This is a genomic window from Nitrosospira multiformis (genome assembly GCF_900110185.1).
Lineage (GTDB): Bacteria > Pseudomonadota > Gammaproteobacteria > Burkholderiales > Nitrosomonadaceae > Nitrosospira > Nitrosospira multiformis_A.
Map to the genome: position 1 here is coordinate 1 of NZ_FOCT01000001.1, position 115,343 is coordinate 115,343.

Annotated in this window: 107 protein-coding genes and 5 pseudogenes; 85 read left to right on the forward strand and 27 right to left on the reverse strand. The window is 51.8% G+C overall.

The genetic code is table 11. The features are described from left to right. Positions 1 to 398 precede the first annotated feature (398 nt). From BMY01_RS00005 to BMY01_RS00015, 3 genes are all read left to right on the forward strand, one after another. Positions 399 to 2,654, forward strand: coding sequence for a family 1 glycosylhydrolase (locus BMY01_RS00005; protein ID WP_074743569.1), 2,256 nt, complete (start codon positions 399 to 401; stop codon positions 2,652 to 2,654). 220 nt (positions 2,655 to 2,874) lie between these two features. Beyond that, complete coding sequence (locus BMY01_RS00010) at positions 2,875 to 4,704, forward strand: ABC transporter ATP-binding protein (protein WP_074743570.1); 1,830 nt, start codon at positions 2,875 to 2,877, stop codon at positions 4,702 to 4,704. Positions 4,705 to 5,170: 466 nt separating this feature from the next. Beyond that, a complete protein-coding gene (locus BMY01_RS00015) occupies positions 5,171 to 7,000 on the forward strand; it encodes an ABC transporter ATP-binding protein (RefSeq protein WP_074743571.1) in 1,830 nt (609 codons plus the stop codon). Positions 7,001 to 7,622: 622 nt separating this feature from the next. Here the strand turns inward: BMY01_RS00015 and BMY01_RS00020 are convergent. Further along, entirely contained in the window at positions 7,623 to 8,129 is a 507-nt protein-coding gene (locus tag BMY01_RS00020; RefSeq protein ID WP_074743572.1) for a hemerythrin domain-containing protein, read from the reverse strand. A gap of 459 nt (positions 8,130 to 8,588) precedes the next feature. Here BMY01_RS00020 and BMY01_RS00025 point away from each other — a divergent pair, with 459 nt between their 5' ends. Further along, entirely contained in the window at positions 8,589 to 9,086 is a 498-nt protein-coding gene (locus BMY01_RS00025) for a hypothetical protein (RefSeq protein WP_074743573.1), read from the forward strand. A gap of 195 nt (positions 9,087 to 9,281) precedes the next feature. On the opposite strand, the gene BMY01_RS00030 is transcribed toward BMY01_RS00025, so the two are convergent. Beyond that, positions 9,282 to 9,896: an undecaprenyl diphosphate synthase family protein gene (locus BMY01_RS00030; RefSeq protein ID WP_074743574.1), complete on the reverse strand. Its 615-nt coding sequence runs from the start codon at positions 9,894 to 9,896 to the stop codon at positions 9,282 to 9,284. A 392-nt stretch (positions 9,897 to 10,288) separates the two neighbouring features. Here BMY01_RS00030 and BMY01_RS00035 point away from each other — a divergent pair, with 392 nt between their 5' ends. Both BMY01_RS00035 and BMY01_RS00040 read left to right on the forward strand, forming a co-directional pair. Beyond that, a complete protein-coding gene (locus tag BMY01_RS00035; RefSeq protein WP_217638592.1) occupies positions 10,289 to 11,155 on the forward strand; it encodes an MBL fold metallo-hydrolase in 867 nt (288 codons plus the stop codon). A 251-nt stretch (positions 11,156 to 11,406) separates the two neighbouring features. After that, positions 11,407 to 11,754 (forward strand): hypothetical protein, encoded by a 348-nt coding sequence (locus BMY01_RS00040; RefSeq protein ID WP_074743576.1) that lies wholly within the window; start codon positions 11,407 to 11,409, stop codon positions 11,752 to 11,754. A gap of 85 nt (positions 11,755 to 11,839) precedes the next feature. Here the strand turns inward: BMY01_RS00040 and BMY01_RS00045 are convergent, their stop codons facing one another. The 3 genes from BMY01_RS00045 to BMY01_RS00055 form a co-directional block, all read right to left on the reverse strand. Further along, entirely contained in the window at positions 11,840 to 12,718 is an 879-nt protein-coding gene (locus BMY01_RS00045; protein WP_074743577.1) for a M28 family peptidase, read from the reverse strand. Positions 12,719 to 12,763: 45 nt separating this feature from the next. Beyond that, a complete protein-coding gene (locus tag BMY01_RS00050) occupies positions 12,764 to 14,110 on the reverse strand; it encodes a hydroxysqualene dehydroxylase (RefSeq protein ID WP_074743933.1) in 1,347 nt (448 codons plus the stop codon). A 137-nt stretch (positions 14,111 to 14,247) separates the two neighbouring features. After that, entirely contained in the window at positions 14,248 to 14,778 is a 531-nt protein-coding gene (locus BMY01_RS00055) for a DUF4142 domain-containing protein (RefSeq protein WP_074743578.1), read from the reverse strand. A gap of 251 nt (positions 14,779 to 15,029) precedes the next feature. On the opposite strand from BMY01_RS00055, the gene BMY01_RS00060 reads away from it, so the two are divergent. From BMY01_RS00060 to BMY01_RS00090, 7 genes are all read left to right on the forward strand, one after another. After that, complete coding sequence (locus BMY01_RS00060) at positions 15,030 to 15,290, forward strand: hypothetical protein (RefSeq protein WP_074743579.1); 261 nt, start codon at positions 15,030 to 15,032, stop codon at positions 15,288 to 15,290. A 405-nt stretch (positions 15,291 to 15,695) separates the two neighbouring features. Then, positions 15,696 to 15,950, forward strand: a complete 255-nt coding sequence (locus BMY01_RS00065) for a hypothetical protein (RefSeq protein WP_074743580.1) — start codon at positions 15,696 to 15,698, stop codon at positions 15,948 to 15,950. Between the two features lie 134 nt (positions 15,951 to 16,084). Continuing rightward, on the forward strand, positions 16,085 to 16,696 hold the full coding sequence (locus BMY01_RS00070) for a DVUA0089 family protein (RefSeq protein WP_074743581.1): 612 nt from the start codon (positions 16,085 to 16,087) through the stop codon (positions 16,694 to 16,696). A 600-nt stretch (positions 16,697 to 17,296) separates the two neighbouring features. Further along, entirely contained in the window at positions 17,297 to 19,114 is a 1,818-nt protein-coding gene (locus BMY01_RS00075; RefSeq protein WP_175463173.1) for an autotransporter outer membrane beta-barrel domain-containing protein, read from the forward strand. A gap of 336 nt (positions 19,115 to 19,450) precedes the next feature. Then, positions 19,451 to 19,780 (forward strand): c-type cytochrome, encoded by a 330-nt coding sequence (locus BMY01_RS00080; RefSeq protein WP_081353597.1) that lies wholly within the window; start codon positions 19,451 to 19,453, stop codon positions 19,778 to 19,780. A gap of 25 nt (positions 19,781 to 19,805) precedes the next feature. Next, on the forward strand, positions 19,806 to 20,828 hold the full coding sequence (locus BMY01_RS00085; protein ID WP_074743582.1) for a hypothetical protein: 1,023 nt from the start codon (positions 19,806 to 19,808) through the stop codon (positions 20,826 to 20,828). Positions 20,829 to 20,853: 25 nt separating this feature from the next. Beyond that, complete coding sequence (locus BMY01_RS00090; RefSeq protein ID WP_074743583.1) at positions 20,854 to 22,398, forward strand: FAD-binding oxidoreductase; 1,545 nt, start codon at positions 20,854 to 20,856, stop codon at positions 22,396 to 22,398. A gap of 85 nt (positions 22,399 to 22,483) precedes the next feature. On the opposite strand, the gene BMY01_RS18175 is transcribed toward BMY01_RS00090, so the two are convergent. Both BMY01_RS18175 and BMY01_RS00105 read right to left on the reverse strand, forming a co-directional pair. Then, complete coding sequence (locus BMY01_RS18175; protein ID WP_074743584.1) at positions 22,484 to 22,711, reverse strand: PEPxxWA-CTERM sorting domain-containing protein; 228 nt, start codon at positions 22,709 to 22,711, stop codon at positions 22,484 to 22,486. Between the two features lie 684 nt (positions 22,712 to 23,395). Next, positions 23,396 to 24,301 (reverse strand): LysR family transcriptional regulator, encoded by a 906-nt coding sequence (locus BMY01_RS00105; RefSeq protein ID WP_074743586.1) that lies wholly within the window; start codon positions 24,299 to 24,301, stop codon positions 23,396 to 23,398. Between the two features lie 112 nt (positions 24,302 to 24,413). Here BMY01_RS00105 and BMY01_RS00110 point away from each other — a divergent pair, with 112 nt between their 5' ends. From BMY01_RS00110 to BMY01_RS00290, 39 genes and pseudogenes are all read left to right on the forward strand, one after another. Beyond that, positions 24,414 to 25,280: a pirin family protein gene (locus tag BMY01_RS00110; protein WP_074743587.1), complete on the forward strand. Its 867-nt coding sequence runs from the start codon at positions 24,414 to 24,416 to the stop codon at positions 25,278 to 25,280. 167 nt (positions 25,281 to 25,447) lie between these two features. After that, entirely contained in the window at positions 25,448 to 26,014 is a 567-nt protein-coding gene (locus tag BMY01_RS00115; RefSeq protein ID WP_074743588.1) for an NADPH-dependent FMN reductase, read from the forward strand. A 45-nt stretch (positions 26,015 to 26,059) separates the two neighbouring features. Then, positions 26,060 to 26,461 carry a hemerythrin domain-containing protein gene (locus BMY01_RS00120; RefSeq protein WP_074743589.1) on the forward strand — a complete coding sequence of 134 codons (402 nt, stop codon included), beginning with the start codon at positions 26,060 to 26,062 and terminating at the stop codon, positions 26,459 to 26,461. A gap of 68 nt (positions 26,462 to 26,529) precedes the next feature. After that, positions 26,530 to 27,141, forward strand: coding sequence for a hypothetical protein (locus BMY01_RS00125; RefSeq protein WP_074743590.1), 612 nt, complete (start codon positions 26,530 to 26,532; stop codon positions 27,139 to 27,141). A 155-nt stretch (positions 27,142 to 27,296) separates the two neighbouring features. After that, positions 27,297 to 27,563, forward strand: a pseudogene (locus BMY01_RS18935) (thiamine pyrophosphate-binding protein); the annotation flags it as partial. A gap of 32 nt (positions 27,564 to 27,595) precedes the next feature. Continuing rightward, positions 27,596 to 27,944 (forward strand): annotated as a pseudogene (locus tag BMY01_RS18180) (IS481 family transposase); the annotation flags it as partial. Between the two features lie 147 nt (positions 27,945 to 28,091). Next, positions 28,092 to 28,745, forward strand: coding sequence for a class I SAM-dependent methyltransferase (locus BMY01_RS00140; RefSeq protein ID WP_074743592.1), 654 nt, complete (start codon positions 28,092 to 28,094; stop codon positions 28,743 to 28,745). Positions 28,746 to 28,855: 110 nt separating this feature from the next. Then, a pseudogene (locus BMY01_RS00145) lies at positions 28,856 to 29,077 on the forward strand (transposase); the annotation flags it as partial. A gap of 1,533 nt (positions 29,078 to 30,610) precedes the next feature. Beyond that, the gene (locus tag BMY01_RS00150; protein ID WP_074743594.1) at positions 30,611 to 31,045 is read left to right on the forward strand and encodes a hypothetical protein; all 435 of its coding nucleotides are present in this window, start codon (positions 30,611 to 30,613) and stop codon (positions 31,043 to 31,045) included. Continuing rightward, positions 31,017 to 31,376, forward strand: coding sequence for a hypothetical protein (locus BMY01_RS17200; RefSeq protein ID WP_139176613.1), 360 nt, complete (start codon positions 31,017 to 31,019; stop codon positions 31,374 to 31,376). Before BMY01_RS00150 ends, BMY01_RS17200 begins: the two co-directional genes overlap by 29 nt. A 6-nt stretch (positions 31,377 to 31,382) precedes the next feature. Beyond that, the gene (locus BMY01_RS00160) at positions 31,383 to 31,955 is read left to right on the forward strand and encodes a terminase small subunit-like protein (RefSeq protein ID WP_074743596.1); all 573 of its coding nucleotides are present in this window, start codon (positions 31,383 to 31,385) and stop codon (positions 31,953 to 31,955) included. 17 nt (positions 31,956 to 31,972) lie between these two features. Continuing rightward, the gene (locus BMY01_RS00165) at positions 31,973 to 33,226 is read left to right on the forward strand and encodes a PBSX family phage terminase large subunit (RefSeq protein ID WP_074743597.1); all 1,254 of its coding nucleotides are present in this window, start codon (positions 31,973 to 31,975) and stop codon (positions 33,224 to 33,226) included. Then, positions 33,223 to 35,016: a portal protein gene (locus BMY01_RS00170; protein WP_074743598.1), complete on the forward strand. Its 1,794-nt coding sequence runs from the start codon at positions 33,223 to 33,225 to the stop codon at positions 35,014 to 35,016. The genes BMY01_RS00165 and BMY01_RS00170 overlap by 4 nt, the downstream gene beginning before the upstream one ends. A 29-nt stretch (positions 35,017 to 35,045) precedes the next feature. After that, positions 35,046 to 35,192 carry a hypothetical protein gene (locus BMY01_RS17655; RefSeq protein ID WP_175463175.1) on the forward strand — a complete coding sequence of 49 codons (147 nt, stop codon included), beginning with the start codon at positions 35,046 to 35,048 and terminating at the stop codon, positions 35,190 to 35,192. A 33-nt stretch (positions 35,193 to 35,225) separates the two neighbouring features. Further along, a complete protein-coding gene (locus BMY01_RS00175) occupies positions 35,226 to 35,801 on the forward strand; it encodes a hypothetical protein (RefSeq protein ID WP_074743599.1) in 576 nt (191 codons plus the stop codon). Next, the gene (locus tag BMY01_RS00180) at positions 35,802 to 37,373 is read left to right on the forward strand and encodes a right-handed parallel beta-helix repeat-containing protein (RefSeq protein ID WP_074743600.1); all 1,572 of its coding nucleotides are present in this window, start codon (positions 35,802 to 35,804) and stop codon (positions 37,371 to 37,373) included. 457 nt (positions 37,374 to 37,830) lie between these two features. Further along, entirely contained in the window at positions 37,831 to 38,691 is an 861-nt protein-coding gene (locus tag BMY01_RS00185; protein ID WP_254772531.1) for a hypothetical protein, read from the forward strand. Then, complete coding sequence (locus BMY01_RS00190; RefSeq protein ID WP_074743602.1) at positions 38,691 to 39,434, forward strand: heparin lyase I family protein; 744 nt, start codon at positions 38,691 to 38,693, stop codon at positions 39,432 to 39,434. The genes BMY01_RS00185 and BMY01_RS00190 overlap by 1 nt, the downstream gene beginning before the upstream one ends. 208 nt (positions 39,435 to 39,642) lie before the next feature. After that, positions 39,643 to 40,605, forward strand: coding sequence for a hypothetical protein (locus BMY01_RS00195; protein WP_074743603.1), 963 nt, complete (start codon positions 39,643 to 39,645; stop codon positions 40,603 to 40,605). Between the two features lie 15 nt (positions 40,606 to 40,620). Then, positions 40,621 to 41,892, forward strand: a complete 1,272-nt coding sequence (locus tag BMY01_RS00200; RefSeq protein WP_074743604.1) for a phage capsid family protein — start codon at positions 40,621 to 40,623, stop codon at positions 41,890 to 41,892. Between the two features lie 79 nt (positions 41,893 to 41,971). Next, the gene (locus tag BMY01_RS00205; RefSeq protein ID WP_074743605.1) at positions 41,972 to 42,412 is read left to right on the forward strand and encodes a hypothetical protein; all 441 of its coding nucleotides are present in this window, start codon (positions 41,972 to 41,974) and stop codon (positions 42,410 to 42,412) included. 72 nt (positions 42,413 to 42,484) lie between these two features. Next, positions 42,485 to 42,853 carry a hypothetical protein gene (locus BMY01_RS00210; RefSeq protein WP_074743606.1) on the forward strand — a complete coding sequence of 123 codons (369 nt, stop codon included), beginning with the start codon at positions 42,485 to 42,487 and terminating at the stop codon, positions 42,851 to 42,853. Next, positions 42,853 to 43,185: a DUF6682 family protein gene (locus tag BMY01_RS00215; protein ID WP_074743607.1), complete on the forward strand. Its 333-nt coding sequence runs from the start codon at positions 42,853 to 42,855 to the stop codon at positions 43,183 to 43,185. Before BMY01_RS00210 ends, BMY01_RS00215 begins: the two co-directional genes overlap by 1 nt. Continuing rightward, complete coding sequence (locus BMY01_RS00220) at positions 43,182 to 43,805, forward strand: phage adaptor protein (protein WP_074743608.1); 624 nt, start codon at positions 43,182 to 43,184, stop codon at positions 43,803 to 43,805. The genes BMY01_RS00215 and BMY01_RS00220 overlap by 4 nt, the downstream gene beginning before the upstream one ends. Positions 43,806 to 43,808: 3 nt before the next feature. Beyond that, on the forward strand, positions 43,809 to 44,705 hold the full coding sequence (locus BMY01_RS00225; protein WP_074743609.1) for a hypothetical protein: 897 nt from the start codon (positions 43,809 to 43,811) through the stop codon (positions 44,703 to 44,705). Then, positions 44,705 to 45,055 carry a hypothetical protein gene (locus tag BMY01_RS00230; protein ID WP_074743610.1) on the forward strand — a complete coding sequence of 117 codons (351 nt, stop codon included), beginning with the start codon at positions 44,705 to 44,707 and terminating at the stop codon, positions 45,053 to 45,055. The genes BMY01_RS00225 and BMY01_RS00230 overlap by 1 nt, the downstream gene beginning before the upstream one ends. Further along, a complete protein-coding gene (locus BMY01_RS16940; RefSeq protein WP_081353598.1) occupies positions 45,046 to 45,636 on the forward strand; it encodes a hypothetical protein in 591 nt (196 codons plus the stop codon). Before BMY01_RS00230 ends, BMY01_RS16940 begins: the two co-directional genes overlap by 10 nt. 107 nt (positions 45,637 to 45,743) lie before the next feature. After that, positions 45,744 to 45,917, forward strand: coding sequence for a hypothetical protein (locus tag BMY01_RS17660; RefSeq protein WP_175463172.1), 174 nt, complete (start codon positions 45,744 to 45,746; stop codon positions 45,915 to 45,917). A 2-nt stretch (positions 45,918 to 45,919) separates the two neighbouring features. Further along, positions 45,920 to 46,231 carry a hypothetical protein gene (locus BMY01_RS00240; RefSeq protein WP_254772532.1) on the forward strand — a complete coding sequence of 104 codons (312 nt, stop codon included), beginning with the start codon at positions 45,920 to 45,922 and terminating at the stop codon, positions 46,229 to 46,231. After that, positions 46,228 to 46,503 carry a hypothetical protein gene (locus BMY01_RS00245; protein WP_074743612.1) on the forward strand — a complete coding sequence of 92 codons (276 nt, stop codon included), beginning with the start codon at positions 46,228 to 46,230 and terminating at the stop codon, positions 46,501 to 46,503. The genes BMY01_RS00240 and BMY01_RS00245 overlap by 4 nt, the downstream gene beginning before the upstream one ends. 51 nt (positions 46,504 to 46,554) lie before the next feature. Then, complete coding sequence (locus BMY01_RS00250) at positions 46,555 to 47,109, forward strand: lysozyme (protein ID WP_074743613.1); 555 nt, start codon at positions 46,555 to 46,557, stop codon at positions 47,107 to 47,109. Beyond that, positions 47,106 to 47,819 (forward strand): hypothetical protein, encoded by a 714-nt coding sequence (locus tag BMY01_RS18185; RefSeq protein WP_074743614.1) that lies wholly within the window; start codon positions 47,106 to 47,108, stop codon positions 47,817 to 47,819. Before BMY01_RS00250 ends, BMY01_RS18185 begins: the two co-directional genes overlap by 4 nt. Positions 47,820 to 47,848: 29 nt before the next feature. Continuing rightward, positions 47,849 to 49,141 (forward strand): hypothetical protein, encoded by a 1,293-nt coding sequence (locus BMY01_RS18190; RefSeq protein WP_254772533.1) that lies wholly within the window; start codon positions 47,849 to 47,851, stop codon positions 49,139 to 49,141. A 162-nt stretch (positions 49,142 to 49,303) separates the two neighbouring features. After that, complete coding sequence (locus tag BMY01_RS00265; RefSeq protein ID WP_074743616.1) at positions 49,304 to 49,687, forward strand: hypothetical protein; 384 nt, start codon at positions 49,304 to 49,306, stop codon at positions 49,685 to 49,687. Between the two features lie 33 nt (positions 49,688 to 49,720). Further along, a complete protein-coding gene (locus BMY01_RS00270; RefSeq protein ID WP_074707032.1) occupies positions 49,721 to 50,155 on the forward strand; it encodes a hypothetical protein in 435 nt (144 codons plus the stop codon). A gap of 9 nt (positions 50,156 to 50,164) precedes the next feature. Continuing rightward, the gene (locus tag BMY01_RS00275; protein ID WP_074743617.1) at positions 50,165 to 51,685 is read left to right on the forward strand and encodes a hypothetical protein; all 1,521 of its coding nucleotides are present in this window, start codon (positions 50,165 to 50,167) and stop codon (positions 51,683 to 51,685) included. After that, on the forward strand, positions 51,682 to 52,296 hold the full coding sequence (locus BMY01_RS00280; protein ID WP_175463176.1) for a GNAT family N-acetyltransferase: 615 nt from the start codon (positions 51,682 to 51,684) through the stop codon (positions 52,294 to 52,296). The genes BMY01_RS00275 and BMY01_RS00280 overlap by 4 nt, the downstream gene beginning before the upstream one ends. Next, a complete protein-coding gene (locus BMY01_RS00285) occupies positions 52,289 to 53,413 on the forward strand; it encodes a hypothetical protein (RefSeq protein WP_074743619.1) in 1,125 nt (374 codons plus the stop codon). The genes BMY01_RS00280 and BMY01_RS00285 overlap by 8 nt, the downstream gene beginning before the upstream one ends. Beyond that, a complete protein-coding gene (locus tag BMY01_RS00290) occupies positions 53,406 to 54,125 on the forward strand; it encodes a hypothetical protein (RefSeq protein ID WP_074743620.1) in 720 nt (239 codons plus the stop codon). The genes BMY01_RS00285 and BMY01_RS00290 overlap by 8 nt, the downstream gene beginning before the upstream one ends. On the opposite strand, the pseudogene BMY01_RS00295 reads toward BMY01_RS00290, so the two are convergent. From BMY01_RS00295 to BMY01_RS00310, 4 genes and pseudogenes are all read right to left on the reverse strand, one after another. Further along, positions 54,121 to 54,662, reverse strand: a pseudogene (locus BMY01_RS00295) (IS3 family transposase); the annotation flags it as partial. The gene BMY01_RS00290 and the pseudogene BMY01_RS00295 overlap by 5 nt on opposite strands. After that, complete coding sequence (locus BMY01_RS00300) at positions 54,619 to 55,755, reverse strand: hypothetical protein (RefSeq protein ID WP_074743621.1); 1,137 nt, start codon at positions 55,753 to 55,755, stop codon at positions 54,619 to 54,621. The pseudogene BMY01_RS00295 and the gene BMY01_RS00300, both read right to left, overlap by 44 nt. A gap of 519 nt (positions 55,756 to 56,274) precedes the next feature. Continuing rightward, positions 56,275 to 57,372 carry a glycosyltransferase family 4 protein gene (locus BMY01_RS00305; RefSeq protein WP_254772534.1) on the reverse strand — a complete coding sequence of 366 codons (1,098 nt, stop codon included), beginning with the start codon at positions 57,370 to 57,372 and terminating at the stop codon, positions 56,275 to 56,277. A gap of 90 nt (positions 57,373 to 57,462) precedes the next feature. Further along, entirely contained in the window at positions 57,463 to 58,716 is a 1,254-nt protein-coding gene (locus BMY01_RS00310) for an O-antigen ligase family protein (protein ID WP_254772535.1), read from the reverse strand. Positions 58,717 to 58,934: 218 nt separating this feature from the next. Here BMY01_RS00310 and BMY01_RS00315 point away from each other — a divergent pair, with 218 nt between their 5' ends. The 3 genes from BMY01_RS00315 to BMY01_RS00325 all read left to right on the forward strand — a co-directional run bounded on the left by BMY01_RS00315 (position 58,935) and on the right by BMY01_RS00325 (position 62,854). Further along, positions 58,935 to 59,363, forward strand: a complete 429-nt coding sequence (locus tag BMY01_RS00315; RefSeq protein ID WP_074743623.1) for a hypothetical protein — start codon at positions 58,935 to 58,937, stop codon at positions 59,361 to 59,363. Positions 59,364 to 59,472: 109 nt separating this feature from the next. After that, a complete protein-coding gene (locus BMY01_RS00320; protein ID WP_254772536.1) occupies positions 59,473 to 61,677 on the forward strand; it encodes a TonB-dependent receptor family protein in 2,205 nt (734 codons plus the stop codon). A 340-nt stretch (positions 61,678 to 62,017) separates the two neighbouring features. Further along, positions 62,018 to 62,854: an OBAP family protein gene (locus BMY01_RS00325; RefSeq protein WP_254772537.1), complete on the forward strand. Its 837-nt coding sequence runs from the start codon at positions 62,018 to 62,020 to the stop codon at positions 62,852 to 62,854. A gap of 20 nt (positions 62,855 to 62,874) precedes the next feature. Here the strand turns inward: BMY01_RS00325 and BMY01_RS00330 are convergent, their stop codons facing one another. Next, positions 62,875 to 64,074: an esterase-like activity of phytase family protein gene (locus tag BMY01_RS00330; protein ID WP_074743624.1), complete on the reverse strand. Its 1,200-nt coding sequence runs from the start codon at positions 64,072 to 64,074 to the stop codon at positions 62,875 to 62,877. Between the two features lie 202 nt (positions 64,075 to 64,276). On the opposite strand from BMY01_RS00330, the gene BMY01_RS00335 reads away from it, so the two are divergent. The 8 genes from BMY01_RS00335 to BMY01_RS17665 all read left to right on the forward strand — a co-directional run bounded on the left by BMY01_RS00335 (position 64,277) and on the right by BMY01_RS17665 (position 72,129). Further along, positions 64,277 to 65,128, forward strand: coding sequence for a hypothetical protein (locus BMY01_RS00335; RefSeq protein ID WP_139176615.1), 852 nt, complete (start codon positions 64,277 to 64,279; stop codon positions 65,126 to 65,128). Positions 65,129 to 65,158: 30 nt separating this feature from the next. Continuing rightward, positions 65,159 to 65,581 (forward strand): hypothetical protein, encoded by a 423-nt coding sequence (locus tag BMY01_RS00340; RefSeq protein WP_074743626.1) that lies wholly within the window; start codon positions 65,159 to 65,161, stop codon positions 65,579 to 65,581. Between the two features lie 95 nt (positions 65,582 to 65,676). Continuing rightward, positions 65,677 to 66,705 carry an HlyD family secretion protein gene (locus BMY01_RS00345; protein WP_074743627.1) on the forward strand — a complete coding sequence of 343 codons (1,029 nt, stop codon included), beginning with the start codon at positions 65,677 to 65,679 and terminating at the stop codon, positions 66,703 to 66,705. Next, on the forward strand, positions 66,705 to 68,504 hold the full coding sequence (locus BMY01_RS00350; RefSeq protein WP_074743628.1) for an ATP-binding cassette domain-containing protein: 1,800 nt from the start codon (positions 66,705 to 66,707) through the stop codon (positions 68,502 to 68,504). Before BMY01_RS00345 ends, BMY01_RS00350 begins: the two co-directional genes overlap by 1 nt. Beyond that, positions 68,501 to 69,664 (forward strand): ABC transporter permease, encoded by a 1,164-nt coding sequence (locus tag BMY01_RS00355; protein WP_074743629.1) that lies wholly within the window; start codon positions 68,501 to 68,503, stop codon positions 69,662 to 69,664. Before BMY01_RS00350 ends, BMY01_RS00355 begins: the two co-directional genes overlap by 4 nt. A 4-nt stretch (positions 69,665 to 69,668) precedes the next feature. Further along, a complete protein-coding gene (locus tag BMY01_RS00360; RefSeq protein WP_074743630.1) occupies positions 69,669 to 70,778 on the forward strand; it encodes an ABC transporter permease in 1,110 nt (369 codons plus the stop codon). A 223-nt stretch (positions 70,779 to 71,001) separates the two neighbouring features. Then, positions 71,002 to 71,814 (forward strand): hypothetical protein, encoded by an 813-nt coding sequence (locus BMY01_RS00365; protein WP_074743631.1) that lies wholly within the window; start codon positions 71,002 to 71,004, stop codon positions 71,812 to 71,814. A gap of 162 nt (positions 71,815 to 71,976) precedes the next feature. Continuing rightward, a complete protein-coding gene (locus BMY01_RS17665; protein ID WP_175463177.1) occupies positions 71,977 to 72,129 on the forward strand; it encodes a hypothetical protein in 153 nt (50 codons plus the stop codon). Positions 72,130 to 72,218: 89 nt separating this feature from the next. Here BMY01_RS17665 and BMY01_RS18530 read toward each other — a convergent pair whose 3' ends face one another. Then, entirely contained in the window at positions 72,219 to 72,347 is a 129-nt protein-coding gene (locus BMY01_RS18530; RefSeq protein ID WP_302848412.1) for a hypothetical protein, read from the reverse strand. Between BMY01_RS18530 and BMY01_RS00370 the strand changes: the two genes are divergently transcribed. Together BMY01_RS00370 and BMY01_RS00380 are read left to right on the forward strand one after the other, a co-directional pair. Further along, on the forward strand, positions 72,312 to 72,566 hold the full coding sequence (locus tag BMY01_RS00370; protein WP_254772538.1) for a PEP-CTERM sorting domain-containing protein: 255 nt from the start codon (positions 72,312 to 72,314) through the stop codon (positions 72,564 to 72,566). The two genes, BMY01_RS18530 and BMY01_RS00370, sit on opposite strands and share 36 nt — an antisense overlap. 688 nt (positions 72,567 to 73,254) lie before the next feature. Then, the gene (locus tag BMY01_RS00380) at positions 73,255 to 75,108 is read left to right on the forward strand and encodes an AMP-dependent synthetase/ligase (protein WP_074743634.1); all 1,854 of its coding nucleotides are present in this window, start codon (positions 73,255 to 73,257) and stop codon (positions 75,106 to 75,108) included. A gap of 38 nt (positions 75,109 to 75,146) precedes the next feature. Here BMY01_RS00380 and BMY01_RS00385 read toward each other — a convergent pair whose 3' ends face one another. The 3 genes and pseudogenes from BMY01_RS00385 to BMY01_RS18675 all read right to left on the reverse strand — a co-directional run. Further along, complete coding sequence (locus BMY01_RS00385; RefSeq protein ID WP_074743940.1) at positions 75,147 to 75,449, reverse strand: hypothetical protein; 303 nt, start codon at positions 75,447 to 75,449, stop codon at positions 75,147 to 75,149. Between the two features lie 143 nt (positions 75,450 to 75,592). Then, on the reverse strand, positions 75,593 to 75,763 hold the full coding sequence (locus tag BMY01_RS16950) for a PEP-CTERM sorting domain-containing protein (RefSeq protein ID WP_081353601.1): 171 nt from the start codon (positions 75,761 to 75,763) through the stop codon (positions 75,593 to 75,595). 2 nt (positions 75,764 to 75,765) lie between these two features. After that, positions 75,766 to 76,266 (reverse strand): annotated as a pseudogene (locus BMY01_RS18675) (DVUA0089 family protein); the annotation flags it as partial. 510 nt (positions 76,267 to 76,776) lie between these two features. Here BMY01_RS18675 and BMY01_RS00395 point away from each other — a divergent pair. Then, entirely contained in the window at positions 76,777 to 77,010 is a 234-nt protein-coding gene (locus BMY01_RS00395; protein ID WP_011380753.1) for a hypothetical protein, read from the forward strand. Between the two features lie 31 nt (positions 77,011 to 77,041). Here the strand turns inward: BMY01_RS00395 and BMY01_RS00400 are convergent, their stop codons facing one another. The 7 genes from BMY01_RS00400 to ppk2 all read right to left on the reverse strand — a co-directional run bounded on the left by BMY01_RS00400 (position 77,042) and on the right by ppk2 (position 83,658). Further along, positions 77,042 to 77,686 carry a DUF2238 domain-containing protein gene (locus tag BMY01_RS00400; protein WP_074743636.1) on the reverse strand — a complete coding sequence of 215 codons (645 nt, stop codon included), beginning with the start codon at positions 77,684 to 77,686 and terminating at the stop codon, positions 77,042 to 77,044. Then, a complete protein-coding gene (locus BMY01_RS00405) occupies positions 77,679 to 78,314 on the reverse strand; it encodes a DUF2238 domain-containing protein (RefSeq protein ID WP_081353602.1) in 636 nt (211 codons plus the stop codon). Before BMY01_RS00405 ends, BMY01_RS00400 begins: the two co-directional genes overlap by 8 nt. Before the next feature lie 279 nt (positions 78,315 to 78,593). Beyond that, positions 78,594 to 79,316, reverse strand: a complete 723-nt coding sequence (locus BMY01_RS00410; protein WP_254772539.1) for a hypothetical protein — start codon at positions 79,314 to 79,316, stop codon at positions 78,594 to 78,596. Then, the gene (locus BMY01_RS00415) at positions 79,313 to 81,277 is read right to left on the reverse strand and encodes a DNA repair helicase YoaA (protein WP_074743943.1); all 1,965 of its coding nucleotides are present in this window, start codon (positions 81,275 to 81,277) and stop codon (positions 79,313 to 79,315) included. Before BMY01_RS00415 ends, BMY01_RS00410 begins: the two co-directional genes overlap by 4 nt. A gap of 246 nt (positions 81,278 to 81,523) precedes the next feature. Next, on the reverse strand, positions 81,524 to 81,784 hold the full coding sequence (locus BMY01_RS00420) for a hypothetical protein (RefSeq protein ID WP_074743637.1): 261 nt from the start codon (positions 81,782 to 81,784) through the stop codon (positions 81,524 to 81,526). 145 nt (positions 81,785 to 81,929) lie between these two features. Further along, on the reverse strand, positions 81,930 to 82,307 hold the full coding sequence (locus BMY01_RS00425) for a hypothetical protein (RefSeq protein ID WP_254772540.1): 378 nt from the start codon (positions 82,305 to 82,307) through the stop codon (positions 81,930 to 81,932). Between the two features lie 544 nt (positions 82,308 to 82,851). Continuing rightward, positions 82,852 to 83,658 carry a polyphosphate kinase 2 gene (ppk2, locus tag BMY01_RS00430; protein WP_074743639.1) on the reverse strand — a complete coding sequence of 269 codons (807 nt, stop codon included), beginning with the start codon at positions 83,656 to 83,658 and terminating at the stop codon, positions 82,852 to 82,854. A 771-nt stretch (positions 83,659 to 84,429) separates the two neighbouring features. Between ppk2 and BMY01_RS00440 the strand changes: the two genes are divergently transcribed. From BMY01_RS00440 to BMY01_RS00480, 9 genes are all read left to right on the forward strand, one after another. Further along, the gene (locus BMY01_RS00440) at positions 84,430 to 84,927 is read left to right on the forward strand and encodes a copper-binding protein (protein WP_081353603.1); all 498 of its coding nucleotides are present in this window, start codon (positions 84,430 to 84,432) and stop codon (positions 84,925 to 84,927) included. Continuing rightward, on the forward strand, positions 84,924 to 86,327 hold the full coding sequence (locus BMY01_RS00445; protein WP_074743641.1) for a TolC family protein: 1,404 nt from the start codon (positions 84,924 to 84,926) through the stop codon (positions 86,325 to 86,327). The genes BMY01_RS00440 and BMY01_RS00445 overlap by 4 nt, the downstream gene beginning before the upstream one ends. Continuing rightward, a complete protein-coding gene (locus tag BMY01_RS00450) occupies positions 86,324 to 87,946 on the forward strand; it encodes an efflux RND transporter periplasmic adaptor subunit (RefSeq protein ID WP_074743642.1) in 1,623 nt (540 codons plus the stop codon). The genes BMY01_RS00445 and BMY01_RS00450 overlap by 4 nt, the downstream gene beginning before the upstream one ends. A 1-nt stretch (position 87,947) precedes the next feature. Then, positions 87,948 to 91,127, forward strand: a complete 3,180-nt coding sequence (locus tag BMY01_RS00455) for an efflux RND transporter permease subunit (protein ID WP_074743643.1) — start codon at positions 87,948 to 87,950, stop codon at positions 91,125 to 91,127. Then, positions 91,093 to 91,416, forward strand: a complete 324-nt coding sequence (locus BMY01_RS00460) for a hypothetical protein (protein WP_074743644.1) — start codon at positions 91,093 to 91,095, stop codon at positions 91,414 to 91,416. Before BMY01_RS00455 ends, BMY01_RS00460 begins: the two co-directional genes overlap by 35 nt. A 135-nt stretch (positions 91,417 to 91,551) precedes the next feature. Then, the gene (gene smbP / locus BMY01_RS00465; protein ID WP_074743645.1) at positions 91,552 to 91,938 is read left to right on the forward strand and encodes a small metal-binding protein SmbP; all 387 of its coding nucleotides are present in this window, start codon (positions 91,552 to 91,554) and stop codon (positions 91,936 to 91,938) included. 1 nt (position 91,939) lies between these two features. Further along, on the forward strand, positions 91,940 to 95,242 hold the full coding sequence (treS, locus tag BMY01_RS00470) for a maltose alpha-D-glucosyltransferase (RefSeq protein WP_074743646.1): 3,303 nt from the start codon (positions 91,940 to 91,942) through the stop codon (positions 95,240 to 95,242). A 22-nt stretch (positions 95,243 to 95,264) separates the two neighbouring features. Beyond that, positions 95,265 to 97,157 (forward strand): malto-oligosyltrehalose trehalohydrolase, encoded by a 1,893-nt coding sequence (gene treZ / locus BMY01_RS00475; protein ID WP_254772541.1) that lies wholly within the window; start codon positions 95,265 to 95,267, stop codon positions 97,155 to 97,157. A 36-nt stretch (positions 97,158 to 97,193) separates the two neighbouring features. Next, on the forward strand, positions 97,194 to 102,386 hold the full coding sequence (locus tag BMY01_RS00480; RefSeq protein WP_074743648.1) for a malto-oligosyltrehalose synthase: 5,193 nt from the start codon (positions 97,194 to 97,196) through the stop codon (positions 102,384 to 102,386). A gap of 41 nt (positions 102,387 to 102,427) precedes the next feature. On the opposite strand, the gene glgX is transcribed toward BMY01_RS00480, so the two are convergent. After that, positions 102,428 to 104,533 carry a glycogen debranching protein GlgX gene (glgX, locus tag BMY01_RS00485; RefSeq protein WP_074743649.1) on the reverse strand — a complete coding sequence of 702 codons (2,106 nt, stop codon included), beginning with the start codon at positions 104,531 to 104,533 and terminating at the stop codon, positions 102,428 to 102,430. Positions 104,534 to 104,618: 85 nt separating this feature from the next. Here glgX and BMY01_RS00490 point away from each other — a divergent pair, with 85 nt between their 5' ends. The 5 genes from BMY01_RS00490 (at position 104,619) to BMY01_RS18550 (ending at position 106,447) form a co-directional block, all read left to right on the forward strand. Then, the gene (locus BMY01_RS00490; protein ID WP_074743650.1) at positions 104,619 to 104,969 is read left to right on the forward strand and encodes a hypothetical protein; all 351 of its coding nucleotides are present in this window, start codon (positions 104,619 to 104,621) and stop codon (positions 104,967 to 104,969) included. 62 nt (positions 104,970 to 105,031) lie between these two features. Beyond that, the gene (locus BMY01_RS18535) at positions 105,032 to 105,256 is read left to right on the forward strand and encodes a GDCCVxC domain-containing (seleno)protein (protein ID WP_074743651.1); all 225 of its coding nucleotides are present in this window, start codon (positions 105,032 to 105,034) and stop codon (positions 105,254 to 105,256) included. A gap of 181 nt (positions 105,257 to 105,437) precedes the next feature. Continuing rightward, a complete protein-coding gene (locus BMY01_RS18540) occupies positions 105,438 to 105,860 on the forward strand; it encodes a Rossmann-fold NAD(P)-binding domain-containing protein (protein ID WP_302848406.1) in 423 nt (140 codons plus the stop codon). 1 nt (position 105,861) lies between these two features. Beyond that, the gene (locus tag BMY01_RS18545) at positions 105,862 to 105,984 is read left to right on the forward strand and encodes an NAD(P)-dependent oxidoreductase (protein ID WP_302848407.1); all 123 of its coding nucleotides are present in this window, start codon (positions 105,862 to 105,864) and stop codon (positions 105,982 to 105,984) included. 1 nt (position 105,985) lies between these two features. After that, positions 105,986 to 106,447 carry an NAD(P)-dependent oxidoreductase gene (locus BMY01_RS18550; protein ID WP_302848409.1) on the forward strand — a complete coding sequence of 154 codons (462 nt, stop codon included), beginning with the start codon at positions 105,986 to 105,988 and terminating at the stop codon, positions 106,445 to 106,447. Here the strand turns inward: BMY01_RS18550 and ahr are convergent, their stop codons facing one another. Together ahr and BMY01_RS00510 are read right to left on the reverse strand one after the other, a co-directional pair. After that, positions 106,448 to 107,488 carry an NADPH-dependent aldehyde reductase Ahr gene (gene ahr / locus BMY01_RS00505; RefSeq protein WP_074743652.1) on the reverse strand — a complete coding sequence of 347 codons (1,041 nt, stop codon included), beginning with the start codon at positions 107,486 to 107,488 and terminating at the stop codon, positions 106,448 to 106,450. A 70-nt stretch (positions 107,489 to 107,558) separates the two neighbouring features. Beyond that, the gene (locus tag BMY01_RS00510) at positions 107,559 to 109,010 is read right to left on the reverse strand and encodes a patatin-like phospholipase family protein (RefSeq protein ID WP_074743653.1); all 1,452 of its coding nucleotides are present in this window, start codon (positions 109,008 to 109,010) and stop codon (positions 107,559 to 107,561) included. A gap of 883 nt (positions 109,011 to 109,893) precedes the next feature. Between BMY01_RS00510 and BMY01_RS00520 the strand changes: the two genes are divergently transcribed. The 3 genes from BMY01_RS00520 (at position 109,894) to BMY01_RS00530 (ending at position 113,194) form a co-directional block, all read left to right on the forward strand. After that, positions 109,894 to 110,955, forward strand: a complete 1,062-nt coding sequence (locus tag BMY01_RS00520) for a GNAT family N-acetyltransferase (protein ID WP_081353606.1) — start codon at positions 109,894 to 109,896, stop codon at positions 110,953 to 110,955. 54 nt (positions 110,956 to 111,009) lie between these two features. Beyond that, positions 111,010 to 112,179, forward strand: a complete 1,170-nt coding sequence (locus tag BMY01_RS00525; RefSeq protein ID WP_081353607.1) for a DegT/DnrJ/EryC1/StrS family aminotransferase — start codon at positions 111,010 to 111,012, stop codon at positions 112,177 to 112,179. A gap of 88 nt (positions 112,180 to 112,267) precedes the next feature. Next, positions 112,268 to 113,194: a cupin-like domain-containing protein gene (locus BMY01_RS00530; RefSeq protein WP_074743657.1), complete on the forward strand. Its 927-nt coding sequence runs from the start codon at positions 112,268 to 112,270 to the stop codon at positions 113,192 to 113,194. Positions 113,195 to 113,434: 240 nt separating this feature from the next. On the opposite strand, the gene BMY01_RS00535 is transcribed toward BMY01_RS00530, so the two are convergent. Then, positions 113,435 to 114,013, reverse strand: a complete 579-nt coding sequence (locus tag BMY01_RS00535; protein WP_074743658.1) for a hypothetical protein — start codon at positions 114,011 to 114,013, stop codon at positions 113,435 to 113,437. A gap of 241 nt (positions 114,014 to 114,254) precedes the next feature. Here BMY01_RS00535 and BMY01_RS00540 point away from each other — a divergent pair, with 241 nt between their 5' ends. Next, positions 114,255 to 114,632 (forward strand): winged helix-turn-helix transcriptional regulator, encoded by a 378-nt coding sequence (locus BMY01_RS00540; RefSeq protein WP_254772560.1) that lies wholly within the window; start codon positions 114,255 to 114,257, stop codon positions 114,630 to 114,632. Between the two features lie 80 nt (positions 114,633 to 114,712). Then, positions 114,713 to 115,276: a sugar O-acetyltransferase gene (locus BMY01_RS00545; protein ID WP_217638593.1), complete on the forward strand. Its 564-nt coding sequence runs from the start codon at positions 114,713 to 114,715 to the stop codon at positions 115,274 to 115,276. The last annotated feature ends 67 nt before the right edge of the window (positions 115,277 to 115,343 follow it).

The window sequence follows — 115,343 nt, forward strand, 5'->3', positions numbered from 1 at the left end:
CGGGATTTCCAGCATGCGCTGCGCGAGGAAGACGAGCACCTTGCTCATATCCGTCAGTGGTTCAAGCAGATGGTGATGGAGGATGCGGCGGTCGCGTCCTGATTCTGAATGGAAAACGGGGATAACTGGTTCCGCCGTCAACCAGCTGTCCCCGTTCCACGTTTATCCAGGGGTCATCACTCTCTTCCTGATCCACTGGTCGTGGCATGGAAAATGGGGTCAGCTATTGAATGTAGGTCAGGTTCTTCCGTGCGCTGCCTCTCGTCAACTGGTGCGGTTTTAAATCAAGCGCTGGCGCATTTTCCTTGTATCTCTCCTTCATTCCTTTCGAAAGCTAATTCACAATTTATCCTTGTATAGAGCTTATCAGGTTAAGGCAATATCGCTGGAGGAAGCACATGAACGCGAAAGAGGGCGGTGAACAAAGGGATGAAATGGCGCTATGGGGTGGCCTGGAGTGCACGGTAAATCGCGTTTCAGATGAGTATTTCAGCCAGCTGGAACGCAACGGACACGCTAACCGGTTATGTGATCTGGAGAGATTCGCCTCATTGGGGATTCGGGCGATACGCTACCCGGTTCTTTGGGAGCATTTGGCCCCCAAGGGGCTTGACCAGATTGACTGGTCCTGGTCGGATGTTCGATTAGCGGAACTTCAGGAGCGCGGAATCGCTCCGATTGTCGGTTTGGTGCACCATGGCAGCGGACCGCGCTACACGAGCCTGATGGACCCGGAATTTGCGGAGAAGCTCGCCGCATTCGCTGGCGTCGTAGCGAAACGCTATCCCTGGGTCGAATACTATACGCCGATCAATGAGCCGTTAACCACCGCACGTTTCAGCGGCCTATACGGCGTGTGGTATCCGCATGGACGTGATGACAGGACGTTCATCGAGGCGCTATTGAACCAATGCCGCGCTGTGGTTTTATCCATGCGCGCCATCCGGCAAATTAATCCCAATGCGAAGCTCGTTCAGACCGATGATCTCGGAAAGTCCTACAGCACTCGTGAATTGACAGAATTGGCCTCGTTTTATAACGAGCGCCGGTGGCTGGCCTGGGACCTGCTATGCGGGAGAGTGGGGCAGGAGCATCGGCTGTGGGAGTATCTCGTCGGTACAGGAATCGAGCCATCACGATTTCTCTGGTTCAGGGAGAATGTCTGTCTACCGGAAATCATTGGCATCAATTATTACATTACAAGCGAGCGCTGGCTGGATCAGCGCATTGAACGGTATCCAGGATGGCATGTAACCGATCATCGCGGCCATCGTTTCGTGGATATCGAGCCTGTCCGGGTTCTCGCAACACCTACGAGGGGAATCGGCCCCTTGCTTGACGAAGCATGGGAGCGATACCGCCTGCCACTTGCCGTAACCGAAGCGCATATGGGGGGAGCACGTGAAGACCAATTGCGATGGCTGCTCGAGATCTGGCAGGGGGCCCGAAATGCCCGGCAGCGGGGGGTCGATATTCGCGCCGTCACGGTATGGGCTCTGCTCGGCTCCTACGACTGGAACTGCCTTGTGACAGCATGCAACGGATACTATGAGCCAGGCCCTTTCGATGTTCGCTCATCGATTCCCCGTCCCACGGCGGTTGCCGCACTTGTAAAGGAACTGGGGGCAGGAGCGCGGCCTGCCCACCCGGTCCTGAAAGGGCAAGGCTGGTGGCGGCGGCCGGAGCGTCTCCTCTACAAGCCCGTTGCGACGCAAGCATCGGTTGTTTCTCTTTATCCCGATTATCATTTTGCAGAAAGCAGCGCTGCGCAGCCTATTCTTATTACCGGGGCTACAGGTACCCTCGGCCGTGCATTTGCAACCATATGCAAGCAGCGCAATCTTGCCAGCAGGTTGCTGAACCGGCAGGAAATGGATATTGCTGAACGAGCTTCGGTCGAAGCCGCCGTAGCACGTTACCGGCCATGGGCGATCATCAACGCGAGTGGCTACGTCAATGTCGACAATGCGGAAAAGGATAAGGATCGCTGCTTTCGCGAAAACACATTGGGCCCGTCCGTGCTCGCAAGTGTTTGTCGGAAGCAGGGCATTGAACTGATGACGTTCTCGAGCGATCTGGTGTTTGATGGTGGGAAAGCTTCGCCCTATCTCGAAAGCGACACTATCGCGCCGCTGAATCACTATGGCCGAAGCAAGGCAGAGGCGGAGCGCAAGGTATTCGACCAGTATCCTGAAGCACTGGTGGTTCGGACCAGCGCATTTTTCGGCCCATGGGACCTCTACAACTTTGTGACGCTTGCCCTCCAGAACCTTGCAGCCGGGGCAAGCTTTGCGGCCTCCTCAGACATCACGGTGTCCCCCACTTATGTGCCCGACCTCGTGGATGTTTGCCTTGACCTGCTCATTGATAGGGAAGCGGGGATATGGCATCTGACCAACGGGCAGCCGATCACCTGGCTGGGGCTTGCTCTCAAAGCAGCGGAAAGAGCAGGCATCGATGCAAGCAGGCTGGAAGGCCAGCCGCGAGATAAACAGGATTACATTGCCCTCCGCCCATTTTACAGTGCGCTATGGAGCGAACGAGGCATTCTATTACCCACACTGGAAGACGCACTCGATCGTTATATGGCAGAAAAGCGCCGGGATACAGAGGTGATAGCGGAAGTCGGAGAAAAAAGACTGCAGATCCCCTGAAATTGAAAAATCTCCGAAAGAGATTCGCCTTCGCGGAGGGATTGTTTAGACATACCCATGCGGAGCATCGCCAGTTACGCAGCATGAATGGCCTTCATGTATCGTTTTGCTCGCAACTCAAAAAGGACGTTTCTACCAAAGCTAAAGCAAAACTGATTTGAATTGAGGAGCCAGTGTCCCCTTCTCTCTTCCAGAACTTTCAGAACTCATAGGCACAGTTATGTTTGCATTTTTTGAGCAGCGCATCCGACCTACTACCATTCCTGAAAAATCGCCCCCCCGAGGTTTGCTGGCCTTTTACTGGCACTTCGTCAGCCAGACCAAGGGACTGTATGCGGCGCTGCTTGCAACCGGCCTGGCCGTAGCACTGATAGATACCCTTATACCCGTCTTTATCGGGCGCCTCGTAGATTTGATGGAAGCAGCCGATCGTGTTACTGCGCTGCGGCACAGCGCCCCCATGCTGATCGGAATGTTCCTGCTTGTTCTGGTTGGGCGGCCTGCTGCTATTCTCATAGACAGCCTCATACGTCATAACGCTGTGGTACCCGGTGTAACCGGCCTGATCAGGTGGCAGAGCCATTGGCATGTAGTTCGTCAAAGCTGGGCGCTTTTCCAAAACGACTTTGCAGGACGTATTGCCAATCGGGTGATGCACACAAGCGATGCGCTGCGGGAGTGCGTCGTCGCCGGCATTCACGCTATCTGGTATATCACTGTTTACGGCTTTTCGGCATTATTGCTGATGACCAACGTGGACTGGCGGCTCGGTGCGCCCACAGCGGTATGGCTGATGGCATATATATTTTTCTTGCGCTACTTCGTGCCGCGGATGCGGGATCTTTCTCGGACCAGCAGCGAGCGGCACTCGTTGCTGATGGGCCGGGTCGTCGACAGTTACACCAATATTCTTACGCTGAAGCTGTTCTCGCGAGCGAGCGATGAGGATGCGTATGTGCGGGAAGCGGTCGATGACCATACCGCTGCCATTGCAAGGCATATGCGGCTGATTACAAAATTCACCACCACACTATCGTTACTTAACGCGCTTTTGCTGATTTCTACTTCCGTCATCGGAATTATGCTATGGGTACGTGGCGACCTTGAGGCAGGGGCGGTCGCAATGGCTATTCCACTTGCCTGGACTATTGCCAATACTGCAGGATGGGTGAGTTGGGAAATGAACCGGGCTTTTGAAAACATGGGCACCGTGCAGGACGGGATGCAAACCATTGCGGCCACGGATACGGTGGTTGATATGCCCTCCTCACTCAACCTCGATTCCAGCGAGGTGCGCGGTGAAATCCGTTTTGAGAGGCTGAGCTTTACCTATGGCCGCAGCGATGGCCGAAAGGTATTGGACAGCCTCAACTTCGTCATTCGTCCCGGGGAACGGGTAGGGCTGGTAGGGAGCTCGGGAGCCGGCAAATCGACCTTGATCAACCTGTTGCTGCGTTTTTACGAGATCGAGACCGGAAACATCCGGATAGATGGCAATGATATTCGAGAGGTGACGCAGGAGAGCCTGCGGCGCGCAATAGGCGTTGTGGCACAGGACACTTCCCTGCTTCACCGCTCAATCGCGGAAAACATTGCTTATGGCACCCCGGGCGCAACCCAGGCGCAGATAGAGGAGGCTGCACGGCAGGCGCAAGCACATGATTTCATTATTATTCAGCGGGACTGCAGCGGACGTACCGGCTACGATGTCCATGTTGGCGAACGGGGTGTCAAGCTCAGCGCGGGTCAGCGGCAACGTATCGCTATTGCACGCGTCATACTTAAAAACGCTCCCATCCTGATACTGGACGAGGCAACCTCCGCGCTGGATAGCGAGGTGGAGTTGGCGATTCAGGATCAGTTGATGGGCCTGATGGAAGGCAAGACGGTAATTGCCATCGCACACCGGCTATCCACAATTGCGTGTCTGGACCGGTTGCTCGTACTTAAGGACGGATGCATCGTCGAGGAGGGCACGCACGAGGAGTTGCTCAAGCTTGGTGGCCAATATGCCATGCTATGGCGGCATCAGTCGGGCGGGTTTCTGTGAGAACCCCGATGTGAGCAGCCAGCCAACCGGAATAATATCCAATTTTCAGCATACGTATTCTCTACTCTTACAGTAACCCTCTCTCCACTTCTCTCCTTCTTTTGCTTTTGATCATGCGGACTGCGCTGCTTCAGTAGCCCAAAAAAAAGCATTTCCTCCGTAAACTTGCAATGTGCCCGCTCGTTATAGCCCTCGGAACGACGAGTGTTTATGAAATATCTACCATTGCGGGAACAGAAACCAAAACGTCCCCAAATTCGACCTATTGCCAAAGCGCGCCTCGGGTAATCTGCTCGCCGTTACACAACCTGTAAAAAACGCTCTCTTACGCTTTTCCGAGATCTAAATGACGACCAAAACGATGTTCATGCCCCGGGTTTGCAGAGAGACGAAATTGACTCCAATCTGCATGCCTGCCAGCTAGTCAGACTCCGTATCTTTCCCTTTTCCACTTAGAGGTTTTTACATGTTCGCTTTTTTTGAGCAGCGCGTTCGGCCCACTGTCGTCCCTAAAAAATCCCCACCCCCGGAGCTGCTGGCATTCTATTGGCACTTTATCAGCCAGACGAAAGGTTTATATGCAGCCCTGTTTGCCACCGGGTTGGCGGTGGCTCTCATCGACACGCTGATCCCCGTTTTCATCGGCCGGCTTGTAGAGGTGATGGAGGCGACTGCACGTGTTGCCGCATTGCGGGATGCAACTTCAATGCTATTCGGCATGGCACTGCTGGTGCTGATCGCCAGGCCGCTCGCGATCCTGATCGACAGTCTTGTGCGACATAATGCCGTGGTTCCTGGGGTAACCAGCATGATCCGGTGGCAGAGTCACTGGCATGTCATCCGGCAGAGCTGGTCGCTTTTTCAGAATGACTTCGCGGGACGCATGGCAAACCGCGTCATGCACATGGGCGATGCGGTGCGCGAATGTGTTGTGTCGAGCATTCACGCGATCTGGTATATCGCAGTGTATGGTGTTTCTTCGTTGTGGCTGATGAGCGCGGCTGACTGGCGGCTTGCGATCCCCACGGTGTTATGGTTCATCGCATACGTATTTTTTCTGCGGTACTTCGTGCCACGCATGCGTGACCTGGCAAGAAGCAGCAGCGAGCGGCGCTCAGCCGTGATGGGGCGGGTCGTGGATAGCTATAGCAACATCCTCACCGTCAAGCTGTTCTCGCGTGCGAGCGACGAAGACGCTTACGTGCGCGAAGCAATCGAACATCATACGATGGCCATTGCCGCTCACATGCGTATGATCACAAAATTCTCCACCACCTTATCCCTGCTCAATGCGCTTCTGCTAGCAGGCACGACCGCGATCGGCATCATGTTGTGGTCCCAGGGAAGGCTTGACGCGAGTGCAGTAGCTATGGCTGTGCCGTTGGCCTGGACGATCGCCAATGCGGCGGGATGGGTCAGCTGGGAGCTGAATCGGGCTTTTGAACACATGGGCGTGGTCCAGGAGGGCATGCAAACCGTTGCCGTGACGAACGCTCTGGCTGACAAGCCCGGCGCGCCCGAGCTGGAGGCCAGCGAAGTGCGTGGAGAAATCCGTTTCGAGAGATTGACCTTCACATTCGGCCGGAGTGACGGCCGCAAGGTGCTTGACAGTCTCAATTGTGTCATTCGGCCGGGTGAGCGCGTGGGGCTGGTAGGCAGTTCGGGGGCTGGCAAATCCACGTTGATCAATCTGCTGTTACGTTTCTACGAGATGGAGTCAGGCGGTATCCGCATCGATGGGCAGGATATCCGGGAAGTGACACAGGAGAGCTTGCGCCGTTGCATTGGAGTCGTAGCGCAGGATGTGTCCCTGCTGAACCGCTCCATTGCCGAAAACATTGCCTATGGCAGCCCGGGAGCAACCCGGGAACAGATCGAGGGGGTCGCCAAGCGCGCCCAAGCGCACGACTTCATCATGAGCCAGAGGGATTGGCTGGGACGCACCGGTTATGACGCGCACGTAGGCGAGCGTGGCGTCAAGCTCAGCGGCGGTCAGAAACAGCGTATCGCCATCGCCCGTGTCATGCTCAAGGACGCTCCGATCCTGATACTGGATGAAGCTACCTCGGCCCTCGATAGTGAAGTGGAGCTTGCGATTCAGGATCAGTTGATGGGGCTGATGGAAGGCAAGACAGTGATTGCGATTGCACACCGCTTATCTACCATTGCTTGCCTGGACCGATTGCTGGTACTCAAGGATGGATGTATCGTCGAGGAGGGCACGCACGAGGAACTTCTCAGGCAGGGTGGTCAGTACGCCATGCTCTGGCGGCATCAGTCGGGAGGGTTTCTTTGATTTGCGGAACGGGATGGTATTGATGAAAGGCTTTCGCTGCTATCTGCTTTTTCTTGTTATATAAATATATAAAACGCGCTTCGCCCCTTGATTCCCTCCTTTCAATTGAAACCCGTTTTCGATAAGGGTTTCGAAGGTGAAGGGGAGGAAGCGCCAAACAGGCAGACGGTTCAGGATTTCCTATCCTCACCTTACTTATCCCCACGAAGCGGTTTTTAGATAACGCTGGAAGCCGCTTCCAATCAATACTCAGATTCTTCTGGTCAGTACATCATAATTAAGACCAAAACCAGAACTTGAGGGCGACTTTCCACTCAGCGCAGCGGTGATGAGCATAATAGTCACCCCTGCCTGGTCCGAACCTCGGGTCTATAGCCAGCTTATTCCCAGCACACCCAGGCCAGCAACCAGTATCACTATATAAGCAACCCAAGAGACAAGGTTATCCATGCGCGTCCCCTGTTGTTAATAAAGATACGACCACGTCTACACCATTCTTCTTTTGGTCGGCTATTCGTGGGGCGAACCGATAGCAATTGACCTTATCCTCCAGAAGCGGGTTGGGCAGTTGGTAACCAATCGAGCAAGCTGGGATCAAGTCAGCGTGTCAGTTTCCCTTCAGTTATTCCTGCTCCTCCATGAGAGCTTCTTTGCGCTCCTCTATTTCAGACCCGAGTTCTTCAAGATCCATTTTTGCTTTCTCCACTTTCGGGAATATCTCGTTCTGTTCTTCTTCTATATGGTGATTAACATATTCTCCAAGGACGCTTACCATAGCGTCATACATTGGGTCTGCGCTGCTCGTTGATTGAATTTTTTCGATGAGATCCTTGGCGGCTTGATGCTCCACAGCTGCTTCGTTCATCAGATCATCATCATCAATTGCTTCACGGGCGGCAGGATAGAATATTTCCTCCTCCACTTGTGCATGGATCATGAGTTCCTTGCAGATCTGCTGCACGAGCTCTTCCTTGCCTTCCTCCTGCTTTTTGTGCAGTTTTTCGAACTCCTTGAACATCTTCTTGACTTTGTTGTGGTCGTCAGTCAGCAATTTGATTGCATCATGTTTGGACCTTCTCGTGGTTTTGTGCTCTGTGGTTTTATGTGAAGTGGTTTGCGTAGTTGGCATGATGATCTCCAATGGAATGTAGGGTTGAACGGTTTGCTGTTTATGTCCAGCTCATGAACACACAAGCATGAACGAAAGATAATCTTAAGGATTGTAGAGTTCTGTACGGCAACCCACACTGTTCTTTTCCCCGCTTCCTCCATTTTCGTGATTCCCCAGAAATGGAAATGGAAGCAAGCGACCAGGAACGAGGAATGGCAGGCCGCCGGGCTATGTATGCTCCCGCACAGAGTGAGCCGTTTTGTCACTTTATGATGAGTCATTCTTCCCCAAATTGGAGACAGGAATCACCGCTTGAGATGGAATCAAAGATTCGATTGAAAGTGTAAGCAGTATGAAAACTGCTGTAAGGGGATGAGGAAATCGGAGGGATTCAAAATTCAAGGCTTAATGAGGAGCAAGGGCTCAGGAAATACTATCCCGTGTCTTTAAGTTCGATATGCATTCAAGGAGAGAAAAATGATGCGCTCATCAATTTTGAACAAGAAAACCTGCATTACAGCAGCGGCTATGCTGGCGTTTGGATTTGCCGGAAGTCTATATGCTCAAAGCAGCTCGATGTCGATCGGCGCGACAGGCGGGGCGTCCACCGGGCAAGATAATGCAGGCAAGAAGGGCGAGGGTAGTTACAACAAGAAGGACAACCCAACAAGGGGCACGAAAGACACCTTGGGCAGCGACGAGCCTGGCAGTTCGGGAAGCGGGGGGAGCGGTTCCGGTGGTTCAAAGTCACCGGAGGGAAGTGCATTGGGTGGATCAACGGGGGATAAGGGGTTCAGCAACGTGAGGGAAAATAAAGGAGGTAAGGGTGCGCGTGGCATCCTGGGCGGCAGCACCGATACAAAAGCAGGCCATGCCGGAGAAAGCATAGGCAGTGGCGGTACCGGAAAGAGCGACAAGTCGAAGCTTGACGCAAGCGCTCCCGCGGATGGGAGTAGCGAAGGTATTGCCAAGTAAGTAGATTTGCGTTCAATGCTTGAGTCCACCCGAACCTGAGATTAGCCTTTCCCTGCTTTAGGCAGGGGAAGCTTCCTCAGTTCTTTCATTTTAATCCCGGAAACGTGCTTTTAAGGATACTGTCTTCGAGCAACAGCGGGGGTACGGAAACCGTCCACTCGATAATCCTCTATTCACTACACGGGAAAGTGAAGGCTATCCTCCAAAAGTCCGGTCTTGCCGTTTGAACCAGGAAAGTGCCTCATCAAAATGCCGGGGTTCAAAATCCGGCCAGAATTCGTCCCGTATATAAAAATCCGCGTAGACTGATTGCACAGGCAGGAATCCACTTAAGCGACGTCCGCCTCCCCATCGCACGATCAGATCAAGGCGAGATACGTCACTTGAACGCAGTCCCCCATTTTTAAGCCCGGCGAGGTCCCATTCCCAACCGTAATTGACAAGCAGGTTAACCTTCATGCCACTCCCCCGGCGAATCCTGAATGTTTTCAAAATTTCTGGAAATTGGGCAGAGGTCTCATCTCCCACTACCAGAAGGGCTGCTCCGCGCCGCGCAATTTCAAAAGCAAATGCCACTGATGCATCGGTAAAGGCACGTTTTTGAGCGTCAGGCCGCTTTGTATTGTCTTGTGTAAAACAATAAATGGACGCTTCAACGATACCCTGTTCTCTGCAGATTTCGTATAAAGATAGTCCCGGGTCTATGCCAAAGCTGTATCCGTCTTCTTTGCCCATGCCACGGTTCAAGGCCCAGCGGCGGTTGCCGTCAGGGATGAAACCCACGTGAAGCGGAATATTTTTTCGTGCCATTGTAATTCCCCGTAGCCCACATCCAATACCCACCAGTCCCCATCATATGTGTTCTTGCCCCGCATGGCGGGGCGTGCGGATATATGAAATAAGCGAATACTAGGTGTAATTTTTTATTCCCGGCTGTGCGAGAGCGCACATAGCGACTCTTCGTTTATCCATACACTTCCATTATGGTTCCGGTAATGCGGAGTACTCGTACTGCTGCTCACTATTAAATGAAACGAGATAAATCAGGGAAGAAAAATGGACTTTAATTGCCCTTTTTTGAAGGGCGCTATTGGTGTAAGTCTGTTGCTCACATCGCTCTCATACCAGTCACACCCACTTTTTCGACGCTTCTAACGTCAACTCTTCCGTGACCCACTCCAGCCAAGGGAAGACTATCAACAATGAGAATGCCAAGCTCGCATTTGCTGCAACTTCCATCAGGTTCGGAAGACGCGGATAGGCCTGCAACCGGTTCCATTACTTTTGTGGGTACCGCGACGGTCATTATTCGTTATGGCGGCCTGACAATTCTTACCGATCCGAATTTTCTGCATCGAGGGGATCATGTACATCTCGGATATGGACTTACTTCCGAGCGGCTTACCAATCCCGCTATTGAACTGGAAAACTTGCCGCCAATCGATCTGGTTGTGCTCTCACATATGCATGAGGATCATTTCGACAAATTTGTTCAGAAAAACCTTGATCGGAACATCCCCATTGCGACAACGGGAGGAGCTGCGAAGTATTTGAAAAAGCTGGGGTTCGTGAAGCGTCATCCGCTCAAAACCTGGGATACGCTTATTGTCGAGAAAGGCAATACTACGCTTCGGGTAACTGCCATGCCGGGGCGCCATGGGCCGCCCATTATTGCTAAATTGCTGCCTGAAGTAATGGGTTCGATGCTGGATTTCGGGAGCAAGAATTCACCGCGCAGCTACAGGATGTACATCAGCGGTGACACGATGGTTTTTGACGATATCAAGGAAATCCCAACGCGCTATCCCGATGTTGATCTCGCTCTGTTGCATCTGGGGGGCACACGCCTGCTAGGTCTTGTGACCGTGACCATGGATGCAAAAGAGGCTGTCAAAATGATGCGACTCATTGTTCCCAGAAAGGCTATTCCGATCCATTACAACGATTATGATGTCTTCAAGTCACCTTTGAGCGATTTCAAGGAGGAAATAGAGCGGGCGGGTTTACAGGACAAGATCATTTATCTGGAGCACGGTGACACATACGAGTTTCGTCCTACAGAGAAATAACTGCTCTCATCCGGGCTTTCAAAACCTTATAACGGATGCCCGGTTCTTGCCCTTGCCCCTAACCAGTCAGAGAGAATTGGGATGGAGATTAGTGCCGGCAGTGCAGCGTTGGTCCGATACGACTCTTTTCCCCTCATACATATACCCTTCGTTGCCTTGTATGGGTGTGTGCGTAAGCGTACGGAAAGCCCTTACGATTTGAGTAGCATTTAAGTTCAGCAACTTTGCTGGGTCAATCTCGAGGAACTACCATGGAAAATATTTTAATACTGAAAAAATTAGCGCAGTCTGCCGTGCTTGCCGGCGTAATCACTTTTAGTGCCGCAGGGGTAGCCCAGGCAGCAGGTGCGGGTGAGCAGACTGGAGAATATGGAGATATGTCCAAGCATGGGAAAGGAAGCAACGCGCCCGAGCCACGTGGCTATCAACAATCCGGCTCCGGTTCAGGGGAGGGCTCCGGCCAGGGTGGATATGATAAGCCGCATGACAAACGGCATGATATGCACGATAAATCGTATGAAAAAGAAAAACGCTCTGGACAGGGTGGAGGATCACAGGGTGGAGGATCATCCGGCCAATCCGGGGGCGGGGGATACTAGTTTCTTCGCCTGTGCGCAAGGCGCGGTTGGCGATATAACGCCGAACGCGCCTTTTCTCCGGTATTCCCCCAGAAGTATTTCGGCGCTAGCTCCCTGAACGCACTAAGCTCGCGATCACCGCCTCCAATCCATCGATCACTCCGGTCAGGAAATCGTAGCTGATTTTCTCCGATGTATCCCTAGGTGTATGGTAGTAGGGGTAGCGCAAGGGCGCGGTATCGGTGACCATTATTGCTGGATATCCCTCTTTCCAGAAGGACCAGTGGTCGGAGCTCCATGCGCCGGGAAAATTGGTCGGGAGCGTTAGCGATTCGCAGGGGAGGTTCGGACGCAAACTAAACAGACGATGAGTTTCTCGCAACAATTCCTTAGAACGAGTGTTTCCCACGAGCGCAATGAAATCTCCTTGCCGCGGTAACAACAGCCCCATGAATGATAGCCGCTGGCTTCCTTTCTGCTCAGAGCAATAACCGATGGTCTCAAGACAGATCATTGCCCTGATCTTTTCCCTGCGTTCGCGGCACCGCCGCGCGTACACCCGGCTGCCCATTTCGGTGGTACGGGTAAAGGGATGCTCTTCATTTGTAAATGCAACAAGGCGCAGGGTACGTGGGAAGGTTTTTCCTGCACATGCGTGGGCCAATTCAAGAAGCGCGGCGATTGCTGAACCATTGTCGTTTGCCCCGGGAGACTTGCGATGTGTATCGTAGTGGGCGCCAATAATGATGATTTCCTCCGGCCTATCCGTTCCGGTTAATTCGACCTCCAGGTTCGCGAACTGCAGCCCTTTTGCTTCGTATAACTGCTGTTTGACGTGATAGCCGAGAGAGGTCCACGATCGATCGATAAAGTCTGCGGCCGCAGCCAGCCGGTCATATTGGTAAAGATTACGCTCGCCGATATCGGAAGCCAGTGTACTGATATGCTCCCGTATTCGTTGGGTCCGTATCCTTTCCTGTGCCATAGATTCCTCCCTTCATATCGGTTCCGTATCTCGATGGAGGCTCATCTACACTAATTTTTCTGCGTTGATTACTTCACGTGCTGCACTGTTACCCGCAATTATCGCACCTTCCATCGTTGCCATAAAAGATTGCTGGACATAATCACCTGCGAGAAACAACCCCCTGACGGAAGTACGTGGTTGCGGACGGAGTTTATTCATGTTAGGGGACAGCAGGTAAAAGTCGGCAGGATGCCGTATCACTCTGTAATTCGTGACGTGAGCACTGTCGATCCCAAGCCTTGGTGCATCGCGTTTGAAGATTTCAAAAATTTCTTCATCTTTTAAAGCAATTATCCTATCTGGCGGCGATAGTATAATAGAGAGCCTCCCCGCCTTATCGGTGAAGGTCGTTCGCGATTGTTCTGTAAAGGTTACAAGCGAGGCTCCCACACCGAATACAGTGTGATCAATAGGCCAGGCGGGACGACTCGATTCTATTTGCAAATTGACTTCAGGCATCGAGGGGAGTGAAAGCAGGTTGGGGAATGCGTCTTCCAGAGAAGAAGCTCGTATTATGCGCTGGGCCGGTTCCAGCGACGTGGCGAGCACAGCGTAATCGCAAGCGTACTCAGTTTCGTTATTGACGAGAACGCCCCGCACCCGATTATTGACGGCAACAAGCCGTGTTACGGGTGCATCAGTAAGCACAGTTCCCCCAAGTTGAGCGATGCGTTCGGCGATGGGTCGCGCCAGAACTTCGGTCATGCCTCCGCGAAAGGCGCCGATGCGTACACGGTAGAATCGCTTCAGGGCGTGCACGAATGGTCCAAAAAAGACATACGCGCTATACCTTTCCGGGGGAATAAAAAACAGCCCCGCCGTGAGGGGAACGAGCAACCTCTGTATCGTTTCTTCGCTTAAATGAAACTTGTTTGCATAATCCAGCACCGAAAACTCATCGAGCTTCTCCGGGCGCGTTATGAACGTGATCATGCCGGAGATAAAGAATTTCAGTGCTTTCCAGGTTTCTTTCCAGGAAAGAAGATGATTCCTGAAGGGGCTTGAAAACGTTTTAAAGGGCTTGAAGACGGGGGAGGCACCGTAGACATACGAGGGGCCCTTACCGGTTCCCGTTGCGATTTTTACCTCTATTTCATCTTCCCAAATAATAATATCTTTCATCTTCAATCCGGCTTTTTTCACGAGTTTGGGAAAAGCTGTGTAAAAGCCCAGTACTCTGTGTAGGCCAGACTCTACTTCCATTCCATCTTTATTCCAGGATGCGGTTCTCCCACCTATGTAAGGAGCGGCTTCCAGCAACAGCACCGCAAATCCGTTACGGGACAGTTCAAGCGCGGCAGACAAACCGGCCAAGCCGCTGCCGATGACAATAGTTTTGGGCTTACGCATAATGAGGATGAAGGACGCGAGTATTGGATCTGGTTGTGTCAAGTGAATGTTGCGTCAGGATGACGCAACATTCCACTTCTCCCTTAGGGTTCCACAGGAAAGCCTGTCAGAACGTCATGTTCTGACTGGACTTCCTGTTACTTGAGGGTAGGCTTGATTTTTTCTGCGTGCTCGCGGTGGGAGACAAGCGTTGGGCGTGTTTGAATCAGCAACGCCTTGAGTTCCTCGTTCTTGACGTTGGGCACGAGCTTGTTGTCAGCAACATCGATGACTTTTTTATGAAGCGCGATTTCACCGTCAATGTAGGCTTTGTCGAATTCCTTGCCGCTCAGGCCTTTAAGTTTTTCGAGACTCGCTTTGGCGTCATCCTGCAGACTCTGACTGATCGCGTTGTCCTTGGGGGTCAAATTGAGTTTCTTTGCAAGTTCGGTTGCTTGCTGGTTGCTGTCTGTGTGGTCGGCGATCATTCGTTGCGCGTATCCCCGAACATCTTCATTCGAGGCTTTTGTCTTGGCCAGGTTTCCGTTTTCAATATCAGCGGTGTTCGCAGTTACCACAATGTGTGCAATTTCCGCGTCAGTGAGAGCACCTTGAGTATCTGCCGCTTGTACGCTGACGGTAAACGCAGGAAGCATCAGAGCCATTGCCAGTACGACTGATTTTTTCATGATTCTTCTCCTAAGTATGAATGTTTGGAATGCTTGCGATAATAAAAATGCCACTTGATAAGGGATATGCAGCGGGAACCGCCACTTGACAATGATGGGGCTGAGCTACGAGAGTTTCTGTGCGCTACCAGACACAACAATGTGTAACCAATGTGGGAGGTTGTGCGCTATCGCACCGAATTTGGTTGTCAGTGAGAGGAAAATAAGACATATGTAGATGTAATTGACCGATAAACCTTGCAGGAGCCATCATGGAAGATCCACAGGAAACCAAAGATGAGGAATTGAGGGAAGACGAGGCAATGGCTCAAATGCCGGATGAAGCGGATGAGGATGTGCCCGTCGATGAAGAAACCCACGGAAACAGAGCTCAGGAAAAGATAGGGAACCGTGGAACCAAGAAACAGGAAACTCAGGAGGAAGCGAAAAAATCAATTACCGGAACTGAAGCGCATCACGATCCGAGAAACGAGCATCCCGATTCCGGTCCGGCTCCTCTGAAACGGTATTAATTTTTCATCCCTTTTGTTCGATAGAACTGCACATACTACTTTCCGCTTGGCAATTCCCTCCAGAATGCACGTTCTCGACGCGCGGAGGGACGCGACTTTTGAGGGGTATCTTGTCCACACCGTTAAGTCTACTCAACAGTTATTTCTTTGAACACATCTCATCTCCAATGGAAAAACATCCTTTGCAGGGGCACTGTTATTTGTAATTGCCCCGTGTATGACGAAGAAGTTTTTCTAATTCTCAGCATCAGAGAACCGGCAAATAGTATTGACACTCATTCTCATCTGAATTAATGTTCTGCCCCCAGACAGGGGATGTTTTTGTTATAGGACCGATAGTCCTATTTTTTCTCCTGGTACTAAGAACACGATTGATCCGTTCGGAAGAGAATAAGAGGATAACTGATGCGCAGTTCCAAGGCACAAGAAAAGCCGCCGGTTCGGCTGCTGTTGTCAGTGTTGTCATGGCTTACCACCTTGCAGCGGATTCCCGATCCTGCTGTTCAATCTGCAATCGCACAGCATTTCCATCTACTGATGTTGCATCCAGCAGCCGACAGTATCGATATCCAGGCGGGGATATATATGGCGAGAAGGACGGGCATGGATTCGGCGGGGTTGCTTGCGCGCTACACGAGTATTACTACAAACCTTCATTGACGCCTTGTCGTACCCTTTATCCGATAATTGATACTTGCACGCCGCGTTCCATTCCTATATCGGGTTGTACCATAGTCCAATTGGCTTGGCCTTTCAAATAAGTATGATGCAGACGTTATTATTTGAAAGGGGAGATGATGAGATCTGCATCAGTATTTGTGAAGTGCCTTGCAGGGTTGGCGGCAGCGGTCAGTTTAATGGTGGTATATCCTGTGGAGGCAGTTCCATATTTTGAAGTTGGTGATGCCGGGACGACAGCCGACACGGCGAATTACGTTTTCTGGGATACAGACACTATCTTTGGCGCGATTCATGTCAATGATGGAGCTGACGTCTATGGTTTTGAGTGGGCAGGCGGGTTCTTCATGGCAAACACCCACGGGTCGAATTTCGATACCATGCTATCCCTTTTCGATGAATCTGGCGGCTTGCTTTTATTTAATGACGATTTCGGCTCCAAGTTTTCGCAGCTCTCGTCGGAACTCGATCCCGGAAACTATTTTCTCGGCGTGACGTACTATTCCAATAATTGGGAAGGGGATATGACGTCTTACTGGACACATGGTTCCGAAGGGTCCTATCAAATCCAGAAAACTGTATCGATGCCTATACCGCAGGATTTGCCGCAGGAAGGGGATCCAGCCAACGTGCCAGAGCCTGCTTCTTTTGCTCTGGTTGCTATTGGACTGGCGGGAATCTTGTTGCAGCGCCGCCGGAAGTATTTGCCAAAAGTACCGACCGCATGATTGGGAGGTGAGTTCTGGGTTTTGGGCCAGTCAACTCACCCCACGGAAAAGGTAAAGGGTTGCTTTAAGTGCAGCTCTGTAATATGCTAATGGATTAACACCGGATTCTATTTGAATCCGTCTGTAGCTTACTCTGATTCCATCATGTGCCGTTGTCATTTGCCCGTCAAATATCAGGAAAACTTTCCGATAAATTCATATCATTGTCTGCCTGAGTACGTTTCCGCATCGTTTCAAGAATTACCTCAATCCGGGTGTAACGCCCCGCCGTCATAACTTCAACCACCGTCATAACTTCAGCTTTCGATCTTTGAAAAGCTGCAGGGCCGGTAGTTGCCTTAGTTCAAATTTATTTCTGCTGTAAGCCGCATTTCTGGCTGCGGTAGGACATTTCTACTACGTCAATCCGGACGCTCCCCGAAAGAGGGAGCGGGAGCCAGGGCTGGATTATTCCTGTAGAGCATGGCAAAAAGAAAAAAATCAGCTTCTCTTTCTCTGTGTACGAAATTCATCATTGTTTTGTTGGTGACTACGGTTGCGCCGCTATCCTCTCGGGCTCAGCAAGGTCTTACGAGGGATGTAAACAGTATCGAGAAGGGAATGAGCCGTAGTAACGATACTCAGAGCACAACTTCTGCCACTTTGCCTAGTGGCATAAGTTTTCAGTCATGGGTCGACAAAACCCGGTTTAGCGGTGACGCCAAAGATACATTTCAGAATAATACGAATAATGTGAATGACTCCTCCCACCTGATATTCACTCAGCAGGACAGCGTCCCCTATGACGGTACAATTTCGGGTTCGGACTTCCTGAATAAAGCCGGCTTGGGTATGCCGACATTATCAGGAGACTCGGGAGCATTCGGCGAGCATACCACTGCCCAAAGCGGCCTCCTGACGGTAAATGGAATGCTGGGCGGGACCCTGCACGTGTTGCACCATGCTTCCCTTCACGGTACTGGACATATAGGAGCCACGACGGTCGAGGGGACTGTGTCGCCGGGAAATTCGATTGGCATGCTTACGGTTCACGGCAATTATGTCCAGCTTCATGGTTCCACTTATGAGGTAGAAATTCATCCCGACGGTGCCAGTGACCAGGTCATTGTCACAGACCTTGCTGATATACAAGGGGGAACAGTTTCTGTTATTCCCGCGGGTGAGGAGTTCACACCTGGCAACCGCTTCACCATCCTGACAGCGAATAGCGGCTTGACCGGAAAATTCGATTCACTCACGCATGGCCTGATCAACCTGGGTATCTCCTACGATCCTACTCACGTCTACCTCGATGTTTTGCGCTTTTGCGATATCGGCGAGACGCCTAATCAGTGCGCCACAGGAAGCGCAGCCGAGCGGTTGGGTGCCAGCAATCCTATCTATAAAGCGATTGTCCATCAGCCAGATCAGGAGAGCGTGCGCCAGGCTTTTAACAGTCTTTCCGGCGAAGGGCACGCGAGTATTCAGGGCATGATCATTGAAGACAGCCGTTTTATACGGGAAGCGGTTTCAGGCCGGGTCAGGCAAGCTTTTCATCTGGTGGGTGCGCAGTCCTCTGATACTCCAGGACATATCCTTCAACAGAACTCTGCTGCCGATGGGGCATTATGGGGACGTGTTCTGGGTTCGTTCGGCCATCGGGATGGAGGCCTTAATGCGGCCCGTATCGGGCGTGCGCTTGCTGGAATTTTTGTGGGTGGAGATATGCAGATCGCCGATAAATTTCTTCTCGGCATTGCCGGAGGATACACGCAGGGATCCTATGAAGGAGCACGTCTTTTCACCGCTTCAAGCGACAATTATCACGTTTCCGTTTATGGCGGCGGACAATGGGGGCCTCTTGGCTTACGCGTGGGTTCCGCATACATCTGGCACGATCTGGAGACAGGGCGGGACGTAATCTTTCCAGGTTTTTCAAATCACCTCAATGCCGAATACAATGCGCGCGGAGTACAGGTGTTCGGCGAGGTTGGTTATGATTTGCCCCTGAATGTCATCTCACTCGAACCGTTTGCACGGCTCGCTTACGTAAACCTGCGTACAAAAGGTTTTCAGGAGCGTGGAGGGATATCAAGTCTGCGCAGCGGTGGCAGTCAGCAGGATACCGCATATACCACTCTGGGCATCAATGTGGCGAAGACGCTATCCCGACTGGAGAAGATAGTTACCACGCTTCGCGGAAGCATTGGATGGCGGCATGCCTTCGGTGAGATGACGCCGGTCTCGACTTTTGCTTTTGCCGATGGCTCACCCTTTGCCACAGCCGGTGTACCTATTGCCCGCAATGGAATAGTCCTGGGGGGAGGCGTGGATGCGCATGTCCTCGGAGCTGCGACCTTGGGTATTTATTATCAGGGACAAATTCTTCACAACATTGCCGATCATGGTGTGCGTGCAAACTTCAGTTGGAGATTCTGAGTTTAACGCCTAGCATTTTTCCAATCGGCTGTCGTCACTTTTTACCTTTCCAGGCTCGCAAAACCCTCTGCCGGTGTGGGGATATGCCAGAGAATGCAAGTTATAAGCAAACTCAACCTTAATTCGCTGAATCGTTTTTCTAATGTCATAGACGTCTGTTACAGTGTTTCCATCAACTCAAAACCATAGGAAGAGGGTGATGCAACCTATAATAAAAATTGACGGCGGAACAAGGTAAACTCCACATTTTATCCACGCAAACATTAAGGTTTATCCGTAACCCAGCATAAGGCAATGAAATGTCTTTTCGACTAAGATTCTGCCTGGAGGAATAATGTGAGAAAGACAAAACCCATGAGGACTGCGACTGTGCTCATGCTCTCAATATCAGTGGCCGCGTCGGTGATGGCGGATATGGCGCGCGCCGCTACGGAAACCAACGCTGACAAAGGGTTCCGGTGGAGAGATGGCGCAGAAGTCTATTCCAAGGTTTGTAGTTATTGCCATCAAGGTCAGGTAGGGCCTCGCCTTTTCGGTCGAGAACTTCCGCCGGAGTACATTCGTGCCATCGTACGGAACGGGAGCAGGGCAATGCCCCCATTCCGGCCGTCGGAAATCGACGATGAGTCGCTGGCGAAATTGGCTGAATATATTCAGCGCAATTAATCGACAGGGAGGATTGAGGAGGGAAATGGTGAACGTACGCAGACGTAATCTCCTGAAAGGCTTGGTGACGGGAGGGGCGCTATTGGCGCTTGGAATCCCTCTACGAGTGTTTGCAAGTACAACGGCTGGAAGCGTGGGGAAATTTGGATTACTCCTGGGAAATACTCCAGCAGACGCGGCATTCGCAGCAGGAGTGCGCACTGCTTACGCTCTCAGCAGTAATGTACGGCAAAACGGAATTGCTGAAAGTGAGGCGGCAGGGCCAACGGGGTCGATTGGGAAAGTCTGGTTCTCTCCACCTCGCGTGATAAAACTGACGGGCGGCTTGCTTAACGAGTATGAGGCGGTGGCAAAACTGCTGGAAGGTGCTCGTGGAGTACGTTGGATTGCCATCATGGATGATGGCAGTGCGGCAGTTTTTATGGAATTGATGCGCAGTGCCGGTGCAGGACTGATTCTTCGGGGTTCACACGCATTTTCCGGTCATGGCGCCCTCGGCCGCTCCAGCTTCTCCCGGGAGGTTCCCGAACTTCGGCATGTGTGGACTGCCGCATCGCCAGAATTTAGCGCGGGTGATGTCCTCGCGGAGAAACTTCTTCCGGGTCACAGCAGTTTTTCTATTGTAGAGGATTTTCTTTCAAGCCCACATTCCGCTGCTGGAATGCTGGCTCGCAGAGCAAATAAGCCTAAACCGGGCTTCTTCAGCTACCGATTGGATGGATTTGATGATATTCATCTTCATTGCTCCGGTCTTTCAGCAGCTGACGGCTGTGAATCGGTAGGCTGGAGCAAGGCAGGCACGTGGGTGCCCCTCAAAGGACAGGAGCTCGAATCGGAGGAGGGGCCAGCCCCATCGAGGCATCCCCAGTTGCAATTGACCGGCTGGATTGAATCCGTGGGATATGCTGCCATGACTGCCGCGATAGGATTGCATTCATATCAAATCCCGTGCTCCCGACGCGCATTTGTACATCAGCTACCGCTCGGTACACGTCCTCGACGGAATATACGCGCCGAGCGATTCGCCTCATTCGTGATAGAGACCTAACCCGGATAGGAGCAAGGGACTCAAAATGTCAAATAAATACATTGCATTGCCGAAAGGAATATCCGAAAAGACTTTCGATTCTGCCATAGCGGATTTTCGCAGTGTACTCGGCGACGCAGCCGTGTTTACCAGCGCACAGCAGCTTGCCCCTTACATCAAAACGATGATGCCCGTGCCTGATTTGGACCACGCTCCATCCGCCGCGTTGATGGCGACGACGGTGGAGGAGATTCAGAAAATTGTCGGGATATGTAATCGGTATAAGGTTCCCATCTGGACCATTTCCACTGGAAAAAATCTGGGCTACGGTTCGGCGGCACCCGTTGAACGCGGACAGGTTGTCCTCGACCTCAAGCGAATGAACCGCATATTGGAAGTCGATAAAGATCTGGCCTATGCCCTGGTTGAGCCGGGGGTGACTTACAAGCAGCTCTATGACTATATCGCCGAGCACAAATTGGGACTGTGGTTATCCATGCCCGCTCCTTCCGCAATTGCAGGACCGGTTGGCAATACGCTTGATCGTGGAGTCGGCTATACCCCCTACGGAGAACATTTCCTGTTTGCCTGCGGTATGGAGGTGGTCCTGGCAAATGGCGAAGTGCTGCGCACCGGAATGGGGTCGATGCCGAATTCCAATACCTGGCAAGTGTTCAAGTGGGGATACGGACCCTATCTGGACGGGATTTTCACTCAATCCAATTATGGTATCGTCACCAAGTTCGGCTTCTGGCTTATGCCCGCCCCACCTGCTTTCAAGCCCTTCGTCATTCAGTACGAGAATGAGGAAGATATCGTGGAGATCGTGGAAATCATTCGTCCGCTGCGCATCAGCGGGGTGATCCCAAATGCGGTTGTCATTGCCCACGCATTATATGAAGCCCCCGTCAAAGCTCGCCGCAGTGACTATGTGACTGGTCCGGGGTCTATTCCGGATGCGGCAGTGCGCAAGCTCGCGAAGGATCATCACTTGGGGATCTGGAATGTGTATGCAGCATTGTATGGTACACAGGAACAGATCGACCTCAACTGGAAAATCGTGACGCAGGCATTCGGTAAATCCGGCAAAGCGAAGATTCTGACCGAGCGGGAGGTGGGCGACGATCCTGCCTTTAAATATCGTGCAGCCCTCATGCGCGGCGACATGACACTTCAGGAGTTCTCATTGTACAACTGGCGTGGGGGCGGCGGCTCCATGTGGTTTGCGCCGGTGTCTCAAGCAAGGGGAAGCGAGACACTGAAACAGATGGCGTTGACCAAGGAAATCCTTGCCAAGTATGGCCTGGATTATTCCGGGGAATTCATCGTCGGAATGCGCGATATGCATCATATCGTAGACGTGCTCTATGACAAGACCGATCCGGGTCAGGTCAAGGCTGCATACCAGTGTTTCGATGAGCTGCTGACAATCTTTTCTGCGCAGGGGTATGGAATCTACCGCGTCAATACGGCGTTTATGGATAAGGTGGCGGAAACATATGGACCGGTACAACGTCAAGTCCACAAGACGCTAAAGAAGGCGCTGGACCCGAACGGTATCCTGGCCCCGGGAAAATCCGGCATTCGCTGACCCTTTGCTGGCCGATAAATTCAATCAGCCAGCAGGATGTATATTTTCAGTGAGGGTACCTCCACTGAGGGGAGGTGCTTCTTAATCAGGATAGGCCGCGACGGCTCCTTCTTGTCCCGATCCCGATCAATGTAAGCCCGGCGAGCATCATGGCGTAGGTAGCGGGTTCGGGAACAGGGGACACTGGCCCTTCTTCAACGGCAAGATTCACGCGGGCAAAAGTGGAAGGATTGAACTGAAGGTTCTCGGCATTAATAAGCAGTTCATTCCCCACCAGACGCACGTCGGATGACTGCAGCCCCAATGTTGTCACGCTGTTGTCAATTTTTGCTGCGGTAATGCTTCTTGCGATGTCGGGATCAAACTGAAAAGCATACGCATTTTGAAATCCGGAGCCAAAATGTTTGAAAGGGGCTGAATTGGCAAAGTCGATGGTAATGTAGTCGTTGGCGATATCGATAGCAACATCAACAAGATTGGCACGAATCCAGGCCGAGCTTCTGTTGCTGCTCCCGCATTGAAGAGGTTTGCCACGTGGGGATATTCGATTCCCGGTCCAATCGTCACCGTCTTTTCAAGAGAGGTGATGACCGGGGAACTGGATGTGTATCCTGTACGACTGTTCGAAGAGTGACCTGAGTGCCGTTCAACCCCGCCTAGGCGGGCATGGTTAACAGGAGAGTGGCTGTCAGAACAAGCTTTTTCATCTATCGCTCCTTGTATTATTAATGTTAGAGAGTTACGAATCAGCTATAAAACATCTTGTAAATGTGAGCTTGCAATTCAATTCTATAGCTAAAATTGAGGATGAGGTAGTTTTTTGTATGGGTGGAAATTTCTGCCGCTTCTGCGCTTCTATGCGAAAGAGTGAGCCGGGGCTTGTGATAGATAAATAGAGGAGGTTGCTCTGACGGCGCCAAGGGAACGGCAGCAGTTCCATGCGCGAGGCGCAGCGTTGCGACTTTCGGCGGGGAAAACCCTTTCCCCGAACATGTACTCAATCCTCATGCAGTAAGCGAAAACGCTCTGCGAGAAAATCAATGAGCGTTCGCACCGATGGCAGAAGGCCGCGCCGAGATGGAAATACAGCGTGGACAATTTCCCGGTGAGGAGTCCAATCAGGTACGAGCCTGACCAGCGAACCTGCCGCCAAATGATCACGTACCATCAGCACAGGCAGCTGTACGATTCCCACACCGGCCAATGCGGCATTTCTTAAGGTAATCATGTCGGTGGTGATTAAACGCGGCGTGTGATGAAGTGTTGCCTGAGCGCCATCCGGGGCATGCAGTACCCATTTATGGATTTGTTGAGGCGTTCCCAGTCCGAGGCTAGGCCAGTTGCTCAACTCGCCGGGTGTGCGAGGAAAACCGAAGTGCCGTACAAGCGCCTGACTCCCCACCAGACACTGTCCCCGATCAGCCAGGACACGCATGACCAGATCACTATCCTGTAAGGGGGGCGGTCGCACGCGAATGGCTACATCCACTGCTTCGCTCAGCAGATCCACACGCCGATTGGTGGCCTCGAGATGGAGCGTGATATGTGGATAACGCACCATAAAGTCGCCCAGCATTACCCCGACATTCACATGCAGCAGCGCCACGGGACATGTTAGACGGACGACACCCCGAGGTTCCGCCTGCATTGCCTCTATTGCTTCCTGAGCGGCCTCTGCTTCCACGAGCATCGCTTTGCAGTGCTCGTAATAGGTTTGCCCGACTTCTGTAACCGTAAAGCGACGTGACGAACGTTGGATCAGGCGCACCCCTAGCCGCTCTTCCAACGTTGCGATGCGACGGCTGAGCTTTGATTTCGGCATTCCCAGCGCTCGGCCTGCCTGGGCAAAGCCACCATGATCGACTGCCTGGACGTAGTAGTAAAGATCATTCAAATCTTGCACTGCAATGCCCTATCGTCCTAAAAATAGGACTCTGATAGCTATTTTAGCAGTCTACACACTTACTGGTTTCGAATCTATACTTTTACTACATTCTATTAATCAGGAGTTCGACATGAAAAGAATTCTCGGTATCTACAATGCACCTCGTCCCCATTGGGTGGGAGATGGTTTCCCTGTGCGTTCCATGTTCTCGTACCAAAGTCACGGCAAGCAACTCAGTCCTTTCCTGTTGCTCGATTATGCAGGGCCAGCCGATTTTTCACCTGCTGACACGCCTCGTGGTGTGGGTAAGCATCCCCATCGTGGTTTTGAGACGGTTACTATTGTTTACAAAGGCGAGGTGGCGCACCGCGACTCGACCGGACAAGGTGGAACTATCGGTCCAGGTGATGTGCAATGGATGACAGCGGGCGGCGGTATCCTGCACGAGGAGTTCCACTCCCCAACATTCACTGAATCCGGCGGCGTACTGGAAATGGTACAGTTGTGGGTGAATCTGCCAGCCAGGGACAAAATGACTGCACCCCGCTATCAAGCCATCCTCGACCGTGATATTCCAAGGGTAGCGCTCCCTGGCGAGGCGGGAACGGTTCGCGTGATTGCAGGCGAGTATGCTAGTCATGCGGGTCCAGCCAGCACCTTCACGCCAATGCACGTCTGGGACATGCGGCTGAAACAGGGGGGGATGAGCGAATTGACACTTCCTGAAGGATGGAACGTGGCAGTGATTGTTCTGCATGGGACCGTGCTCGTGAATGACGAAACAGTTGCTCGTGAGGCGCAGATGGTGGTGTTGGATCGGGCGGGTCGAGGCCTCTCGATTGAAGCCAACAATGACGCTGTAGTACTGCTGCTAAGCGGCGAACCCATTGACGAGCCCATTGTCGGTCATGGCCCATTCGTGATGAACAGCCAGCAGGAAATTATCCAGGCCATGAATGATTTCAACAGTGGTCGCTTCGGGCAAATAACTCATTAGTCCAAGCTTGCTGTTCCGGCGAAACGACAGCTATTTTCAGTCGGGCAGGGATGATTCGGTCCAATCGCACATTCCTGCACGTGTCAAATGATGCAGGATCGGGCGGGAGCGGATAGCAGGAATTCGTTCCTTCGCTTTTAGCTATCACAATGAATGAGAGGAAAAACATGACTCTTAGACTTCACATCATTATCTGCAGTACCCGGCCTGGCCGGGTGGGACCCTCCGTTGCCAGATGGTTTCATGAATTTGCCGTACAGCACGGAAAATTTGAGGCGGTGCTGGTCGATCTGGAGGAATTCAATCTGCCGGTATATGATGAACCCGAACATCCGGTCCGTCAGCACTACCAGCATGAGCATACGAAGAAGTGGGCGGCGAGCGTGAATGCGGCAGATGCCTATGTATTTGTGACGCCGGAATATAATTTCGGCGCCCCGCCTTCTCTCCTGAATGCGCTCAACTATGTTTACAAGGAATGGAATTATAAGCCTGCGGCATTGGTAAGCTACGGTGGAGTCTCAGGTGGCATGCGCGCGGCGCTGGTTGAAAAACTTACTCTTACGACACTGAAAATGATGCCCATGATGGAGGCGGTTGCGATCCAGAATGTGGCGGCACATCTGGATGATGTCGAAAACTTCGTTCCGAACGACCACCATATGAGTTCGGGTACATCCTTGCTCAACGAACTTCATAAATGGGCGGTGGCGTTGAAGACAATGCGACAATGAACTTTAACCCTGTTTATCGTAGTCAACTTCATTATCACTCTTGAAATGCCTCGGATCGGCGCATTGCTCTCGTTATCCCGTGAACACCAAACTTCACTGGTAATGGCCCGGGATGCGCGACGTGCAGCCAGTACCGGCGACCCCACCGTATTATCCGCAGCTATCCGGGATATCGAGAGCCATTGGGCTACGCTTCTAGTCCGGCATTTCGAGATGGAGGAACGGCTGCTGGAAACTGTGGGAAGCGCGTTCGCTGCAGAAGTGGCAGCAAGAATCCGCGCAGAACACGAAGAGTTGCGGAGGCTGGCGTGCAATACCTGCGAGCTCACTCCGATAGACCGGTTACGCCGGTTCGGCGAGCTTCTTGGTTCGCACGTGCGTTACGAGGAACGAATCGCTTTTCCACAGTTGCAATCGCATTCATGCATTACCAATGCGGATGTATAGCCTGTGCAGACCGCTCACGTTTTTCCAGAAAACCTGTTAGTCAAAAGTCAAAAGTCAAAAGGAGACGTATGCATTTTCCCGATTTCTATGAAAAAGCGCTTGTCATACGCACCCGCGATCCATTTGCTGCCATGCTCGGGGCGGCGCGCGACGGCGTGCTGGAATACCGTTATGTTGATGCCGTACGCCTCGCCGGACATTCCTGCCCTACAGTTGCGGGCGCGTTCCTGGTGGGGCGTGCAGCATTGACCGCTCTGTACCCTGATGAGCCCGCGGAACGCGGTAATATTGCCGTGTATATGCCGGCGCCAGAGCACGAAGGGGTGACGGGTGTCATGGCGCAAGTACTGACTTTGCTCACAGGCGCTGCTTCCAGCAACGGTTTTCATGGCATTCGCGGACAATTCCGACGCCAGGGTTTGCTCACTTTCGCGGAGCAACGGGAAGGGGAGGCGATTACCTTCAAACGCCTCGATACGGGTGCAAGCGTAGCGGTGCATCTCAACGTCTCGTCGGTGCCGGCAGATCCCGCTCAGGGAGAGCGGTTGATGGCCATCCTGGAGGGTCATGCCAACGACCTGCAGCGCGAGGCGTTTGCCCAGGCATGGCAGGAACGTGTACGGCGCCTGCTATTGGAGTTTGCGGATGATCCCGATGTGATAAGGGTGGGGTCTGTATGACAACCCTGCAATAGCATTTGGCACTCCAATCCAGATAGCAGGGGAAAATGCTGACAAAAGTCCGGGTTTATGTTGCTACCGTGAGCTACCGCACAATGTTTCATGCACATTTATGCGATGTTTGGGAGCAATAATATTCCCAACAGAGTTCGATCATGAAAGAAACGGTCAGCGATTTCCTAGTTCGGCGTTTGTCCGAATGGGGGGTAAAACGTATCTTCGGCCTTCCTGGCGACGGCATCAACGGCATTATGGGGGCAATCAATCGAGCTTCAGATAAGCTCGAATTTATCCAGATCAGGCATGAAGAGATGTCGGCGTTCATGGCGTGCGCACACGCCAAGTTCACGCGGGAAGTGGGCGTTTGTCTGGCCACCTCGGGCCCAGGAGCCATCCACCTGCTCAACGGTTTATATGATGCCAAGCTCGATCATCAGCCGGTGGTGGCGATAGTGGGTCAGCAGAAACATACTGCTCTGGGGGGCAGGACACCTTCTATGTCGGCACGATCAAAGGCGTGGGGCGAATCTATCAGCAAACATTCGTCGATACCTACTCCAGGTGGGCCGCAGCCAAACTCTATATGACCAAGACGCTCATTACTGGCGCCGATCTGCTCAATGACAAGGTCTTACCTTTCTTTGCAGAACGGGCATGGGACTAATCCGTATCCTGACTGGCTGCACAGCTACAATCATGACCGTACCCATCAGGGCAAGATGTGTTGCGGCCGAGCATCCATGCAAACATTAATTGACGGAAAGGAGGTCTGGCACGATAGAATCACATTACTGAACAGTTGAATCGATCTGATACGTGCATCTCTCAAATCCTCAAATCGGGTAACTGTCAGATGAAGTCCGACCACTACAGGTACTATAATTTATTAGTTTAAACCGAATTTGGCCTGACCTTTATTGCTAATTTCTTGGTCGTCAATACCAGAGAGGATGAACGTGAATAACCTTGATATGTATCATACCGTCATGATTTTCTTTATGAGCCGCTTTAGGCAGACGAGGGCTGAGGATATCAGGAAGCGGTTTCCGATTCTTTTCGACCCTAAAGCGCATATTCTAGATGTGGGTGGAGGGACATTCCCATGGAGTGAACTCAAGCCTACTGCAAAAATAACGATTCTTAATAAACGTCCTCAGAACCTACCTGATCATTTCCCTTGGGAATTTATTGAGGGTGATGGCACTAATCTTCCATTTAAAGACGCATCATTTGATCTCGTCTTTTCAAATTCTGTTATCGAACACGTTGGTGGCATCGCCGCGCAGCAAAAGTTTGCTAAAGAAATGCTGCGAGTGGGGAAATCGGTTTATTGCCAGACACCCAACAAGTGGTTTCCAGTAGAGCCACACTTGATAGCGCCTTTCATTCATTGGCTACCGTTCTCTGTTTTCCGAAAGGTGGCGCGTTTAGGTAGTGTCTGGGGATGGACGTACAAGCCAGATCAGAACGTGATCGATGACCATATCAAGTCAATTAGGCTGCTCACATACAACGAGATGGTGAACCTGTTTCCTAATTGCACCCTGCGGCGGGAGAGGGTGTTCGGCTTAACTAAGTCATTCATACTCGAAAAGTTTTCTTAGGCATGTTCTCAATCAAGCCAATCATAGACGGGACAACCCAATAATTGGTAAGAATTTTGTAGCGACCCTGCTGAGTGAATCTTCATGTTAATTTTGACATGGGGGCGTATATGAAGAAGCGATTTAGTGAAGAGCAGATTATTGGGATATTGAGGGAAGGTGAAGCGGATGGGGTGGTTATCCGTGATGTATGCCGCAAGCACAATATTACCGAGCAGACATTTTTCCGGTGGTGCTCGAAGTTTGGAGGCATAACGGTATCGGATGCGCGCAGGTTAAAGGATCTGGAGTCGGAGAACGCGAAGCTGAAGAAGATTGTTGCTGAACAGATGCTGGCTTCGAGGGTTTAAAGGAGATTGCAACAAAAAAATGGTAACCCCGGCAGCCAGACGCAAAGCGCTTGGAATTCTGAAAACAGCGCCTCATTTCTTGCTGCCATTCAGATCAAATGGCTCAAGGTCTCGTGACTACACTATCTAGTGTTGCCCGGGGGTGTTCTACTAGAAGGCAAGATTGTGTTGCGGCTTTTCTGCTGTGGAAGCTCGCCATTTATCGTGTAGATAGGGCACGGTCCTGGATAGGTGGGTGCCGTAGGGGATCGGGTCGAGGTGATCTTGATCCAACGTTGAGCGGTAGTTCCCGCTGATATTTCTGCGGTTGTTTCTCCGTTCAGATTCGGAGGATTACAAACCACGTACCCGTTGAATCTGTGAAGCTCTGTCCCGCGGGGCATATAATTCCCGGGGGAATAGAATCCGGGCATCGTATTAACAAAGGGCGGAACAGGCAGCACAAGGAACGGTCTCGCAAACGGATACGTGTTGGACCGGGTGTCATGATCACGAGCACCTTTTATTGGCACCTGCTGGTTCAGCATCATCGAGGGATAAAAGGACGGGTAAAAAGAGTTGCCAGGGATACTTGGCGCCCCTTCCGCTGTGGATCCGGCTATCGGAACAATGCCTTCTGGCACACCCATTTCCCCCGATCCCCACTCTTGTGCTGTAGCGTTTGAATATGGCAGACCAAGTATAAGAAGCGTTAGGAGTTTTTTTATCACAGAATTTCGTTTAAAAGTATGGATAAGGCTTTGGAAGCAGGAGAGAGGAGGGTGTTTAGTGGACTCAATGACCTCTAATTTATAACACCGGCAGGAGAAAAATCAATTTTGCTGTTGTATAATTCAGGGGGAAAATCCCTTTCTCTTAAGGTCAAGCTGGTAGCAACAAATAGCTTGACAATGGCCTGTAACGGTGTATAATACGCATCCATATTGTGGATTGTCGTGCACGATCACAAAACTAAAAACTCGTTGTAGTGCTTGTACATCGCCCGCCTCGTGCGGGTTTTTTATTGCCCGCTTTTTAAGCGGGTTTTTTGTTATCCGTCGAAGCCTAATATTATCCACGCACAGTATTAAATAAGAAAAATCGGCAAGTAAGCTGTTTTTTTACTTGTAGCAGCAGGGGTAATAAAACTTTGGCAGAAGATAAAAATGTTTGCAAGAAACTGTACCCTGGCTACGGGGTCAGGAAATAATTGAACCGGTATGATCGATATGTCGTGCCTGCCTATTGGCCTTACAGCTTCATTTATTGATGTCAGAAGACGAAGCTGAAGCAGTGCGATAGGCTCGGTGCTTCAATAAACATCCCCCTGCGTCTTGTTCATTACCTCGATCCTTGCAACTCAGATCAGAGCGAATGCGAGACAAAGGAGGACCTAGGATCAGCTTGTTCACATTTTCAGTTAATTCTAAGCCCATATCCGGTCTTTGCAGTAACAGTCAACCCGCCTGGAGCGGGTTTTTTTATGTCCGCTTCTCGCGGGTTTTTCGAGGCAATTATACAAATGTTTACCAGAAAATGATTACGTCACTCAAACCAGTGATTGGCGCTATCCAACCAGTAATTGAGGCAATCAGACCAAGGATTACGGTAATCCTGACTGCCATTTTTGCAGCGCTTGCTTTTACCGGTGGATACTTTGTCAGTGATTGGCGATCTGCATCGCAGCTGCAGCGCTTGAATTCGCAGAATGCAATATTGTCGGCGGCAAGCGAAAAGTGCGCATTGGATATCCGATCGGTGAGGACAGCGATGAGTACGCTGACAGAAGTGGCGGCTGAGAGAGAGAAGAATGCAACTGAGGCAATGCGTCATGCGGCGGCTGTTGCGGCAAAGCACACCAGTCTCGCAAAGAAAACCCGTGCCCTTCCAGCAGTAGCAGCCGAACATCAATATGAGGCAGTCACGAGAGAGCAGATAGAGTATGTGCAGAGCCGCCATCAGACCGATTAGATCCAATCTCGCGTATTCCCGTAGCGCCTCCCCGCGATTCAATCGCTGCCTATCAGCCTACCTGGCGCTGGTTTTTGCGACCTTATTGGCCGGTTGCGCGGGAAAGCCGGTGATTCAGACTCAGGTGATCGAGAAACCCGTTGCTGTCCCTTGTCTCGTTGACAGTCCCCCCGAGTGCAAATCGGCCTACGCGGTTGATCGCGTGTCAATCAAGGACGACCCCCTGACGATCAATAGAGCGCTGCGTACGGAAATAGAAGAAAGATCGGCATGTGAGGTCAAATTACTTGCCGCATTGAGAGGATGCAAGAAGGGTATGAGGAGCATGTAAAAGGAAATGGAAAGGGAAGCTCTGATAAAACCGGACATGTGTAAATTTGAGGGTGAAGTATCCAGCGAGGAAGCAGAAAAGGGTGCAGTAAGCGTAGAGCCTGCGAGTCTGAAAAAGAGCAGTCGAGCCATAAAGAGGCGTGAGGTACTTGACGCGATCTTTGCTGGCATTTCACTTGGAAAATCGGCTCGTGCGATGTGCGTGGAGGCCGGGATCAGTCAGCGGGTTTTATGGAACTGGCTGGCGAGTGACGAAGAACTCATGCGCCAATATCAACGCGCCAAGGAGCTTTGCGTGGATGCCTATGCGGAGGAAATCATCGAAATTTCGGACGAGGGATCGAGAGATACGTATGTGGATGAAAAGGGACGGGAGGTCATAAACCGGGAGGTTATTGCGCGTGCGCAATTGCGTATCGACGCACGCAAATGGTATGCCGCACGGCTTGCACCAAGGAAATATGGCGACAGATTACCTGTTACCAACGAGGGCGGCGATGCTAGGAAATCCGTGCATAACATTGCGATAGCTTTTGTTGCTCCGGAGGATAGAGGCAATGAGCCAAATGTATCGTCGTAAATGGCGGCTCAAGTGCTATGACTCCCCATAGAGCTGAATTTCCGATAAAGCTCAGGTTTTTGTTTGAGCCGGCACGCTACAAGATCTTATACGGGGGAAGAGGGGGTGCAAAAAGCTGGGGCGTTGCCAGGGCATTATTGATTCAGGCGGCTGCAACCCCATTGCGCATCTTGTGCGCAAGAGAGTTTCAGAATTCTATCGTCGAATCCGTGCATCATTTATTAAAAGCACAGATAGAGGCCATCGGCTTAAACTCATTTTACGAGGTGCAAAATAACGTTATACGGGGAATAAACGGTTCGGAGTTCATCTTTGCCGGTCTGCATAGCAACGTAACCAGGATCAAGTCGTTTGAGGGTGTGGATAGAGTCTGGGTGGAAGAAGCCCAGACAGTGAGCAAGACAAGTTGGGATACGCTTGTTCCGACTATTCGTAAAGAGGGGTCGGAAATCTGGGTGACTTACAACCCTGAGCTCAATACTGACGAGACTCATCAGCGATTTGTAGTCAATCCCCCTGCTGGCGCTGTCGTAGTAAAAATCAATTGGAATGACAACCCATGGTTTCCAGAGATACTGAGACGGGAGAAGGATGAACTGAAAGCGCGTGATCCGGATGCTTACCAGAACGTATGGGAAGGGAATTGTAGGGTAATGCTGGAGGGAGCGGTTTATGCGAAGGAGCTTCGATTGGCACAGGAAGAAGGAAGGATACGAAGCGTGCCATATGATGAGGCGAAGCCGGTACACACCTTCTTTGATCTTGGTTGGGCTGACAACACCAGCATCTGGTTTGCGCAGACTGTTGGCAACGAACTCAGATTGATCGATTACTACAGTAATAGCCAGATGCCAATTCAGCATTATATCGGAGTGCTGCAAAACAAAGGGTATATGTATGGTACAGACTGGTTGCCGCACGATGCCAGAGCGCGAACGTTGGCAACCGGGCGCAGCGTGGAGGAAATTATGCTTGCGGCGGGGCGAAAAGTAAGAATCGTGCCAAATCTCTCCATTCATGATGGTATCAACGCGGCGAGAACGATCTTTCCACGTTGCTATTTTGATGAGCTGAATTGTGCAGAAGGCCTGCAGAGCCTGAGGCATTATCGATTTGATGTCGATCCTGATTCCGGTCAATTCAGCGCAAGACCCTTACATGATTATCATAGCCATGCAGCCGATGCCTTTCGCTATTTTGCCGTGGCAATCGAGGAGGATAAACCGGCTGCGAGTGCACGAGGTATTAATATGAAAGGTTGGCGAGCATGACTGAGGCAGGTGTTACGGCAGATATTTCAATTGAGGCTTATGACAAAATATGCCGCGATATTCGGGATCAACCGAAGTGGCGGTCGGACTCGGACACGGACTGTGATTATTACGACGGCGCGCAGACCAGTTCGGAGGTGATCGGACGACTGAAGATGGCCGGTATCCCGCCTCAGGATTCCAATCTGATCAAACCGACAATCAACGCAGTATTGGGGTTGGAAGCGCGTAGCCGAACGGATTACAGGGTGACGGCGGATGATGAGAGTCAGGCAGAGATTGCAGAAGGTCTTTCCGCAAAAATCAAGGAGGCCGAGACCGAGTCACGCGCTGACCGGGCCATGTCAGACGCGTATTCCAGCATGATTCGGGCGGGCATTGGGTGGGTAGAAATATCCCGGGAATTTGATGCGCTCAAATATCCATATCGTGTCCGCGAGGTGCACCGTAACGAAATTTATTGGGACTGGAGTTCAAGGGAGCCGGATTTGTCCGATGCACGATATCTGCGACGCGATAAGTGGATAGACCGGCTTCAGGCTGCACTTATGTTCCCTGACCGAGCGGAAATCATTGCAAATAGTTGGAAGGGGTGGAACGGGACGGACGTATATGAAGGTTATGACAATGGCTTGGCGAGAGCGTATGAAATCGAGCAAGCATGGAATCGCAACCAGGAAGATTACCTGAACCATAACTCGGGGATGGTCAGGCTCTCCGAGTTATGGTATCGGCATTTCGAGGATGCATACGTCCTAGTATTGCCTGATGGAAAGATAATCGAATACCGCGAGGATAACCCATATCATCAGGCAGCGGTTGCCCAAGGTCTCGTGCAGGTCCAGAAATCGGTTCTCACCAGGATGCGGGTCTCGATCTGGCTGGGGCCGCATAAACTCATGGATGTTCCGAGTCCATTACCTCATTCAGATTTTCCATATGTTCCATTCTGGTGCTTTCGCAAGGATAGGAGCCGAGCTCCTTACGGATTGATTCGTGACATGCGGGGACCGCAGGATCAGATTATCGATCTGGATATTCTTCTCTACGAAGTCCTCAATTCGGTAAAAGTCGAAGTGGACAATGATGCGCTCGATCTCAGCCAGAATTCTTATCAGGAGGTTGCGAATAATATAAGCAGTCTGCGCTCGATGACCATCCTCAACTCTCAGCGAAGGAATACCAGTGGCTTCAGGGTAATACGTGAGCATCAGCTTGCCGCTCAAGTGTTTCAGCTCGTGCAGGAACGCAAGCGCAGGATCGAGGAAGTGGGCGGAATCTACCGCACTATGCTGGGAGCGCATACCTCAGCAAGCAGCGGTGTGGCGATCAACAGTCTGGTGGAACAGGGGTCGACCGTGTTGGCGGAGCCCAATGATAATTTTCGTCATGCTCGCCGACTTGTTGGCCAGCAACTTCTTGCGTTGATCAAGGAGGACCTGATTGGAAGACCCGCGCAAATTACAGTCCAGCAAGGTAATAAACCAAAGGTGGTTTATTTCAATCGCCAGTTGGATGACGGGTTGCTACACAACGACATTGCTTCTGCAATGGTCAAAGTTGTGCTTGAGGATATTCCTGCTACTCCGACATTTCGGGCGCAGCAGTTGCAAGCTATGTCGCAAATCGTACAAGCCGCACCCCCTCGGTTCCAGGCCGTACTTTATCCGGTAATGCTCGAGCTGTCCAATGTCCCGAACCGGCATGAGTTGGCCCATCAGTTAAGGCAAGTGGCGGGCATCGACGATAATCCCAATTTCAGGCTTTGCAGCAGCAAGTGCAGCGGATGATATAGGAGGCGCAAGGGCAGATTGGTGAGTTGCAGCAGAGATTGGGAGAGGCTGAGCAGCAGCTTCAGGACAAGGCATGCGAACTTGACTTGAAAGCGCGTGCGCAGGCGCATAAAGAGGATATGGATGATGCGAAACTCCGTCTGGAGGCGGAGAAGATTGCTGATGTCATATAGGTAACGCATTATCCGCATAAAAGGAGTAACAAGATGATTCGATTTTTGAATGATGAAACTGTGGCGGGATACAGATACGGTAAGGGCGCAATTTCCAGGTTTGATGATGTAACTGAAGCGACCTTGATTGCTCAAGGTGATGCTGAAGATTATCCAGCAGTTACTAAGCCTGTAGAGGTGTTATCGAGTTCGGCCGTGGCTGCCTCATGCGCCTTGACGGCGACGGATGAGATTTTGGGATCGTTTACCGTTCGCGCGGGAATCATCGGTGTCAACAGCATCCTCCAGATCGAGCCGTTGTGGACATTCAGCAGTAGCGCGAACAACAAGATTCTGAAAGTCAAGGTTGGCGGTGTGACAGTTTACAGTGCCACGCGCACTACGTCTGTCAAAGAAGCGCCGCTGATCGTTCTGGCAAACCGTAATTCCCTGGCGTCACAGATACAGCCTTACGACAATGCGTATGTAACGGCAGGATCGGGCGCGCCTGCAACTTACACTATCGATTTTGCAAACAGTGTTACGGTCGATATTATCGGGCAGAGAGCAAACAGTGGCGACGCGCTTAAACTCGAATACTATCGAGTGCTGCATTTCGTGGGGGACTAAATGGCAGACTGGTATGTTCGTCCCGATACATCGCACAGCGGAACGCGCGACGGAACATCCTATGGGACTGCTTGGGGTGGTTGGACGGAGATCGTTTGGGGCGGTGCAGGCGTTAAAGGCGGAGATACGTTGTACGTGTGCGGCGCTCATACTTATTCTCAAATTATCCGTCCAGAATGGGCTGGAAGTTCCAGTAATCGTATAACAATCCGGGGGGATTACGCGACTGAGCCTGGATCAATTACATTTGTTAGCGGGGCGTATTATTTCAACCTGGACAAATCTTACGTGACCCTGCAATCGCTCACGATAACAGCAGGGAACAACCGCTGTATTGGCGTAACCGGCGTGCCAAATACCGGCTTCTGGCTTAAGAATTGCACGCTCATCGGCTCTGCCATAACTATGGTTGACTTCATGGCGATCAATAATTTCGCCTATGTAGACACCGTTATTGACGGAAACATATTTGTGGCAGGGACTGGGAGCGGCATCAGTTGGAGGCCATCGGGGGCGATGGCGACAAACCTGAGTAATATGCAGATCAGTAATAATGCATTCAATGGGGTTTCGGGGCCGCGTGGCGTCATCACTTTTCTTTCACTGGATGACGTCCTGGCGGGGACCAAGATGACGGATATTCGTATATTCGGAAACACTTACACAGATTGTGGAGGAGTTGCTATCGAGTGTTACGGTCCTACAGTCTATGGGCGAAATTCAGGCATCAAGGTTTATGACAACACTATCACTAATCAGCAGAAAGTAGGTCTTCTTGGAGGGGGTATTGTTCTTGGCGGATTTGGCCTGTCCGCTACTCCAGATTTTGGGCCCAATGACGTTTATAACAACAAATGCTATGGGCTCCATGGGCTGTCTGGTCTTGCAAATATCTTCTATGGCACATACCGTGTCTTTAATAATTACGCGGAGAACATAACAACAGCAGACATTGATGGCTGCGGTATTCTGTTCGACCATGATTGCCGGGACAGTGTTGCGTTTGGAAATGAGATTCGCGATTTATGGGGTAATGGGAACCCTGACAATTCTATTCGCCCCAGTGGCTCGGGAATACTGATGCTTGACGCGACGAATTGCACAGCTTACGGGAATTTAATTGTCAATTGTGTGACCGGCATTTCCTTTGGAAATAAATTGAGCGGGCAATCTTCAAACATTTTTAATAACACATTCATCAATTGCTCCTATGCAGGGGCATACATGATGGCTACGGCGAACAATACGACAAACGTTATCCGAAACAATATTTTTACTACAACAACTGATACAACCCCTGCTGTCAGGGTAAATTCTGCCGTTTGGACAGGTGAATCTAATAACTGCTTTCATGGATTTGGTGCAAACGTAGGTCACACATTTGCAATATCAAGTAATACCAATAATCCCGATTTTAATGACGCTTATAGACCACAATCCGTCTCTTGTAAACGTAATGGGGTGTATTTGGGCGGAAAAGACTTTCATGGCAAGCATTTTTACAACCCGCCCAATATCGGCGCCGTGGACGACACGACGAACACTCCGCGCTATACGTTGAGATATAGATAGAACCCAACAGAATCAATGAAGAGCCGCCTCTGGAAAACATTGGCGGCTTTTTATTGACTTTCGCTCATGCGAACGCGCTAGCGGCGATATGTAGTCGTAGTGTTGAAACCCCTGATCAATGCGCTTCTTGTGTGTTGCTCGGGGTTTCTTTTTTGAACCTGCTCAAGGCAGGCCCGCTCACTGGGTTAAGTAGTTTGGAGGAAAGACGGAGGATCAGCTTATGGATGAGCAAATAGCAAATCTTACACCGGAACAAATCGAGATATTGGAAAGCGACCTGGGCAAGCTTGCGGAAGTTCACGCCCAGCAAGGTGAGCAATGACGAAGGTGAAGATGAGCCTGTCGTTCTGAACAAGAGCGGCAAGGGAATTGTTCCCTACCAGAAGCACAAGGAACTGCGGGTAGAGAACATTTGATAATTTTTGAATAAACGGAAAGGGCAAATATGATTCGATTTTTGAATGATACAACTGTAGCAGGATATCTCTACGGAAAGGGAACTGTTGCATCCTTTGATAAAGGTGTTGTGGATGAGCTGGTAGCGCTCGGCTCTGCTGAAACGTATGATCCCGGCGCGCTCCATCCTTATTACCACTTTCACGGCTTCGCGGGAAACCAGGTGGCAGACGACGACAAATTTAACGATCTGGCTGGGCTGAATCATGCTTGTCGTGGCGCTAATCTGTCTGTTTCACAGCTCTGGACAACCAATTCTGGCTACGCATCAACGATTGATCCTGCAAGCGGCGCGACCGATTCTGTACTGCGTATTCCCAATCTGAACTTCGACTATGCGAGTGGCGAGAAGCTGATTATCTGGTGGCTTGGCAAAGTCACAGCCGAGAGTTCGTCCGCCCGAATGATGGGCGATGGCTATGGTGCAGCTGCAGGACAGCGAGGCATTCGCATCTTTTTGTCTGCAACCGGAATCATCAGCTTTGCCCTCGCGGGCGCTACCGACGTCTACTCTGGAAGCGCGCACAAGAGCATTTCCGGTGGTCTGCATAGTTTTGCCATAGTAGTCGACGGTACTGCTGGAAGGCAAGGTATATGGGTGGATGAGGAGTATGCATTTTACAACGCCACCTATGCGGCGCTGACTCGTGGGATAGATACACGTAATTCCAACACGTTCAATATAGGTTCAGTGTACCCTGCGTCTGCCAACTCAAGTGTAGGTATTGCAACGGCCACTAGAGCCTTGGCAATACTTAGGCTCCCTTCTGATTACACAATGCCATCAGTCGGAACTCTGACGAGAGTTTTTCAACAGCTTCGCTCGAATCCTGGCAAGCTCATCCTCGCGAGTGCCTTCTGATGACTCAATTATTCAATTTTCCTCTCGATACAAACTTAGCGGGGTTGCTTTCTCTGCAGGCCAATGGCACCACGGTTACCGGAAATGCTTCCCCAGCCGGAATCCAAGAGCGAGTGCAAATAGTGGATGGAACAGCCAGGCTGTCTTCATACGGATCAGACGCGGAGACAAATTTTGGCTACCGGAGTGAGATTGCATTTGGAAGGTTCCCAAATTCCGGCGAAGTTTGGTCATCAGTAGACTTCATGATTGATCCGTTATGGACAACCAGTACAGTCGCCTCCATAGGTTCCTGGTATCCATCTCCGGATGGGGGTGAGGAGTCGATTATAAAGCACGTCAATATTGGCTTGCGCCTTGTAGATAAGGATACGCTATTTGTAAATGTCCCTGCTGCGGTGCTGCCCGCTATAAGTGCTACTGGCAAGACAGTAGCGGTAAAAAAAATAGAGCAAGGGCGCTGGTACAACATCACGATCCGGATGAATCTGCAAACAACTGCTGTTGGCTGGCGTGAGGTTTACCTGGATCGTGTGAAGATTTTCGGAGAGTACAACGTGCCTACGGCTTATGACGATGCAAATGGTCCCTATTTCAAGATGGGGCCAAGAACACCGCTCTCTCATGACTATGACATGGTGAGAATGTGGGTACGGAACGCTAAACAATGGTTTGGGAATGAAAGTTTTTCCACGATTATGGGGGGGGTGCCGGTGTCGTCTGGGAGAATGTTGCAGCAATAACGTTTTCATCAGAAACTCTATCGAAGCCGCCTCTGGAAACATTGGCGGCTTTTTATTGGTTTTCACTATGCGAATACGCTAGCGACAATATTGCAGGAGTAGTCTCCCGAAACCTCTGATCAATGCGCTTCTTGTGTTGCTCGGGGGTTTCTTTTTTTAACCCTGCTAAGGCAGGCCCGCTCACTGGGTTAAGTAGTTTGGAGGAAAGATGGAAGTGGATCAGCTTACGGATGAGCAAATCGCAAATCTTACGCCGGAACAAATCGAGATATTGGAAAGCGACCCGAACAAGCTTGCGGAAATTCTAGGCAGGCAGGAAGCACCAGAGGAAGAGGAAACGGAGAAATCCAGCTCCGATGTGAAGGACGACGCATTCAGTAAAGTGAGCGACGATGAGGGTGACGATGAACCTGTCGTTCTGAACAAGAGCGGCAAGGGGACCATTCCCTACCAGAAACACAAGGAACTGCGGGTAGAGAACTCGGCACTGCGTGAGCAGCTAAAATCCGCGCAAGGCAAACTCGACGAATTCCTGATGCGGAAAGAGGAAGCAAAGGAAGTAGAGACCATTGCGCTGGATGAAAAACTCAAGACGCACCTTGAGGCTCTGAAAGAAGAAATGCCTCAACTTCATCAGGTACTCAGCGCGCTGCTTGAGGGGAGTCGGAAGCAAGGCGAAAAGCTCGAGCAAACACTGCGGGAGCTGGAGCGCGAAAAAGAGGAATCCGAGCGCATAAACCAACTGAGCACTACAGAGCAAGTCGCTGAGGCAAAAGACAATAATCCTGATCTCGTGCATTGGGAAAGTAATGACGCTGACGCCTGGGAAGAAGCGCTGAAGCAGGACGAAATTCTGAGAACCAATACAAAGTGGGCAGGAAAGTCTTATGCGGAACGGTTCCAGGAGGTTGTCCGCCGTGTCAGGGCGATCATGCCGGAAGCCTCCACTCCAAAAAAGAAACCCGATCCGGGAATGATGAAAGCGAATGTGCAAGCCAAGCTTGAGGCAGCCCCGGTGAGGAAGCCTGTAACTCTATCGGATATTCAGGGTGGAGCAAATCCAACTTCTGAACGTGAGCAGCTTGAGAGTCTGAGCCCATTTGAACTTGCTCAGAAGCTGATGAAGATGCCCACGCATCAGGCGGCAGCCTTGAGAGCCGAACTTGATTAAGGATTTATTGATTAAATGGCTGAAACAAACGTAGCAAGCGGAAGTTCACTGGCAGTCAAACATTATAGTGCGGCGCTCTTCGCCAACACGCTCAAAGGATCCACAGCGATTGACAGCCTTGTCGGCCCGGTCGAGCCTTCAGTAGCAATGCAGAAAATTGCCGGTCAAACAAATCCGGGCATGCCTATTGTGCGTATCGATAATTTAATGAAAAGTGCTGGCGATGTCGTATCGCTCGATCTGGTCGATACGGTGGGTGGTGAACCACTGATGGGCGACGTCAATCGTGAAGGACGGGGCAGTGCGCTTTCGTTTTCCTCGATGGAGATCAAGATCGATCTATCCAGTAAGGTCATCGATGCCGGTGGCAGCATGTCGCAGCAACGCACCAAGCATCAGTTGCGTGAAATTGCCCTGGCGCAATTGTCAGGTTATTTCCCCCGTCTCGATGCTCAGGAAACACTGGTGCATCTTGCAGGAGCACGTGGTTCTCAAACCGGTTCGGACTGGACAGTACCGCTTCAAAGCGCACCGAACTTCGGTTCCATAATGGTGAACCCCGTGAAGGCGCCTACCTATAATCGTCATTTTGTAGTGAACGGCGCCAATTTGACGTCAGGGGGACAGCAGTTGGGATCCATCGTTTCAACGGACGCCCTGCGCTTGTCGCATCTGGATCTGCTGCGGAAGAGGCTTGATGACATGGATCAGCCGTTGCAATCCGTCAAACTGGCAGGGGATCGAGCCGCGCAGACTTCCAAAATGTGGGTATTTCTCGCCACACCCAATCAGTACTCGCTCCTTTTGACCGAAGGTTCGTTACGTGCATTCCAGCAGAACGCCATCAATCGGGCGGCATATTTTGACGAGCGTCATCCGCTGTTTGCCGGTGAGGTTGGAATGTGGAATGGCATTCTGGTGATCAAGAATGAGCGCGCGATCCGCTTCATGCCTAGCGAAAGCACGAAGATAGTTACCGCAGCAAATGCGGCAACTGCAACAGAAACCGATCAAGCTGTCAATGGAGCACTGACTGCCGGGTACGCGATCGAGCGCGGATTATTATTAGGCGCACAAGCACTGGGTGTCGCTTACGGGAAAACCAGGGTCAGCGGAATGCAGTTCGGATGGAAGGAACATTGGTATAACTTTGAAAGTAACCTGGAAGTGATGGGCGAGAAGGTTTGCGGCAAAGCGAAAACCCGTTTCTCTATCGACGATGGAACAGGTTTCAAGGTACCCACCGACTTTGGGGTGATTGCGGTTGACTCGGCTGTACCACTTTAATCCGTTTTAACGAGTTTGATACAGTGAAAGCGGCTTTTAATGTCCCGTTTTCAACCCATCACTTTTTCGAGAGATATAAATGGCCACTTTTAGCGCACCCGATCTGAACAGCAAAGCGATGCCCATGGGCAACTATGGCAACGCCGCAGTGGTTTATGGGACAGCAACACCCTCATCCGGGGTGATTGGAAGCATCTATCGTCCGGTCAGAATTCCGGCTGGCATGAGTGTTACGGCGTTACGGATAGTAAATGACGATCTGGATACAGGGGGCACCACGTTTGCTGTAAAAATCGGTTATACCCCAGTCGACCCAGGACAAGGTCCTGTCGAGGATGATGATTATTTTTCCGCTGGTACAACGATTTTATCCGGTGTGGCTCTTACCGACCTGAGATTTCAACCCATCAAATTCGAAAAAGATGTCTATGTTATCCTGACTGTAACCTCACCGGCCACTGCATTTGCTTCGGGCAATATCACTGCAATCGTCACGGGCGAGGCGACAGGCATCAAGTAAAAGCAAACAGTAATCAGGAAGTCAAAGGCGATTCCCAGCCTCTGGGAATCGCCTTTTTATTGAGGATTTCATATGCCAAAAGTCAAATATATTGCCACCGGCATTAAGATTGACAGCATCAATGGAGTGGGATTGCGTTGGGAACCGGGTCAAGTGCGGAATGTAAGTGCTGAAGTTTCTGAGAGGCTGCTCGTGTACTCCGATACCTGGATGCGCGTCCACGATGAGACGCTGGATAACGTTGTGCCGATCGGGCTGGCGCAAGCAGAGAAACCGGTTGAAGAACCGCTGCCGGTGATCGACTTTCATTCCATGGGTAAAAAAGCTCTGCTTGAGTTTGCCGAGCGCAAATACAACGAACGGCTGGATAAGCGCCAAAACGAGGGAACGATACGGCATAAAGTGATTGCCCTGTTTTCCAAGAACGAGATGCCGGACTGATGCCATTCTCATATCAGTCAATTGTCGAGTTGGCTCGCATCCCGCTCAATGACGACGACAAGACGCGTTATCCGGATACCGTATTATTGTCCTTTGCCAATCAGGGGATGCTGCAGATACTCAAACGGCGACCGGATCTGTTCATGGGCAGGTTCAATAACCTGCCTGATGGGGAACGCGCCTTGGATGATGCTTTTCCGCTACCCGCTATATACCTCCAAACAGTAGCAGACTATGTTACGGCCAGAGCAGAAATGTCTGACGATGAGCACGTCAATTCCGGCCGAGCCACACTATTCATGCTGTTGTTCGGCTCCGAGGCGCAACCATGAAATCCTGGAGCGATTTTTATGATCTGCTTATGCCAGACCTGCCTGGATGTCCCGCTGCTGCAGCCGACAGTGCGTTGCGCCAATCTTCTATAGCGTTTTGTGAGCAATCCCTGGCCTGGCAAATCGAGCACCAGTCTGTCTTCATAATAGGGGACATTGCGGAGTATGTCTTTTCTCCACCTGAAGGCGCGGCAGTTCATGCCATCATAAATGCAGTGCTGGATGGAGAAGAAATAGAGCCTTTTGCCTGCGAGAAGAACATCACGATCAGAAACTGGCGTCGCCAAAGCGGCAAACCGCTATATGTTCTTGGCGGTCCATCTTCGCTGACCCTGGTTCCAACTCCGGATAGTAACGGGGTATTGGCAATAACGGTCGCATTAAAACCTTCGGCCACCAGTACAGGGATTGATGACGGGCTGTTCCACGAATACCGCGAAGCCATTATTCACGGCTCGATGGCGCGGCTAATGCTGTCACCTAAAAAGCCCTATACCAATATCCAGCTAGCCGCCTATCACCAGCAACAGTTCATTATCAAGACGGCGGCAGCAGGCATGAGGGTAGCCAGAAGCTATGTCAGAGCGCCCTTCCAGACAGCGATCCTGAGACGAGGATAAAACATGGGACTCAAGTTCTCGAATTTTGGCAAGGCCATTATCAGTTCCGCCCCAAGCGGGACAACAGGATTGAGCTTTACGGTGGAGGCCGGAAAGGGTGTTCTCTTTCCATCGCCCGGCATCGGCGATTATTTCTATGGCATATTCAAGGATGCTTCCGGCAATCGGGAAATTGTGAAAATCGAGGCACGTACGACCGACAGCTTAACCATTGCCCAAGGAGGACGAGGACTGGACGGTACGGCTCCCCGTACCTGGGCAGCAGGCGATTACTTCGTTGCCGGCGTGACCAACATCGCCTTGCAGGAATCTCTTGCAAATCCAAATCTCCAGGCGCTTGGCGCCTTGGAGACGTCAACCGATAAGATGGCGTATTTCACTGGACCAGGCACAGCTGCATTGGCGAATCTGAGTTCCTATATCCGGAGTTTGCTGGATGATGATAATGCGGCGGCTGCAAGAGCGACTCTAGGCGCTGCGCCTGAGAGCCTCATTCCCCCTGGAACCGTTATGTCATTTTTTCAGGCGACGGCTCCGGCAGGCTGGACTCAGGTCACGACGCATCATAATAAGGCGCTGCGTGTTGTAGGAAGTGCCGGTGGCGGTTCGGGTGGTTCAGTCGCGTTCACGTCAGCCTTCACGTCGCAGGCAGTTTCGGGTTGGAACAGCGCGACGACATTGACTTCGGCGCAGATACCGGCGCATACGCACAGTTTGAGTGTATATGGGACATCAGGCGGAGGGACTAACCCCAGCGGTGGGGGAGGTGGAATTATTACCGGAATGCCAATTACGGATGTCGGCACAGGTGGCGGTGGCTCGCACAGCCATATTTTTACCGGCACGGCCATCAACCTTGCCGTGCAATACATCGACATAATCATAGCGAGTAAGGATTGATGGAAATACGCATAGCGAATTGTCCGTTGGAGGCAAAATGTGAAGAGCTTAAGCTCGAGGATGAGAAACCTGTCCTTTATCGATGTCCATGGTATGTGCAGGTTCGCGGCGTAAATACCAATACGGGACAGGAAACCGATTCATGGGGATGCGCTATAGGCTGGCTGCCCACGTTAATGGTCAACACTGCCAACGAATCCCGCAAGGGCGCCGCAGCTACAGAATCCTTCCGTAACGAGATGGTGAAGCACAGCGAGAAAACACAACAGGTACTGCTTGTGGCAGCGCACATGGCCAACAGGAAGGTCCAGGGTAACGGCTTATTGGAGCAGAGCGAGATATGCGAGTGACAATCATTCGGGACGACAGCGTGGTTGGAATCGATGGCGTATTCAGGCGAATCGATTTATCGTCGTTGAGGGCCAACGTGCGTGCTGTGCAGTGGAACGATACAAGCGGCCATATAGAGTATGACGATACTGCAAATACGCTGCTCACAAACATGGCGGAGTTTCAGTCATTTGTGGATCTATGGAAAACCGCGGCATCAGAACAAATCACCGCGTTGACTGCACCGAGTCCGGATCAAATGAAAGCAGCGGCTGTCGCCCGGATCAATGCTGCTTATCAGGCAGACGTAAGGAAATTGACAGCAGTTTATCCAGAGGAAGAAGTGAAAAGCTGGGCATTACAGGAAGGAGAAGCAAAGGCATGGTTTTCAAATCCTCAAACCCATACTCCCTGGCTGGACAACGCTGCTGACGCTCGAAATATGAGTAAGGCAGATCTGGCGGCCAAAATCATTGTCAAGGCTGCTGCATTTGCGAGAGTGCATGGCCAACTGACGGGCAAGAGGCAGAGATTACAGGAGATGATTGCGGCGCTTGGCGATTTTCCCACCCAGCAGCAATTGGATGACATCAAGTGGTAAACACATGATCGAAACTTTTTGAACAAGACAACAAGATGCGGCGTAGCCGCTTTTTTTTTGCCCGAACGGGCTTTTTTATTCAATACCCAGGAGGAATTATTGTGACCATGTTCCAACGCAAACGCATCAAAGCTATCCAGGAAGAGGTGGAAAGACAACATGCCGCAGTCGAAGCCCGCGCAGACGGTTTATTGGAAAAGTTGAAGGGGTCGAAATGGACGGCCGCAATATTGCTGGGTGCGGTCGTATTTGCAATCGTAGTTTTGTGGAGTTTGCCCTGATCATGGCGGATGATGACGGTGATCATAAGGTTGCGAGGAGGACCGAGAGGCGGCGGGGGCCATCCACCTACACATTATCCTTCGGTGGAATTATTGCAGTGGCTGGCCTGGTTGCGTCAGGCGTAGCGACGTACAACACGGTGCAAAATGATATCGCGACCCTGAAACGAGGCGAGCTGTATCAGGAAAGAACCAATGAACGTCTTGATGAGGAAATCAAGTCGATGAGAGCCGAGCAGCGTGAAACGTTGAAGGAATTCAACGACAAGCTCGACAGAATCATCGAAAAATGGACGAGAGGGAGAAAGCCATGAGGTATTTGCTTGGAGTCTTGTTTCTGGCGTCGTGCACCACGTTTACCCCCCTGGTGACGGATGAACCGCCGGTGACGAACGAAACCCCAATGGAGCCACACGTTTCAACGATACAACCGCAAACATCGATGAATCCGGGGGAAGTTTCGAAGCCAAAATCCAAGACAGCATCTCCCATTCCGGAAATATCCTCGTGCGCCACACTGAATGCAGGCAATGTGAAGGAGACCATAAAGGCGAAGCTGGATTGCATCACCGAAACTATTCCCTGACACCTGCATACCGATACGCATAAATGAGCATGGAACACGAGGAATCGAAAGATGAGTAAGCCATTGTTTAGCCAAGGCAGGTCCGCTGTAGCGTTATTAGTGGTGGCTGCATCAACACTGGTTGGAATCGCGGTGAACGAGGGGTATAAGGATGAAGCATATATCCCTGTGCGCGGGGATGTCCCCACCATAGGGTTTGGGACGACCACGGGCGTGAAAATGGGAGACAGGACAACTCCTGAGAGGTCTTTGATCCGGTTGCTGGATGAAATCGAGGATGTTTATGCGGCTGGAGTCAGACGCTGCGTGACTGTGCCTCTATATCAGCATGAGTATGAGGCGTATGTGAGCCTCGCTTATAACATCGGTGTTGGTGCATTCTGCCGAAAAGCCTTACCTGGAAAACCGCCTAATCTTATCGACCTGCTCAATGCCGGACGGTATGCGGAAGCGTGTGCGCGCATAGAGGCATTCAAGTATGGCCCCGGTAAAAAAGTATTGCCGGGGCTCGTGAAGAGACGTGCTAAGGAACGTGCATTATGCGAGGGACGAGGAACTGATTTACAGCAGGATACCCCTCCCGGAACAGGAAATTTGGCGGGGTGAGCGCATTCAGGATTTCAGGATTCTCCGGCCTTGTGCCGCGGCTGGCAAAGCATTTGCTCAGCTCGAACCAGGCGCAGACGGCGACCAATTGCAACCTTGCCGCTGGCGACTTGCGGCCCAGGAACGCGCCGCTACTTGTTTTTTCTCCCCAGATCGATGGCGAAATCCAGTCGATGTTCAGGATGGAAAAGGATGGGAGCGAAAAGTGGCTCGTCTGGAGCAGGGATGTCGATGTGGCCCGCTCGCCTGTTGCAGGGGATACGCTTCAGCGATTCTACTACACGGGTGACGGGGAGCCGCGCACCTCCAACTTTGAAATGGCAACAGCGGGCGCCAATGCTTATCCGTCCACCTGTTATGTACTTGGGGTTACACCCCCGGTTAGCGAGCCACTGGTGATTGCGTCGGGTGGAAGCGGAGCAGTGACTTCCCGTGCCTATGTTTATACATTTGTCACGCAATGGGGGGAAGAGTCGCAACCTTCCCCCGCTTCGATAGTGACCAGTGGAAAGATAGACGCAACGTGGATGATTTCAAATCTGGACTCAGCACCCCCCAATTCCGGGACAGTTACCGCTGTTTCCAGGAATTCTCCAGTTGCCGGCCAAATGGAAATCAGCCTTGATACCGTCTTCGGTTTAAGACCGCACGAGGAAATCCAGTTTGAATCGGTATCAGGCATGACTGACTTGAAGGTCAATTCATTCTGATAAGCGTAGACCCGATAACGAAAAAAGTGGTGGTATCCCTCTCTTCAGACCAGGTCTATACCGGTGGCGGGAGGTGGAAGCGCGAAGCCCCACACAATATCCAGGGGATGAACAAGCGCATCTATCGGACGCTCACCACTTCGTCAGGGACCGAGTATCGCTATGTCGCAACACTTTCCGGGATTACAAAAAGTTACAGCGATACTGTCCCTGATGCGGTTATTGCACTGGGAGAAACACTACCCTCCACAAACTGGGAAATGCCCCCTGCAAACATGAGAGGCATTGTTGTACTTGCGAATGGAATTGCCGCAGGATTCACGGGTAATGAGGTGCTTTTCTCAGAACCGTTCAAACCTTACGCCTGGCCCATTTCGTATCGACAAACATACGACCAGGAAATTGTAGCCATCGCTGCAATGGGCACCACATTGGTTGGCATGACCAAGGGCAATCCCTTCACCATAACCGGGGTTGAGCCTGCGACCATGGGCGGAGGAATGGAGAAGCTGGGGGTGGCGTGGCCTTGCATGTCGAAACGAGGAGTAGCGAATTTTGCATTTGGCATCGGGTATCCCGCTCCGCAAGGGATGGTAATGATCGGGGCAAGCAGCGATATTGTCACAAAAGATTTGTTTACCCAGAAGGAGTGGTCCGAACTGAACCCCGATACCTTTATCGCGACCTCTGCCGATAACCGCTATTACTGCGGCTATTCGGCCGGCGATAGCTCCCTGATGTTCGTGATCGATAAGGCGGAGGATGCATCCTTTACAAAAATCAACCAGAACATCAGTTGTATCTGGACAGATCCCATAACCGGCAAGCTTTACATCGCCACAAACAAGAAAATCTACGAATGGGAAGGGGATACGGGAACCAAGCTTTTCTATGAATGGAAAAGTAAACGATTCATTACTGGGGCACCGGTTAATTATGGTGCGGGGAAGATCGATGCCGATTTTGAAATGACGGAAGAAGAAAGAGCAGCGGCGCAATCCTCCTATAAGGAAGCTATCGCTGCCAACCAGACATTGATCAGTTCTTATTCCATGAATGACGGACTGGCAGATACATGCCTCGGTGAATACGAGATCGGGGGTGACGCGACACAGGATATTCCCCTCTTATCCATAGACTCTCTGCAATTTCAATTATGGAGCGATGGCGTGCCGAAATTTACCAAACAGGTCAAGAATAACAGGGCATTTCGGCTTCCCCGCGGCTATAAGGCCGATAACGTGGAGTTTGTGCTATCTGGCAATGTGAAGGTAAACAGCCTCGTCCTGGCTGAAACAATGGATGGATTGAAACAGGCATAGCTGCCATAAGTGTCAATCCAGTAGCTGGGTTGACACTTTCAGTTCATGGTCTTGAGCTGCTCTGGGTATTTCAAGCAGTTTTTTCTTCCTGATTTTTGTTACCCAAACGCGAGCCGCCCCTATCCGGGCGGCTTTTTTTGACTATAAGAAAAGGAATTTTGTATGGCGAAGTATGTTCATTCCGACGTACTGGATGGTGGATTGAATGCGATAAAAAACAATGCGGGCCGCATGCTGCTGTTAAAGACATATTCCTTTGCTGACAGTTATGCAACCGTTAATGCTAATGCAATTTGTGCGGTTGCAATGGCGCCCGGAGATTATGCACTGTCAGGTGCCGACGGCGCAGCGCGCGTGCTGACAGTCGCGGCACGGAGTGGAACAGCCTCAGCCAATTCGGGCAGCGCCCCGGATCTTCACATTGCATTCACTGACAACGTGAGCAAGGTCTTGCTGGTGACCGATGAAACCACCGATCAGGTGGTAACGAGCGGCAATACAGTCAATTTCCCAAGCCTGACTTACACGAGCTCCCAGCCCACCTAACTCAACTCCTGGCGATATTCCAGATAACAAACCATGGCAACATTTACCCAAGCGCAGAGCGCGCGCAGCGTCGTGCTCAATCTGGGAACGCTGGCAAGCGGCACCTACATAACTTCGTCAGCCATTGATCTCGGACCTGCTATCCCGCTGGATATTACTTTAGAGATTGAATGCGATCCTAACGGGACTCCAACCGGCAGCCGCCAACTCATATTATTCGCAAAACTATCGCTCGATAATGTGAATTTCGGAAGTGGCCCGGAAAGCGGAACCGACGCCACCAACGAGGCTGACCTGCATTGGATTGGCACGTTGCCGTGCAATGACACGAACGTGCACCGAAAGCTTTTCAGCCTGCAAGGTCTGCCAATCAGCCGTTACCTGAAGCTGGTCGTAAAAAATGACATGGGGGTGGCAGTCAGCTCAGGGAGTATTTACAGGGCCGATATTACCGGTCTTTCCACCTGATCTGCCGGCATGTCCCTCATCACCCTGCGAAACAGATTGGTAAGGCAGCCCCAGCACGCTGCGCCCATTGATTATGCCGGCCTTGGCAAAGGAATACGAATATTGTGGAACCCCGCCGCAGGGGCGGTCGATCTGGTTACAGGGCGAGCTTGGGCAGCGGGTGGCAATGCGGCAATTGTTCCGGCACAAAATGGCAAAGTGTTTTCGTTTGATGGTGTCGATGACTATTACGCCTACACCGGCTATCCGGAACTGACCGGCAATGTCGGCACCTTCTTTATGTGGTGTCCCATTGTGGGTGGCCCTGATATGCATGGCCACTGCCCCTTCGGGGCTTCTTCTCCCAACGCTTTCGCATACCAGATTTACCCTGACTTAAAAGTAGCTATTAGTTCCAATGGCGCCAGTTCCGGTACCCTTTCTTCATGGTTCAACACAAAAAACCGGAGTATTGTTTTCGTATCGGGGGGTACGGCAGCGACGTGCAAAGTTTTTCTCGATGGGAAAGAGACCGGGTTGACCTGGACAAATCCACCCGTAGCCTGGGGAGCGGGGAACAAGAATTTCAACCTTGGACGATACGTTGGTGGGAATCTATGGGAGTTTGATGGTGCGATACTGATAGCCGGCTTTGCCGATACAGTCTGGGGGGTGGCTGAGTCACGGGCTTTTCATGAAAATCCATGGCAGCTATTCAAGGCACCTGCACGAAAGCCGTGGTTCGGTGATACAAGGCTTGGATTAAGCGGTGTAGCTGCAATACAAGCAAATAGCGGCAGCGCCGGAGAAATTGCTCAACATCACGTGCTTGCTGTTGCGGGATTAACACAGGCGGGTGGCGCCAATACGGGCAAGATCGAGCAGAATCAAACCCTTGCGACGGCTGCCCTCGTTCAATCCAACCTGGGTAGCGCTGCCGGCGTTACCAGAGATATTGCCCTGGCGAGTGTGGTAATTGCGCCGGGCAGAGCCTTGAGCACGGGGAAAGTAAGGCAGGCGCACATGCTCAGCATGGGCGCATTGGCCCAGGAGAAGGTATTCCCAGGCGGAGCAATCACGCAAACTCATACTCTGAGTGAAGCCGACCTGGCGCAATTTAACGCAGGTCACACCCTCCCCATATCCATCGGCAGTGGCACGCTTGTCGGGACGCCCTTCATGCAAGCCAATGCTGGCGGAACGGGCGTAATTACCCAGATACACATTCTTGTCGCCACTTTCTGCACCCAAATCAATAAAGCAAGCTCCAAAGCGATAAGTGACGGGGTTGTGATTGAATCCACGCTTTTCAGCAAACCTGCTGAAGCGATCTATATCAAGAAGCCTGGCATTCCGGTTGGAACACCTCCTTGGCTCAAAACCATGCTTGAGATATTGACCGGAAGACGCGGAAACCGAATAGCGCTTCCCGCCTTTCGCGCGCTTACATTCTCTGCTCCCCCTACTCAGGCTGAATGCGAGGCGTTGTATGCGTACATAAATTCTGTTCGCGATTCTCTCGAACAGCTTATTTCACGTATGGATGGATGATGAATATTGAACTGATTTCACTGCTCAAGGCAAATATGGGCTTGACCTTGACATCTGATCTGGCCGCGGATATCTGCATTGCCGCCTACCGCATGGAAACGCTTGCGCAACCGAGAGATATTGCACAAGTCAAGCCTCGATATAACGGCGGCATAGTATTCGCTGTAGAGCGTATCGAGAACATTACAGAAGAAATAAAGCATTTGCATCGCCTCCATTGGAATGAAACCGAGGGACACAGACACCGGCTACCGTTCCAGCCGGATTACGAGACTTTTATCCGGTATGAGCGGGCGGGCCGCTACCTTCTTTTCACCGTAAGAAGCGAAGGAAAGTTACTGGGCAATTGCGCCATGTATCTGGACAAGAGCGCCCACACGCAAACACTTATTGCCACGGAAGACACGCTGTATCTTTTGCCCGAGGCGCGACGCGGCACTATTGCCAAGCGTTTTGTAAGGTATGTCGAGAATGCCATGAAATTGCTTGGCGTTCGGGAAATCAACATTACCGTAAAGACAGTTAATAAGGCCGCACGGTTTTTCCGATTACTCGGCTACAGGCATGTAGAAAATGGATTGACCAAAATATTGGAGATTGAAAATGTGTAGTTCGAAGCCCCCAAGACCGGATCCGCTCATTGGGCAGGCGGCAAAACAACAGGCCGATATCGCCCAGCAACAACTGGATGTGGCAAAACAACAGCTCGAATGGGAGAAGGACAGAGCCAGGGTACAGGATCCCCTGATCCAGAAAATTGTAGATCAGCAGATTGCCTCAGGCGAAGCCAATGCAGCGAGGGCCGAATCGCAATGGCAGGCATACCGGAACCTGTTTGCGCCGATAGAAGAGCGCATGGTGAGGGAGGCCAACGAATTCGACTCGCCTGAGCGTAAAGAGCGGATGGCGGCCGAGGCAGGAGCGGATATCGCAAAAAGTTATGAGAGTGCCCTGGATTCAAGCCAACGGACGATGGGACGCATGGGAGTCAATCCTAATTCAGGCAAATTTCAAGGCCTGGCCCACCAGATCAGCCTTGGACTTGCCAAAGACACGGTGGGAGCCATGAATAAGGCCCGGCGCGAGACAGAATTGCAGGGCATGGCCATGCGGCAAGGCATGGCCCAATTTGGGCGTAATATGCCTACCATGGGAATAGCCACCGATGCGGCAGCACTCAATGCAGGTAGCGCCGCCACTGACAATCTGGCAACGAAAGCCGGGCTGCATACCGCCGGCATGAATGCAGCGCAACACTGGTATGACGGCGCCCTCGGCGCGAATAACTCATCCGGCAACCTGATGCTGAACCAGTATCAGGGACAACTGAATGCATGGCAGCAACAGCAGCAGAATAAAGCGGGAGGGCTCAGCGGATTAGGCAACCTGGTCGGCACCCTGGGTGGAGCTTACCTGATGAGGACCCCGGGGCTGCGAACGGGCGGTGTCATCAGGAACTACAATGCCTATGGTTTATCCACATTGAAGCGCGAAGGCTATGCGGATGGCGGGATAGTACAGGGCCCCGGTACCGGCACCAGCGATTCCATTCCAGCTTCGATTGAAGGCGTGCAGCCTATCCGGTTATCCAATGGCGAAGCGGTACTCAACAGGAAAGCGGTGGAACTTGTAGGAGAGGATTTCATTCACCGTCTCAATGTCGCGTCAGGGTTGATGAAGCGCAAGGCGACAGTGAATAAACACAATAGGGAGGGGGACCATGCTTGAAAGTCTGGGCGCATTTGCTGGGGGCCTTGCACAAGGTATACGCACGGGACAGGATATGAAACTCCGGCAGCAGGATGCCAACCGGTTGAAAAAGGCGGATGAGCGCGAGGCGGAGTTGCATCGGGCGAGGATCGATAAGGCAGATTTTAACAGGGAAAAACGCGAGCGGCTTCGTGCCGCTAACGATGAGATAACCATTCCATGGCAGCAGGATAAGCCGAAGCCATCTACTCCTGGTTACCCGACGCCCGGCCTGAGCACCGGGTTGACAAAAACACCTCCTGTCGTAGAAGCCGATGCTAGGGGCCTTTCCAGCCTGAGCAAACCAGCAACACAAATTCCATCGGATGAAATGATTGCCAAGCGCATGTTGACTGGCAACCTGCTTGAAGATGCGGATGAACTGACGCGCATGGCGAACATTTACAAGAAATACGGCCTTCTGGAAGAAATGGCGCCCTGGATGAACAAAGCCTACGCAGCGAAGAAAAGGGGAATTCCCGATGCGCTGAACTCCCTGTTAACCGGGAACGCAGGGAAAGCCAGAGAAATCCTTGAAAAAGGCGGATTAGCGCTTGCAGATGATCCTTTGCAACTGGATTCAGACGAGCAACAGAATGTATGGAGATTCCGATTCATGGATGGCGGCGAGACGGAAATCGATCTGAGGGAATTTGCGAGAAGGTTCTTTCCTTCGCAAATTCAAAAGTAGTAGTCATATTCATATCTAAGTGATTGTGCACATTCTCCGATCGAAAGCCGCAGACCTTCTTGCTCCAGCGTTTACACTGCGGAATGCTATACAACCTCTGCTTTCGCGTCAGTCGTGCTACACGGTTCAATCCACACGCCAAAACTTCATAACGCAACTCCTTCCAGACTTATGGACTGCTCATCACTCCATCACTGCTGCTGTGAATCTTCCTGATGCGCTCCAGCAAACGCCGGTCATCGAGCGCTTCTGACTCAAGGGGCGATCTCGCCAATAATAGTAGCGGCTGGTTGATACACTCAGACAACGATACAGCAGGCGAATGGGAAAGGCATAGCGGCAGCGTTCAATCATGCGATATCTCATTTCGACGCTTTCGCAAAGAACGCCGCCGCTTCTTTTAAAAAATCACACTCCTTACTGACTTGAATTAGCTCTCTTCTGAGCGCTCCCATCTCCTCATCCCGAGACCTGCCTTCCCTGAAAAGCTTTATTACCAACCGAGCTCATTTCTCGGCAGCAGCGGCTCAGCGTATTGGCCAATTTTCACTGCTCGGTCTCGCACCTTTTTTAATTGCGCTAGGACTGTCAGGCTCCAGATGAAGATTAAGGAAGAGGAAAAAACGAAGAATCGGAAGTGATTTGAAGGGAATAGAAGCATATGTGCCGCAGTAAAAACAAAAGGCAGGATAAATAGACAGTAAAAATGTACCTTGCCCCTATTTACCTGATCTCTGTTTAGCCAGAACAAGTAAAGAGCTAGCACGTAAACCACGGTATGAGAATGGGAAAGTAAGCTCTGTAACAATAACGCATAAGGTATGACGTAATCGCCGACCTGATGAGAAATAATGATATTTGCCGGATATGGGCTAAGCGAGCCGATAAAGGTGAAGTTGAAAAGCGTTAGGTATCCATAGTTTCCAGTTAACTTGGTAACTAAAATATAAATAGCAGCAGCAGACAACAGTGAAAATAATGAAATAAACCTATCCCCCTGGCGATAGGTAAATATCATTAAAAGCCCCGAAAGTAATATGAAATCCGTCCTGATCACGGGAAGGATGGTGGCAACAAAAAATTTGAGCTTCCCTTTTTTAATTAAACTGTATATTCCTAGAAGCGAAAAGAAACAGGCCATTGCGTCAGGTGTCGAAAGCCGGGCGATCTCCGAATATCCGGTTAGTGCAACAATAAACGGAAGTATTGCTATCGAGACTGTGGCTTCTAAAATAATTAAGCCTAGTACCAGGACAGACAACGAAGCGAAGATTGCGCTGATCACGTAGGTTGCTTTCGTGTAACTCAAGCCGAAGTGCTTGAAGAGCCGTATTAATTCGACATATGCAACTCTAGGTGAATAGAATGGGAGTTGCTGCTCTAAAGAAGCGGGATCTCTAAATACCGTTTCTCGATACTCCCCTGTTACCAGTTTCGAAAATCTTTTGGCACTTACCCCCTTCTTTATGTCTCCATATGTTTCCCGCGTTAGATCCACTCCTCTATAGCCGTCTCTGTAATAAGCAGCGGCAACGTATGCAACCATGTCCCAGTTGCGCTCCGGTTTCATGATTCCATATATTAAGATGACTGCTGCCGTGGCAATAATGATTAAATATTTGAAAGCCATTAAAAATTTCGCGGGTTTTATTAGCACATCTTGGATTAATACAAGCCGGTACAGTTTATCGGGGTAGGATCACAACGTGTACCTTAACATGGCGATTCTTTTATTAAGGGAGGTACTCCTCGCCACCCGAACTGAGCACGAGAAGTGCAAGCCACTCTACAGCCTTCCAAGAATTGCCGCCGTCACCACACTGCGGCAGCCCCTTCTAAGATTTGCCAATTGGAAAAAACTCAGGGGAAGAATTTGGGGATGTATTTTTACCTATGGAGGATAACGCACTGTCGCCATTCTATTTCCAAGCGATCAAGTTCGATAAAAAGGGACCCTTTTTTGGGGACAAAAACTAGACACTCGACACCTAATTTTGTTAAACCTTGTAGTAGCTCTAACAGAGCGAGTTCAGCACCATACTGGCTGCCAGAATGCGATATAAAACAAATGTGCATCTCAACCCTTAGTAGAAAGCAGGGTGGGGATAGACTTTATAAAATGCTAAAAAAGGTTACGCAAAGAAGGCAATTAGGTTTTATTCTCTACTACTTTGCTTAAAAGATCGAATACTTCATTAGCATATCTCTCTTGGGTGAACCTCCTCTGAGCCCAAGCGTGGGCAGTCGTACCTAGGCGATATCTTTCATTTGGATTCTCATATAAAAACTGTATTTTATTAGCCAGTTGAATGTGATTTCCCCATTCGTATAGAAGACCATTTTCACCATTTCTAATGAGCTCAATTGTTCCACCTCGCCCACTGCTAATTACAGCCTTGCCTGCAAGCATTGCTTCAATCGTAACCCGAGAAAAAGCTTCCCATCGCGAACATGTTAGAACAACATCGGCCATTCGGATAAACCGAATCGGGTCCTTTGAATACCCAATAAAATGTACGCGGTGCTCTAGGCCTTGGGTCTTCACTTGCCGCTCTAACTCCGCACGAAAACATACCTTGCTGTCACCAACTAAGACTAGATGAGCATCTATTCCGCGTCGAACCACTTCAGCTATTGCTGAGATCGCTCCATCCTGTCCCTTTGCAGGTTGTAAAGAACCTACGATCACACATTGAAATTTATTTTTCTTCAAGTCTAAATAAGACTTATTATCATTGCTACCGCTAACGGATATAGACTGATAAATTACATGCATTCTTTCTAATTTGATATAACGGGAATACTCGTTTGCAATAGAGTGTGAAACTACGACTATAAGGGCGGACAAGCGATTTATCAGGAACGCTGCACAACGATTACCCACATCAAACTTTAAATCCGGATTTCTGTACGCTGACTCATGCAAATGCCAGATGTGCGGCTTCCGAATTATCCAAGCCGCAAGGGCACCTGTATTTACGGCGATTGTATTTGTGTAAACTAAATCGCAGTTCCAATTTTGAATTAGCCATGCCATTCGAAGGGCTGCTATTAATCCTTGCAGAGTTCGCAGAATGCGAAGAGGAAGTGCTTTTCCCTTTGGCTTCCACCACCAGTGATAATTCAATTGGCGCCATTTTATGCCTAGCTCATCCAGATCTGAAAGGAGTGGACCTTTCTTTGGTACGAATACAAGGCACTCAACACCGAGCTTATGTAATCCTTGTAGTAATTCGAGAAGAGCCAATTCTGCCCCATTTCTCTGGGCAGTGTGAGATACAAAGCAAACTCGCATTAGATTTGATATCTCGATTTTCGAGCAGTTTCTTTTACTGATTTACATATCATGTGAGCTAGTAAAGACTCGAGTTGAGGTATTTCCTATTCCTTTATACGAGATGAAGATGGTCGTCACTACAATGAGGAGGAAAATAATTTGACGAAAAAATACAAGATTATCAACTAAACCACACGCAAAAATAAAACTGACTAATGCAGCGGCAAGTGCCACATGTCCTCGCCTAGCTAGGGTCTGAAACCAACCCCATAAGAGTAAAGCATAAGCAATCAGACCGAGCAGTCCTAACTGCATTCCAATCTCAATCCAGTCGTTGTGATAATGATAAGTGTCGTGAAATTCTGTCAAACTCCGGTAAATACCTCCTTTATACGTCTCAACAGTTTTCTCGAAATACCTTGCAGCCGCTCCCGTCCCGTGACCGACAAAGGGATGTTCGGCTATTCCATGGAGACCGACATCCCAAAGGGCTAGCCTGTACCCTATGCTGCTATTAAAGTTTTCTTGCTCTAAAAGCTCAATGTCTTGCCTTGCTTGACTCAATCTTTCCTCAAAACTGGAGCTATTGTAGGCAGAGAAGCTTGCAGCAAAGGAGAGAATCGCTATAAAGGTAAAAAGTCTTGAGAGTTTTTTTCTATAAAGGAAGAAAACTAGAAATACAGAGGAAATGAGAGTGGCTACGAGAATACCGCGCGCATTCTGATTAAACTGAATAAAAAGTAAAAAAAGGGCGAGAGCCCAAAAAAGTGCTTTTCCTGTTTTGTTTTTGCTTGTGCTTGTAAGGTAAAGCGCTAGTATGACTCCTATCCCAAGCATTGATGAAAAATGAAGGTAAGGCATCCCCAAAGCCGGGATACCTTGTACGCCCATTACCAGCCAGTGATATAAACCGATAAGCAGTGCTCCAAAATAACCCAGGAGCGCTCCATAGATTGCCCAAGGTAGACGTTCCTTATTCAAGAGACCTAGATAGGGGATAAAAACGAGAAAGGCAAAGTATCTTCGCCAGACCTTGAATCCAAGATCAGGGCGATCGCTCCAGAGTATGCCAAGGGCGAGGACGAAGCATAACAGAAGCATGCCGATTGCCAGAGGCTCTCTGACCGTTTTTCCAGAGCGGCCGAGTCCTCCATCTATCACCCAGGCGAGGGGCAGGAGATAATAGGCATAAAAGCTCAACCCCTTGTACCAGAGGGCTATGCCGAAAAAGAATAGCACCGACTTTGCCAGCCCATCGCGCCAGGCGTTTGCAGTGGGTTGCATAAGGTTGATGGGATGGGCAGATGTTGACATGACTTGTTCTTGCCGTTTACAAACCGGCTATATTAGCCTATAAGATGCTGGCGTATGTTCTTGAATCGCCAATCGACTGCAGCAATATCAGCAGGAATATAAGTCGCTTTTTTTACACATTTCTCTGACTTGCCGCAACCTTTGCGATTCGTGCGGGCGAAAGAAGGAGTATGGCTGAGCCGGTGCAATCACATTCTGTCAATCATGGGAGGCGCTATATGAGTCGAATCATTTATATTCCAGTATCTGTTGCACTGCTCATTACCGTGTTTGCCGCACAGGCGGGGACCTTCGAAAAAGGTGCCTGGTCCGCCAGCGGCTGCGGTGCGATGCCTGAAACGCCAGTGGTGGATTCAAGCAGTGTTGATGCCTTCAACCAGAGTGTGGGAAAGATCAATGAGTGGCAGAAACAGATACAGACTTATCATGACTGTATGATCAAGGAGGCCAATGCCGATAACGCCGCCATCAACAAGTCGGCCACTGCCGAGCAGTCCCGTATAAATGAGGCGGTAGAAAAAGTTAATAAAGAAGCAGCGGCTGGAAAGCAGAAGGTGGAGCAGGCTTCCTCGCGTTCATCGTCAGGTTCTTCTTTTCCCTCTCTGGCTCCCCCTCCTGGCGGCATGGGTGGTCAGCCGGGCTATTAAAATAAGAATGGTTCCCGTTTGATCTGGATTTGTTGATTAACAGGAGAGGCTCAGTTAGCCTCTCGCTGTTTCTTCAATTGCCCGATGTTCCGGCGGAAAGCAAAAACCGTTGAAAATCCTGAACCCTGCGCTTGTCGCTATCGGGATCGGCTTGCCGAACCTCGTGCCTGCATCGGATTCTCCTTCCGTACAACCCAAGACCCGGACTAATACCGCGGCTGAGGTGCCGCCGGTCGAATCATCAGGGAAGCCCTTACCGGTTCTCAATCCAGTCGTCATTACCGGCACCCGCACTGAACAATCGAGTTTCTCCTTGCCGATGTCTATCGATGTAGTGGAGACAAAGGTTATTCAGGAGGCTCAGCCCCGGGTTAATCTTTCTGAGGCGCTCTCTCGCGTTCCAGGTCTCGTCATTCAGAATCGCCAGAATTACGCACAGGATCTGCAAGTATCCAGCCGTGGTTTTGGCGCGCGCTCCACTTTCGGCATTCGTGGCATACGCATATTCGTCGATGACATTCCCGCCACCATGCCGGATGGTCAAGGTCAGGCGGCGAATATCAACCTCGGTTCAACCAAACGCATCGAGGTATTGCGCGGACCATTCTCTGCCATTTACGGCAATGCCTCAGGTGGGGTAATACAGGCATTTACGGAGGATGGCCCAAACGAAACGACGTTATCCGGAACTCTCCTGGGCGGCAGTTATGGCACCTCTCGCGGCGAGATCAAGCTAGGGGGGACATTGGGTGGAACGGATGTTACATCTGGGCCATTCAACTACGTGGTCGATATTTCCCGCTTTCAGACAAGCGGCTATCGCGACCACAGTGCGGCAACGCGTTACCAGGCCAGCGCAAAGGCTACGTACAGGTTTGATCACGATGCCACCCTCACTTTGGTAGCCAACGAATTGCATCAGGGCAACACGAAGGACCCTCTTGGACTTACGCGTGCCCAGGTTATCGAGAATCCCCGCCAGGCAGATATCAGCGCCCATACCTTCAACACCCGCAAGAGCATCGACAATACTCAGGGCGGCGCGGTTTATGAACACAGATTCTCTGCTTCGAACAAGATCAAGCTGATTGGTTATGCAGGAACCCGGCAGATAGAGCAGTTTCTTGCTGTGCCACGCGGCGCGCAAATTCCTGCAACCAGTTCAGGGGGCGTAGTCGATCTTGATCGGCAATTCGGGGGGGCAGGCCTGCGATGGACTTATCGGAGCACGGGAGAACGGCCGTTCACGCTGACCGCAGGTATCGAGTATGAAATTTTCAAGGAGCGGCGCAAGGGGTTCGAGAATTTCTCCGGCCCAATCCTTGGTGTGCGTGGAGATTTGCGTCGTAATGAAAATAATACGGTCAGTAGCTTTAGTCAATATGGGCAGGCGGAGTGGCATTTTACGCAGTCATGGGCGCTTTCGGCAGCCGTGCGCTACACCAATGTGAAATTCAAGTCCGAGGATTTTTTTGTCCGCCCCGGCAATGGCGATGATAGCGGCAGTCTGGTTTTTCGTAATGTGAATCCAGTGCTGGGCTTGCTATACAAGGCGACACCGACGCTCAACCTGTACGCCAGCGGCGGATGGGGTTTCGAAACACCTACCTTTACAGAACTTGCCTACCGGCCGGATGGTGCCTCCGGCCTCAATTTCTCTCTTCGGCCCAGCAAAAGCCGCAATATCGAAGTAGGGTTCAAGTGGCTGGCTACGGATAAAACCCGCATCAATCTCGCGCTTTTTGAGAGTGTGGTTACCGATGAGATCCTGCCGGCGACCAATATCGGGGGTAGAGCTACTTTTCAGAACGCGACCGATACCAGGAGGCGAGGCATAGAACTTGCCGCTGTCCACCGCTTCGGTGCGGATCTTTCTGCATATTTGTCTTATACCTTTCTTGATGCCAGGTTTCGCGATTCCTATACCTACCAGCCACGAGCCGGCACTCCTTTCGTAACTGTAGCGGACGGCAACCTGGTTCCCGGTATACCGCGCAATACCGCCTATGCCGAATTGGCGTGGCGGCGCGGCCTGCCAGGGTTTTCGGCAGTGATCGAGGCAATCTATCGTGATAGGGTTTACGCTAACGATATCAATACGGAAGCCACAAAACAGTATGCCATGGCAAATATCCGGCTCGCCTATTCACATCAGTTAGGTCGTTTGAAACTCAGCGAATTCATCCGGATAGACAATGTAAGCAACGCAAAATATGTGGGTGCGGTAATTGTGAATGAAGGCAATGGGCGTTTTTACGAACCATCGCCGGGGCGGAACGTAATAGTGGGTTTGAATGCAAGTTATGTGTTCTAGGATAGACGGAGGAAGAGGCGGTGCGGGAAGAGGTGGCCTGGAGCAATAATGTTTATGGAAGTGTAGGCTGCACGCAGTACATGCAGGTTTGAAACATGAAGGAATGCACTGAGAACAGCTAATTCATGAAAGTAGAGCATGAATTCGCGATCGAGCTATGGAACCAAGCTGAATTGCTCTATTCAATCAGCATTATGATGGGAAGCGAATAACCGCTATTTCTACGCTATTTCCTTGAGGGATCCTAGAAGAAGTTGAGTAGGGTTTTTAGCATATTGCTATGGTTCATTCCTGTGTGCCACCGTACGGACGAGTGTGAGGAAGCATGCAATATTCCTAAATGAATACATTCGAAAGGGACGGTATGAAGAGATTGAGCAGGCATTTTTTAATTATTTCGTGTTTTGCTTTACTGACAAGCACCGGGATGCTTGGTTCTGTAAAAGAGGTGTTCGCACAGGAATCCTCGGGACCTCATGCCAACCCCGGGGGTGAGGCAAAAACGCCCAAAACGAAAATTCTGGAAGCAGGCGCAAAGCTGTTGCAAAGCGATTCTCCCTTGAAACCATTTAGCATTTATCTGGTTGGTTTCCATCCAATGAAGGATTCTCCGGAAGATCAGATGGAGGCTCATCACTATTGTCACCAGGTAAACGAGGATTTTGCGCAGTGTACGTTATTCGATGGCAACACGGAGGATGCAAACCTGAACGGCATCGAATTCATCATCTCGGAAAAGCTTTTCAACACGCTACCCGAAGGGGAAAAAAAGTACTGGCATCCGCATAATGGCGAAATTCTTTCCGGGCAGCTTGTAGCCCCCAACATCCCCGGTATTGCGGAAAAAGAGTTGATGAAAGGGAAGATGAATAGCTATGGCAAGACCTGGCACGTCTGGAACACGGGCTACGAAGGTAAGCTTGGAGATGCGCTACCCCTCGGTCAGCCGATGCTGGGCTGGTCTTTTAATCATGAAGGAGAAGCAGCGCCTGGATTGATCGAAAAGCGAGACAAGAATATGAAAATAGACAGTGAGGAAAAGCGCAGACAGCGTGCAGATTTAAAACAGCTTGCCAAACCGCAGTCGGGCGTTGATGACCTTAAAGGCCAGTTTGCTCGACCGACGAAGGATATACCCGGTGTAATCGATAACAAAGCTCAAGAAAAAATCCAATAAGCAGTACTCTTTTCATATTTTTATTGTAACCGCTCCACTAGCTCCGATTCAGATGCAATTTCCAATGCGACAAATTGGGTGAATTGCATTCTGGAGAAATTATTGTCAGCCACCAGCACGATAGTGCGTTTGCCGTTGAATTCGGGGCCAAAGGTAATGCCTTCTATGTTGCCGATAGCCAGAGCCGAGCCATCCGCATTTTTCAGGTCTGACATATCAAGCAGAAGAACCTTTTTTACCGGAGAGATGCTCTTGTCCGCTATCGATTCCACTCCGGAAATGTTGGTGGCGTTCCTTGCATCTGCGTAATAAAGCCGGACGGTATATCCGGTATTAATACGGCCGGGCGTGATTGCTCCGGGGGATAAGGCCCGTTCGATGGTGATGAATTGGCGGTCCCCGATGGCGAGGAAGTCGCTCACTCCGATGATAGCGAAATCACCGAGCAAGGACGGTACGGACGTAACAGGCTCAACATCGTAAGCATATTCCGCGACTGATTTCCCGGTGGCAATGTCGAAGGCAAGAATACGTGCGCGTGAGCCTCTATAGGCATTGGCAGGGGGAGAATCCTGAACCAGGCCGTTTTCGGTAGCTGTATACAGGGTTGTACCGTCGGTGGAGATTGTCAGGCTCTCGAATCCCAAATTGTCGTAAACGCCCTTACTACCGGTAAATGTCCAAAGACGGGAGCCACTGGGAGAGTAGTAAACGGGAACAACGAAATCCCGAGAATGGCTGCCATCAGTATTCATTTCGCGCACCGCAGGGCTTCGGAAACCCGATATCTCCCGGCGGCCTTCCTCACTCCAATAAATCTTGTTGCGGCTGCCGTCAAAACGGAGGCCTTCCGGATCCACGGAGTTTTTCTCGAACGCCCCCCCACCGGGTTGCTGGATCGTGGTTACAGCGTGAAAGGTCACGCCCGCCATACCCGGCTTGGCCGAGCACTGGAATTTGGCGAGATCCAGAGACAATTCGTAAAATCGCGCCGGATTGGTTCTGCTGCGATCGTCGCTAATGGATAGGTAACGGTCAGTGCTTGCGTTGTAGTCCAGAGATGACAATCCGCCGACCGTTGTTCCTTTGAATCTTGTCTGTTTGGGTACGATTTGCTGGCCAATATAATTGAGAGCAAAACCTGCTGATTCGGCGGCGCGAAGTGGAGGGATAAAGCCTATTTCCAGGACGACAAAGGCAGCAAGAAGAATTATTTTCATGAGTATCAGCTACTGGAGCAAGATCGGGAAAAGCACATATTATGCGCAGCCTGTAAAAATGCGCTAACCATCGCGTAACTACTTTTTGTCGCCAAGTCTCGAAATATACAAAGCGCTCTGTTTTCCCCGCTAAGATAAAGGAATAACACATCGCTCCCGGCAGGGCTACAGAATTGTGATGACTTGCGCTCTTAATATTAACGTGATTGGTATATACAGAAGCTTCTGGACAGCATTCGGCATATTCCTGCTTGTTTCTTATGTTTCCGGATGCGCCCCTTTCAGGGAAGTGAAAGCTTTTGCCGCTCTTTCTTCAGAGGCGGCAAGTTATGATGAGCTCACGAGAGATTATGTGGCTGCGCTCGATCGCCGCAAACAATACCAACCGGAGAAATTCCACGGTGAGCTGGAAGCACAGAAAATCCGCCGGGAGGCGCAGCGAGCCAGTCTGGATCTGCTCCAGCAAACCGTGACAGACTATATGCAAGGTTTAGCCAACCTGGCCTCCGGTAACACTCATACCTATGATAAGTCACTAAAAGAATTGAGCGCAAATCTCAGTAGGGCGACACTGCTGACTTCCCAAGAGAAAGAGGCGGTGGGAGCGCTATCTACGCTGCTCGCACGCGCCGTAACTGCGGGTTATCGGCTCCATGAACTCAGGAAGCTGGTCCGTGACGCCAATCAACCGCTTCAGCATGTAATTCAGGCTATGCGAAAGATCGTGGAGAAGGGCATGATTGCCGATTTACAGGTAGAAGCGGTGCTGCTCGGCAGATATTATGACAATTTCATGTATGCGCCGGATAATCCCATGGAACCGGTGGCAATGGCACTTGCAAGAGAGGCGAGGACGGAATCACTGGGCCGTGTAAATAACCGGATCAGGAGTGCACAGAGTTATATTGCCGTGCTGGATAAAATCGCTGCTGCGCATCAGTATCTGTATGAGTACCGGGAAAAGATCGGCAGTAACGAGTTGGACGAGCAATTCAAACCCTATGTCGCAGACCTTCGCATGGCTTTCCGGGGTTTGCTCGATGTTTCGCATTAAAAGAGGTTAACGAAGAAAGAGAATAAACGCATGGACAAGCTTTCATCCGATGATGCTTTCGAATTGGGCAACCAGTTCCGGGATGCAGCAATTGCGCTTGGCGACTGGCGCATCCAGCATCGCGGCAGCTTGAGCAAGGCAGAATGGGATGAGCTCGATAGTCAGGAGATTTTACTTCTGAATACCGCTTCCAGTCTTTACACCAGTGCGATAGGGTTGGTATTGGCAGATGGCCAGCTTGCGATGGAACGGCTGCGGATGAGCGTTAAGGAGGCAAAAGCAGCAGTAAAGCATATCACCGCCCTGAAGCAGGCGCTCGATCTGGCATCCGCACTGGTTCTTCTGGCCGGCGCGGTTTATTCAGGCAACGCAGCGTCAATTCCTGCGGGAATCGTTGCACTGGAAGATGCAGTTGCGGCTATCGTTAGTGGTACTGATTCGCAAAACGCCTGACTGTTCAGTAGGAGTTTTTGCGCCAGCAACCGTGTGCGGTTTCCATGCGGTCATCCGCCTCAGATAAAGTAGCGTAACCGCATCTGACATCATCGGTGAATAAAAAACTCGTCCTTATAGGAATAGCAATAGGACTTGCCCTGATTTCGGTGGGAGCGGTAAGCTGGTTTTTTACCCATAAGAAAAGCAATGGTGAGTTCCTGACTCTCTTTGGCAATGTGGATATCCGCCAGGTTTCTCTCGCCTTCAACGGAAACGATCGGATCGCTGAAATGCGAGTGGAGGAAGGAGATCGGGTCAAGGCCGGACAAGTTCTGGCAATGCTGGATACTCGTATTCTCACGTTGCAAGTTGCGCAAGCCGAAGCTCAGGTTGCCGCCCAGGAGCAAGCTCTGTTACGGCTTGAGAACGGTACCCGTCCCGAGGAAATAGCACAGGCCAAAGCCGAAGTTGCTTCCGCTCAGGCTGATGCCGATCTCGCTAAACAGCTTCTCGGTCGCTTGCTGGAAATTGAAAGTGACTCGGGGGCGGCCGTCAGTCAACAGGATCTCGACAATGCCAGGTCTCGCCATCGAGTGGCCGTAGCGCAACTCGAAAATCGTAAAAAGGCACTGCAACTGGCATTGATCGGGCCGCGCAAGGAAGATATTGCGCAGGCGGAAGCACAGTTGAACATTTTTCGCGCTGAATTGGCCTTGCTACGGCACCAGCTTGACCTGGCCGAATTGAAATCCCCTATTGATGCTGTCATACGCTCGCGTCTTCTCGAACCGGGAGACATGGCTTCGCCACAACGTCCGGTTTATGCGCTTGCCATAACTGATCCAAAATGGGTCCGAGCCTACGTATCCGAGATTGATCTCGGGCGCATCCAGCTTGGCATGAGCGCAGAGGTTGTTACCGACAGTCATTCGGAGGAGTCCATTCATGGTCGTATCGGCTATATCTCGTCGGTTGCCGAGTTCACCCCAAAGCCTGTACAAACCGAGGAGTTGCGCACCAGCCTTGTCTATGAGATACGGGTGTATGTGGAAGACGCGGAGGACAGGCTGCGTCTGGGTATGCCTGCCACCGTGCATATCGCTCTCAGAAATAATGGAAATTCCAGCGAAGTGAAGCATTGATGGAACAAATGCGGCTTGCGCTGGCGGCAACCGGCATTTGCAAGCGCTTTCTGGTCAAAAAAACCGGTCAGATAACCCAAGCTGTCGCAGGCGTTTCCATGGAAGTGCCTGCGGGTTCGCTTACTGCGCTGGTGGGGCCGGATGGGGCTGGCAAGACTACTCTCTTGCGTATGTTCGCGGGTTTGATAAAGCCGGATGACGGACGCCTCCAGGTATTGGACGTGAATGTCGTAACGGACCCGCAAACAGTGCAGGATCGCATAAGTTATATGCCGCAGCGCTTCGGCCTGTATGAGGATTTGAGCGTTCAGGAGAATCTCGATCTTTATGCAGACCTGCATGGCGTACCGCAGGAGGTACGCGGACAACGCTATCGTCGACTGCTGGAAATGACCGATCTCATCCGCTTCACACGGCGCCCGGCGGGAAAACTGTCAGGAGGCATGAAACAGAAGCTGGGCTTGGCCTGTACTCTCGTGCGTTCTCCCGAGCTGCTGCTGCTTGATGAGCCAACAGTGGGAGTCGATCCGTTGTCGCGACGGGAGTTGTGGGAGATCATCGGGCAATTGATCGATGAGGAACAACTGACGGTGTTGATTACCACAGCCTACCTCGATGAAGCCGAGCGTTGCGCCAGGATTTATGTGCTGGAGGAGGGCAAACTAGTTGCTGAAGGCCCACCTGACGAGATACGGCAGCACGCACGCAGCCTTTGCTTTGTCGCCACCCCAACCCAAGGTCAGCCTTCACGAGTTCTACAGGCACAACTGCTGGATGATTCCAGAAACATCCTAGATGCCGTGCCTCAAAGCGGGGCAGTACGTTTTATCCGTCGCCCTCATGCACGGCAGCAGGATATCGATACGTTGTTGAGCGATATTGAAGCCATCTCGGTGGAGGCGCGTCTTGAAGACGGGTTTATGGTACTGCTGCGTGAACAGTACCAAATGACTCCGCCAGATACTCTCCCGTTCGAGAGGCCGGCATTGTCTGCACCTACCGGGGGAGAAAATCGCCAGTCGGATGAAAAGATCATTGAGGTACGTGAGCTGGTACGAAAATTCGGAGATTTTGTCGCTGTCGATCACGTGTCCTTCTCAGTGCAGCGCGGTGAAATCTTCGGGTTGCTAGGGCCGAATGGAGCAGGCAAGACCACGACCTTTCGCATGCTTTGCGGTCTGCTCCCCGCAACCAGCGGTTTTCTTCAGGTGGCAGGGGTCAACCTTCGGCATGCGCGTGCTCCCGCACGCCGAAGGATAGGCTATGTTGCCCAGAAATTCGCCCTTTATGGGGATTTGACCGTGCGGGAAAACCTGGAGTTTTTCGGGGGGGCCTATGGTCTTTCTGGCGAACAGCTACGCAAGCGTATTCAGACCGTCACCCAGCAATTTGATCTTGCAGGGAGAGAGCAATCTCCCAGCGGTATATTACCCGGTGGTTTCCGCCAGAGGCTTGCCATGGCGGTTGGCCTGCTGCACGAGCCTGAAATCCTGTTCCTGGACGAGCCCACCAGCGGGATCGATCCACTGAGGCGGCGAGAGTTCTGGCGTCGCATTACTGCACTATCGGAAATGGGCACCACGATCATCATTACAACCCATTTCATGGAGGAGGCGGAATATTGCGACCGTATTGTGATCCAGGACAATGGCAGGTTAGTGGCCATGGGAACGCCATACGAGGTTCGCGGGCAAGCCGGGGGGAAGAATGCTACGCTGACGATGGAAGAGGCATTCATTCGTATCGTTGCTCACGAGCGGGAACGAGATAAATCGACTGAAAGAGCTCTGAGCTTATGAGTGGAAAAAACACCCAATCAGGCCAACGGAATTATCTCGGCTTTCAACTACGGCTCATTTCCCTGATTCGAAAGGAAATACGTCAGTTGTTGCGAGACAAAAGCAATCTTGCAGTTGGAATTGGTCTCCCCATGATATTGATCCTCATTTTCGGTTATGGCCTGTCACTCGATGTGAGGAATGCGCCCGTTGCAATCGTACTGGAAGATGCATCCCCCACTGCAGTCGACGTTGTCTCCGGCCTGGAACTCTCTTCGTATATTTCACCTGTAAGAGTTCCATCCATGCAGGAGGCAGAACGTTTGATGCGGGCGCGCGAAGTAGAGGGAATCTTCCGGATACCAAGCGATTTTTCCCGGCGATTGGGAGAAGGCAAAGCACAAGTCCAGTTTCTGGCCTATGGAACAGATTCCACCCGCGCAACAATCATTCGAAACTACATCAACAGTATTGTTGGCCAGTGGACGTTGCGACAGGCGGAGCGAAAAGCAGCTTTGCAAGCCCCGACCGGAGGTAGAATCACATTGGTGGAACGCTTGTGGTTCAACTCTGCTAACTCCAGCACATGGTATCTGGTTCCGGGCTTGATCGTTCTGATCATGACACTCATCGGGGCCTTTCTCACCGCAATGGTGATGGCGCGCGAGTGGGAACGCGGTACCCTGGAAGCATTGTTCGTCTCGCCCGTGCGCCCCACGGAAATCCTGCTGGCGAAAATTATCCCCTATTTTCTGGTTGGTATGGCGGGTCTCGGGGTATGCCTAGGCGCGGCGCATTTTCTGTTCGAGGTGCCCATGCGTGGTTCACTGCTGATCCTGCTGGGCGGTTCGATGCTCTATCTATTGGTGGCGCTGGGTTTCGGCCTGGTCATCTCCTCCATAACCAAAAACCAGTTCACTGCCAGTCAAATCGCAATTATTACCAGCTTCATGCCGGCGCTCATGCTTTCCGGTTTTCTCTTCGACTTGCGCAACGTGCCTGTTGTCATTCAGCTGGTTGGAAAGATTCTACCGGCCACTTATTTCATGGAATTGATCCGGACGCTGTATCTCGCCGGCAACGTATGGCCTGTAATAATCCGGAATTATGCGATTCTCGCAAGCTATGCAGTGTTGCTGCTCGGTCTCGCGCGCTTCGTTACCCGCAAGAAGCTGGATTGACCTCATGCTCGATCTGGCGCGCCGCATTATCAGCCTGTGTCGCAAGGAGTTTCTGGCAATCCTGAAAGATCCGGCCAATCGGGTCATTCTTGTCGTCCCGTCGCTGGTGGAAAGCTTTTTATTCGGCTACGCTGCCACTTTTGATCTCATCAACGTGCCCTATGCCTTGCTTGATCAGAGCCGCGGTGCTGCCTCCGTTGAATTGATAGCGCGTCTAGATGGAACCGGTGTTTTTAAGCGGGTCGCAACCTTGCAAACACAGCGGGATATCGCGGGAGTGATCGATTCGCAGCAGGTCCTGATGGTGATACAGATCGGGCCACGCTTCGAGCAGCAAGTGAACGCGGGCGAGCTTGCCCCGGTGCAATTGATTCTCGATGCACGCAACTCCAACAGTGCCAGCTCTGCTGCAGGGTATGTCGCTTCAATTATCGAATCCTATAATACGACGTTAGGTGGCAACGCGACACAGCCCCTTACGGTTGAGGCACGCTCCTGGTACAACCCCAATCTGGAGACCCGCTGGAATCTGATGCCAGGCTTGATCGCCTCGCTCAGCATGATACAGACAATGTTGCTGGCTGCGCTTACTGTGGCGCGCGAGCGCGAGAACGGTACGTTCGATCAGTTACTGGTGACACCGTTTTCACCCATGGAAATCATGGTGGGCAAGGTGATTCCAATCGTTACAATAGGTCTGCTGCAATCCACTATTGTTCTCCTGGTGTCGCTCTACTGGTTCGAGGTGCCGCTTGCCGGCTCGCTGGTAACACTCTATACCGGCTTGGCATTGTTCATCATTGCCAGTGTAGGGCTGGGTCTGGCGATTTCTGCGGTTTGTACCACTATGCAACAGGCCATGCTCTATACTTTCATGCTGGTGATGCCGCTCATAATGCTTTCAGGCCTGACGACGCCAGTGCGCAACATGCCGGAATTTCTTCAGGCTATTACTCTGGCTAATCCTCTCCGCTTTGCTGTTGACCTGATGCAGCGTGTGTATCTGGAGGGGGCTGACTTGTCGATGGTCGGCTATGACCTGATTCCGCTCCTGATCATGGCGGCTGTCACGTTGCCTTTCGCCGCATGGCTGTTTCGGAACCGGTTGCTGTGATCGAAATCAAGAAGCTGCAGGCACTGTAAGCAGAACACCTTTTCCCCTTCCAGTATGGCTCCACTCTCCTTCCAATGTGCATTGTTCTGTGAAAGGTTATACAGACAATGTGAATGTGGTTGTTATTTTACTTTCCTCAGCTATAAAGAAGGGCAATAGCAAAACGCAAGGCATTGCTATCGCAGAGCGCTCCACTCATTTCAAATGACGGGGGAAGTGAAAAATGGAAAAAGTTCTGGAAGTTCTTGATGTTGAGCTATTTGTTCTGGAAAATCACCCACCTAAGTTGCGAATTACCGCGTCAGGAAATATACCTGGCAAGGGATGGACAAATCCGCGGTTAGAACCTTTTGCCTTCATTCAGCCGCCGCCCGACGGCATTTATGATTTTGATTTTGTCGCTGATCCACCTCAAGAATCTGCAACAGACGCAATTACCCCTATCGGTGTCGTTCACCTTTGGGACCCCCTACCTCCCGGTGCCAAGGGGGTTCGGATACACGTCAAACACGATTCAAAAAAGGCATTGCTGGGCAATTCCGAACATTCGGAGAGAAATCTCGGCGTGGGCAATTCCGAACACCCGAAGAGAAATCCCAATCTGGGCAATTCAGGGCACCCGAAGAGAAATCCCAGTCGTTTTACATTTGTTGATCAGGAAAGTGTAAAACGCGTCGTTTTTTTCCCTCAAGCATTGGGTCCGTTAGGTGCAAAAGAAAAGCCACAAGAGGCCTCCCTCGAATATACCGGCCCCGAAGGCCATTTCATATTTCGCGGAGCACAAATTACTCAGCAGCAAACAGTAGCGGGAACGCTTGTCTCAGTAAATTTCAGGTCCGGCGCTGCGGATGAACCTTCTATGGATTTCGCGCTGCTTCTGCCGCCAGTTGAGCTGGGAGAAGAGTTACGGCAGAACTTCAAGACAATGGGCATTCTGATTCACGGTCGTGGCTTTGTCGTAGATCACACCGGAGCCCAACTCACCTACGAAACCGTAAATCTTGAAGGTATCGCGGAATATATCCCCGTTCTTTGAATAAACTCCAAGGTCGCGCCAGATGAAGATGGACGTTTAAACGTCCATCTTCATTGTTAGAGTTGAGGTCTAATCTGACACTGTCTGACACTGATTCGGTATGTTTTCATCAAATTCGGAGCCCCGAATCTCTAAAAATAATCTCTTATCGGAGAGAAAATCATGAAAATTACCCGTAGCTCTAAAATCCAGGGCTTGATTCTGGTCGCAACCCTGAGTATCGGCCTTGGTTTTGTTTTCCCTGTCTCCGCACAAGCAAATCCATACATCCTGGACATCAATAGCAAAGAAGTGATCGATCTTGGAACGCTCTAGATAGAGGTAACGGTGGCACCGGTGGCATCAATGCCACGGGACAGGTGGTGGGGGGGTCGATACAGCTGCAGGTGAGTGGCGCGCTTTCATCACCGGCCCAAATGGCCGGGGGATGACCCGATCTCGGGACGCTGGGTGGAAGCAGCAGTAACGCCCATGGCATCAATGACGCCGGGCAGGTGGTGGGGATCTCCGCTACGGCCGAAGGTGCTGATCACGTTTTTATTACCGATCCGAGCGGCGTAGGCATGGCTGACCTTGATTCGCAGGTTGAGTTGCCAGTCGGATTTTTTCTAGCGCCCGGCCTTCACGTCCAAATCAATAATGTGGGACAGGTCGCTGCCTCTATTATCCCTGAGCCTCAATCTTATGCTTTGATACTCGCGGGCCTGATCCTGGTTGGATTCATCGTCCGGCGAAAAAGTATGGTGACATAAAAAATACTGGAAACTTGACCTATATTGCTGAGGGTACGATTGATTGCTACTGGGTGTGAGGGCCGTTATGCCGTCCTCTCGCAAGACTGCTTAAGCAAAAATGATCCAGAGCTATGGAAGAGCATGCATTCCTTGTAGCTTTTTTCGAGCCTGAAAAGGCTGTTCCTGACATGTGGGGGCGATTCGAATCTGACATTATTCGTCAGATCAAATTCAGGCTAATCCATCTTCATCTTTCAATTTCTGCTTTCACAATTAAGAGTAGGGGTACATTTCTCCGTTCGTTCGATCTCTTCTTCCCTTCTCTCTAAACCCTTCGTCGCTGTTCATCCGGGGCACTTCATCTCCCGTTCGCCCTGATCCTGAGTCTGAAGGATAGAAGGGGCTCTGAACGGGCGACAAGCATTTCCTGAGCAACAGGCCTGTCTTCAGGGTCGAACGGATGCTCAGCCGCGCCCTTTCGGCAAGATCAGGACATGGCTTATCGAAAGATGTCGAATACCGCTTATAGGGAAATGCCTCGTCATTTGGCCTCGTACTCCAACTCCGGGCAAAATGGTTTTCCCTGCGATCTGATCTATGATGAAAGCGGGAGTTACCCGGCGGTCCAAGAAAAATTGCGGAGGCAGCAAAACCATAAGTGTCACGCTTTGGCTTGATTTCAAGGGGATTATGTGGAGTCGTGCAGATGGGACAGAAGCAGAAGACAGATATAATTTCATGCAAAGAGGCTCAAACGCTGGCAGGGCTTTTTTCCATTCGAGTCAAACGCAACCCGCAAGCGATAGCGTACCGGCAATTTGATGTCGAGAGCGGGAAATGGCGGGAATACAACTGGCAGGAAATGAGTACGCGTGTGGCGCAGTGGAAGCGCGCGCTAATGCGGGAGAATCTCGAACCCGGTGATCGCGTTGCGATCCTGCTGCGCAATTCCATCGAATGGGTCTGCTTTGATCAGGCTGCACTCGCTGTCGGGCTCGTGGTGGTCCCTCTGTACCCCTCTGACGCGCCAGATAACATTGCCTACATTCTCGAGGATTCCGGCACACGGTTACTCCTGGTGGGTACTCAAAAGCGCTGGGAAACGCTCGCTTCCCGATGCAAAGACCTCGCCGGATTAGGCAAGATAGTATGCGTTGAACACCCGTCAGCCGACGGTAGCGAGGGCAGGGTGCTACAGGGTGTAGATGAATGGCTGAGGAAAACAGATGAGTGCGCCAGCGATCAGGAGGATGGGGGCAACTCTGGTAGCAAGGGTAGATATCATCCGTCCGATCCTCACGCGCTTGCCACACTTGTTTACACTTCCGGAACGACGGGCAAGCCAAAGGGCGTCATGCTCTCGCACCTTAATGTGCTTTGGGATGCGGAGGCAACACTCCAGGCTATATCCGGCTATCCGGACGACGTCTATCTCTCGCTCCTGCCGCTCTCCCATATGCTAGAACGTACTGTTGGCTACTACGTTCCCCTCATGGCAGGGAGCAGCGTGGCGTATGCCCGTTCTTTGAAAGATTTGCCGGAGGACTTGAAATCCGTGCGGCCCGGTATATTTGTCGCCGTACCCCAGATTTATGCGGGTATTCGCAACAAGATGAACCAGCAGGTGCAGAAAAGAGGACGGATTGCCAAGTTATTGTTCGATTGGACTGTTGCACTGGGTTGGGAACACTTTACCGCTGTGCAAGGGCAGGGGAAGGAGCGACTGTGGCACCGCGTGGCATGGCCCCTTTTTCGCCAACTGGTGGCTGACAAAGCGTTGGCCGCATTCGGGGGGAGGCTCCGGCTTGCCGTAAGTGGAGGCGGTCCACTTGCCACGGATGTTTCAAAGCATTTCATTGGGCTCGGTTTGCCGCTTCTGCAAGGGTATGGATTGACCGAGACTTCCCCGGTTCTTACAGCCAACCGCATGAACGACATCGTGGCGGAATCAACAGGGAGCCCATTGCCTGGCGTAGAGCTTCGTATCGGCGAGCAGGATGAACTATTGGCTCGCAGTCCGGGCGTCATGCTCGGCTATTGGAACAGACCCGAAGAAACCCGCGCTGCAATCGATGCAGAGGGTTGGCTGCATACCGGTGACCAGGCACATATTTCTGACAATCATGTTTTTATCAGCGGGCGGATCAAAGAGATTCTGGTCACCTCCAGTGGTGAAAAAGTACCACCGACAGATCTGGAGATGTCTATCGTTCAGGAACCCCTGTTTGACCAAGTAATGGTGGTAGGCGAGGGAAGACCCTATCTGGCAGCCCTGGTGATAGTGAACAAGGGGGAGTGGCAGAACCTTGCCTCCACCCTCGGCCTGAAAGCGGACGAGCCCCAATCAATGACACATTCAGCTGCCCGAGCAGCCGCTTTGAAAAGGATCAAGGCAACCTTGCGCGGTTTCCCCAAATACGCTCGAATTCGGGCAGTATATCTGTCACAGGAACCCTGGAAGGTGGAAGATGGCCTGCTGACACCGACACTGAAACTGAAACGTTCAGAAATCGAAAAGCGCTTCGCGAGCCAGATTACCGAACTGTACGAAAAACCATAATCTTGGCCAACTGCAGTCTGCCGTTGGCCAAGGTGCCGTTATTTCTGCTCGCGCAGGCGATCCGCTTGATCTTCCATCTGGTCAGCACGAGTCTCCGCCGATTCCCGCGCAGCGTCAGCGGCTCGATCCGTGCTCCGGGAATCCATGCCGGGATCTTGCCTTTCGATCCTGTCCGCGGCTGCCTCCCCCTCCTTCCGCACCACATCCGCCTTATCTTCCTTTGTATCGGCCTTCTGTTCCAACGTTTGTTCCCGCGCCGCCTCCTCTTTGGATTTGCAGGCGGTAAGCCCAAGTGCCAGTGCCAGCATGGTTGCGGTAAGAGCAGGTTTCAGATAGTTCATGATGTTATCTCCTCCAGTTATTTTCGAGGTATCACTATAATCGCCACCGTTGTTTTTTTCTGTACGGTGGCGCACGCGATTGAGTAAAAAGATTAAAAAGATGAATCTATTTCGCTGCAAATGCCACATACTATCGCCGTACTTCATATCAGCATTTGCTTCCTTGGAGAGTACCGTATGACGAACGTAATAAGGCTGAGCCCTGCCAGCAGCAGAGCGTAGGATTCGGGTTCAGGGATAGGAGGAAGAGGATTCTCCGAGATATAAGAAGCGCCAACTGAGGCGGATTCGACATTCGAAATATCAGTGCCCAATGTGAATCACGGCCACCAAAGTTGGTGTTAAAGCTGCCTCGGAAGCCACCAGCTAACAAGGGTCCGTTGGCAAAGCTACCAAATTGAGTGACGGTCGTCGTATAATTTCCGGCGGTGAGATCGAGTGTCAGCAAGGAGTCCCAAGCTTGACCGCTGACGGATTCAGGGACCAGACCGCTGTCATCATTCTGCCCGATCAAATTTACCGATCCATCAAACAGTGTGACGATGGACTCGAATCCTCCTCAGTCAATCTCCGTTCCAGTGGCATTTATACCACCCGCGCTAGACCAGGTACGCAAGGCGACAGCAGAGGCCGGCCCCACTACTGCAAAGTTGAATTCCTGTACCTCATTATCATGTTCAAAGTTTCCGGTAAAAGAAAAATTGGCCGCGTTTACGCTACCAGTAACAAACCCTATAGCAAGAATGGCAGCATGAATTTTTTCATTTTTATTTCTCCTCAAGAAAGCTGCGGCGAATAACAAGATCTGAACCGGCAAAGGCGCCCTATTAACTCACTGGCACCCTTTAAGGTATAACAAAATTCAAATTTTTTAAGCTGTGTGAACCACTTGGACTATTATTATCTTCCGCGTAAAGTCGTAAATAGTCCGGAATTTCATAACAAATAGGGCTGGCGATTGACCGACCACGTCAAAATACCTCAATCCTCTCCTTGGATACTATGTTCGATAGCGCACCGAGAGGCGAAGAGATAGAGTGTATTTCTGCGCGTCTATGTTCTGGATAAACAATTCGCTAGGTTGCTGGATTGATGGCTTCACGCCCATGGCAATCCCAACATCAGGAGATAAATCCTTCCTCTACCTCGGGTCACAACGATTCCAGGAAGCATCATTTCTTATAACCGGAAGGAATAAACGATTCGCAAAATCTGGCGAAGCAGCGGAATAGAAGCTTGTTCGGATTTCAGTTGCAGCGGATTTCAGTTGCAGCAGTGCAGCCCGGGCCTATGGGAAGGCTCGTTTCAGAAAATAGAGGAGGGGTGTATGCCGAAATGCGACGGATGCGGGAACGACTACGATAAAGCTTTTCAGATAGTCGTTTCGAATAAAACCTATACATTCGACAGCTTCGAATGTGCCATTAACCAGCTTGCGCCCACCTGCACGCACTGCGGTGTACGAATCATTGGGCACGGCTTGGAAAAAAGCGGGGCAATGTTCTGCTGTAATCATTGCGCAGAGAAAGAAGGTGTGACGGAACTGCGTGACCGCTCATAGAAAACCTACTTCCGTTACTCTTGCTGCGTTGCTATCCAGCCTTATGGTTTTCTTGGGTTAGCGACACGCCTACTTCGCGCTGAATCGGTTTATAGCCAAAGCTCACGGCAAGTACCGCGCCAATGATGGCAAGAGCCATATCCTTTTGTGCGTCCCAAACGTCTCCTTGCAGTCCGAGGTAGGCAGCACCCAGTTCGGGATTGACGAGCATCGCAATGACCGCCTCGATAATTTCGAAGAAACCGCTGAATGAAATGGTAATCGCTGCGGGCAGAAGCAGTGCCCAGATGCCTTGGGCCTTTGTAATGCGTATGAAGATCTCCTGGATAGGATACGCCATTATTCCGAAAGAGAAATGCACGAGCCGGTCAAAATGATTGCGCTCCAGATGCAACGTTTCCTTGAGCCAGTAGCCGAACGGCACTTCCGCATAGGTGTAGTGGGCACCTATCGTGTGCATGACGAGAAAGAGAAAGATAAGGATATAGGAGGCATTCGAAAGCGGTAGCCGACGATACGTGAAGATCAGCACAGGCACGCATCCGAAAACCAGAAGGTTTTCGAGCAACCAGTCGCTGCGCTTCACCGGATCGAGCGCTGCGATAATCCAGATAATTACATACATAGCGCAAAGTACCTGGACAAGTTTTCGGACACGAAAAGGTTTTTTACTCATGGGGCGTACCGAGCTTAGTAGCGACCCGCTCCTCCCAGTAAGTAAACGGCATTATGGCAAGCGAACCGAGCAGAGCGGCAGTCAGGTCGAATTGCATATCCCACTCATCTCCCTGAGCCCCCAGCCAGGCAGGACCGGTTCCAGGACTTATGATCTCCGCGATGAGTGATTCCATCACTTCAAAACCGACGCTTGCAGCCAGGATTATACTGACAGGTGACCAGTGAGCCGGCCACCCTCGAAGATTGCCCGTGCGAATTACGAGTTCGTAAAACGGATATGCCAACAGCAACCCGAATGTGAAATGAATGACTCGATCATAAGGATTTCTGTCGAGCCCGAGCATGTCCTTGAGCCAGAAGCCAATTGGAGTTTGAGCGTATCCGGTATTTGTACCGACTGCATGCAGGCTGAGGTAAAGCGCGATCAACAGATACGACAGATTCGAAAAAGCAAATCGGCGGTAGGTCGCCGCGAGGATAGCCACAAGGACCACGACAAGAATATTCTCGATAGCCCACACCTGCCAGTCCAGGGGATTTATTGAGGTGGCTATCCACACAAGAAAATACCCGACCAGCACAACTTGCAGGAAGCGGTTTTCGCTGAATGAAAGGCGAGTTTTCATGGCGAGGCGAGAGGACTGATCTCGTCCAAAAGGAGAATTTTCAGCGACAGCAACTCCCTGCCCCCTTGAGCAATTTGCTGAAGGTTATGCCGCTCAGGATTAAATTCCGCGTTTATGAATTTCGAGATGAACTGCCCGAATTAAGTCTTTTTCTATAGCTTCTAATGTTTCGCCCGCTTGATCTGTACGCTTAAGTACATTGAATCAGGAAGATTTTCAAATGGAAGGCGAGATACGGATCTGGCAAAAGGAATTCCGTTATTCACCGCCCGTTTCTATTCAGAAGTCGTAAATGACACGTGAGGTCAACAGCCACTCGGTCCTCTCGCTATTCAACTGCGATGGCCCGCCGCCCACCTGTAGTATCGAGTGCTTGTTGAAGACGTATTGAAGCTGGGGGGTCAATCGGTAGCGCCATCGTCGCTCTTCTATTTCACTGTTTAATTCGATACCAAGCGCGAGATGTTTTGAATAACTGTAAAACAGACTGTTATTGAGCAAGCCGACGAACTCACCCGATTTACCCAAAGCGGTGTGCCGTACTCCGAACATGTTCATCATGCTCCACGTGTTAGAAAATTTATAATCGTTCAAATAGAGGATTTCAGCCGCGAACACTTTTTCATCGTTTTTCCGTCGGCCGATAGCCTGCCAGCCATGCAGCATGCGACCTTGGGCTAGCTTACCGAAAAAGCCCTGCAGGGAAACCTTATATTGTTGCAAAAAATCGTTCTCGATCGGCAGTTCCAATTCGATCGAGTGACCATCCATGTAGGTGTATTCAATCTCGGGCGACCAGCGTAGCGTCTCCGCCCTTGGGGAAAGATTCAGCAAGGCATTGATCTCGAGTTCACCCTTCTTTGCGTCGAGCGGATCGACCAGATCAAAGACCATTGGCTCCGGCCTTTGACTCTGGGAACTGTTTGCCGCATCACTGTCTTCGCCACGCACATCCTGCATGAGAATAAACCCCGCCAGAGTCGCGGGCAAAATGTGCCTCATACCTTGGTTGCGGTGGAACTTGCCGAAAAAAACTCTTCCACTTCAGCCAGATTGCGCGTGCGCTTCATGGGTGGCAGGCTCTGCCAGATTTTTCTGCCATAGGGCCTGCTGATCAGGCGTGGATCGCAGATCATCAGTACACCACGGTCGGTTTCATCCCGGATCAATCTGCCGGCTCCCTGTTTCAGATTGATCACAGCGTGCGGCAATTGATACTCCATGAAGGCATTACGGCCTTCCTTGTTGATTTTGTCGATACGTGCGGCAAGCACCGGGTCATCGGGAGGAGCGAAAGGAAGTTTGTCGATCACCACCAGGGATAATGCTTCCCCACGCACATCCACGCCCTCCCAGAAGGATTGGCTGCCGATCAGAATCGCATTGCCCATCTTCCGGAAGCGCTCCAGCATGTGGGAGCGCGAACCCTGGCCTTGCAGCAGCAGAGGATAGTCGAGACTTTCCTGCTTGAAGGCCTCCAGCAGCAATTCATATGTCTTTTTCATGCTACGCAGGCTGGTGCACAGGAAAAATGCCCGTCCCCGGCTGGCCTTCAATACCGGCAGCGCTGCCTTCACCACTTCTTCCGTATATCTGCTGCTGTTCGGTTCCGGAATGCCTGTTGGAACATAGAGCAAAGCCTGATGGGCAAAATCAAAGGGACTTTCCCAGCACATGGAATGCGAAGGGATGGTTCCCATATTCAGCCCCATTTGATCATTGTAATGAGCGAAGTTGCCCTTGACTGAAAGTGTTGCGGACGTAAATATCCAGGCGCGTGGGGATCCGCCTAATTGCTTGTTGAATATCTCCGCAATGGAAAGCGGGGTGGCATTGAGTTGCAATGCCTGGCTGAATACTTCCACCCACCGCACGAAGCCTTCGGCTTCAGCCTGCTCTTGCCAGCGTTTTATACGGCCGGCGATTTCCCGAGAACGCTGCCAGCAATTTTCCAAACCATCCGAGCGCTCAGCTTGGCTTTCGAGCAGATCGATCAGACTATCCAGTTTTTCCTGCAATTCGCTCAACGCGCCCGCAAATTTTGCGTTAGTCTTGATTGCAGCCACTGGCATGCGCGTATTCTCACCTTCCACAGTCAAGCGGAAATCGCGCGCGGCCTTTTCCATTGCCGCGATGGCAGGGGGGAGGGGAGCAAAATCTTTTGCACTCCCCAGCGCTTCAGCCTCGCTGTCCCGGGCCAACTCCAGCAATTGGCCGGTGCTGACGGATTCCCCAAAGAAGAGACTGGCTGTTTCCGGTAACTGGTGAGCCTCATCAAATATCACCGTGTTGCAGGTGGGGAGCAATTCCGACAGTCCTTCGTCACGCAGCATGACATCGGCAAAGAACAAATGGTGGTTTACCACCACTACATCTGCTGACAGAGCCTGTTTGCGTGCTTCCATGACAAAACAGTCCTTGTAGTGCGGGCAATTCGAACCCAGGCAATTGTCGCGGGTGGAAGTGACGTACTGCCAGACTGACGCATTTTCAGGTACTTCACTCAAACCGCTCTTGTCCCCGCTCTTGCTGACCTTGGCATAACGTTCAATCAAGTTCAGATACTTTACCTCTTCTCGGCTGACGAGGGCTGGGCGGCTTTCCTGGAAGGTACGCTCCAGATGATAGTGACAAACGTAATTTGCCCGTCCCTTCAATAAAGCCACGGTAACCGGAACTTTGAGCGCACTCTGAACGGTAGGAATGTCACGGTTGAACAACTGATCTTGCAGAGTCTTTGTCCCGGTGGAAATAATCACCTTTCCACCTGTCATCAAGGCGGGCACCAGATAGGCGAAGGTTTTGCCCGTGCCCGTTCCGGCCTCGGCTATCAGGATCGTGTTGGAGGCAATGGTATCAGCAATTGCCTGAGCCATTTCCCTCTGTTGGGGACGCACTATATAACCTGGCACACTCCGGGCTAAAGCGCCCCCAGCAGAGAAAAGGGAATTGATATCGAGCATGGAAGGTGTCATCAACCTTCCATCATGATATCGCAGTGTCAGGAATAAGGCATCCTGACTATAGGTATTGCAAGGGCAGGGGGGCTATAACTGGAGTGATTTATGCGGATTAAGGCAGACTAAGTGACCCGCTGTAGCGAGACGAACGTACTTCAGCAGCGCTTCCTCAGGTACGCCGCTTACTACAGTTTTAAGTGTTATCTAATACTGTTGTTGCCTCTGGTTCAGGGTGACGTGGGAAAATATTCAGGTTTGTGCGATAAGAGTTCCGCTTTTCATGAAAGCGCTCTTTCCTGACACCTCAGGTTTTTGCGGTGCTCTTTCATGACGAACTTCCACAGCGCCCTGATGGGTTTTGTCCCAAAACGTCCAGCACAGCGGATCACTGTAGAAGTCTCTTTTCTGCGCCATATTGCGCGCCAGCCTATTAAGCGTCCCGATGCTGAACAGCGCAAAGATAACCAGAATTATCAGCGGAAACCATCTTTTTAACAATGATGCCTCCATGGGCTTATGCCGGACTGTTTTTATATCATCGATCAAAGGCCATTTTGGCGATAGGATAGCACAGGAATTTCGTCGGCGGCCTTTACTTCTTCCTGTGAGTTACTTGCATACACAAAGGCAATGCCAAAAGATGCCTTAGGGTACCTCAATTACTCCGGTTATGGTTTTGTTGTGGATCGGAACCTCCGGCTGCCTGTTGTGAGGGTACACCGTAACCCTCCTGTTCGAGCCTTGTCGCTATTTGACGATGCAAGGCTGCTTTGCCAAGACTTGCCTTGGCTGCGTGCTCATACCTCTGCATCAACGCCCAGGTATGCGATTGCTGATCCTGCGCCAGCCGTCCGTATAGATAGCTTTTTTCCTGATAATGGTCGAGCAGTTTTCGCTGCTCGTTTGCTCTGGCGCGCATTTCTTCAGCCAGATTCTCAAATTGCTTTGTCAAAGCGTAATGATCCTTATATGTTCTGGCTTCCTCCACCGTTTTCAGGAGAGCAGGACTGTTGACCGTTTCATATGGACTCATGGGGGCGCATGAAGCTAATAGCGCGAGCATGAATACAATTGCTGGAAAACTTCTTGTTGTCATACGGACGCCTGATCTGAAGCTGAGTTGAACCGGGGAAGTGCACGATACGAACGTTCTGCTTATGGAACAGCGTATCAATCGGAGGGTACTTTGTCAACTTTCTCATGTCTAAAGTGTCTCAACTCTCAGGAAGATGTAAAGTAGAGGGTGGGCAGGTGAAACAAAAATAAAGATGGGCATTAAAATCACAGAACCCAACATAGCTTGTGAAAGTCATAACTTGTTTATTGCGCGGGACATGCTTCTATAGAATGAGGGCAGTCAGACTGCGCAAATGAATGCGGTGGCATCTCAAGGTCTTGAGAAGGCAGGGAGTGATTCCGCTGGTATTGCATCTAACGGGAGGAGATGCATTCCAGCCCCTTTAACGGATCATGACGGAGAGGCGCCACCGCTCCCATTCGGCGGACTCCCGGAGGGGAGCAACGCGACTTGAAATAAAAGTATTTCCAGAAAGGTTACGTACAATAAAACAGTACGCCTATACCGCCAGCAGACCTTCCTCTATGAACGAGGCGGTAAATATCGATACAATTTGCGGGTCCGGCAAAATCAGACGCTCGTCTTTGTCTTCGTAATCCAGCCGGCTGAGCATGTCCTTGATGACGTTCAGCCGCGTCAGCTGCTTGTCGTCCGCATGTACGATGATCCAGGGCGTAATCAGATTATGTGTATGCGTCAACATCTTGTCGCGCGCTAATGTGTATTCATCCCATTTTTCGAGAGCATACCCATCGAGCGCGCTGATTTTCCATTGCGCCAGAGGATCCTTTCTGCGCTGGCTCAGCCTTTTTTCCTGCTCGGGTTTACTGATATCGAGGTAGTACTTGAGAAGTTTGATGCCGGAGCGTATCAGCATGAGCTCGAACTCTACTACTGAGCCCATGAATTCTTCATACTCGGCATCGGTACAAAAACCCATTACCTTTTCCACACCCGCCCGGTTGTACCAACTGCGGTTAAACAGCACGAGCTCCTGAGCTGCCGGAAGGTATTGAACGTAACGCTGGAAATACCACGTGTTGCGGTCGCGGTCCGAGGGTTTGCCGAGGGCGACCACGCGCGTTTCACGCGCACTCAGGTGCTCGGTGATCCGCTTGATCGTGCCGTCCTTGCCAGAGGCATCCCGCCCTTCCATGATAATCAGAATCTTGTCACCGCATTCGATGAGGTGCCGTTGAAGCTTGACAAGTTCAACCTGGAGTTTGTATAGCGTGTCCTCGTAGTCTTCCTTGGATATTTCGGATGCATGTGCTTCCTTTTCCTTCTTGTCTTCCTTTTTGCTCATGGTCAGGTATTTCTCCGTGCAAAATCCGAATCGCCAGAGGATGTGAAGACACCGAATGTCGATAGGATGGAGTTCAACTTGAATTTATCCAACCTTCTACTATGATAGATCAACAGTTGCTGAAGAATCGGGACAGTAGGATATGAATTTTCCCTTATAACACGTAACTCTTGTTCTGACAGATAGATGCCTCATACTGGATAATATGATGCTGCGTGCGCGCATATTCTTATCGATTCTGATCATGTTGTCGTTGCCCCTGCAAAGCGCTCTGGCCGCTATCATGCCGCTATGCGCTCAAGCCAGAAATATATCTGTATCTGGGGGATCTCAAAATCAAATTGATCATGAAGTCCCTTCCGCAGCTTGTCCCTTGCATGACAACAGCAATCACAGACAGCCGGACAGACAACCGGGTGGTGATAACGCAGAGGGTGAGGCGGATTTGACCCTTTCCTGCGATGGAGTCGTTTGCCATATAAGCGGCAATGGTCTGCCATCTGCGGCGTCCGCACTCAATCTTCCTGGCGGATTTTCTTACGCCATCTTGCCCATTTCTCGTTTTTCCTCGTTGGTTCTTCAGCAGCCGCAACGACCTCCTCTAGCCTGATCTCTTACGCGTATTAAACCAGCAGCCGGACGGCAGGTCTTTTGCTGCCCAGCGTCAGCGTTTTTGTATGGGTCGTTTCCCCTGACTAAAATTCCGCCGGCTAATTTTCTATTGCTGAATCGGTAACCCGCGGGGGATTATATGTTTTCAAGGAAGTCAGGATGATTACGCCACTCTTCGTTGTACTGCAACTGGCGCCAATACTTGCGTGCCTATCTGCCGAGCCACTTGGGGGCGAAGCCGCACAACCGGCTCCGATTGATTCCAGGCAAATTGCTCTTTCGATGAGGTATGAACCCGTATTGTTTAATGATGGGCTATTCCACAAGCAGAACTTTGAACCAGCCAAGGACAAAAAAACAATAGTTGCGAGTGCGTCCGGGGCTACAAAGACAACTCCACCTGCGAATCTTGTTCCAGGCAGAGGAATAGTAGTGAAGATTGATCGGATCAATGCGCTCGTCAGGATAAACCATGATCCTATCCCCGCCCTGGATTGGCCCAGAATGACAATGTCTTTTCGCCTGAGGGAGAGCGCTTTGGCTGGGCAGGTCAAGGAAGGCGATGTAGTGGAATTCTTCCTCGAAAAATCAGGTTCCAATTACATCATCGTCAAATGGCGGAGGCAGGCTCCAACAGGACAAGGGAGTTCGCAATGATTCCCATCGGAATCATCACCCCGGTGCTTGCCGCCGTCATGCTTTCTACAGTGGCCCACGCGGAAGTTTCGCCCCCGGCAGGTAGAGGAACGTCTACACGGGCTGCTCCAGAACAATCTGTGGAAAACTTTGTGACAGCCTATCCCCAAAATTCAGCTTCGCCGGCTACCCTGACCACCCTGATTGCAGAAGCCCTGGAGAACAATCCGGAAATCCAGGCTGCGCTGCGGGAACGAGAAGCCGCCCAGCAAAGAATATCGCCTGCAGAAGCACTGGAGGACCCTGTTCTGGAAGCAGGCGTGATCAATGCCCCGTTGGCATCTTCCACTTTTAACCGTGAGGACATGACCATGAAAATGATCGGTCTGTCCCAGCGATTCCCTTTTCCAGGGAAACGCGGTTTGCGTAAAGATGTCGCCGCCAGGGATGCAGAGGCCATTGAATATGGTTACCAGGAGACCATCAACCGTGTTGTACGCGATATCAAGGTCTCGTATCTCGATCTGGGTCTCACCCTTGAAATGACCCGCCTGGTTGAAAAAAACAAGCTCATCCTGGAAGAGCTTCTCCACATTGCTGAAGATCACTATGCGGTAGGGCGAGGAAACCAGGCCGATGTGCTAAAGGCCCAGACGCAGGTATCCGGAATGGCGAATGAACTGCTGAAGCTTGCAAGAGAAAGACCGGTAATCGAAGCCGAGTTGACACGCACGCTCGGTCGCACCGGGAATAAGCTGTTGCCAGTACCCGCACCGCCGCAATTGCGCGAGGAAATCCTGAGCCTGGAATCATTGCTTGAGGCTGCCCTGACCCAACGCCCACAATTGCTGGCGCTGCAAAGCCTTGTTGCCCGCAACGATAAAGCGCTGGAACTCACGCGCAAAAATTATTATCCCGACTTCGACGTGCGTATGTCTTACGGTCAGCGCGACAACATGCTGGACAACAGCCGGCGACCGGACATGGTAAGTCTGACGGTGGCAATGAACCTCCCCGTGTGGCGGGCCAGCAAACTCGAGCCACGTGAAGCGGAGTCGCTGGCGATGCGTGATCAGGCTCGGAGCACTTATGAAGCGCAACGCAATGAGGTGGCGGCAAGACTGCGCCAGCAGGCAGCGTTGGCCGAGCAAAGCCTGAAATCCGCGCGGCTCTACCAGACAGCCATTCTGCCGCAGGCCCGGCTTACGGTCGAATCCACCCTGGCGGCTTATCGGGTTAACCGGGTCGATTTCATGACACTGCTCGACAGCCAGATGACAGTATTCAACTCCGAAATCAGCCTGGCGACCACCATAGCAAGTTACAACAAGGCGCTTGCGGAGATCGATCTGCTCACTGGTAAATCGCCAGACAACTCATTACCTATCCCCCGGAAGCTCATGTCGAAGGAGCGCATGTGAAGCTCGCCGTCAAATTAATAGCTTTTGTCGCCTTGGCTGCGGCCTTACTTGTCACCGGGTACTGGTGGGGCGCAACCCGGCCTTCGACTTCTGCCGCTAAGGCCTCGAGTGTGGTTGCAGACGGTAAGCCTGAAAGGAGGATTCTCTATTATCGCAACCCCATGGGCTTGCCCGACACTTCGCCGATACCCAAAAAAGATCCCATGGGTATGGACTACATACCTGTTTACGAGGACGAGGAATCTGCTCCCGCCGATGCGGCAGTCAAGATCAGCATCGACAGGATACAAAAACTGGGAGTAAGAACCGAGCAGGTCAGCATGCGCGAACTCAGTCGCACCGTAAGGGCAGTAGCGACAGTGCAGGCGGATGAACGACGGCTGCACATCGTGGCGCCCAGGTTCGAGGGATGGATCGAGCGGCTCCACGTCAATACGACAGGGCAAGCGGTTAGAAAGGGCGACCCGTTGATGGACGTGTATAGCCCCGACCTGATCACGGCACAGCATGAATATCTCATCGCCCGGAGAGGAACAAGAGACGTGGAGGATGGCGGCCTTGAGGTTCAGGCGGGAATGGAACGACTGACTGAAAGTGCCTTGCAGAGATTGCGCAATTGGGACATATCCGCAGCCGATCTAAAGACACTTCAGCAGGAAGGCAAGTTTACACAGTCCATCATATTTCGTTCTCCAGTAAGCGGCGTGGTTTTGGAAAAACGGGCGATTCAGGGACAGCGCTTCATGGCAGGAGAGATGTTGTATCAGATTGCGGATCTCTCCAGAGTATGGGTGCTCGTAGACGTGTTTGAGCAGGATCTTGCCATGATATACCTGGGGCAGACTGCCACCATCCGGGTTGAGGCCTATCCGGACAAGGTGTTCCCAGGCGAGGTGACTTTCATATACCCGACGGTCAATCCGGAAACCCGAACTGCCAGTGTGCGCATTGAGTTGCCCAATCCGCAAGAGCTGCTGAAACCGGCGATGTACGGGAAAGTGGAGTTCGTTTCAACCCAACGTAAAGACAGAGTGCTTGCCGTCCCCGAGTCGGCCATACTCGATGCCGGTACCAGGCAGTCTGTGCTGGTGGATCTCGGCGAAGGCCGCTTTGAACCGAGGCTCGTGAAGCTGGGCAAGCACGCGAACGACTATGTGGAAGTTCTGGATGGACTGAAGGCCGGGGAAATGGTTGTGGTGAAAGCCAATTTTCTCATCGATGCCGAAAGCAACCTCAAGGCTGCACTGAGCAGTTTTGCCCGCAGCAGTCAGGATTTAATGCCTAGCGAAGCGAGGGGGAGAGGCCAGATCGCCTCTGGCTCATCCGGAACTGTACCTTTATCCCCGTCTCCATTTTCATTGAGCCATCGCGGGGAAGGAACCATCGAAGCGATCGATGTGGCCAACACAACCGTGACTCTTGCCCACGGCCCGATCGCAAGCCTCGGGTGGCCGGCAATGGTGATGGATTTCAAGGTTCTGGACCCCGCGTTATTACGAATGTCGAAACCCGGCCAGAAGGTTGCTTTCGAGATAACGGAAGCATCGCCGGGGGAGTACGTTATTGTTCGTATACAGCCCCAGGCTGGGGCTGCCGCCGATAACGGAAAGAAGCACTGAGATGGTCGGCAATATCATCGAATGGTCGGTACGGCACCTCTTCCTGGTGCTGGTCGGTACATTCTTCGTAATAGTCTGGGGCGTATATTCGGTATGGAAGACACCGATCGATGCGATTCCGGATCTTTCGGACGTGCAGGTCATCATTTATACGGAATATCCGGGCCAGGCGCCCCAGGTAGTCGAAGACCAGGTTACCTATCCGCTCACCACTGCCATGCTGAGTGTGCCGAAATCCAGGGTAGTGCGTGGTCTCTCCAGTTTTGGCGTGTCGTTCGTATACGTCATCTTCGAGGATGGCACAGACATCTATTGGGCACGCTCGCGCGTATTGGAATACCTGAGTTTTGCTGCTGCTCGCCTGCCCGGGAATATAAAGCCTTCACTTGGTCCGGACGCCACTGGAGTAGGCTGGATTTATCAATATGCCGTGACCGCAAAGAATCGTACCCTCGACGAGTTGCGCGCCATCCAGGACTGGTTCTTGCGTTATCAGCTAGCCGCGGCGGAGGGCGTGGCGGAAGTAGCCAGCGTAGGGGGATTTGTACGAAGCTATCAGGTTACGGTGAATCCGCAGCAGCTACAGGCTTACGGCATCCCGTTAAAGAATGTGTCCCAGGTTATCGCTGCCAGCAATCGCGATGTGGGAGGGCGTGTGATCGAGCTCGCGGAGACAGAATATGTGGTGCGCGGCAAAGGCTATCTGGGCGGGATAGACGATCTCGAAAAACTCGTCGTCAAGGCGGAGAAGGGCACGCCGGTGCTGTTGCGTGATATTGCCCGGGTGGAACTGGTTCCTGAGGAACGTCGCGGCATAGCCGAGCTTGACGGCGAAGGAGAAGCTGTCTCGGGTATTGCGGTGGCGCGGCACGGCGAACATGCTCTCGATATCACACGCAATCTCGAAAAGAAAATTGCCGAGATCATGCCGGCCCTGCCGGAAGGTGTTTCAATCCGGTCCCTCTACGACCGTTCGGGTCTGATCCAGCGCGCCATCACGACGCTGCGTGAGGTGTTGATCGAGCAGATCATTATTGTGGCGCTGGTTTGTGCGGTCTTCCTCATGCACGTGCGGAGCGCCCTGGTGGCGATCATCATGCTTCCCATCGGCGTACTCATCGCTTTCATCGCAATGCGGTTCCTCGGCATCAATTCCAACATCATGAGCCTTGCGGGCATCGCTCTTGCGATTGCTGAAATGACCGATGCGGCGATCGTCATGATCGAGAATGCGCACAAACATCTTGCGCGCGCTGGCCCGGGAGTTTCAAGTACAGCCCGCAAAGAGGCCGTCATTGATGCCTGTAGGGAAGTTGGCCCATCGCTGTTCTTCAGCCTGCTGATCATCACGGTATCGTTCCTGCCTGTGTTTACCCTTGAAGCGCAGGAAGGACGCATGTTTCAGCCACTGGCCTATACCAAGACTTTCGCCATGGCGGGTGCCGCCTTGCTTTCGATCACCCTCGTTCCAGCCTTGATCCTGCTTCTGATCCGCGGTCGCATTCCGCTTGAGCAGGATAATCCACTGAGCCGTTTCATGATCCGGACCTATCATCCGGTAGTGGGCCGGGTGATGCATTGGAAAAAAATAATCATTCTGGCAGCGCTTGCTGTGCTTGGGATAACCATTTATCCCGCACTCAAGCTGGGCACGGAGTTCATGCCGACATTGAACGAAGGCACGCTTCTTTACATGCCAGTGACCTTGCCGGGCATTTCCGTGACGAAAGCAGCTGAGATATTGCAGACGCAGGATAGGATCATCAAAAGCTTTCCGGAAGTGGCATCAGTGCTCGGCAAAGCGGGGCGGGCCAATACTGCAACCGACCCGGCGCCGCTGGAGATGGCTGAAACCATCATCAACCTGAAACCGGAGACTGAATGGCGCTCCGGGATGACCGTGGATAAATTGATCGCTGAAATGGACCCGGCACTCCAGATGCCTGGGGTCAGCAATGCCTGGACCATGCCGATCAAGAACCGGATCGACATGCTTGCCACAGGCATACGCACGCCCATTGGCGTCAAAGTGTTCGGCAAGGATCTGGAGGAAATCGAAATCCTTGCCAGACAAATCGAGACAGCGATAAAAACGGTGCCTGGAACGACGAGTGTCTATGCGGAACGCATTACTGGCGGCTATTACCTCGATATCAAGCCGGACCGCATGGCGCTCGCGCGTTATGGACTGGCCGTAGGGGACTTGCTGGATGTAATCTCGGTGGCACTGGGCGGCGAAACGGTAACCACCACCGTGGAAGGACGGGAACGCTTCGCTGTCACCGTGCGTTATCCACATGCATTGCGCAGTGATCCTCAAGCAATCGCTACCCAGGTGCTGATACCCACCATGGACCAGACGATGATCCCGCTCGGGCAACTTGCGCAAGTAAAACTCCTCCAAGGCCCGCCGAGTATCCGCACGGAGAACGCGCTGCTGTCGGCTTACATCTTCGTCGATATCCGCGACCGCGACATCGGCAGCTATGTCGCGGAAGCCCAGCAGGCAGTACGTGAGCAGGTGCGGTTTCCGCCGGGGTATTACGCAACCTGGAGTGGCCAGTTCGAATACATGGAACGTGCTGTCGAAAAGCTGAAGGTAGTCGTGCCGCTTACGGTCCTGATCGTATTCCTGCTTGTATATCTGAACTTTCATCGACTCACCGAGACGCTGATCGTCATGCTTTCGGTTCCTTTTTCCTTGGTCGGCGGCATCTGGCTCATGTATCTGCTTGGCTACAACATGAGCATCGCAGCGGCGGTCGGCTTTATCGGACTCATCGGTATCGCGACTGAAACAGGAATGGTCATGCTCACTTTCCTCGATCGGGCGTTGGCGAGTATCACGGCGACGCGGCAAGCTGCAGGCGAAAAAATTACCGTTGAAGATCTTTACGAGGCAGTGATCCAGGGCGCGGTATACCGGATACGTCCGGTGATGATGACCATCTCGGGAAGCGTCGTTGGATTGCTCCCTGTCATGTTCAGCACAGGCACGGGATCCGAGCTGACACGGCACATAGCTACTCCCATGGTGGGCGGAATGGTTTCCACTACAGTACTGACGCTGGTCGTATTTCCGGCCGTCTTTGCTCTGGTCAAGGGAATCACTGTACAAGGCGACAGCAAAAGACACGTGCTCACGCGTGCAAGAACACAAAAGGGAACTCGAAGAATATGAAACGCGTCCCTATTATTATGGCAAGCACGGATCTCAAGGCGCATTGCCAAAGATTGATAAGCGACTAAGCTATAAAGCAGGCTGCGGAGGCAAACCTGGATATGGCAAAGGATCACAGAAAGATGGTGGAGGAAATGAAACAAACGTATTGACGATGACGGGCGACGGTATCAATGATGCACCAGCGTTGACGCAGGTGTTTTTATCCGCATTCGACTTCTGCTATCACCCATGTTTGCCGCGCAAGGTGATGAATCCTCTGTCTGTCGTCAGCAATCTTTGCGGTTGAACCGTATTCAACTCTGAAATGAGTCCGGGCAGGAGTCTTAGGTACTACTGTTACTGTACGGACCTTGGTTACGCCCCTTACAATGAGTCCGAGAAGGGGCAGGCCCTTCGGATTCATTCACCAGGGAGAGATGTCATGAAAAAGCCATTCTCGTGCAGCTTGATCGCTTTTGCTTTCCTCGCAGGATGTTCTACGATGGATTATGCTACAGATGAACATGAGGACAAGGCGCTTCAGGAATTGGGACTGGCAGTCAGAAGTGCTGAAAATGAGGACGCAGGAGGCGTTATCGCCCATACTGAAAAAGCGAAGAAACACCTGATCGAGGAAAACCACGAACATCCTTATACCCATCCGTTCATATCGATATATGGGCAGTCTCCGAAAGCGGAACATGATATGGAGACATTCGAAGAAATGGATAAGGCGATCGGGGAAGCGAAAAAAGGGAACTTTACAAGAGCCGTGGAGGCTGCCAGAAGAGCTTCTGTTCATCTGAAACAGAAAGCCCGGTCGAAATAGCATGGAACGAGAAGAAGATCCGCTCTGGTACAAGGACGCCATTATCTATGAATTGCACGTCAAGACATTCTTCGACAGTAATGGCGACGGCATAGGAGATTTTTCGGGCCTGATCTCCAAGCTCGACTATCTGGCGGAACTGGGCGTCACCGCGCTCTGGCTTCTTCCATTCTATCCGTCTCCGGGACGGGATGACGGTTACGATATTTCCGATTATCACAGTGTGCATCCCGATGTCGGCACCTTGGAGGATTTTCACCGGTTTATCGCGGAAGCTCATGGTCGAGGTTTGCGCGTAATCACAGAACTGGTGCTCAACCATACTTCCGATCAGCATCCCTGGTTTCAGGCAGCTCGGCGCGCCCCACCGGGGTCCGTGAAGCGCGACTATTACGTATGGAGTGACGACAACACCAGGTACAGCGGTGCGCGCAGTATTTTCACGGACACAGAGGGATCCAACTGGGAATGGGATGATGTAGCCAAAGCCTATTACTGGCACCGCTTTTTTTTCCATCAACCGGACTTGAATTTTGACAACCCGCATGTCTTTAACGCCATGATGCATGTGATGCGGCTTTGGCTGGACGCGGGTGTCGATGGCATGCGGCTGGATGCCATGCCCTATCTGTGCGAGCGCGAGGGGACCAACTGCGAAAACCTGCCCGAGACTCATGCGGTGATCAAACGCATGCGTTCCGAACTGGATAAACACTACCGTAACCGGATGTTCCTGGCTGAGGCGAACCAGTGGCCGGAGGATGTACGCGAGTATTTTGGTGATGGCGACGAATGCCATATGGCTTTCCATTTTCCACTCATGCCGCGAATGTACATGGCTATTGCGCGCGAAGATCGTCACCCCATTGTAGAGATCATGGAGCAGACACCAGACATCCCCGAGAATTGTCAGTGGGCAGTGTTTCTGCGCAATCACGACGAACTGACATTGGAGATGGTCACCGATCGCGAGCGGGACTATCTTCACCAGACATATGCAATCGACCCTCAGGCCCGCCTGCATCTCGGTATTCGACGGCGCCTGGCGCCCCTGATGGACAATGACCGGCACCGAATTGAATTGATGAATCTGCTGCTCATGACCATGCCGGGGTCGCCCGTGCTCTACTATGGAGATGAGATCGGGATGGGTGATGACCTTCTCCTCGGTGATCGCAATGGAGTGCGGACACCCATGCAGTGGTCAGGTGCAGTTAACGGCGGGTTTTCAACGGCTGATTCTCAGCGGCTTTTCCTGCCGACCATTATTGATCCCGTATATGGGTTTGGTGCAGTGAACGTGGATTCACAGAGACGTAATTCGTCATCCCTGCTCAACTGGATGAAGCGCCTGATTGCGATGCGCAAGGCGCACCGAACCTTTGGTCGGGGCACGCTGCGTTTTTTGCGGCCTGGTAATCGCAAGATTCTTGCTTATCTGCGTGAGCATGAGGATGAAACGATTCTGTGCGTGGCTAATCTGTCCCGCGTCGCGCAGCCAGTAGAACTGGATTTAAGTCAATTCAGGGGAAGGGTACCAGTTGAATTGATGGGTCGCACGCCATTCCCGCCTGTGGGTGAGCTGCCGTATCTCCTTACCTTGAGCGCTCATGGCTTTTATGCTTTTCGCTTGGCGACCGACATGGCCGCGCCTGCCTGGCATGAGGAGCGGCAGGTGTCGCCGGATCTGCCTGTTCTGGTACTGGTCGAGTCGGGTTGGGGTACGCTGCTGAACCGTGGCGAGGGTGGCGGGGCCATGAAAGATCTGATGGCTCGCCGTGCCCGGGAGCAGCTCGAGGGACAGATCATGCCCCGCTTCTTTTATTCCCAGCCCTGGTTTGTCATGCGGAACCTGCCGGTCAGAAAATTTGAGCTTGGGGAGATGCACGAGTGGTCGACAGAGCAGGGAAGCTGGTTGCTGGTCACCGTCGTTTTAACGCTGGCCAATGATGAGGCTTATCACTTTGCCGTACCTCTGGCGCTGGTGTGGGAGGACGAGGATGAGGCGATTGTGAGCACGCTGCTGCATGCCACGCTTGCAAAGGTTCGCCGCCGGGAACGGACAGGCGTGCTGTTCGACGCCTTCTGGGACGATGGCTTCTGCCGCGCCATGGTTTCCAGCATGCATGACGGCTCAGCGCTCCTGTTTAAGGGTGGGCAAGTGTCTTTCCATGCAACCAGCGCTTTTCCCGACTCCACGGATTCAAACGGAACAGCAACGGTGACACGGACAGTTTCGGAAAGAGGGCGATTGTTTGTGAACATGGGCGACCGATTGGTACTGAAAGGATACCGCTGGCTTCTTCCCGGTGTGCACCCCGAGTTGGAGATGTCGCGTTTTCTGACGGAGACAGCAAAATTTACACATATGGCGCAACTGGCGGGCACCGTGGAGTACATGGACGGCGAGGGACGCAGTTCCACTCTGGCAATCCTCGAGCACTATGCCGAGAATCAGGGTAGCGGCTGGGCTTATACACAAGACTATCTGCAACGCTACCTGGATGAGTGCCGCGCACAACAAAAGCGTCCCATTGATGCTCGGCATGTTGCCTACATGACCCTGATCAATACCCTGGGATTGCGGACAGCTGAATTTCATAAGGCTTTGGCGCAGCCTGATGCAGATGGGGCTTTCGGCGTCGAGCCCATTACCCCTGAAGATCTTGCGGAGTGGGTGAACACAGTGCGTGTGCAGATGGATGAAATGTACAAATTGCTGGAGACGGCATTGCCGGATCTGCCCAACTCCGCACAGTCGATCGGTGACGATCTTTTATCAGGCCGGTCGAAATTCTACCGTCGTATCGCCCGGCTGGCAGCGATGCATCCCGAGGCCTTGAAGGCGCGCTGTCATGGGGATTACAGCCTGCGTCAGGTGTGGCTCTCGAGCAATGATTTTCTGATTACGAATTACGGCAGCGGCCCCGAACGCGCATGGCGTGAGCGCCGCTGGAAACAGAGTCCCCTCCGTGATGTGGCAGGCATGCTGTTTTCGTTTTCCGAGGTAGCGGCAGCGGCACTGGAGCATGTTACGGATGAATATCCGGAATCAACCGCCATGCTTGCACAACAGGCTGATAAATGGCAAACCCTTGCCAGCGCCGATTTCCTCAAAAGCTATCGCAGGGCGATGAACGGAAATTCCCTGTTTCCCGCTGATACCGGAGTAACCGATGCTTTGGTTACGCTCTTCATGGTGGAAAAAGCTGTTGCCAGCGTGAGTAACGCGCTCGCGCAACAATCGAAGTCAGTCGATGGAACCATGCAGCGACTGATACGGCTGATGCAACACAGAAGGTAGAAAAAGGGGAAGAGGGAAAGGCGTGCTGACACGATTTCATGACATGCCTTATGGCGCGCAAGTCACGGACCACGGAGTGCGCTTCCGTCTTTGGGCGCCTGGGTGCAAACAGGTGGGATTGTGCCTTGCAGACAGACGGACGAATGAGCAGCACGAACGGGTACTCCCCATGACTCCTCGCGCAGGAGGATGGTTCGAGTCGACTGTAGCGGAAGCGGGGGCGGGAATGCGCTACGGGTTCGACGTGAACGGTGTCCGCGTTCCCGATCCCGCCTCGCGCTTCAATCCGGATGATGTGCATGGTTTAAGTGAGGTGATCGATCCTTCGGCCTTCGCCTGGCGGGACGGCAAATGGTGTGGACGGCCCTGGGAAGAAGCCGTCATCTATGAGCTGCATGTAGGCACGTTCTCCCCCGAGGGAACCTTCAGCGGCGTATCCCAGAGACTGGACTATCTGGTCGAACTCGGCGTGACCGCCATCGAGCTCATGCCGGTTGCCGATTTTCCGGGCTCGCGAAACTGGGGCTATGATGGGGTCCTGCTTTACGCGCCCGATAGCTGTTACGGACGTCCGGAGGATCTCAAGGAACTGGTTCAGGCCGCGCATGAACGGGGACTGATGATTCTGCTCGATGTCGTCTACAATCACTTCGGGCCGGAAGGAAACTATCTTCACCTTTATGCAAAGGAATTCTTTACCGAGCGCCATCACACTCCATGGGGCGCGGCAATAAATTTCGCTGGCCCCGCAAGCCGGCAGGTACGCGAGTTCTTCATCCACAACGCGTTGTATTGGCTGCAAGAGTATCATTTCGACGGCCTGCGGCTCGATGCAGTCCATGCGATCATCGACCATTCCAGTCCGCACATCCTTGTCGAGCTGGCGGAGCGTGTACGTGCCGAGGTCGATGCAGAGCGCCACGTGCATCTGATCCTGGAAAACGATGCCAACAATGCCCGTTACCTGACAAACGGCTGGTACAACGCACAGTGGAACGATGATATTCACCACGCTCTGCATGTGCTTTCTACACAGGAGAGCGATGGATACTACGTTGATTATGCCGACAATCCGGTACGTCACCTTGGACGTTGCTTGGCGGAAGGGTTTGCCTATCAGGGAGAGATATCCGTTTATCGCGATGATGCGAAGCGTGGAGAGGCAAGCATTTATCTGCGGCCCCAGGCTTTCGTTTCCTTTCTGCAATCCCACGATCAGGCAGGCAATCGTGCACTTGGCGAGCGTATTAGCCATATTGGCGAGGAAGCGTTGACACGTGCGGCGGCAGCCATCTATTTGCTGGCTCCCGGCATTCCCATGCTGTTCATGGGCGAGGAATTTGCCGCAAAATCGCCTTTCCTGTTTTTCTGCGACTTCGGAGGGGATCTGCGCGAAGCTGTGACACAGGGCCGACGCAGAGAATTCGCCCGCTTCGCGCATTTTGGGCAAGGCATGACCGAGACAGCGATACCGGACCCGAATGCTGTTCAGACTTTTCTTGTCTCGAAAATCGACTGGGGTTTACTCAGGGATGAAACCCACCTTGCCTCGCTGGAGTATTACCGCAACCTGATGAAACTTCGCACCGAAATTATCGTGCCGCGCCTTCGCGGAATGAAGGGTAATTCGGCACATTTTGAGGTATTCGCGCCCCAGTGCCTGTGGGTCTGCTGGCAATTGGGCGACGGTTCCACCTTGCGGCTATTGGCGAATTTTTCCGATGCGAACGCGGCGGCTCCCGAGTTCGCCGGGCAGATCGTGTTTGCCTCGCCCGGTGCAATACCCACATCTTCCCGAACAACCAAAAGTATCCTGGCGAAAAGTATTCTGGCGCCCCGTTCGGTAGTCTGGATGCTTGAACCGGCTGCCGATAAAAGTAAAAGCAGTTTACCTGGTAACAATCGCCGAAGCTGAAATGAAGGGAAAGCAAGGGAATATCGAGGGAGAAGCATGAGCAATCCGCTTGACCAGCTGTGCGAATTATATGGCGTGCTACCCTGCTACAGCGATATCTGGGGAAATACCCGCCACACTTCGGAGGACGCAAAGCGTGCTCTACTCGGGGCAATGGGGGTTGCAGCGGCCACGGAAGAGGAAATTTCAGCGTCCCTCCACACTTTTATAAGGCGCAAATGGGAGCATGTGTTGCCGCCCGTACAAGTGGTGCGGGAGTGGATGCGGCCCTATCGCATTGCAGTCGCGCTCCCGGCCGCCGAGGGCAAGGGAGCCCACCGCTGGCGCTTGTACAGGGAATCCGGGGCCGAAGATCACGATGAATTTATTCCTGACGGCTTGGAGGAAGTCGAGCGTTATCGCTTCCCCGCTCCCGGGGGTTTCGGCAGTTTCGATGATTCCGGCGATCAGGAATTCGTGCGGCGAATTCTGGTGCTGGATCTCCCTGTGGAACCAGGGTACCACCGGCTTTCCATCGAAAAGAGCGATGGCCTCGCTCTGGCTGAAATGCCGTTTATCGTGGCCCCTGCCATTTGTTATTGGCCACCAGGTATCGAAGGTGAAAGGCGGGTGTGGGGTCCCGCCCTCCAGTTATATGGTATTCGTTCCCAGCGCAATTATGGCATCGGGGATTTCAGCGATCTTCGGCGCCTGGTCGAATTCTATGCTAGCGCGGGGGGAAGCACGCTCCTGCTCAACCCGCTTCATGCGTTATTTCCCGATGCTCCGGAACACACCAGTCCCTACAGCCCCTCCAGCCGCACCTGGTTCAACCCGCTTTATCTGGATGTGGAAGCCATACCCGAGTTTGCGGGATGCGAGGAAGCGCGTTCGATAGTGCTCGCGCCGGAATTCCAGGCGCGGCTGCGCGCGCTTCGTGCTACCGAACAGGTGGATTACAGAGGGGTTGCGGAGGCAAAATCAGAGGTCCTCGTCTGCCTGTACCGGTATTTCCGTAATACCCATCTGCCGCGGAATACCGGTCGTACCCGTGCTTTTCGTGCTTTCCAGGCCGAGCACGGCGAGATTCTTCGCAAGCAGGCACTGTTCGAGGCGCTTCAGGAATATTTTCGGGCAGAGGATAGCTCTATATGGGGGTGGCGCGTGTGGCCCGAAGCATACCGTGATCCCGCAGCTCCGGAGGTGGCTGCATTCTGCGAAGCTCATCTCGATCGCGTGGAATATTTCGAATACCTGCAGTGGCAGGTTTCCCTGCAACTGGGATCAGTCGGCACACGCTCATGGGAAGTGGGCCTCAACATTGGTCTAATGTTCGATCTGGCGATCGGCGTAGCGGAAGGTGGGGGCGCAACGTGGTCTCGTCGTGAACTCTACGCACTTGAAGCCAGTGCAGGGGCGCCGCCCGATGACTTCAACCGTCTGGGGCAGAACTGGGGCTTGCCGCCCTGGATTCCTCATCAGCTCACTGCATCCGCTTATGCGCCTTTCATTGAGGTGCTGCGCGCCAACATGCGGGACAGCGGCTCTCTGCGCATAGATCACGTAATGGGCCTGCGCCGCCTGTTCTGGGTAGTGCGCGGGCTACCCGCAACAGAGGGGGCGTACATACGCTATCCCTTTGAAGATATGCTGAGCATACTGGCGCTGGAGAGTCAGCGCAACCGCTGCCTGGTGATAGGTGAAGATTTGGGGACAGTGCCGCCGGAAGTACGCGAAGCCTTGCATCCCGCAAACGTGATGTCCACACGATTATTATATTTCGAGCGGGTCGACGGCGGGCGATTGAAGCCCCCGCAGGCGTACCCTGCAAATGCCGTAGTGGCGGTAACAACCCACGATCTTCCGACCCTGGCGGGATTCTGGCAAGGGCTCGATATTGATTTGCGCGACCGCCACAACCTGTTTCCCGAGGATGAGATGCGGAACAGGCAAATCGTGGAGCGCGCGGCAGACCGTGCACAGCTCCTGGTGGCATTGGAGGGTGAAGGCGTATTGCCGTCGAGAGGCGGGCTTCATCAGGTCGGCTTCCCGGAAATGACGGCGGAACTCGCGGCAGCAGTGTACACCTATCTGGCCCGTGCACCGTCGAAACTTCTGCTGCTGCAACTCGAAGATGGCTTCGGGGTACTTGAGCAACCGAATCTGCCCGGTGCGACAGGAGACACTTACCCATCCTGGCGTCTGAAACTGCCCCTCAATCTGGAGGAGTGGCAGGGAAGCGCCTGGCTGCAGGGGATAATGCTGGCATTGCGCCGGGAGCGTCCCTTATTGCAAGCGTCCACCTCCTCGGAGGGTGAGGTCATGCAGGATGTACAAGTGCAGATTCCACGGGCAACTTACCGCTTGCAATTGAATCGGGACTTCAATCTGAGGCAGGCAACGGAACTGATACCGTACCTGGATGAGCTGGGTATCAGTCATTGCTATCTTTCACCCCTCCTCAAGGCGCGCCCTGACAGCGTCCATGGCTATGATGTAACCGACCATGGCAGGCTCAATCCGGAGATCACGAGTGCTCGGGACTTCGAACGGTTTGCTGCTGCCTTGAAACGTCATGGAATGAGCCAGATCATGGATGTGGTGCCCAATCATATGTGCATCACTGGCGCTGATAACGAATGGTGGCTGGATGTCCTGGAAAATGGTCCGGCGTCCCGCTTTGCCAGCTATTTTGACATTGACTGGTATGTGATGGGAGAGCACCTGCCGGGCCAGGTGCTGCTGCCTGTTCTGGGCGATCACTATGGCACGATTCTGGAGAACGGCGAGCTCAAACTCGCGTTCGACATCGAACAAGGTTCCTTCAGTGTTTTTTATCATGAGCACCGGTTTCCTGTAGACCCGCGCGAATATCCCCGTATTCTTGGGCACGATCTGAGACGTCTCGAGATGCGACTGGGAGAGCAACATCCGGAGTTTCTGGAACTCCAGTCCCTGATTACGGCATTAACCCATTTGCCGCTGCGAGAGCGCATTTCCCCCGATGCGGTCGCCGAGCGGGTGCGCGATAAGGAGATACACAAGCGCCATCTGGCTTCACTGTACGTGAAGAGCGCTGACATTGCCCAGTTCGTCCAGGAAAATATCACTCTATTCAACGGTGACGCACCGGAGCAACCCAGGAATTTTGATCTGCTACATGAACTGGTGGCCGTCCAGGCCTATCGCTTGGCTTTTTGGCGCGCTGCAGCGGATGAGATCAATTACCGCCGCTTCTTCGATATCAATGATCTGGCGGCCCTGCGCATGGACAACCCGGAGGTATTCGAAAGCACGCACCGCTTGGTTCGTGAACTGATCGCGCGCGGCTATGTAAGTGGATTACGCATCGATCATCCGGATGGTTTATACGCGCCCCAGGAATACTTCGAGCGCTTGCAGGCGATGGCCGCTACAGCATTGTTTCCGGGAACGATGAAGGAGGGCGCCAAGTCGCTCTACATCGTGGCGGAAAAAATACTTGCATCACATGAACGTCTTCCGAAGACTTGGTCCATTCACGGCACTACGGGATACGACTTTGCCGCGGTTTGCACCGGTCTTTTTGTCGACACCCGCGCTGCCGGGGAGCTTACCCGTATCTATGAGCGTTTTATTCGAACACGTCTGGATCTCGATGCAATGATACGGGCGAACAAGCATCTGATCATGGACCGTGCGCTGGCAGGCGAGCTTCAGGTGCTGGCCATACAGTTGGCACGTATCGCCAAGGGTGACCGCCGTACGTGCGATTTCACCTTCAACAGTCAGCACAGCGCACTTGCCCAGGTTGTCGCCAACTTTCCTGTCTATCGTACTTATGTATCCGATTGCGAAAGTTCTCCTGATGATGTCCGCTATGTCGATTGGGCGGTGGAGGTAGCCAAGAAGCGCAGTCAGGCGGTTGATACCACCATCTTCGATTTCGTGCGGGATGTATTGCTGGGACGGCAGGCCAAAGGTCAAGGCGAAGCATACAGGAAGGCCATATGTACCTTTGCCATGAAGTTCCAGCAGTACACCAGCCCGGTAATGGCCAAAGCGATGGAGGATACGACCTTCTATCAGTACAACCGGCTGGTATCGCTCAACGAGGTCGGCAACGAGCCGCAGCGGTTCGGGGTGTCCCTCGCAGCCTTTCACCGGGAGAATCAGGAGCGAGCGAGCCATTGGCCGCATGCCATGCTGTCCACTTCAAGTCACGACAGCAAGCGGTCGGAAGATGTACGCGCGCGCATAAGCGTTCTCTCCGAAATACCCGATCAGTGGGCACGGGCTCTTAAACGGTGGAACAGGCTCAATCGCAGCAGCCGCCGGGAACTGGACAACACTTATGCGCCGAGCCGGAATGACGAGTATCTGCTATACCAGATATTGCTGGGCATATGGCCTTTCGACACACCGCATGGCGAGGAATTGGCAGCGCTGTCCGACCGCGTAGTTGCCTATATGCGCAAGGCCGCGCGAGAAGCGAAGGTGAGCAGTTCCTGGATTAACCCTGATAGCGAATATGAGGCAGCAGTGCAGGACTTCGTGCATGCACTTCTCTCCGAGCAGCCCAACAATCTGTTCCTGCGCGACTTTCTGCCTTTCCAGCAGCGGGTTGCATGGACGGGCGCCTTCAACAGCTTGTCACAAGTGTTACTCAAACTTACGTCCCCGGGAGTACCGGACATCTACCAAGGCAATGAAACCTGGGATTTCAGCCTCGTGGATCCGGACAACAGGCGTCCTGTCGACTATACGGCTCGCCGCAGGTCCTTGCAGGCCATCCGTTCGATGCATGCTGAAGAAGGCCCTGGCGCATGCGCCCAGCATCTGATGGAGAACCTGCGGGACGGGCGCATCAAGCTCTATCTGACCTGGAAAGCGCTCACGTTCCGCCGCGAGCACGAACAGCTTTTCCGCGAGGGCGACTACCTGCCGCTAAAAGCGCATGGGGACTGTAGCGAGCACGTATGCGTGTTTGCACGGCGTCGGGAAAATGAAATTATTGTCGTTGCCGTACCACGATTGCTCGGTAAGCTCATCGGAGAACAACACAGGTTCCCAGTCGGCAAATCCATCTGGACGGACACCTGGGTGGAACTGCCTTCAGACGAGTTGCGCGAGAAGTGGATCAATGTATTGACTGGCGAGATCCTTGCCGCGCAGAGGACGGAGGAGGCGTGCAGGAGGGTTGGGCTGGCTCACCTTTTCGGGACGTTTCCTTATGCGTTGCTCTCCCCTTTCGAGCAGTCAACGGGATGAAGCGGGGATATTTGCAGAGACTCATCGTGGATGGGAGAATTTCACGCCAGCCGCTGCAAAAGCACCAGTGACCGGGGTGCGACTGACAAAGCGGATCCAGCTTCGAGCCCGGGCTTATCTGCTGCGTTCTCTACCCAACCCTCGTTGGTGTCGAGTATTTTCAACCAGCGTAGCCCCCAATGGTTCGGGGGCAGAACGAAATCGATCGCCTCGAAATGCGCGTTGAAAATCAGGTAGAAGCTGTCATCCTTCACCGGCTCCCCTCGAGCATTGGGATTCGGGAAACTATCTCCGTTGAGAAAAATTCCCAGGCTTTGAATTCCCCCATCTCCCCATAATTCCTCGCTCGCCTGTTCTCCCATGTAATTGAACCACGCAATATCGTCTTGGCCCCCACCGTGGATGGGTTGTCCCTGAAACCACCGTCGCCGGCGGAAGACCGGGTGATCATGGCGGAAGCGAGCGAGGCGTTTGGTGAATTCCTGTAAACCGGTATCCACCTTCCCCCAATCCACCCAGGAAATTTCGTTGTCCTGGCAGTACGCATTATTGTTTCCCTGCTGGGTGCGCCCCAATTCATCCCCTGCGAGCAACATGGGCACACCCTGTGACAATATCAGGGTGGCCAGGAAATTGCGTTGCTGCCGGGCGCGAAGCGTAAGCACTTCCGTGTCATCCGTAGGCCCCTCGACACCGCAATTCCAGGAACGGTTGTCGTCTGTGCCATCCCTGTTATCCTCGCCGTTGGAGAGGTTGTGTTTTTCGTTGTAAGACACCAGATCACGCAGCGTGAAACCGTCGTGCGAGGTGACAAAATTGATGCTTGCAAAAGGATGACGCGAATTCCCCTCGTAAAGGTCTGAGCTTCCGGTAAAGCGGTAAGCGAATTCACTTAAAGTGGGTTCCTGAGTGCGCCAGAAATTGCGAATACAATCCCGGTACTTGCCGTTCCATTCAGACCAGCCTGACGGGAATTTCCCCACCTGGTAACCGCCTTCCCCCAGGTCCCAGGGTTCCGCGATCAGCTTGACCTGATTTGTAACAGGATCCTGCTGGATGATGTTGAAAAATGCATTCAGCATTTGCACTTCATGCAGTTCGCGCGCGAGCGCAGATGCAAGATCGAAGCGGAAGCCATCGACGTGCATTTCTAGCACCCAATAGCGAAGCGAATCCATGATCAGTTGCAGCACATGCGGCTGCCTCATATTGAGGCAGTTGCCTGTGCCTGTGTAATCCCTGTAGTAACGCCGATCCTCCATAAGCTGGTAATAATAGGCGTTGTCGATTCCCTTCAGGCATAACACCGGCCCGAGATCGTTGCCTTCTGCAGTATGGTTGTACACCACATCGAGGATAACCTCTATGTCGGCTTGATGCAGAGCCTTGACCATTTGCTTGAATTCGGCGCTCGCGGCCCCCGGACGCTTGTCCGCGGCGTAGGCGCTATGGGGAGCAAAATAGGCAATGGAGTTATAACCCCAGTAGTTGCACAAACCCTGATCCAGAAGATGTTTGTCCTGCACAAAGTAGTGCACTGGCAGCAGCTCGACAGCAGTGACCCCAAGCTGTTTCAGATACTCGATGGAGGCGGAGTGTGCGAGACCCGCGTAAGTCCCCCGTAGTTCAGGGGGTATGTCCGGATGTTGTGCCGTGAAGCCCTTGACATGCAACTCATAAATGACTGTTTCGTGCCAGGGGCGCTGGAGTTGACGATCGCCGGACCAATCGAAAAACGGTTGATGAACGATGCTGCGGGGCATGAAAGGCGCGCTATCCTTGTCATTCCGTGCATTGCGGTCATCGAAGAGATAGGGGAATACAGCTTCATCCCAGGTAATATCCCCATCGATCCCTTTTGCATACGGATCGAGCAGCAGCTTCGCGGGATTACAGCGATTGCCTTGCTCCGGGGCCCACGGCCCATGCACCCGAAAACCATAACGCTGTCCAGGCTCTACGCCAGGCAGGTAGCCATGCCAGCAGTATCCTGTCACCTCGGGCAAATTCACCCTGGTTTCACGACCGGCTTCATCGAACAGGCACAGTTCGATGCGTTCCGCCGCCTCGGAAAACAGGGAGAAATTGGTTCCCGCTCCATCGTATGTCGCACCAAGGGGATAGGGTGTGCCTGGCCAGATTTTCATTCGGAGACTTGCGTCAAAGTTGCGGAATACTGCTATAACTTACAGTGCTATATTATCTTAGGACCACCCAACAGAGAGATGGCAAATGAAAATTCGCTTATTTTTTGTAATTCTAACAGCCCTGGCTTTCATATCCTGCGCTCACATCGATCCCCATCCCATGGATATGACAAGCGCTATTCGGAACGCAAAAACCAGTAAAGATCATTATGCCCTGGCTCGACACTATCAGGCTGCAGCGGAAGCCATGCAGGCGAGGGCAGATGAGCAGAAAAGGTGTCTGACCGAATATCGGAAGCACGGATATTACTATGGGAGGAAAACCATTGATGTGAAAGAGCATGCCCAGGCACTCGCTCATATCTATGAGGAAGCTGCGGAGGAAAACAGGAGGATGGCAGAGTCTCACCGTCAGATGGCGGAGGAAGCGAAGTAGTAGAAGCAGCAGTAAACTTGAGGGCATGATGCCACAATTTTTTACCACTCCCGGGAATTCTTTTGACGAATAATACACCTCTTCTGGAATCGGAACTGACGTGTCCTTACTGTAAGTACATCAAGCGAGAGATCATGCCAGTTGACGCCTGCCAGTTTTATTATGAATGCGAAGACTGCAAGGTACTGTTGCGACCTCGTCCGGGTGATTGCTGTGTCTTTTGTTCCTTCGGATCCATTAAATGCCCTCCGGTTCAGATGCAGGCGTGCTGTTCATCCTCCCCTTAGCTTGTTGAAGAGCTTGTCCCGAGCCTGTCGAAGGGTGAGCCCGCCGCTATTATCGGTAAAATCGGTAAAGTTTTTTCAGATAATGCCTGGAAGAGGCTAAGCTGATGGTGCATACGATTTGGAAAAGAGCTCCAAATCGGATTTCAACAGCCCGAGGAAGGGACAAGCAGGCAGGAAACCAATGAAAGTTGCCGTTTGCAGCGCTCAATCCTACGACCGCCAATTTTTACTGGCTGCCAATCGTGATGCTCATCATGAACTGGTATTTTTCGAGTCGCACCTCTCAGAAGAAACGCGGCGGATGGTGGCAGGTTTCCCCGGCGTGTGCGTATTCGTCAACGACACATTGGAAAACAGAGTGCTGGAAACGCTGGCGGCGGAGGGTACCCGTCTCATCGCCCTGCGCTGCGCGGGCTTCAACAACGTCGATATTCAGTCAGCAAGCCTACTGGGAATTCGTGTGGTGCGAGTACTCGCCTATTCGCCGCATTCAGTCGCAGAGCATACGGTCGCGCTGATGCTGACCCTCAATCGCCGTCTTCATCAAGCCTATAATCGCGTCCGCAATGGGAACTTCACCTTGCAGGGACTGCTTGGGCTTTGAAATGCGCAATAAAACTGTTGGTATTATCGGTACCGGGCGTATTGGGACTGCGGTGGCGCAGATACTGGGCGGCTTCGGTTGCCGCTTGCTGGCTTACGACCTGCAGCCGAATTCCATGCATTGAACTGGGGGTCGAATATATTCCGCTGGAGACGCTCTATGGAGAGAGCGACATTATCACGCTGCATTGTCCGCTCAATCCACAAACGCATCGGTTGATCGATGAGGCCGCAGTCGAGCGAATGAAACAGGGTGTGATGCTCATCAACACCAGCCGTGGAGCTGTCATCGACACACGAGCAGTGATTGTCGGATTGAAATCCTCGAAAATCGGATATCTGGGGCTGGATGTGTATGAGCAGGAAGGTGACTTGTTCTTTCAGGATTTAACCGGCCACGTGATACAGGATGATCTGTTCGTACGTCTGCTCACGTTCCCGAACGTGTTGATAACGGGACATCAGGGATTCTTTACCGCTGAAGCGCTATCAAGCATCGCGCAGACCACGCTGCGTAACATTACGGAATTTGAGCGCGATGGATCGTGTCCGAATGAAGTGACGGTTGAATTGCTGCAAAGCGGCTGATCATGCATTCGCACTTCCTGGCTGCTCCTGATTAAAATTCGCATCCAGGACTATGCGGTAGCGCGCCTCTCCAGCAGCAAGATGAGCAATCGCTTCATTGACCCTGCTCATGGGAAAACGCTCCACCTGAGGCTGAATGCCGTGACGGGCGGCAAAATCCAGCATATCCGATATTATCGCAGGCCCACCGGTCGGTGACCCTGAAACGTTCTTGTGTCCGCTCAGAAGCTCGAAAGCGGGGATGGGCAGGGGTTCGAGTACTGCGCCAACGAGATGCATGCGTCCTTTCGGTTTCAGCGTCTGGAGCAGCAATGCCCAGTCAAGCGGAACATTGACGGTCACCAGCAGAAAGTCGAGCGAGCGTGCTGCCGAGCGAATTTCGCCGCTCTTACGGCTGGAGAGAACATGATGGGCGCCGAGGGTACGCATTTCTTCCGCCTTTGAGGGATTGGAAGAGAAGGCCGTAACTTCGCAACCCCAGGCATTCGCAAATTGCAGGGCCAGATGACCGAGGCCGCCAATGCCGACGACACCTACATGATCGGTTGGTTTTACATAGGCCGCAAGGGGCGCAAATACAGTAATCCCTCCGCAGAGTAACGGGCCTGCGGAGGAACTTTCAAGCTTCTCAGGTATGGGAATCGCCCACGCCCAGTGCGCTCGCACTTTGTCGGCAAAGCCCCCATAATGCCCGATGATTGTCGCGGTGGCTTTTGCACAAAGGTTGTGATCGCCGGTCATGCATTCGTGGCAGTGCATGCAGCTGCCGGCATTCCAGCCAACGCCTACCCGCTGTCCGATTTGCAATCCCTTTGCCTGTTCTCCCATCGCGACAATGCGACCGATGGCTTCGTGTCCGGGAATAACGGGATATTGTGTGATACCCCAGTCGTTATTCAATATTGAAAGATCGGAATGACAAAGACCGCAATGCTCCACCGCAATTTCCACTTCCTCCGGCGCGAGAGGTCCGGCGTTATAAATGAAGGGTTCAAGTTTCTGCTTGGGGGCGTGCGCGGCGAATCCGAGAATCTTCGTCATGTTTCTTCCCTTTCTTTTTTGGTGAGCTGCGTTTTGGTGAGCTGCGGCGTGATCCCATGGAATTTTTCCATCAGCAACGCTGTCCCGCAAGTGCGGTGCATCCATGCAACGCTTCCATCAGTCTTTTGAACTCGGGATCTTCGTTAAGTATTTGTTGCCCGACCTTCCGTAGTTTATCTACCGTTTCCCGTGGCAATTCCAGAGTGGTAGGAAGATTTTTGAACCAGTTTCGCTCGGCGGCGGCTTCGATGTATTCAAACGCCACCTCGATCGGAAAGAATTCAATCTGGTGCGGTACGGAAATATCCAACTCGCATCGCGGGCCTTTGCTGACAGCCAACTCCTTGCATCCGGATACCAGTCGCATCGATTCGTTGAACTCGTTTACCGTTTGCCGCAACAATTCAAGAGTATCGAATGAATAATTGCCCAACGGGACCACGGCTGCGGCAGTCAGGGTATCAACGAGCCCGGGAACCTCTGGAGTCTGATCCCGGCGGGTGGTGGGGTTTGTGCCGGCATTCACCACGATTACCACCAGTTTATCCACTTTCTTCTGATTTATCAGGCGAAGCACGCTCCAAGAATTATTTAAACTGTTAATCGCCGTGAGCGGCTCCCGCAGCCCGATATTGTCGGCTACGCCACCGTCGGTCAAATGGATGTATTTACGCGGGCTGTATTCGGTAGCGGTATACGAAAGCCTGTTTTCCGCGCGCGCGGCCCGACGTATATTGATGCGCGACTTATGATCCCGAACGGCAAGATCCACCCATTCAGGCTGACGGTAGCCGCATTTGCCCGCATAGCTTTGAAAAGTGAGGGGCGTAAGTCCTCCCGGATACGCCGAGGATGCGGCTGCTGCCCGCCCCAGTGAAATTCCTGACAGATCGGAGCATAAAAGGTCAAACTGGTCTTGGGTAAAGGGAAATTGCGTTCCCGTCGTCATATCCGTGGCATTCAGGATCACAAAAGGTCGTCGAGCGCGAGCAATTACTTCCGCATATGTGCCTGCGCCAAATACCTCCCGATCGTAAAACTCCGCCGCCAGGTCACTGCGTCCGAAGCTCGCCCCGCCGAGCTTCAATAACCCCGCTGGGGTCAACGTCGAATCAATCAATTCGGATTGGATGGATCTGTAGAGGAAGCGATTCGGGAATTCGTCGAAAATCCGCAATCCATACAGGGCGTAATAGGCTGCAGGAAAGCTTCCCCCGGATATCGACGAAATTACATCCACTTCATCTAGCAGCGATATTCTCCGGTTTTCCCATTGGATTTGAGTGTCGCGGAGAGCCTCCAGCACTCCATAAGATAAAGCCGCCGCCCGGGTACCGCCTCCCGAGAAAACCAGAATGACAAACAACTTATCGCTATTGCTTCCTGGCTCCAGTTTTTCGAAACGGTAACCTGAGGAAGGGTCGTATCTGGCCAAGGGCGGATTTACCTGAAAGGAGCCACATCCACTCAACAATAGGGCTCCAGCAAGCACAGCCATGCATGCGCCAAGTCGGATACTCATACCTACCATTTTTTGATAAAGGCAATTTTCATGGGAAGCAGGACAGTGGTTCCCTTAACCATGATCTCGCAAAAGATGGGGTCACAGTCTTCTGGAGGGGCGAGGGTAAATTTATGCGTGCCCGCGTCCATCTGGAGGACTTCATTGGTATAGCCGGACAGATCGCCGTCGACATATACTGGCCTCCGCGTTGGGTAGCTAACTATTACGAACTCCACACGACTTATTCCTTTCAAGTAGATTGGAGTTATGCGGAAATTCAGGCCCTCAGGAGGCCTTTATTAACGTATCGAGGAACAGGGTATTAAAAATCTGAGAGAAGACATATCGTTTACTGTCCCATTTTCTCCCACTATTTTCTTCTCATTTTCCATCATAGATGATACAGGGCTTTGACCTAGGGATATGCTTCCGAAATCGCGAATTGGAAGAGGGCCAATCAACCACATACTCTTGCAGCTGGAGCCAACATGGATTAGCGATGCTAGGCTGGATTTTTACACCTTCGGTGAGTCGCCAAGATCCCTCAAGGAATGGCTGCGACGTAAACTTTACAGGGTGAGCTGATGTTTACAGGTGGTATTATTACTTCAGAAAGTTTTCCAATACATCATATTTAGTTAAATGATTTTGCAACCGTTCGGGATTCAAACCGGGTTTGCTGATGGTCGCTATTCTTCTTTTTAAGAAAGGAAGAGTAGGTTAGCATTTCTTTTGATTAAGGGCTGTTTGGAGGAACATAAAAATGATCTTAAACAGGTAGCAAGCATTTTCTTCTTGTAAGTAATATCCATAGGTACAAGAATCAAAAGTGAAATGACGTGGGACAATATAAAAATTTATCCAAAATTCTCTTCAAACAACTTTCAAACGCGAGTTTGTTATGAGTTGGTCTATTGAAAATGCCTTGGATGCATTTCCGAAGTACCGGCAGCAGTGGGATGATCTCAACGCAGCTACCGGTGACCATATTCTTTTGGATTCGCGGTTCGTTCACCCCCTTTTAGAAAAAGATCGTTCGGCAAAGCAACCGGTGCTTCTGGCCACGTTTAAGAGCATGAGTGAACCGGCAATGTTGCTCCTGAAAAAGACAGGTATTGGCAGTTGGAGTCTCTTCCAACCCTCCCAGCAACCTATTGGAATGGTTCTTTTCTCACCTTCTGCGAACGCATCAGAAAAGGTAGAGGATTTGCTGTATTCTTTGCCAGGTTTGGGGCTAGTTCTAGGGATAACCCAGCAAGATCCTGATCACACTTTTTTTCAGCAGCGTGATACCAGATCGAACAGGGAATTCATTCGATATATCCAAACAGGACGGATAATGTTGACGAAGGATTTCGAATATTACTGGAATGATCGACCCCAGGATCTGCGAGACAACAATGCGCGTCGACGCCGCAAGCTCGAGCGTCAGGGAGTCGAATGTAAATTAGAGGAGCTTCGCCTCCCCGGTCAAATGACTGAAGGCATCAGGAATTATAGCCGTATGGAACAAAGCGGCTGGAAATTTCGCAGTGGGACTGCTGTTGGAGATCAGGATCCTCAAGGCACATTCTACCGGAAGATTCTTGAACTCTTCTGTGAGCGTGGAGAAGGAGCTATTTACCAGCTTCTTTTTAACGGTAATCCCGTAGCAAGTCAGATTTGTATAACTCGAGGCGGAATGGTGATTTCACTAAAGATAGCGTATGACGAGCAGTTTCGAAGTGCAGCGCCGGGATTCCTTCTGCAAGAAGAGATCATTCGTCACCTTTATAAAAACAGTGATATGCGATTAATGGAATTTTACGGGCGTGTCACAGAAGGATGGACGAAGAAATGGACCGACGAAATAAGAACGATGTTCCACGTCAACTTTTATCGCAATGTCCAGGTGAGGAGCGGAATTCATTTTCTAAAATCAATTCTAACCCGTAAAAAGGGCACTTTGCTCGGTGAATCTTAAACCGCTCGGGTTACTGGCTATACTGTAGTTCCCACATTTTTGCAACCGCACCTTATGGTGATCTCAAACGAGTCCCGGCTAAATTGGCTTAACCTTGTCGGCTTTGGAAAAAGGGGAAAGCTACCCGCTTACCTTGAGTGCCAGTCTACGCAATATGTGTTTTTGGCCAGGAACGCTATTTATCACGGTCTCAAAATACTTGGCATTCGCGCGGGGCAAAAAATACTTGTTCCCGCCTATCACTGTTCCGCCATCGTGGACCCAATTCAGGCTTTCGGTGCTAAGGTTGTTTTTTATCGAATTGCCCCAGACTGCTCTCCAGATCTTGAGGATGTGAAAAGTAAGCTGGACAATCAAACCAAAGCAATCCTAGCTGTTCACTATTTCGGTTTTCCTGCTCCCGTGGAGCAATTGAAGGCCTTTTGCGCAACTCATAAATTGTTTTTGATCGAGGATTGTGCCCACGTTTTCAAAGATAGCTCCAACCTTAATACATTGGGAAGTCATGGTCATATCAGCTTCTTCAGCTTCAAGAAGTTCTTACCCGTATATGACGGTGGCTGCCTCATGATCAATATGAATCTTCCCTTTGAGAGATTGCAGCTCCAGAAAGAAGGTGCGGCACTTTCCTTAAAAGTTGCAAAGAATCTTCTGGAAAGGGTGATGGCAGATTCATCCGATCCTACTGCTCGATCCTTAGGTAATCTGCTTATAAAAGTATATCGAGGCATGCGTGTGTTTTTTCCTCGGAAATTAGAAAATTCCAAAGTGCTGGGGTTGAGCGTAACCGCCCCAAGATTTGATTCGTCATTTGCTGACCTCCCGATGACTCGTCTTTCGCAGCGTGTACTCCGTAGTGCCGACTTCGGTTCTATTGTAGAGAGACGACGAGCGAACTATAACTACTTAGTCAGAGCAACAGTTGGACTGCGTGGTTTTGTACCACTCCATCCACAACTGCCTGAAGTGATCTGTCCTTGGGTATTTCCCGCTTTCTCGACTCAAGTAAAAAATCTGCATAAGCAACTCCGCGAACATGGGGTAGCCGCATTTGCCTGGGATGGTGTCATTCATCCGACTCTCCCTCTCGAGGAATTTCCGGAAGTAGTCGATCTTTATAATAACCTCATATGCCTTCCCATTCATCAGGATCTTAAGCGGCAGGATCTCGATTTCATGGTTGAAATACTGAAAGGTCTGATTTTAGGAACCGACTCGAAGTAGATTAAGGCGAGTACAGTAGACGGGCAGAATCGTTCTCTAACCCGCCATCCAGTCCCCCGTCTCTCTTAAAAAGATAATGGAGCCCAGCATGTATCATGATATTGATTGTCAACCTATCCCTCGCGTCAGCTTCCAAACGCCCCGAGAACTGGGGGTCTATCTTGCAAATGCAAAGAGGCCGATTATTGGGATTGGTTTGCTCAACTCTTGGAAGGCGCTGCAGGAATGGACCCCCAGCTATTTCGCGAAGCATTACGGCAATCTCGAGGTAGGTGCGGCAGTTGATTTGCCTGCTACCGGATCGCCCTACGCCCTTCGTTCAATAGATCACGGTCGAAAAATGAAACTGGCTGAGTTTGTCGATTTTATGGATAGTGCATCAAAAGCTTGCTACATTCATCAGATGTCGCTTACCAAGCTGCCCGAACTCGTACGAGATATCGACTTTGAAGTGATGTTGCCGTCTGGAAGTGGACAGGGAATGTTCTATCTCTGGCTCGGCTCCAGCGGCACGCGGTCTGGGCTTCACTTTGACCGCTTCGATAATATAAATGCGCAGATATTTGGTAAGAAGAGCGTCTTTCTGGTTTCTCCCGATCAGGCTGGGAAGCTTTATCCATTTAAAGACAACGTCGAGAAGAGCCAGTTCGATCCTGATAATCCCCAGTTCAATCTGTTCCCGCGCGCTCGCTCGGTTCAGGCATATATCGGGATAATTGAACCGGGGGAAGTCCTCTTCATCCCTAAGCTCTGGTGGCACCATATTCGATCCCTTGCCCCCGCTATTAACGTCAACTGCTGGTATGGGGAACATATTTCACTGATGGACATGCTCCGGGTTGTCAATAAAGGCGGCTTGTCATGCTGGAGTCAAGTCATCAAGGATTTTGTGTTTTGCGGATTGCTCGGACAAAAAGCTAAAGAAAGATTATTTAGCGATACACCCACCGGAATTTTTTTGTTTAATGTACTTACTGCAGGGATTAAGCGATACCTCCATCCGAGCCGTGATTAAGGTAAATTTCCCTTATTGTCCGCGCCTCGGAGCGCGGCACTGTCTCATCAGATCTCTTTATCTGCTCTACTCACCTAACAAAGTTCACATCCTTCCAGTCTGGCATACCGTGTCATGACATGCTCCAGAATGGATTCAAGTTATAGATTGTAGGGCGTAAAAGAGGGTATCACGGTTGCCATCAGGAAAAAGCTCAAGCGTCGTCGTAATGCCATAGGTAGCTGTGCAGGCTCTATGTGTTTACGATCGACGAGAGGACTTCCATTGCCTCACCCGCTTGGACTGCATGATCTTGTAGCCAAGCAAAGTCAGCAGCAGAGCGGCTATCATCGGTCCGACCGCGGCGCGAAAAGTTTTTGCGTAATTGATCATTTCTACGCGCAACGGATATTCGTAGCGCACGGGGGGCACTGCCTCACCGGTTATGAAAACCGTATACTCTCCCTTGTCCAGAGCGGTTTCCCCCTTGATCACTCCATCGGGGTGATAGCTGGGCCTGACATAAGATACCGTTTCATCTTCTGTTTCATTGCTTCCTCTTACAATTCGCATTCCGATGGGAATATCCCGTAATGCGGGATCCACGAGGTCAATCACCAGAAACGTGTTTCCTCCTTTGGGAATTTCGGTGCAGTATTGGTCTGCAGGCTCATACTGCGGCTGATAGGCGCTTAAATGCACCATGCTGCTGTCGCCAAGCCGTCGCATGCAGCTATCTTCCTCCATCGAGACTTTTCCATGAGCGGTCGCCGAACCGCTATACAACGTTGCTACAAGGACAAGAATCGAGGTACCGGCTTGTATCGCTTGCTTCATCATCTACTCCTCTTGATTTGTATTTGCTTGCCGCTGCCTTTCAGCCTCATATCGTCCATCCAAAAAGCCGTAACCTTCCTGGACGAGCTATAACGCGTTATTGGAGCCATATGAGAAATAAAGCCGTTCCGAGCTGAAAAAAATTTTATTGGCAACCACAGATAGAGTCTCAATCCTCGTATTTGGTTGCATATTGAAAGTATAATAAATGAATCGTATTGGAAAAATCAAACATAATGTGAGCATGACTAAAGACCAGAACAAGCGTTCTTCCTGTCCCGTTAGCTGCGCACTGGATATATTGGGTGACAAATGGACTTTGCTTGTTATTCGCGACATACTGTTCAAGGACAAGCAGCATTTCCGGGATTTTCTCGCTTCACCCGAAAAAATTGCATCCAATATTCTTTCAGATCGTCTGAAAAAGCTGGAGGAGTGCAATATCATTTCAAGGCAGCGCGATCCCCTTAATGCAAGAAGAGTCATTTATACGCTCACGGAAAAAGGAAAGGATTTGTCCCCTGCTCTTCATGCGCTCATCCACTGGGGCGCCAAGTATGATCCGGAGAGCAATAAACAGCCATGCTCGATGCAGCATACCGGCAGAATGTCCGAAACCTGACTGAAGTGGCAGCGCCGGGTGTTTCCTCGAGAAAGCTTTCTTTCCGAAGCTTGTTCAAACACCTCTGTTGAATAGATGACGTGATTGATAAGACTGAAAAGCAGAAAATGCTGAATGGAGAACTCTATCGTTCCAGCGATCGACTGCTGGTCGAGGAAAGAAAGCGTGCCAAAAGATTAGCGAAGGCTTTCAATGACAGTCTTCCGGACGAGACCGAAAAACGATCTGCAATTTTGGGGGAACTGCTCGGAGCATCGGGGTCAAACCTCCATATCGAGCCGCCCTTTTATTGCGACTATGGTTACAACCTCCTGGTAGGGGATAACTTCTACGCCAACTTCAATTGCGTCGTGCTGGATTGCGCGCAGGTCATCATGGGCCATAATGTCTTTCTGGGTCCGGCGGTGCAGATCTATACTGCAACACACCCCCTTGTAGCGAAGGACCGTGATACCGGCCTGGAAGCCGCTAAACCCATTACCGTGGAAGACAGCGTCTGGATTGGCGGTGGAGCGATCATCAATCCCGGTGTTACGATCGGACGGGGCACGACGATCGGATCGGGAAGCATTGTTACCCGAAACATTCCCGCAAACGTTTTCGCTGCAGGAAATCCCTGCAGAGTGATACGCCATCTTTCATAAGAAAAACTCTCCCCGTAAATTGTAACTTACCCTGACTACCCTGCATCAATGGGTAACTGTAGCACTC

Coding starts and splice junctions, on each gene's coding strand:
- BMY01_RS00340 (WP_074743626.1), top strand. CDS start 65,159: ATGGACAAGCTTTCATCCGATGATGCTTTCGAATTGGGCAACCAGTTC.
- BMY01_RS00040 (WP_074743576.1), top strand. CDS start 11,407: ATGGAAAATATTTTAATACTGAAAAAATTAGCGCAGTCTGCCGTGCTT.
- BMY01_RS00365 (WP_074743631.1), top strand. CDS start 71,002: ATGGAAAAAGTTCTGGAAGTTCTTGATGTTGAGCTATTTGTTCTGGAA.
- BMY01_RS00200 (WP_074743604.1), top strand. CDS start 40,621: ATGGCTGAAACAAACGTAGCAAGCGGAAGTTCACTGGCAGTCAAACAT.
- BMY01_RS00175 (WP_074743599.1), top strand. CDS start 35,226: ATGATTCGATTTTTGAATGATGAAACTGTGGCGGGATACAGATACGGT.
- BMY01_RS00385 (WP_074743940.1), bottom strand. CDS start 75,449: ATGAACTATCTGAAACCTGCTCTTACCGCAACCATGCTGGCACTGGCA.
- BMY01_RS00455 (WP_074743643.1), top strand. CDS start 87,948: ATGGTCGGCAATATCATCGAATGGTCGGTACGGCACCTCTTCCTGGTG.
- BMY01_RS00270 (WP_074707032.1), top strand. CDS start 49,721: ATGGCAACATTTACCCAAGCGCAGAGCGCGCGCAGCGTCGTGCTCAAT.
- BMY01_RS00125 (WP_074743590.1), top strand. CDS start 26,530: ATGCATTTTCCCGATTTCTATGAAAAAGCGCTTGTCATACGCACCCGC.
- BMY01_RS00285 (WP_074743619.1), top strand. CDS start 52,289: ATGTGTAGTTCGAAGCCCCCAAGACCGGATCCGCTCATTGGGCAGGCG.
- BMY01_RS18545 (WP_302848407.1), top strand. CDS start 105,862: ATGCGCAATAAAACTGTTGGTATTATCGGTACCGGGCGTATTGGGACT.
- BMY01_RS00240 (WP_254772532.1), top strand. CDS start 45,920: ATGGCGGATGATGACGGTGATCATAAGGTTGCGAGGAGGACCGAGAGG.
- BMY01_RS00360 (WP_074743630.1), top strand. CDS start 69,669: ATGCTCGATCTGGCGCGCCGCATTATCAGCCTGTGTCGCAAGGAGTTT.
- BMY01_RS00525 (WP_081353607.1), top strand. CDS start 111,010: ATGGTGATCTCAAACGAGTCCCGGCTAAATTGGCTTAACCTTGTCGGC.
- BMY01_RS18540 (WP_302848406.1), top strand. CDS start 105,438: ATGAAAGTTGCCGTTTGCAGCGCTCAATCCTACGACCGCCAATTTTTA.
- BMY01_RS00310 (WP_254772535.1), bottom strand. CDS start 58,716: ATGTCAACATCTGCCCATCCCATCAACCTTATGCAACCCACTGCAAAC.
- ppk2 (WP_074743639.1), bottom strand. CDS start 83,658: ATGAGCAAAAAGGAAGACAAGAAGGAAAAGGAAGCACATGCATCCGAA.
- BMY01_RS00065 (WP_074743580.1), top strand. CDS start 15,696: ATGCGCAGTTCCAAGGCACAAGAAAAGCCGCCGGTTCGGCTGCTGTTG.
- BMY01_RS00205 (WP_074743605.1), top strand. CDS start 41,972: ATGGCCACTTTTAGCGCACCCGATCTGAACAGCAAAGCGATGCCCATG.
- BMY01_RS00220 (WP_074743608.1), top strand. CDS start 43,182: ATGAAATCCTGGAGCGATTTTTATGATCTGCTTATGCCAGACCTGCCT.
- BMY01_RS00350 (WP_074743628.1), top strand. CDS start 66,705: ATGGAACAAATGCGGCTTGCGCTGGCGGCAACCGGCATTTGCAAGCGC.
- BMY01_RS17200 (WP_139176613.1), top strand. CDS start 31,017: ATGTGCAGAGCCGCCATCAGACCGATTAGATCCAATCTCGCGTATTCC.
- BMY01_RS00325 (WP_254772537.1), top strand. CDS start 62,018: ATGAATACATTCGAAAGGGACGGTATGAAGAGATTGAGCAGGCATTTT.
- BMY01_RS00180 (WP_074743600.1), top strand. CDS start 35,802: ATGGCAGACTGGTATGTTCGTCCCGATACATCGCACAGCGGAACGCGC.
- glgX (WP_074743649.1), bottom strand. CDS start 104,533: ATGAAAATCTGGCCAGGCACACCCTATCCCCTTGGTGCGACATACGAT.
- BMY01_RS17660 (WP_175463172.1), top strand. CDS start 45,744: ATGTTCCAACGCAAACGCATCAAAGCTATCCAGGAAGAGGTGGAAAGA.
- BMY01_RS00160 (WP_074743596.1), top strand. CDS start 31,383: ATGGAAAGGGAAGCTCTGATAAAACCGGACATGTGTAAATTTGAGGGT.
- BMY01_RS00055 (WP_074743578.1), bottom strand. CDS start 14,778: ATGAAAAAATCAGTCGTACTGGCAATGGCTCTGATGCTTCCTGCGTTT.
- BMY01_RS00280 (WP_175463176.1), top strand. CDS start 51,682: ATGATGAATATTGAACTGATTTCACTGCTCAAGGCAAATATGGGCTTG.
- BMY01_RS00225 (WP_074743609.1), top strand. CDS start 43,809: ATGGGACTCAAGTTCTCGAATTTTGGCAAGGCCATTATCAGTTCCGCC.
- BMY01_RS00420 (WP_074743637.1), bottom strand. CDS start 81,784: ATGGAGGCATCATTGTTAAAAAGATGGTTTCCGCTGATAATTCTGGTT.
- BMY01_RS00030 (WP_074743574.1), bottom strand. CDS start 9,896: ATGGCACGAAAAAATATTCCGCTTCACGTGGGTTTCATCCCTGACGGC.
- BMY01_RS00115 (WP_074743588.1), top strand. CDS start 25,448: ATGACTCTTAGACTTCACATCATTATCTGCAGTACCCGGCCTGGCCGG.
- BMY01_RS00050 (WP_074743933.1), bottom strand. CDS start 14,110: ATGCGTAAGCCCAAAACTATTGTCATCGGCAGCGGCTTGGCCGGTTTG.
- BMY01_RS00275 (WP_074743617.1), top strand. CDS start 50,165: ATGTCCCTCATCACCCTGCGAAACAGATTGGTAAGGCAGCCCCAGCAC.
- BMY01_RS00520 (WP_081353606.1), top strand. CDS start 109,894: ATGAGTTGGTCTATTGAAAATGCCTTGGATGCATTTCCGAAGTACCGG.
- BMY01_RS00355 (WP_074743629.1), top strand. CDS start 68,501: ATGAGTGGAAAAAACACCCAATCAGGCCAACGGAATTATCTCGGCTTT.
- BMY01_RS17665 (WP_175463177.1), top strand. CDS start 71,977: ATGAAAATTACCCGTAGCTCTAAAATCCAGGGCTTGATTCTGGTCGCA.
- BMY01_RS00150 (WP_074743594.1), top strand. CDS start 30,611: ATGATTACGTCACTCAAACCAGTGATTGGCGCTATCCAACCAGTAATT.
- BMY01_RS00085 (WP_074743582.1), top strand. CDS start 19,806: ATGGTGAACGTACGCAGACGTAATCTCCTGAAAGGCTTGGTGACGGGA.
- BMY01_RS00110 (WP_074743587.1), top strand. CDS start 24,414: ATGAAAAGAATTCTCGGTATCTACAATGCACCTCGTCCCCATTGGGTG.
- BMY01_RS00380 (WP_074743634.1), top strand. CDS start 73,255: ATGGGACAGAAGCAGAAGACAGATATAATTTCATGCAAAGAGGCTCAA.
- BMY01_RS00425 (WP_254772540.1), bottom strand. CDS start 82,307: ATGAGTCCATATGAAACGGTCAACAGTCCTGCTCTCCTGAAAACGGTG.
- BMY01_RS00410 (WP_254772539.1), bottom strand. CDS start 79,316: ATGAGGCACATTTTGCCCGCGACTCTGGCGGGGTTTATTCTCATGCAG.
- BMY01_RS00315 (WP_074743623.1), top strand. CDS start 58,935: ATGAGTCGAATCATTTATATTCCAGTATCTGTTGCACTGCTCATTACC.
- BMY01_RS00540 (WP_254772560.1), top strand. CDS start 114,255: ATGACTAAAGACCAGAACAAGCGTTCTTCCTGTCCCGTTAGCTGCGCA.
- BMY01_RS00245 (WP_074743612.1), top strand. CDS start 46,228: ATGAGGTATTTGCTTGGAGTCTTGTTTCTGGCGTCGTGCACCACGTTT.
- BMY01_RS00120 (WP_074743589.1), top strand. CDS start 26,060: ATGCCTCGGATCGGCGCATTGCTCTCGTTATCCCGTGAACACCAAACT.
- BMY01_RS00005 (WP_074743569.1), top strand. CDS start 399: ATGAACGCGAAAGAGGGCGGTGAACAAAGGGATGAAATGGCGCTATGG.
- BMY01_RS00165 (WP_074743597.1), top strand. CDS start 31,973: ATGACTCCCCATAGAGCTGAATTTCCGATAAAGCTCAGGTTTTTGTTT.
- ahr (WP_074743652.1), bottom strand. CDS start 107,488: ATGACGAAGATTCTCGGATTCGCCGCGCACGCCCCCAAGCAGAAACTT.
- BMY01_RS00440 (WP_081353603.1), top strand. CDS start 84,430: ATGATTACGCCACTCTTCGTTGTACTGCAACTGGCGCCAATACTTGCG.
- BMY01_RS00535 (WP_074743658.1), bottom strand. CDS start 114,013: ATGATGAAGCAAGCGATACAAGCCGGTACCTCGATTCTTGTCCTTGTA.
- BMY01_RS00070 (WP_074743581.1), top strand. CDS start 16,085: ATGATGAGATCTGCATCAGTATTTGTGAAGTGCCTTGCAGGGTTGGCG.
- BMY01_RS00090 (WP_074743583.1), top strand. CDS start 20,854: ATGTCAAATAAATACATTGCATTGCCGAAAGGAATATCCGAAAAGACT.
- BMY01_RS00530 (WP_074743657.1), top strand. CDS start 112,268: ATGTATCATGATATTGATTGTCAACCTATCCCTCGCGTCAGCTTCCAA.
- BMY01_RS00215 (WP_074743607.1), top strand. CDS start 42,853: ATGCCATTCTCATATCAGTCAATTGTCGAGTTGGCTCGCATCCCGCTC.
- BMY01_RS00395 (WP_011380753.1), top strand. CDS start 76,777: ATGCCGAAATGCGACGGATGCGGGAACGACTACGATAAAGCTTTTCAG.
- BMY01_RS00405 (WP_081353602.1), bottom strand. CDS start 78,314: ATGAAAACTCGCCTTTCATTCAGCGAAAACCGCTTCCTGCAAGTTGTG.
- BMY01_RS00250 (WP_074743613.1), top strand. CDS start 46,555: ATGAGTAAGCCATTGTTTAGCCAAGGCAGGTCCGCTGTAGCGTTATTA.
- BMY01_RS00035 (WP_217638592.1), top strand. CDS start 10,289: ATGAGAATGCCAAGCTCGCATTTGCTGCAACTTCCATCAGGTTCGGAA.
- BMY01_RS00140 (WP_074743592.1), top strand. CDS start 28,092: ATGAACGTGAATAACCTTGATATGTATCATACCGTCATGATTTTCTTT.
- BMY01_RS00075 (WP_175463173.1), top strand. CDS start 17,297: ATGAGCCGTAGTAACGATACTCAGAGCACAACTTCTGCCACTTTGCCT.
- smbP (WP_074743645.1), top strand. CDS start 91,552: ATGAAAAAGCCATTCTCGTGCAGCTTGATCGCTTTTGCTTTCCTCGCA.
- BMY01_RS00210 (WP_074743606.1), top strand. CDS start 42,485: ATGCCAAAAGTCAAATATATTGCCACCGGCATTAAGATTGACAGCATC.
- BMY01_RS00195 (WP_074743603.1), top strand. CDS start 39,643: ATGGAAGTGGATCAGCTTACGGATGAGCAAATCGCAAATCTTACGCCG.
- BMY01_RS00265 (WP_074743616.1), top strand. CDS start 49,304: ATGGCGAAGTATGTTCATTCCGACGTACTGGATGGTGGATTGAATGCG.
- BMY01_RS00015 (WP_074743571.1), top strand. CDS start 5,171: ATGTTCGCTTTTTTTGAGCAGCGCGTTCGGCCCACTGTCGTCCCTAAA.
- BMY01_RS00480 (WP_074743648.1), top strand. CDS start 97,194: ATGAGCAATCCGCTTGACCAGCTGTGCGAATTATATGGCGTGCTACCC.
- BMY01_RS00190 (WP_074743602.1), top strand. CDS start 38,691: ATGACTCAATTATTCAATTTTCCTCTCGATACAAACTTAGCGGGGTTG.
- BMY01_RS00330 (WP_074743624.1), bottom strand. CDS start 64,074: ATGAAAATAATTCTTCTTGCTGCCTTTGTCGTCCTGGAAATAGGCTTT.
- BMY01_RS00025 (WP_074743573.1), top strand. CDS start 8,589: ATGATGCGCTCATCAATTTTGAACAAGAAAACCTGCATTACAGCAGCG.
- BMY01_RS00415 (WP_074743943.1), bottom strand. CDS start 81,277: ATGCTCGATATCAATTCCCTTTTCTCTGCTGGGGGCGCTTTAGCCCGG.
- BMY01_RS00010 (WP_074743570.1), top strand. CDS start 2,875: ATGTTTGCATTTTTTGAGCAGCGCATCCGACCTACTACCATTCCTGAA.
- BMY01_RS00490 (WP_074743650.1), top strand. CDS start 104,619: ATGAAAATTCGCTTATTTTTTGTAATTCTAACAGCCCTGGCTTTCATA.
- BMY01_RS00290 (WP_074743620.1), top strand. CDS start 53,406: ATGCTTGAAAGTCTGGGCGCATTTGCTGGGGGCCTTGCACAAGGTATA.
- BMY01_RS00020 (WP_074743572.1), bottom strand. CDS start 8,129: ATGCCAACTACGCAAACCACTTCACATAAAACCACAGAGCACAAAACC.
- treS (WP_074743646.1), top strand. CDS start 91,940: ATGGAACGAGAAGAAGATCCGCTCTGGTACAAGGACGCCATTATCTAT.
- BMY01_RS00170 (WP_074743598.1), top strand. CDS start 33,223: ATGACTGAGGCAGGTGTTACGGCAGATATTTCAATTGAGGCTTATGAC.
- BMY01_RS00400 (WP_074743636.1), bottom strand. CDS start 77,686: ATGAGTAAAAAACCTTTTCGTGTCCGAAAACTTGTCCAGGTACTTTGC.
- BMY01_RS00230 (WP_074743610.1), top strand. CDS start 44,705: ATGGAAATACGCATAGCGAATTGTCCGTTGGAGGCAAAATGTGAAGAG.
- BMY01_RS00045 (WP_074743577.1), bottom strand. CDS start 12,718: ATGGCACAGGAAAGGATACGGACCCAACGAATACGGGAGCATATCAGT.
- BMY01_RS16940 (WP_081353598.1), top strand. CDS start 45,046: ATGCGAGTGACAATCATTCGGGACGACAGCGTGGTTGGAATCGATGGC.
- BMY01_RS00060 (WP_074743579.1), top strand. CDS start 15,030: ATGGAAGATCCACAGGAAACCAAAGATGAGGAATTGAGGGAAGACGAG.
- BMY01_RS00300 (WP_074743621.1), bottom strand. CDS start 55,755: ATGGCTTTCAAATATTTAATCATTATTGCCACGGCAGCAGTCATCTTA.
- BMY01_RS00445 (WP_074743641.1), top strand. CDS start 84,924: ATGATTCCCATCGGAATCATCACCCCGGTGCTTGCCGCCGTCATGCTT.
- BMY01_RS00510 (WP_074743653.1), bottom strand. CDS start 109,010: ATGAGTATCCGACTTGGCGCATGCATGGCTGTGCTTGCTGGAGCCCTA.